Source organism: Thermohalobacter berrensis, from assembly GCF_003609645.1.
GTDB classification, from domain to species: Bacteria; Bacillota; Clostridia; order Tissierellales; family Thermohalobacteraceae; genus Thermohalobacter; species Thermohalobacter berrensis.
In genome coordinates this window covers 346,029-461,371 of record NZ_MCIB01000001.1, presented here as the reverse complement: position 1 = coordinate 461,371, position 115,343 = coordinate 346,029, and the positions used below count along the sequence as shown (strand labels likewise).

The 115,343-nt window shown below is 28.7% G+C and carries 122 protein-coding genes and 1 other annotated feature (2 of these 123 cut by a window edge); of the genes, 115 read left to right on the top strand and 7 right to left on the bottom strand.

What is annotated here, in order from left to right; translation table 11 throughout:
• The 5 genes from BET03_RS02420 to BET03_RS02405 all read left to right on the top strand — a co-directional run.
• Window positions 1-786, top strand: partial view of a glutamate--cysteine ligase gene (locus tag BET03_RS02420; protein ID WP_243096836.1) — the 3' portion only. It extends 522 nt beyond the left edge of the window; the window shows 786 of its 1,308 coding nt (coding positions 523-1,308); the start codon falls outside the window, past its left edge; it ends in the stop codon at window positions 784-786.
• Between the two features lie 215 nt (window positions 787-1,001).
• On the top strand, window positions 1,002-2,357 hold the full coding sequence (locus BET03_RS02415) for an APC family permease (RefSeq protein ID WP_120166858.1): 1,356 nt from the start codon (window positions 1,002-1,004) through the stop codon (window positions 2,355-2,357).
• Between the two features lie 110 nt (window positions 2,358-2,467).
• Window positions 2,468-2,644 carry a hypothetical protein gene (locus tag BET03_RS13560; RefSeq protein WP_183108682.1) on the top strand — a complete coding sequence of 59 codons (177 nt, stop codon included), beginning with the start codon at window positions 2,468-2,470 and terminating at the stop codon, window positions 2,642-2,644.
• A gap of 137 nt (window positions 2,645-2,781) precedes the next feature.
• The gene (locus BET03_RS02410) at window positions 2,782-2,973 is read left to right on the top strand and encodes a hypothetical protein (protein ID WP_120166856.1); all 192 of its coding nucleotides are present in this window, start codon (window positions 2,782-2,784) and stop codon (window positions 2,971-2,973) included.
• An 80-nt stretch (window positions 2,974-3,053) separates the two neighbouring features.
• Complete coding sequence (locus BET03_RS02405) at window positions 3,054-3,623, top strand: DUF6512 family protein (protein ID WP_120166854.1); 570 nt, start codon at window positions 3,054-3,056, stop codon at window positions 3,621-3,623.
• On the opposite strand, the gene BET03_RS02400 is transcribed toward BET03_RS02405, so the two are convergent.
• On the bottom strand, window positions 3,605-3,805 hold the full coding sequence (locus BET03_RS02400; protein ID WP_120166852.1) for a DUF6485 family protein: 201 nt from the start codon (window positions 3,803-3,805) through the stop codon (window positions 3,605-3,607). The genes BET03_RS02405 and BET03_RS02400 overlap by 19 nt on opposite strands.
• A 266-nt stretch (window positions 3,806-4,071) precedes the next feature.
• Between BET03_RS02400 and BET03_RS13555 the strand changes: the two genes are divergently transcribed.
• Both BET03_RS13555 and BET03_RS02395 read left to right on the top strand, forming a co-directional pair.
• Window positions 4,072-4,248 (top strand): DUF6199 family natural product biosynthesis protein, encoded by a 177-nt coding sequence (locus BET03_RS13555; RefSeq protein WP_183108681.1) that lies wholly within the window; start codon window positions 4,072-4,074, stop codon window positions 4,246-4,248.
• 66 nt (window positions 4,249-4,314) lie between these two features.
• Window positions 4,315-5,007: an aspartate/glutamate racemase family protein gene (locus tag BET03_RS02395; RefSeq protein ID WP_120166851.1), complete on the top strand. Its 693-nt coding sequence runs from the start codon at window positions 4,315-4,317 to the stop codon at window positions 5,005-5,007.
• Window positions 5,008-5,010: 3 nt separating this feature from the next.
• Here BET03_RS02395 and BET03_RS02390 read toward each other — a convergent pair whose 3' ends face one another.
• Complete coding sequence (locus BET03_RS02390; protein WP_183108680.1) at window positions 5,011-6,300, bottom strand: PQQ-binding-like beta-propeller repeat protein; 1,290 nt, start codon at window positions 6,298-6,300, stop codon at window positions 5,011-5,013.
• Window positions 6,301-6,920: 620 nt separating this feature from the next.
• On the opposite strand from BET03_RS02390, the gene BET03_RS13770 reads away from it, so the two are divergent.
• From BET03_RS13770 to BET03_RS02340, 10 genes are all read left to right on the top strand, one after another.
• Window positions 6,921-7,148: a GNAT family N-acetyltransferase gene (locus BET03_RS13770; RefSeq protein ID WP_243096835.1), complete on the top strand. Its 228-nt coding sequence runs from the start codon at window positions 6,921-6,923 to the stop codon at window positions 7,146-7,148.
• A complete protein-coding gene (locus BET03_RS13765; protein ID WP_341466500.1) occupies window positions 7,130-7,396 on the top strand; it encodes a GNAT family N-acetyltransferase in 267 nt (88 codons plus the stop codon). Before BET03_RS13770 ends, BET03_RS13765 begins: the two co-directional genes overlap by 19 nt.
• Window positions 7,397-7,441: 45 nt before the next feature.
• The gene (locus tag BET03_RS02380) at window positions 7,442-8,053 is read left to right on the top strand and encodes a YdcF family protein (protein WP_207666024.1); all 612 of its coding nucleotides are present in this window, start codon (window positions 7,442-7,444) and stop codon (window positions 8,051-8,053) included.
• Window positions 8,054-8,262: 209 nt separating this feature from the next.
• Window positions 8,263-8,946 carry a hypothetical protein gene (locus BET03_RS02375; protein WP_120166845.1) on the top strand — a complete coding sequence of 228 codons (684 nt, stop codon included), beginning with the start codon at window positions 8,263-8,265 and terminating at the stop codon, window positions 8,944-8,946.
• An 844-nt stretch (window positions 8,947-9,790) separates the two neighbouring features.
• Complete coding sequence (locus BET03_RS02365; protein ID WP_120166841.1) at window positions 9,791-10,060, top strand: hypothetical protein; 270 nt, start codon at window positions 9,791-9,793, stop codon at window positions 10,058-10,060.
• A gap of 233 nt (window positions 10,061-10,293) precedes the next feature.
• On the top strand, window positions 10,294-10,824 hold the full coding sequence (locus BET03_RS02360) for a hypothetical protein (RefSeq protein ID WP_120166839.1): 531 nt from the start codon (window positions 10,294-10,296) through the stop codon (window positions 10,822-10,824).
• A gap of 416 nt (window positions 10,825-11,240) precedes the next feature.
• Window positions 11,241-11,705 (top strand): aminoacyl-tRNA deacylase, encoded by a 465-nt coding sequence (locus BET03_RS02355; protein WP_183108679.1) that lies wholly within the window; start codon window positions 11,241-11,243, stop codon window positions 11,703-11,705.
• Window positions 11,706-12,329: 624 nt separating this feature from the next.
• Entirely contained in the window at window positions 12,330-12,989 is a 660-nt protein-coding gene (yunB, locus tag BET03_RS02350; protein WP_243096834.1) for a sporulation protein YunB, read from the top strand.
• Window positions 12,990-13,013: 24 nt separating this feature from the next.
• Window positions 13,014-14,303 (top strand): GTPase HflX, encoded by a 1,290-nt coding sequence (gene hflX / locus BET03_RS02345; RefSeq protein ID WP_120166837.1) that lies wholly within the window; start codon window positions 13,014-13,016, stop codon window positions 14,301-14,303.
• A 1-nt stretch (window position 14,304) separates the two neighbouring features.
• Window positions 14,305-14,955, top strand: a complete 651-nt coding sequence (locus BET03_RS02340; RefSeq protein ID WP_120166835.1) for a HEAT repeat domain-containing protein — start codon at window positions 14,305-14,307, stop codon at window positions 14,953-14,955.
• On the opposite strand, the gene BET03_RS02335 is transcribed toward BET03_RS02340, so the two are convergent.
• Window positions 14,947-15,411 carry a DUF3189 family protein gene (locus BET03_RS02335; RefSeq protein ID WP_120166833.1) on the bottom strand — a complete coding sequence of 155 codons (465 nt, stop codon included), beginning with the start codon at window positions 15,409-15,411 and terminating at the stop codon, window positions 14,947-14,949. The two genes, BET03_RS02340 and BET03_RS02335, sit on opposite strands and share 9 nt — an antisense overlap.
• A 180-nt stretch (window positions 15,412-15,591) precedes the next feature.
• Between BET03_RS02335 and BET03_RS02330 the strand changes: the two genes are divergently transcribed.
• Complete coding sequence (locus BET03_RS02330) at window positions 15,592-16,026, top strand: NUDIX hydrolase (RefSeq protein WP_120166831.1); 435 nt, start codon at window positions 15,592-15,594, stop codon at window positions 16,024-16,026.
• 39 nt (window positions 16,027-16,065) lie between these two features.
• On the opposite strand, the gene BET03_RS02325 is transcribed toward BET03_RS02330, so the two are convergent.
• The gene (locus BET03_RS02325) at window positions 16,066-16,308 is read right to left on the bottom strand and encodes a hypothetical protein (RefSeq protein WP_120166829.1); all 243 of its coding nucleotides are present in this window, start codon (window positions 16,306-16,308) and stop codon (window positions 16,066-16,068) included.
• 133 nt (window positions 16,309-16,441) lie between these two features.
• On the opposite strand from BET03_RS02325, the gene BET03_RS02320 reads away from it, so the two are divergent.
• Together BET03_RS02320 and BET03_RS02315 are read left to right on the top strand one after the other, a co-directional pair.
• Window positions 16,442-17,089 carry a YigZ family protein gene (locus BET03_RS02320; protein WP_120166827.1) on the top strand — a complete coding sequence of 216 codons (648 nt, stop codon included), beginning with the start codon at window positions 16,442-16,444 and terminating at the stop codon, window positions 17,087-17,089.
• 83 nt (window positions 17,090-17,172) lie between these two features.
• A complete protein-coding gene (locus BET03_RS02315; protein WP_120166825.1) occupies window positions 17,173-17,571 on the top strand; it encodes a CoA-binding protein in 399 nt (132 codons plus the stop codon).
• A gap of 126 nt (window positions 17,572-17,697) precedes the next feature.
• Here the strand turns inward: BET03_RS02315 and BET03_RS02310 are convergent, their stop codons facing one another.
• Together BET03_RS02310 and BET03_RS02305 are read right to left on the bottom strand one after the other, a co-directional pair.
• Window positions 17,698-18,060, bottom strand: a complete 363-nt coding sequence (locus BET03_RS02310; protein WP_120166823.1) for a TSUP family transporter — start codon at window positions 18,058-18,060, stop codon at window positions 17,698-17,700.
• A complete protein-coding gene (locus tag BET03_RS02305; protein WP_279230313.1) occupies window positions 18,057-18,416 on the bottom strand; it encodes a sulfite exporter TauE/SafE family protein in 360 nt (119 codons plus the stop codon). Before BET03_RS02305 ends, BET03_RS02310 begins: the two co-directional genes overlap by 4 nt.
• A gap of 156 nt (window positions 18,417-18,572) precedes the next feature.
• On the opposite strand from BET03_RS02305, the gene cysK reads away from it, so the two are divergent.
• The 82 genes from cysK (at window position 18,573) to sigK (ending at window position 101,270) form a co-directional block, all read left to right on the top strand.
• Window positions 18,573-19,490, top strand: coding sequence for a cysteine synthase A (gene cysK, locus BET03_RS02300; RefSeq protein WP_120166819.1), 918 nt, complete (start codon window positions 18,573-18,575; stop codon window positions 19,488-19,490).
• A 66-nt stretch (window positions 19,491-19,556) separates the two neighbouring features.
• Window positions 19,557-20,282, top strand: a complete 726-nt coding sequence (gene nadE / locus BET03_RS02295) for an NAD(+) synthase (protein WP_120166816.1) — start codon at window positions 19,557-19,559, stop codon at window positions 20,280-20,282.
• A gap of 159 nt (window positions 20,283-20,441) precedes the next feature.
• Complete coding sequence (gene sigI, locus BET03_RS02290) at window positions 20,442-21,155, top strand: RNA polymerase sigma-I factor (RefSeq protein ID WP_120166814.1); 714 nt, start codon at window positions 20,442-20,444, stop codon at window positions 21,153-21,155.
• Between the two features lie 4 nt (window positions 21,156-21,159).
• Window positions 21,160-22,308, top strand: a complete 1,149-nt coding sequence (locus BET03_RS02285; protein ID WP_183108678.1) for an anti-sigma factor domain-containing protein — start codon at window positions 21,160-21,162, stop codon at window positions 22,306-22,308.
• 42 nt (window positions 22,309-22,350) lie between these two features.
• Window positions 22,351-23,967: an S-layer homology domain-containing protein gene (locus tag BET03_RS02280; protein WP_120166810.1), complete on the top strand. Its 1,617-nt coding sequence runs from the start codon at window positions 22,351-22,353 to the stop codon at window positions 23,965-23,967.
• A gap of 184 nt (window positions 23,968-24,151) precedes the next feature.
• Window positions 24,152-24,895 carry a YebC/PmpR family DNA-binding transcriptional regulator gene (locus tag BET03_RS02275; RefSeq protein WP_120166808.1) on the top strand — a complete coding sequence of 248 codons (744 nt, stop codon included), beginning with the start codon at window positions 24,152-24,154 and terminating at the stop codon, window positions 24,893-24,895.
• 301 nt (window positions 24,896-25,196) lie between these two features.
• Window positions 25,197-25,586, top strand: coding sequence for a hypothetical protein (locus tag BET03_RS02270; RefSeq protein WP_120166806.1), 390 nt, complete (start codon window positions 25,197-25,199; stop codon window positions 25,584-25,586).
• A 128-nt stretch (window positions 25,587-25,714) separates the two neighbouring features.
• Window positions 25,715-26,149, top strand: a complete 435-nt coding sequence (locus BET03_RS02265; protein WP_120166804.1) for a GAF domain-containing protein — start codon at window positions 25,715-25,717, stop codon at window positions 26,147-26,149.
• Window positions 26,150-26,171: 22 nt separating this feature from the next.
• Window positions 26,172-27,791, top strand: a complete 1,620-nt coding sequence (locus tag BET03_RS02260; RefSeq protein WP_120166802.1) for a thiamine pyrophosphate-binding protein — start codon at window positions 26,172-26,174, stop codon at window positions 27,789-27,791.
• Window positions 27,792-27,988: 197 nt separating this feature from the next.
• Window positions 27,989-28,231 (top strand): nucleoside triphosphate pyrophosphohydrolase, encoded by a 243-nt coding sequence (locus tag BET03_RS02255; protein WP_120166800.1) that lies wholly within the window; start codon window positions 27,989-27,991, stop codon window positions 28,229-28,231.
• A 357-nt stretch (window positions 28,232-28,588) separates the two neighbouring features.
• Complete coding sequence (locus tag BET03_RS02250) at window positions 28,589-29,323, top strand: hypothetical protein (RefSeq protein ID WP_120166798.1); 735 nt, start codon at window positions 28,589-28,591, stop codon at window positions 29,321-29,323.
• A gap of 75 nt (window positions 29,324-29,398) precedes the next feature.
• Entirely contained in the window at window positions 29,399-30,013 is a 615-nt protein-coding gene (locus BET03_RS02245; protein WP_120166796.1) for a BofC C-terminal domain-containing protein, read from the top strand.
• Window positions 30,014-30,206: 193 nt separating this feature from the next.
• Window positions 30,207-30,701 carry a crossover junction endodeoxyribonuclease RuvC gene (gene ruvC / locus BET03_RS02240; RefSeq protein ID WP_120166794.1) on the top strand — a complete coding sequence of 165 codons (495 nt, stop codon included), beginning with the start codon at window positions 30,207-30,209 and terminating at the stop codon, window positions 30,699-30,701.
• 12 nt (window positions 30,702-30,713) lie between these two features.
• The gene (ruvA, locus tag BET03_RS02235; RefSeq protein ID WP_120166791.1) at window positions 30,714-31,304 is read left to right on the top strand and encodes a Holliday junction branch migration protein RuvA; all 591 of its coding nucleotides are present in this window, start codon (window positions 30,714-30,716) and stop codon (window positions 31,302-31,304) included.
• A gap of 17 nt (window positions 31,305-31,321) precedes the next feature.
• Window positions 31,322-32,332: a Holliday junction branch migration DNA helicase RuvB gene (ruvB, locus tag BET03_RS02230; protein WP_183108677.1), complete on the top strand. Its 1,011-nt coding sequence runs from the start codon at window positions 31,322-31,324 to the stop codon at window positions 32,330-32,332.
• 11 nt (window positions 32,333-32,343) lie between these two features.
• Window positions 32,344-32,559 (top strand): DUF2905 domain-containing protein, encoded by a 216-nt coding sequence (locus tag BET03_RS02225; protein ID WP_120166789.1) that lies wholly within the window; start codon window positions 32,344-32,346, stop codon window positions 32,557-32,559.
• Between the two features lie 27 nt (window positions 32,560-32,586).
• A complete protein-coding gene (locus BET03_RS02220) occupies window positions 32,587-34,203 on the top strand; it encodes a SpoIID/LytB domain-containing protein (RefSeq protein WP_120166787.1) in 1,617 nt (538 codons plus the stop codon).
• 12 nt (window positions 34,204-34,215) lie between these two features.
• Complete coding sequence (queA, locus tag BET03_RS02215) at window positions 34,216-35,244, top strand: tRNA preQ1(34) S-adenosylmethionine ribosyltransferase-isomerase QueA (RefSeq protein WP_120166785.1); 1,029 nt, start codon at window positions 34,216-34,218, stop codon at window positions 35,242-35,244.
• Window positions 35,245-35,264: 20 nt separating this feature from the next.
• The gene (gene tgt, locus BET03_RS02210; protein ID WP_183108676.1) at window positions 35,265-36,383 is read left to right on the top strand and encodes a tRNA guanosine(34) transglycosylase Tgt; all 1,119 of its coding nucleotides are present in this window, start codon (window positions 35,265-35,267) and stop codon (window positions 36,381-36,383) included.
• A gap of 60 nt (window positions 36,384-36,443) precedes the next feature.
• On the top strand, window positions 36,444-36,722 hold the full coding sequence (gene yajC / locus BET03_RS02205) for a preprotein translocase subunit YajC (RefSeq protein WP_120166781.1): 279 nt from the start codon (window positions 36,444-36,446) through the stop codon (window positions 36,720-36,722).
• A 128-nt stretch (window positions 36,723-36,850) separates the two neighbouring features.
• A complete protein-coding gene (locus BET03_RS02200; RefSeq protein ID WP_120166779.1) occupies window positions 36,851-37,237 on the top strand; it encodes a TIGR04086 family membrane protein in 387 nt (128 codons plus the stop codon).
• Between the two features lie 62 nt (window positions 37,238-37,299).
• The gene (scfA, locus tag BET03_RS02195; protein ID WP_120166777.1) at window positions 37,300-37,443 is read left to right on the top strand and encodes a six-cysteine ranthipeptide SCIFF; all 144 of its coding nucleotides are present in this window, start codon (window positions 37,300-37,302) and stop codon (window positions 37,441-37,443) included.
• A 137-nt stretch (window positions 37,444-37,580) separates the two neighbouring features.
• A complete protein-coding gene (scfB, locus tag BET03_RS02190; RefSeq protein WP_279230312.1) occupies window positions 37,581-38,930 on the top strand; it encodes a thioether cross-link-forming SCIFF peptide maturase in 1,350 nt (449 codons plus the stop codon).
• A 10-nt stretch (window positions 38,931-38,940) separates the two neighbouring features.
• Window positions 38,941-39,453: a gamma carbonic anhydrase family protein gene (locus BET03_RS02185; RefSeq protein ID WP_120166772.1), complete on the top strand. Its 513-nt coding sequence runs from the start codon at window positions 38,941-38,943 to the stop codon at window positions 39,451-39,453.
• A gap of 12 nt (window positions 39,454-39,465) precedes the next feature.
• Window positions 39,466-40,731 carry a protein translocase subunit SecD gene (gene secD / locus BET03_RS02180; protein WP_120166770.1) on the top strand — a complete coding sequence of 422 codons (1,266 nt, stop codon included), beginning with the start codon at window positions 39,466-39,468 and terminating at the stop codon, window positions 40,729-40,731.
• Between the two features lie 13 nt (window positions 40,732-40,744).
• The gene (gene secF / locus BET03_RS02175) at window positions 40,745-41,623 is read left to right on the top strand and encodes a protein translocase subunit SecF (RefSeq protein WP_120166768.1); all 879 of its coding nucleotides are present in this window, start codon (window positions 40,745-40,747) and stop codon (window positions 41,621-41,623) included.
• Window positions 41,624-41,746: 123 nt separating this feature from the next.
• A complete protein-coding gene (locus tag BET03_RS02170) occupies window positions 41,747-43,417 on the top strand; it encodes an ABC1 kinase family protein (protein WP_120166766.1) in 1,671 nt (556 codons plus the stop codon).
• A gap of 15 nt (window positions 43,418-43,432) precedes the next feature.
• Window positions 43,433-43,828, top strand: a complete 396-nt coding sequence (locus BET03_RS02165) for a LapA family protein (RefSeq protein ID WP_120166764.1) — start codon at window positions 43,433-43,435, stop codon at window positions 43,826-43,828.
• 72 nt (window positions 43,829-43,900) lie between these two features.
• Window positions 43,901-46,414: a single-stranded-DNA-specific exonuclease RecJ gene (recJ, locus tag BET03_RS02160; protein WP_120166762.1), complete on the top strand. Its 2,514-nt coding sequence runs from the start codon at window positions 43,901-43,903 to the stop codon at window positions 46,412-46,414.
• Between the two features lie 13 nt (window positions 46,415-46,427).
• A complete protein-coding gene (locus tag BET03_RS02155; RefSeq protein ID WP_120166760.1) occupies window positions 46,428-46,940 on the top strand; it encodes an adenine phosphoribosyltransferase in 513 nt (170 codons plus the stop codon).
• Between the two features lie 361 nt (window positions 46,941-47,301).
• Window positions 47,302-49,458, top strand: coding sequence for a RelA/SpoT family protein (locus tag BET03_RS02150; protein ID WP_120166758.1), 2,157 nt, complete (start codon window positions 47,302-47,304; stop codon window positions 49,456-49,458).
• 15 nt (window positions 49,459-49,473) lie between these two features.
• Entirely contained in the window at window positions 49,474-49,923 is a 450-nt protein-coding gene (gene dtd / locus BET03_RS02145) for a D-aminoacyl-tRNA deacylase (RefSeq protein WP_120166756.1), read from the top strand.
• A gap of 10 nt (window positions 49,924-49,933) precedes the next feature.
• Complete coding sequence (locus tag BET03_RS02140) at window positions 49,934-50,554, top strand: MBL fold metallo-hydrolase (RefSeq protein ID WP_120166754.1); 621 nt, start codon at window positions 49,934-49,936, stop codon at window positions 50,552-50,554.
• Between the two features lie 65 nt (window positions 50,555-50,619).
• Window positions 50,620-50,802: a hypothetical protein gene (locus BET03_RS02135; RefSeq protein ID WP_120166752.1), complete on the top strand. Its 183-nt coding sequence runs from the start codon at window positions 50,620-50,622 to the stop codon at window positions 50,800-50,802.
• 11 nt (window positions 50,803-50,813) lie between these two features.
• Entirely contained in the window at window positions 50,814-52,289 is a 1,476-nt protein-coding gene (hemZ, locus tag BET03_RS02130) for a coproporphyrinogen dehydrogenase HemZ (RefSeq protein ID WP_120166750.1), read from the top strand.
• 146 nt (window positions 52,290-52,435) lie between these two features.
• Window positions 52,436-53,692 (top strand): histidine--tRNA ligase, encoded by a 1,257-nt coding sequence (gene hisS, locus BET03_RS02125; RefSeq protein WP_120166748.1) that lies wholly within the window; start codon window positions 52,436-52,438, stop codon window positions 53,690-53,692.
• Window positions 53,693-53,706: 14 nt separating this feature from the next.
• Window positions 53,707-55,482, top strand: a complete 1,776-nt coding sequence (aspS, locus tag BET03_RS02120) for an aspartate--tRNA ligase (protein WP_120166746.1) — start codon at window positions 53,707-53,709, stop codon at window positions 55,480-55,482.
• A gap of 147 nt (window positions 55,483-55,629) precedes the next feature.
• Window positions 55,630-56,385 (top strand): tRNA threonylcarbamoyladenosine dehydratase, encoded by a 756-nt coding sequence (locus BET03_RS02115; protein ID WP_120166744.1) that lies wholly within the window; start codon window positions 55,630-55,632, stop codon window positions 56,383-56,385.
• Window positions 56,386-56,403: 18 nt separating this feature from the next.
• A complete protein-coding gene (locus BET03_RS02110) occupies window positions 56,404-56,832 on the top strand; it encodes a SoxR reducing system RseC family protein (RefSeq protein WP_120166742.1) in 429 nt (142 codons plus the stop codon).
• A gap of 31 nt (window positions 56,833-56,863) precedes the next feature.
• On the top strand, window positions 56,864-59,113 hold the full coding sequence (locus BET03_RS02105; RefSeq protein ID WP_120166740.1) for a spermine/spermidine synthase domain-containing protein: 2,250 nt from the start codon (window positions 56,864-56,866) through the stop codon (window positions 59,111-59,113).
• Between the two features lie 37 nt (window positions 59,114-59,150).
• Entirely contained in the window at window positions 59,151-59,945 is a 795-nt protein-coding gene (locus tag BET03_RS02100) for a sugar phosphate isomerase/epimerase family protein (protein WP_120166738.1), read from the top strand.
• A gap of 21 nt (window positions 59,946-59,966) precedes the next feature.
• A complete protein-coding gene (locus tag BET03_RS02095; protein ID WP_120166736.1) occupies window positions 59,967-60,236 on the top strand; it encodes a metal-sensitive transcriptional regulator in 270 nt (89 codons plus the stop codon).
• Window positions 60,237-60,457: 221 nt separating this feature from the next.
• The gene (locus BET03_RS02090) at window positions 60,458-61,690 is read left to right on the top strand and encodes a serine hydroxymethyltransferase (RefSeq protein WP_120166734.1); all 1,233 of its coding nucleotides are present in this window, start codon (window positions 60,458-60,460) and stop codon (window positions 61,688-61,690) included.
• A 118-nt stretch (window positions 61,691-61,808) separates the two neighbouring features.
• The gene (locus BET03_RS02085) at window positions 61,809-63,218 is read left to right on the top strand and encodes a sigma-54 interaction domain-containing protein (RefSeq protein WP_120166732.1); all 1,410 of its coding nucleotides are present in this window, start codon (window positions 61,809-61,811) and stop codon (window positions 63,216-63,218) included.
• 214 nt (window positions 63,219-63,432) lie between these two features.
• Window positions 63,433-64,476 carry a 2,4-diaminopentanoate dehydrogenase gene (gene ord / locus BET03_RS02080; protein ID WP_120166730.1) on the top strand — a complete coding sequence of 348 codons (1,044 nt, stop codon included), beginning with the start codon at window positions 63,433-63,435 and terminating at the stop codon, window positions 64,474-64,476.
• 14 nt (window positions 64,477-64,490) lie between these two features.
• Window positions 64,491-64,805, top strand: a complete 315-nt coding sequence (gene ortA / locus BET03_RS02075; RefSeq protein ID WP_120166728.1) for a 2-amino-4-oxopentanoate thiolase subunit OrtA — start codon at window positions 64,491-64,493, stop codon at window positions 64,803-64,805.
• A complete protein-coding gene (ortB, locus tag BET03_RS02070; protein WP_120166726.1) occupies window positions 64,798-66,216 on the top strand; it encodes a 2-amino-4-oxopentanoate thiolase subunit OrtB in 1,419 nt (472 codons plus the stop codon). The genes ortA and ortB overlap by 8 nt, the downstream gene beginning before the upstream one ends.
• Before the next feature lie 13 nt (window positions 66,217-66,229).
• Window positions 66,230-66,595 carry an ornithine aminomutase subunit alpha gene (locus BET03_RS02065; RefSeq protein WP_120166724.1) on the top strand — a complete coding sequence of 122 codons (366 nt, stop codon included), beginning with the start codon at window positions 66,230-66,232 and terminating at the stop codon, window positions 66,593-66,595.
• Window positions 66,595-68,811, top strand: a complete 2,217-nt coding sequence (gene oraE / locus BET03_RS02060) for a D-ornithine 4,5-aminomutase subunit OraE (protein WP_120166722.1) — start codon at window positions 66,595-66,597, stop codon at window positions 68,809-68,811. Before BET03_RS02065 ends, oraE begins: the two co-directional genes overlap by 1 nt.
• Entirely contained in the window at window positions 68,801-70,177 is a 1,377-nt protein-coding gene (locus tag BET03_RS02055) for a GlmL-related ornithine degradation protein (RefSeq protein ID WP_120166720.1), read from the top strand. The genes oraE and BET03_RS02055 overlap by 11 nt, the downstream gene beginning before the upstream one ends.
• A gap of 53 nt (window positions 70,178-70,230) precedes the next feature.
• Window positions 70,231-71,292 (top strand): ornithine racemase Orr, encoded by a 1,062-nt coding sequence (orr, locus tag BET03_RS02050; protein WP_279230311.1) that lies wholly within the window; start codon window positions 70,231-70,233, stop codon window positions 71,290-71,292.
• Window positions 71,293-71,382: 90 nt separating this feature from the next.
• Window positions 71,383-71,712 carry a DUF4870 domain-containing protein gene (locus BET03_RS02045; RefSeq protein ID WP_120166716.1) on the top strand — a complete coding sequence of 110 codons (330 nt, stop codon included), beginning with the start codon at window positions 71,383-71,385 and terminating at the stop codon, window positions 71,710-71,712.
• 129 nt (window positions 71,713-71,841) lie between these two features.
• Window positions 71,842-72,873 carry a low-specificity L-threonine aldolase gene (ltaE, locus tag BET03_RS02040; protein ID WP_120166714.1) on the top strand — a complete coding sequence of 344 codons (1,032 nt, stop codon included), beginning with the start codon at window positions 71,842-71,844 and terminating at the stop codon, window positions 72,871-72,873.
• A 22-nt stretch (window positions 72,874-72,895) separates the two neighbouring features.
• Complete coding sequence (locus tag BET03_RS02035; RefSeq protein ID WP_120166712.1) at window positions 72,896-74,233, top strand: replication-associated recombination protein A; 1,338 nt, start codon at window positions 72,896-72,898, stop codon at window positions 74,231-74,233.
• Window positions 74,234-74,307: 74 nt separating this feature from the next.
• Window positions 74,308-75,597, top strand: a complete 1,290-nt coding sequence (locus BET03_RS02030; protein WP_120166710.1) for a putative DNA modification/repair radical SAM protein — start codon at window positions 74,308-74,310, stop codon at window positions 75,595-75,597.
• Between the two features lie 16 nt (window positions 75,598-75,613).
• Window positions 75,614-76,390, top strand: a complete 777-nt coding sequence (locus tag BET03_RS02025; RefSeq protein ID WP_120166708.1) for a TIGR03915 family putative DNA repair protein — start codon at window positions 75,614-75,616, stop codon at window positions 76,388-76,390.
• Window positions 76,378-78,342: a molybdopterin-dependent oxidoreductase gene (locus BET03_RS02020; RefSeq protein ID WP_120166706.1), complete on the top strand. Its 1,965-nt coding sequence runs from the start codon at window positions 76,378-76,380 to the stop codon at window positions 78,340-78,342. Before BET03_RS02025 ends, BET03_RS02020 begins: the two co-directional genes overlap by 13 nt.
• Window positions 78,343-78,553: 211 nt before the next feature.
• On the top strand, window positions 78,554-79,003 hold the full coding sequence (locus tag BET03_RS02015) for an RrF2 family transcriptional regulator (RefSeq protein ID WP_120166704.1): 450 nt from the start codon (window positions 78,554-78,556) through the stop codon (window positions 79,001-79,003).
• A gap of 46 nt (window positions 79,004-79,049) precedes the next feature.
• Window positions 79,050-80,225 carry a cysteine desulfurase NifS gene (gene nifS, locus BET03_RS02010; RefSeq protein WP_120166702.1) on the top strand — a complete coding sequence of 392 codons (1,176 nt, stop codon included), beginning with the start codon at window positions 79,050-79,052 and terminating at the stop codon, window positions 80,223-80,225.
• A gap of 4 nt (window positions 80,226-80,229) precedes the next feature.
• Window positions 80,230-80,652 carry a Fe-S cluster assembly scaffold protein NifU gene (nifU, locus tag BET03_RS02005; RefSeq protein WP_120166700.1) on the top strand — a complete coding sequence of 141 codons (423 nt, stop codon included), beginning with the start codon at window positions 80,230-80,232 and terminating at the stop codon, window positions 80,650-80,652.
• A gap of 310 nt (window positions 80,653-80,962) precedes the next feature.
• The gene (locus tag BET03_RS02000) at window positions 80,963-81,493 is read left to right on the top strand and encodes a PRC-barrel domain-containing protein (RefSeq protein WP_120166698.1); all 531 of its coding nucleotides are present in this window, start codon (window positions 80,963-80,965) and stop codon (window positions 81,491-81,493) included.
• A 53-nt stretch (window positions 81,494-81,546) separates the two neighbouring features.
• Complete coding sequence (locus BET03_RS01995) at window positions 81,547-81,705, top strand: YtxH domain-containing protein (RefSeq protein ID WP_120166696.1); 159 nt, start codon at window positions 81,547-81,549, stop codon at window positions 81,703-81,705.
• 49 nt (window positions 81,706-81,754) lie between these two features.
• Window positions 81,755-82,933 carry an AI-2E family transporter gene (locus BET03_RS01990; RefSeq protein ID WP_120167022.1) on the top strand — a complete coding sequence of 393 codons (1,179 nt, stop codon included), beginning with the start codon at window positions 81,755-81,757 and terminating at the stop codon, window positions 82,931-82,933.
• A gap of 64 nt (window positions 82,934-82,997) precedes the next feature.
• Window positions 82,998-83,204 (top strand) — a binding site (T-box leader).
• A gap of 80 nt (window positions 83,205-83,284) precedes the next feature.
• The gene (alaS, locus tag BET03_RS01985; RefSeq protein ID WP_120166693.1) at window positions 83,285-85,924 is read left to right on the top strand and encodes an alanine--tRNA ligase; all 2,640 of its coding nucleotides are present in this window, start codon (window positions 83,285-83,287) and stop codon (window positions 85,922-85,924) included.
• A gap of 112 nt (window positions 85,925-86,036) precedes the next feature.
• Complete coding sequence (locus tag BET03_RS01980) at window positions 86,037-86,285, top strand: IreB family regulatory phosphoprotein (RefSeq protein WP_279230310.1); 249 nt, start codon at window positions 86,037-86,039, stop codon at window positions 86,283-86,285.
• A gap of 10 nt (window positions 86,286-86,295) precedes the next feature.
• A complete protein-coding gene (locus BET03_RS01975) occupies window positions 86,296-88,473 on the top strand; it encodes a hypothetical protein (protein WP_120166689.1) in 2,178 nt (725 codons plus the stop codon).
• Window positions 88,470-89,420, top strand: a complete 951-nt coding sequence (locus BET03_RS01970) for an aldo/keto reductase (protein WP_120166687.1) — start codon at window positions 88,470-88,472, stop codon at window positions 89,418-89,420. The genes BET03_RS01975 and BET03_RS01970 overlap by 4 nt, the downstream gene beginning before the upstream one ends.
• A gap of 12 nt (window positions 89,421-89,432) precedes the next feature.
• On the top strand, window positions 89,433-89,846 hold the full coding sequence (ruvX, locus tag BET03_RS01965) for a Holliday junction resolvase RuvX (RefSeq protein WP_120166685.1): 414 nt from the start codon (window positions 89,433-89,435) through the stop codon (window positions 89,844-89,846).
• 13 nt (window positions 89,847-89,859) lie between these two features.
• Entirely contained in the window at window positions 89,860-90,114 is a 255-nt protein-coding gene (locus BET03_RS01960; protein WP_120166683.1) for a DUF1292 domain-containing protein, read from the top strand.
• Window positions 90,115-90,134: 20 nt separating this feature from the next.
• Window positions 90,135-90,836, top strand: a complete 702-nt coding sequence (gene sfsA, locus BET03_RS01955; protein ID WP_120166681.1) for a DNA/RNA nuclease SfsA — start codon at window positions 90,135-90,137, stop codon at window positions 90,834-90,836.
• Window positions 90,837-90,936: 100 nt separating this feature from the next.
• A complete protein-coding gene (locus BET03_RS01950; protein WP_120166678.1) occupies window positions 90,937-91,377 on the top strand; it encodes a Fur family transcriptional regulator in 441 nt (146 codons plus the stop codon).
• Window positions 91,378-91,523: 146 nt separating this feature from the next.
• On the top strand, window positions 91,524-93,188 hold the full coding sequence (locus BET03_RS01945) for a ribonuclease J (RefSeq protein WP_120166676.1): 1,665 nt from the start codon (window positions 91,524-91,526) through the stop codon (window positions 93,186-93,188).
• Window positions 93,189-93,244: 56 nt separating this feature from the next.
• Window positions 93,245-93,556, top strand: a complete 312-nt coding sequence (locus BET03_RS01940; RefSeq protein WP_120166674.1) for a LysO family transporter — start codon at window positions 93,245-93,247, stop codon at window positions 93,554-93,556.
• A gap of 7 nt (window positions 93,557-93,563) precedes the next feature.
• Entirely contained in the window at window positions 93,564-94,136 is a 573-nt protein-coding gene (locus BET03_RS01935) for a LysO family transporter (RefSeq protein WP_279230309.1), read from the top strand.
• 57 nt (window positions 94,137-94,193) lie between these two features.
• Window positions 94,194-94,541 carry a YlbF/YmcA family competence regulator gene (locus tag BET03_RS01930; RefSeq protein WP_120166670.1) on the top strand — a complete coding sequence of 116 codons (348 nt, stop codon included), beginning with the start codon at window positions 94,194-94,196 and terminating at the stop codon, window positions 94,539-94,541.
• 24 nt (window positions 94,542-94,565) lie between these two features.
• Window positions 94,566-95,036 carry a QueT transporter family protein gene (locus tag BET03_RS01925; protein WP_120166668.1) on the top strand — a complete coding sequence of 157 codons (471 nt, stop codon included), beginning with the start codon at window positions 94,566-94,568 and terminating at the stop codon, window positions 95,034-95,036.
• A 105-nt stretch (window positions 95,037-95,141) separates the two neighbouring features.
• Window positions 95,142-96,161: an endolytic transglycosylase MltG gene (gene mltG / locus BET03_RS01920; RefSeq protein ID WP_120166666.1), complete on the top strand. Its 1,020-nt coding sequence runs from the start codon at window positions 95,142-95,144 to the stop codon at window positions 96,159-96,161.
• 82 nt (window positions 96,162-96,243) lie between these two features.
• Complete coding sequence (locus BET03_RS01915; protein WP_120166664.1) at window positions 96,244-96,900, top strand: O-methyltransferase; 657 nt, start codon at window positions 96,244-96,246, stop codon at window positions 96,898-96,900.
• Entirely contained in the window at window positions 96,897-98,126 is a 1,230-nt protein-coding gene (locus BET03_RS01910; protein ID WP_120166662.1) for a peptidase U32 family protein, read from the top strand. The genes BET03_RS01915 and BET03_RS01910 overlap by 4 nt, the downstream gene beginning before the upstream one ends.
• Before the next feature lie 5 nt (window positions 98,127-98,131).
• Window positions 98,132-98,764 (top strand): uridine kinase, encoded by a 633-nt coding sequence (gene udk, locus BET03_RS01905; protein ID WP_120166660.1) that lies wholly within the window; start codon window positions 98,132-98,134, stop codon window positions 98,762-98,764.
• A 62-nt stretch (window positions 98,765-98,826) separates the two neighbouring features.
• Window positions 98,827-100,482: a peptidoglycan D,D-transpeptidase FtsI family protein gene (locus BET03_RS01900; RefSeq protein ID WP_120166659.1), complete on the top strand. Its 1,656-nt coding sequence runs from the start codon at window positions 98,827-98,829 to the stop codon at window positions 100,480-100,482.
• 80 nt (window positions 100,483-100,562) lie between these two features.
• Entirely contained in the window at window positions 100,563-101,270 is a 708-nt protein-coding gene (gene sigK / locus BET03_RS01895) for an RNA polymerase sporulation sigma factor SigK (protein WP_120166658.1), read from the top strand.
• Between the two features lie 132 nt (window positions 101,271-101,402).
• On the opposite strand, the gene BET03_RS01890 is transcribed toward sigK, so the two are convergent.
• A complete protein-coding gene (locus BET03_RS01890; RefSeq protein WP_120166657.1) occupies window positions 101,403-101,669 on the bottom strand; it encodes a hypothetical protein in 267 nt (88 codons plus the stop codon).
• 203 nt (window positions 101,670-101,872) lie between these two features.
• On the opposite strand from BET03_RS01890, the gene BET03_RS01885 reads away from it, so the two are divergent.
• The 13 genes from BET03_RS01885 to BET03_RS01825 all read left to right on the top strand — a co-directional run.
• Complete coding sequence (locus BET03_RS01885; RefSeq protein WP_183108675.1) at window positions 101,873-102,577, top strand: ABC transporter ATP-binding protein; 705 nt, start codon at window positions 101,873-101,875, stop codon at window positions 102,575-102,577.
• A gap of 19 nt (window positions 102,578-102,596) precedes the next feature.
• Window positions 102,597-104,276 (top strand): efflux RND transporter periplasmic adaptor subunit, encoded by a 1,680-nt coding sequence (locus tag BET03_RS01880; protein ID WP_120166655.1) that lies wholly within the window; start codon window positions 102,597-102,599, stop codon window positions 104,274-104,276.
• Window positions 104,277-104,295: 19 nt separating this feature from the next.
• Complete coding sequence (locus tag BET03_RS01875; RefSeq protein WP_120167020.1) at window positions 104,296-105,621, top strand: ABC transporter permease; 1,326 nt, start codon at window positions 104,296-104,298, stop codon at window positions 105,619-105,621.
• Window positions 105,622-105,736: 115 nt separating this feature from the next.
• On the top strand, window positions 105,737-106,231 hold the full coding sequence (locus tag BET03_RS01870; RefSeq protein WP_120166654.1) for a YqeG family HAD IIIA-type phosphatase: 495 nt from the start codon (window positions 105,737-105,739) through the stop codon (window positions 106,229-106,231).
• Window positions 106,232-106,235: 4 nt separating this feature from the next.
• On the top strand, window positions 106,236-107,111 hold the full coding sequence (aroE, locus tag BET03_RS01865) for a shikimate dehydrogenase (protein ID WP_120166653.1): 876 nt from the start codon (window positions 106,236-106,238) through the stop codon (window positions 107,109-107,111).
• A 101-nt stretch (window positions 107,112-107,212) separates the two neighbouring features.
• Window positions 107,213-108,877 (top strand): type II secretion system ATPase GspE, encoded by a 1,665-nt coding sequence (gspE, locus tag BET03_RS01860; protein ID WP_243096833.1) that lies wholly within the window; start codon window positions 107,213-107,215, stop codon window positions 108,875-108,877.
• Window positions 108,878-109,942 carry a type IV pilus twitching motility protein PilT gene (locus BET03_RS01855; RefSeq protein ID WP_279230308.1) on the top strand — a complete coding sequence of 355 codons (1,065 nt, stop codon included), beginning with the start codon at window positions 108,878-108,880 and terminating at the stop codon, window positions 109,940-109,942. It abuts the gene before it with no gap.
• A gap of 29 nt (window positions 109,943-109,971) precedes the next feature.
• Window positions 109,972-111,183, top strand: coding sequence for a type II secretion system F family protein (locus BET03_RS01850; protein ID WP_120166650.1), 1,212 nt, complete (start codon window positions 109,972-109,974; stop codon window positions 111,181-111,183).
• A 169-nt stretch (window positions 111,184-111,352) separates the two neighbouring features.
• Window positions 111,353-111,736 carry a type II secretion system protein gene (locus BET03_RS01845; protein ID WP_120166648.1) on the top strand — a complete coding sequence of 128 codons (384 nt, stop codon included), beginning with the start codon at window positions 111,353-111,355 and terminating at the stop codon, window positions 111,734-111,736.
• A gap of 30 nt (window positions 111,737-111,766) precedes the next feature.
• On the top strand, window positions 111,767-112,510 hold the full coding sequence (locus BET03_RS01840) for a prepilin peptidase (protein WP_120166646.1): 744 nt from the start codon (window positions 111,767-111,769) through the stop codon (window positions 112,508-112,510).
• Window positions 112,511-112,558: 48 nt separating this feature from the next.
• Window positions 112,559-113,608, top strand: coding sequence for a type IV pilus assembly protein PilM (pilM, locus tag BET03_RS01835; RefSeq protein WP_183108674.1), 1,050 nt, complete (start codon window positions 112,559-112,561; stop codon window positions 113,606-113,608).
• Window positions 113,609-113,621: 13 nt separating this feature from the next.
• Window positions 113,622-114,188: a PilN domain-containing protein gene (locus tag BET03_RS01830; RefSeq protein ID WP_120166642.1), complete on the top strand. Its 567-nt coding sequence runs from the start codon at window positions 113,622-113,624 to the stop codon at window positions 114,186-114,188.
• Window positions 114,175-115,343, top strand: partial view of a hypothetical protein gene (locus BET03_RS01825; RefSeq protein WP_120166640.1) — the 5' portion only. It continues 25 nt past the right edge of the window; 1,169 of the gene's 1,194 nt are visible here — the first part of the coding sequence; it begins with the start codon at window positions 114,175-114,177; its stop codon lies beyond the right edge, outside the window. The genes BET03_RS01830 and BET03_RS01825 overlap by 14 nt, the downstream gene beginning before the upstream one ends.

Below are 115,343 nucleotides of genomic sequence, written 5' to 3'. Positions count from 1 at the left end.
ACTATTGACTATAAATCAGAGAAGGATTATATAAAAAAATTTAGGATTGCCAATTCTTTGTCACCGGTTATCTCTGCAATTTTTGATAACACACCTTTTTTTGAGGGTGAAGTATCTAAAAAGTATAATATTAGAACTTTAATATGGAACAATTGTGATGATGATAGGTGTGGAATAGTTGAAGGAGCTTTAGATAATGACTTTGGATATAAAAAATATGCACAATATATATTGAATCGACCACCTATAATAATTAAAAAAGATAATGATTTTTTATATACTAAAGGTAAAAGATTTAAGTATATATTTAATATTAGTAATAATAAAGAAAATGAGCTATCTCATGTACTTACAATGTTTTTCCCTGATGTTAGAACCAAAAAGTTTATTGAGATACGAATGGCAGATTCTATTCCATATCCATTGAATTTTTCTATTATAGCATTTTGGAAAGGCCTTTTATATAATGAAGATAATTTAAATATCTTAGATGAGTACTTAAATGATATAGATATTAGTGCAGTTTTAAAAGCTAAAAAAGACATCATTAATTATGGTATAAATACTTTATTTAAAGGTATACCTATTTATGAATTAGGTAAAAAAATACTTCAAATATCTAAGAAAGGACTTTGTAAAGAAGAAAGAGATTATTTAAATCCATTAGAGGAAATACTAATTAACAAAATAACGCCAACTTTAAAAACAAAACAAATGATAGCAAGGGGAAAATATGATGCATTAGACTGGTGTAATTTAAATAATGTAATCAAATGTAAAATATAAAATTTTATTGAAAGTATCCATACACTGGATACTTTTTTTTATTTATATGATTTCTTTGAATAAATCATTGACTATCATGTTTAACAAGATTAAAATGGAATAGTGATTGTCAAATTATGTTGAATTATTTACAAAATAATAGTGCATGTTCTATTCAAACTTACAATTAAACTGTAATATTTTTTGAAATATATAAGAAAGGGAGTGTAATAACAATGGAAGCAAAAAGTCAAGTTTTAAACTCTAGTATTAAAACAAATAATTCAGATAACTTGAAAAAAGAAATAGGATTAATCGATGCAATATCTGTTGTAATTGGAATTGTAATAGGTTCAGGAATATTTTTTAAAGCTTCAATGGTTTTTAAAAGTGCTGGTACACCAATGTTAGGTTTATTGGCATGGGTTATAGGTGGATTAATTACAATGGCTTCTGCTCTAACAATTGCAGAAATTGCAACTGCAATACCTAAAACTGGAGGAGTTTTTGCATATTTAAAAGAATTATATGGTGAAAAGTGGGCATTTTTATTTGGATGGGTTCAGACGTTTATATATATACCTGGCGCAGGAGCAGCTTTAGCTATTATTTTAGCCACACAAGCAACATATTTTATACCAATGACAGAAATACAGCAAAAACTTTTAGCAATTACAGTATTACTAACTATAATAGTTGGAAATATCTTATCAACTAAATTAGGAAGTAGGATACAATTTATTTCAACAATAGGTAAGCTTGTACCAATTTTTATAATAATAATATTTGGAATTTTAAATGGAACTAATAATAATCTTTTGACTTCCTCAACTGGTACTGTAACAGTTACTGGTTTTGGAACAGCAATTTTAGGAACACTCTGGGCATATGATGGATGGATTAGTGTTGGCAATATAGCTGGAGAATTGAAGAATCCGAAAAAAGATATACCTAAAGCAATAATTTTTGGTATACTAACTATTATTATAGTTTATGTTTTGATTAATTTAGCAATTATTAAAGTAATACCAGTAGAAAATGTTGTTAAGTCTGTAGCACCTGCATCAGATGCTGCCAATAAAATTTTTGGTTCAGCAGGTGGTAACTTAATCTCAGCAGGTATATTAATATCAATATTTGGTGCACTAAATGGATATTTACTAACTGGTGTACGAATACCTTTTGCTATGGCTAAAAATGGACTTCTTCCATTTTCTAAGCATATAGGTAAAATTGATGAAAGATTTAATACACCTCTCAATTCTTTTGTATTTGAGGGTATCTTAATTTGTATATATATTTTTACTGGGTCATTTGAAGCTTTAACTAATTTAGTAATTTTTGTTTTATGGATTTTCTTTACTATGACAGTAGCTGGAATTTTTATTTTGAGAAAAAAATATGACGAAAGCAAAAGACCATATAAGGTTCCTTTATATCCAATAATACCTTTAATTGGTATTTGTGGTGGGCTGTATATTATATTTAGTACATTAATAACAAGTACAGGAAATGCTCTTATTGGTCTAGCTCTAACATTTGCAGGTTTGCCTTTTTATAATTATATAAAGAAAAAAAGAAAAGTTTTATAGTATAAAAATGCCTAAAATTAATCAGAAAGTCATAAATTTAGAATAATACCATTTTTAAAGAGTATAAATAGTGTTATCACTTCCCAAAATATAAAAGAGGGAGTGATAATATGAATAAAAATAAAAAAGATAAAAAACTTATGGATAATAAGGATTTAAAAATAGATGATGTCTTAAATCAATATGATGATAAAAAAGAGGATATGCTTCAAAAAGATGTATTTAAAGATGTATTAGATGCTAATCTTATAGGCATACAAGATAAAAAAGATGATAAAATTAAATAATTAATTAAAACAAAAAGTCAAGGTTATCCTTGACTTTTTTATTTAAGGTTTATTAAGATATAAAAAATTAATGGACTGGAAGGTATTGTAATTGATAAAATAGAATATATAAATTAATTATTAAAAAGGATGATAATATGAAAAATATTCTTAGTTGGGCTGTTGTTCTTTCATTTATATTACTTTTTTTAGCTGGGATATCTCATGTATTTGTGATAATAGGATTAACTTTAGGTATTATTAGTGTAGTAGGGCTAATTATTATCTTAATAATAGAACGAATAAAGGATAGAGAAAAGGAGGATGAAGAAGATATAGATAAATATTAGATATAGTAAAAAAAAAGTATAAATACAAAATATAAGACATACACTCCATATATATAGATATATTAAAAGGAGTGAAATGTATGGGTAAAATTAAAAATAACAAATATGTATTCTATTGGGAAGTTGGAGGCATATTTTTTTTAATAATATTTGGTTCTATTTTACATTTTATCTATGAATGGTTTAGTTATCCAATAATTGGGATATTTAGTCCAGTAAATGAAAGTGTATGGGAACATCTTAAATTAGGTTACTGGTCACTTTTTCTATTTTCAATATTAGAATATAGATATATCAAAGATAAAGTTAATAATTTTATTGTAGCAAAGGCTTTAGGAATATTTACTTTACAATTATTTATTATTGTTTTTTATTATTCTTATACTAGCATATTAGGAAAAAATATTTTAGTATTAGATATACTGTCATATATAATAGGTTCTATATCATGTCAAATTATAAGCTATAAAATACTCATGTATCGTAAATTAGGTTATATTGCTACAATCATTAGTATCTGTTTTATTATTACACATGCGTTTGCTTTGGCTATCTTTACCTTTTATCCTCCTAAACTTCCAATTTTTAAAGATAATCGAACTGGGCAATATGGAATAGGGAAGTTAATCGATTACTTATTGTTTTTGTAATCTGCAATAAAGTTCTCTATTGACCTATCATAAGTTTTTTCCCCAGCTTCTGTGAAAAAACAACCAGGTATTTCATTTTTACCCCTATGGTAGCTTATACATTCACAACATTTTCCACGTCTTAGACATGCAGTGTAAGTACATGTACAATTATCAATATTACATTTTAAATCAGCACTCATAATACCATCTTTTCACTAAAATTTGTAATTTACATATAATATTATATTATTTCAATTATTAATAATCAATGGAATAAAAACATTAGGTTTTAATATAAAGATAGTATGCTGTTTTTTACCATATAAATAACTTAAAATATAATTAAAAAATCAAAAGGGCGAGAGACTAGTGTATTTTAAAAAATTGTTGATTCAAAATGCTATTTATCACCTATTAATGTAGAGGACTATAAAAATATATAGATATTTTCTAAGGAGGCTTTAATATGAATGGTTTTATATCTTTTATACTTATTGTTTTAGGAATAACTAATATAATTGCTCCTAAGATAGGCTGGTATTTAAGTCATGGTATGCATTATAAAGATGCAGAGCCAAGTGATGCTTCACTTATTTTAGGCAGGCTAGGGGGGGATTGTTATATTTTTAATAGGATTTTTTAACTTATTTTTTGGATAAAAACTATTTAAAATAGTTAAAGAAGAAAATAGAATGTAGGAGTGAAATTAATGAAGACAATTGGTTTAGTTGGTGGAATGAGTTGGGAATCTACATTAAGCTATTACCAAATTATTAATAAAGAAGTAAACAAAAGATTAGGGGGTTATCGCTCTGCTAAATGTCTTATATATAGTGTAGATTTTGCTGAGATTGAATATAACCAAAGAGTAGGTAATTGGAATGTTGTTAAAAATATAATTATAAATTCTATACGTAGCCTTGAAAAAGCTGGAGCAGATTTTATTGTTATATGCACAAATACTATACATAAATATGCTGATGTAATTCAATCAAAAGTAAACATTCCAATTTTACATATAGCACATGCTACTGGAAAAGCTATTAAAGGTAAAAAAATAAATACAGTTGGCTTATTAGGAACAAAATATACTATGGAAAGTAATTTTTATAAAGATTACTTAGAAAAATTAAATATAAAAGTAATTATCCCAAAAAATAGCGAAAGAGAAACAATAAATAAAATTATTTTTGAGGAATTATGTTTAGGTAAAATCAAAGAAAATTCTAAAAAAACAATAAAAGATATAATAAATAATTTAACACTAAGGGGTGCTGAAGGAGTTATATTAGGATGTACTGAGTTGCCACTTATAATTAAAGGTGAAGAAATTAAAATATCCCTATTTGACACAACCTATTTACACGCTACTGAGGCTGTTGAATACGCTCTTAAAAAGTAAACTCTATGTTATTTTTACACAATATATTTTATCGCCCCTTGTAGCTATAACAGCGTAGTTAGTATAAACTGCCGGTGAACTTTCTATATTAAATTTAAGGTCTATTTTATCTACAATCTTTCCTGTTTTTCCTTTTATTAAGTACATATACCCCTTTGAATCACATTGAATTATATATGCCTTACCATTTTTAGAATATATATCAACAGGTGAGGACCAACTATAGTTTTTCATTTCCCATCTCCATATTTCTTTACCAGTTTTTTTATCTAATGCTACCATAAGACTAGAATTAAAGTTTTTATACCTAGCAAGAGTAAATATAACAATATTTTTTATCTCTTTCTTTCCTATAACATTAGTAGCAAACATTCCACCATTTATAGGATGTTTTCCCTTGACAGATAAGCAACGATATTCTTTTTTCCATACAATTTTCCCATTTAAACCATTTAATTTCCTTATAATAGACATTCCATTTTTACCTTGTTTGTCCACTTCAGTTCCTGAATATAGATATGGTATTCCATTGTCTATTTCAAGGGTAATTGTAGCATCTATATCATCAGATTTTTCTAATGCCCAAATAGGACTTAAAGTTGTTAGATCAATAGCTTGAATACTTCCCCCATTATCAGCAAAATATGCAACATTTCTGTAAGCTGCAACCGAGTTTTCAATTCCCTGAAAATTATTGTTTTTTATTTTATATCTATATTTAATTAATTTTGGATTAATTTTTATAGTACCTTTATTAATATCAAAATTAGTATTTAGCTTAACAAAATAGAAAAGCCCATTTTCCCCACCTAAAATAAAAGTATCAGTATTACGATTTATTAAAGCAGAACCATCGAATGCTCCCCATTTTCTAAAAGCAATACTATCTATACCATTAATAAAATAGAGTAATTTTCCATTAATAAGGTTAAATATTCTATAACCAATCTTACCAGTTTCGGGTATACCTTGACCAACATATAATAGGGGATAACCCCTAGGATCAATAGATACACTGCCCTTTATGGGATTTTTAATACTAATTGGTTTTCTTGATAACTCCCCAGATTCTAAATCAAAAAAATATATTTTGCCATCCAATGAACCATAAATTACTTCAACAAAATCTTTCTTATTTTTAAACTTTTCTTTTATATTCATAATTTTTTTTACTTTATCAGGCCATTTAACTATAACAGGTTGTCCAGTCCAACCTGCTCCCCCTCCCCAGGATAGAGAAGAGGTTGTAAACTCCCAACTTTTGATTAATTTTTTTTCCTTTATATCAACCACCCCAAAGCTGGGGGCGTTTCTTAGATTATTTCCCCTAAAAGTAATAACACCTTTTAATTTAGTATATCTTTTAGGGAATACCTGCTTATTATCTTTATTAAAAATAACTTTTGTGTTATCATTGTTAAATAAAGTATAACTGATATTTTTAGTGTAAAACCCTTTTAAGACTAAAGGGTTATTTTTACTCTTACTATTAATTTGATTATTATGGGAATTTTTGTATTTTTGCCTTTTTAAGTCTGCTAAGAGTTTTTCGTTTAAACATTCTGACTTAACAGGAGGAATATAATTACTGCTAAAATTTACTATACAACTTGTATTACAAATAATAAGAACGATGGCTGATAAAAGTAGCATATAAATTAAGTTTCTCCTATATTTCATAAAATCACCTTTTTTAGTAAAATTGGCAAATTGTTTTTTATTTAATTTTTAAAACAGTTGTATTTGCATAGAAAAATTTACCAATAATAAACTATGAAGTAAAAAAAATAAATATGACAATTGAACTTAAGATATTCATAAAGGAGAAATATAACGTAATATAATTAATTCACTATATGGCTTGCTAGTGAATATAAAATAAATATCAGTATTAAGTGGGAGGGAAAATTGAGATGAATATCCTAATAAGGGAAGCCAATATAAAGGATTATGATGACTCATGTGAAATCTATAATGAACTTGATGAATATCATCGAGATAATCATCCTGAACTTTTTAATAAAATTAAGGGGAAACCAAGAACTAAAGAATATATTTCAAAACTAATCAACAATAAAAACAATGGACTATTTGTAGCAGAGGTTGATTCAAAAATAGTGGGATTTCAGAATGTTATATAAAGGAGTCGTCTCCATTTTCAATAATTAGAAAAAGAAAATGGGTACAATTAGATAACATTGCTGTAAAAAGTGATTATCAAAATAAAAGAATTGGATCTATGTTATTAGAAAAGGTAATTGAATGGTCTAGAAATAAAGACATTAAAAGAATAGAGTTAAATGTATACACCTTTAACGATAAAGCTATACAATTTTACAATAGTAAGAATTTCAAAGATTTAAAGAAAACTATGTATTTAGATTTATAATTAATATGTTTAATTTTAAATCTAAAAAGTAGGAGGCTTATGTTTTTGAAAAAAATAAATTATACGAAACTTTTATATAAATTACCTTTATATTTTTTTATAATGTGGTTTGTTTCATTTATGCTAATTGAAGGACTAATCATAACATCAATTAAATCGGATGAGAACTTTAAAGTAAAATATCTATTAATTCTAGGTGCAGGATTAAGGGGAGAAGAACCATCTTTGACACTTATGACTCGTTTAAATAGAGGGTTAGAATACTTAGAGAGAAATCCTAAAACGAAAGTAATAGTTTCAGGTGGACAGGGTCCTGATGAGCTAATAACAGAAGCTGAAGCAATGAAACGGTTTCTAATAAAAAATGGAATAGAAGAAAATAGGATTATAAAAGAAGAAAAATCTACTAGTACTTATGAAAATATTATTTTTACTAAAAAAATATTAGATAAAGAAGAAGGCAAGAAAAAACATGATATTATGATAGTTACAAGTGATTATCATTTATTCAGAGCCAAATATCTTGCTTATTTAAATGGTTTTAATCCTTATGTACTCTCAGCTAAAACACCTAGATTTTTAATTGTAACTTATTTTATCAGAGAATATTTTGCAATAATAAAATCTTTAATTTTTGATACTGGATTGATTTTTTAATAATATAAAACCTATTAATTAAATATAGCCAAGTCTTATCCATTTTCCTTTACTAAAGAGGGAACTTTTGTATTTTTACTATATATATTTGTAATATAATTTGTGAATTTAATCAATCATTAATATTTTTATTCATATAAACCTAATTAAATTATTATAGTATTGTATAAGAAAAATAAATGCATTGGTAAGAATGGGGGAAAATTAAATTGTTTAAACATATTAAATTTATAGCTATTTTATTAATTTTAACTTTAGCTATGTCATTATCAGCTTGCTTAGAAGATATAGTAGATAGCAATACAAGCTTAACTAATATAAAAATAGAAGAATATTTACCTAAAAATAATTTGCTGAAAGCGTTTAACGGAGGATTTGAGAATTCAGGTACAATACATATAATTAATAAAATTGACTCAGATAAATATCAAACAAATATAATTAATTATGGAAATACTGTCGTTAGAGTATATAAAGTAACTAATCAATATATTAAATTAGTTTATAATGAAAGCGGTTCTGGAGTTTTTGATAAAAATTATTCAGACGAAACAGCAAACAAAAATATTATAGTACTAAAAACTCCTATTGCAATAGGTACAAGTTGGAAAAGCAAAGATGGTACAAAATATGAAATTACGGGAGTGAATAAAAAGGTTACTACGCCGTCTGGAGATTATATAACATTAGAAATTACAACAATAAGAGATAATTACCAAATAAAAAATTATTATGTTAAGGAAATTGGATTAGTAAAGAGGGTAAGAAATTATGAATACGGAGATTTAACGCTAGTAGAAAGTCTTGTTAAAGTAGAAAAGCTTCATTCTAAAATTGAGCTTAATAATGAACAGATAAATAAATTGATAGATAAATACTTAGGTGATATTTAACATGACAAAGGGACGTTTCGTCTGTCATATTAAGGAAATAAAAAATATTGTTAATAAAAACCTACATTAATTTTGTAGGTTTTTTTCTTTTTGATATAAAGAAAATTACTTAGCATTTAGAATATAAAAGAGGAGGTGGGTTACATGTATAGAAATGTAAATAAATACAAGCTTTATTAATTGAATTTCTTATTGCAATATTAAAGGTAATAGATGTATGTGACTATTTTATTTTTAAGAATTAGGTTAGCATTGATAGATTTGTCTTGGAAGATTACAACTTTGAATGAAAACATTCTAAAAAGAATATTATTTATTGTATTTGGAATAGTTACTTTATATTTTTTAAGGCAAAAAGTATTTGCAAATTTCTAATAAAGCAATTTTTTATAGATAAATGGATATTTGCTACAAGGGGGATTGGTGTGTTTTATCTTTATCTGACATTAATTTTTTGTTTACTAATTATATCAATATCTTTACTAAAGAAGGAAAAAGAAAAAGGACTATGGATTAAGATTGTACTAATTTTCTTTAGTTTTTATTTTTCTTTAAATATAGGATTTATTAAAATACCCCTATTAATTATAATAGTATGTTTTGTAGTCATTACTAAATCACGTGTAAATAAGGAAATTAAGTTGCAAGCTCTTGTGTTTTCTTTATTAATGTTCATAATTGTTCAATACATAATGATACCTTTACCAATCAATGAAAGATTTGAATTAAAAAACAAATAAGAGAAGTTGATAAGTTTAAGGAAATAAAATCGATTCATTACTATTCACAAGAATCATCGATTCAAGATAAGATGAGAAGATTTGGAACTGACAGTTGTCAAATCATGTTTAGTACATGGGTATATGATTATAAGAAGATACCTATAAAAAATTATGAATGGATTTGGAGACATAGTTATACAGAATTAGATATATACTGGAGTGTTCATAATGGGCCCAATCAATCTCAAGTATATATAAGATTTAATCAAACAGGGGAGGAATATTTAGGTTTTTTTAAAAAAGATAATAAAGGAGAATATTATTTAGAAGTAGTAATTGAGGGCAAATTAAAAAAAGGGCAAAGACCTAAATCCTTATTTGATAAATTTTAAGACGGTATACAATATCATATACTTTGATGAGTATAATTTTTATATATTGTTTATTACAAAAAGTAATCTTAACAGCATAATGGAGTTGAATATTACTTATTGGTACTAAATTACGTGCAAATACTGCATTATAAAAAATAGAGATTAAGGGGTTATTTTATAAGGTTAAATTCATAAAATATATGAAGTTATATAATTATAATAAATTGTGATATAAAGATCAGGAGGTTAATATGAAACGAAAAGTGATTGTTATATTAGGAATCATTCTAACAGTTATGTCAATATTTTATTTGTATAGACCTACTTATGGGAGTGATAAGGTTTCTATTAATAAAATCATATCAAACAGTGATATTATAACCCAACCAATTTCTATCATTGATGTGATTGATTTTGAAGAATATAGATTTGCTGGATTTGTAGAAGGTGGGTATAATTTAGGAATTGCAGTTTTTAAAAAAGATAATAATGGGAATTATAAGTGTCAATCAATTGAAAAAAAATCATCTAATATTTCTATTTCTAAGTTTTTTATGCCATTTTTTAATAGAGGTACACAGAGTGGTATACGGGGTGTAGATATTATAGTAAGTAATAATCCAGATTTTGCAAAAGTAAAACATGTAATAAATGATAAATATATTTATGAAAAAGAAGCTAATGGTGTAGGAATGGTGTTACTAGAAATTGATATTCCAGAATCAGAAATGCAAGGAAGCATTTATTATTATGATATACAAGGAAAACGTCTAAAGCAATAATGATAATAGATATCATTTTGATCATTTACAACAAAGTTATGTTAAACCTTATTATTGTTAAATAATTACAGTTAGAAAAGATGTCACTAGATTTTATAGCAACATGTTTGAACATATTAAAAATTCTAATATCTTTTTATTAATATCTTTTGGTTTAATATGGTATAAACCCAAAAACAAAGTAGAGAAGAGCAGACATGAATATTTTTATGGTTAAGTATTTCTATTATTAACATCATTTATATCGTTTAGAATAGGAACAATATTAATATGGATTAGTACGATAATTAAAAAGTATAACAATAAGATAGGTGTTTATAGTAAAAAAGAACAATATGAAATCAGAAGGAATTTATTAACAATTTATAGAAATAAATAATACTATGAAAATGCTTTTTATAAAAGGAGGAAAAACGATGACAAATTTTGAAGAAAAATTGATCAATTACATTACCGATAACTGTATAGAGGCACAACATTTGACATTTCAGGAATCCTGCCATTCCGTAGAAGAGGCAGCTAGAGCAGTTAAAGCTAGTCCTGAAGACCTTGTGAAAAATATTTGCTTTATAGATGAACAAAATAATCTAATTGTAGCTATTGTTAAAGGTGAAGACAAAGTAGATACTTCTAAAATTAGAAAACTTTTAAATATTAAAAAGGTTAGGCCTGCAAAACCTGACGAAATTCTTCAAAAGACAGGGTATATCTGTGGTGGTGTACCTTCTTTCGGATATGAGGCTATATACTTAGTTGATTCAAAAGTTATGGATAAAGACATCGTTTATTCAGGTGGAGGATCCCAGAATGCATTGGTAAGAATATCACCTCAAGAACTTTTGAAGGCTAATGATGGTCAAGTTGTAGATATAAATAAATAGAATAAAAAACTTTTTTTAAACTTAACTAGTTATACTAATAAAAGTTACAAATAGAGAAACTCAAGTTTATTATGCTAAACAATTTGAGGTTTTCACACAATATTATTTTTTGTTATTATATGTATTATTAACAACATTAACTTTATATGTATTTCATAGAGTTGTCTATTTTAACACTGATGAAGAAAAGGTTATTTTCCATACTAGTATAATTGATTAACGAAAATTAAAGATAATCATAAATAGTTTTAGTCCGAATAAACAATTATCGGAGTTTTCTTTGGGTTAACCTACATATATTACATATCAGATTATATATAAGCGTAGGAAAACATAATTTGACACACTAAGTTTTTGATTAAGGGTAATCACCTTAAAATTCAAAAACTTAGTAAATACCCAGTTCGTTATGTAAATTCATAGTCTCTATTCAATTATGAATAGGGCTTTTTACATAAAGAAAGAAGGAAAAGTTGTCAAATTGATGAATTGTCAGTAACTATGACAAAGGTATATTTTATTTGTCAGAAACTATAAAACCCTATCCCTTTGCTTTACAGAATTGAAAACATTTTTATTAAACATTCCCCTTTATACTGCATAAACTGTAAAAGGGGGCTTATTTTGAAATACAGAAATAAAAAAAGGAAAAAAAGGTTTTTTATTATAGTGATATTATGTACAATTGTTATATATGGGTTCATTATAGTAGATAGAAATCTTAAACCAACCATACTTGCAATTTCAGAGGTTAAAGCAAGAATGATTGCAACCCAAGCTATAAATGATGCTGTGAAGGTAAAAATAAATGAAGATATAAAATACAAAGATCTAATATTTGTTAAATATGATAATGAAGGTAAAGTTACAATGATGCAAGCTAATACTGTTATGATGAATAGTATTGCTTCAGAAGTTGCCTTAGGGGTACAAGAGAATATGAGGCAAATTGCAACTAGTAGCATAAAAGTTCCGTTGGGAAATGCATTTAATAGTCAACTTTTAGCTCAGGTAGGTCCCAAAATAAGCATAAAAATAGTTCCTAAAGGTACTGTAACAGTTGATTTTACAACCGAATTTGAAGAATCAGGTATTAATCAGACTAGGCACAAGGTATATCTAACAATCATTACTGATGTTAGAATAATAGTCCCTTTAGCATCAGATACAATAAGAATAGCTACTAATGTTCCAGTAGCAGAAACAGTAATTGTTGGAGATGTTCCAGAAAGCTATATTAATGTTCCAGAAGAGGACTTTCTAAACGTAGTACCAACAGATTAGTATAATAAGATATGAGGTGGTTTAATGAATTTATCTAAAGATAAAGAAAATGTATTAATTGTGGGTGTAGATTTACAAAGTAATAATAGCAATATAGACAGTTCTATGAATGAGTTGAGTGAATTAGTTAAAGCAGCGGGAGGAATTGTAGTTTCTCAAATAATACAGAAAAGAAAAAAGATTGATCCAGCATATTTTATTGGAAAAGGAAAAGCAGAGGAAATTGCAAACTATTGTAAGGGACTAGATATAGATACTGTAATTTTCAATGATGAATTATCAGGTGCACAATTAAGAAATTTAGAAGAATTGATTAAAAGAAAAATAATTGATAGAACAACTCTTATACTAGATATTTTTGCAAATAGAGCAACTACTAAAGAGGGGAAACTACAGGTAGAGTTAGCTCAATTAAAATACAGATTACCAAGATTGATTGGTCTTGGAGAAGTCCTATCAAGAACAGGGGCTGGTATAGGTACAAGGGGTCCTGGGGAAAAGAAATTAGAAATTGATAGAAGGCATATATTAAAGAGAATTTCTGAAATAGAAAGGCAATTAAAAAAATTAAAGAGGGTTAGAAAGGTAAAAAGAAAAAAAAGACAAGAATCAAATTTACCAATAGTTGCTCTAGTAGGATATACAAACGCAGGTAAATCTACACTTTTAAATACATTAGCCAGTATAAACTCAGAAAATAATTTATTAAAAGAAGTGTTTACTAAAGATATGCTTTTTGCAACTTTGGAAACAACTTTAAGAAAGGGAAAATTGCCTAATGGTAGAGATTATCTTATTACTGACACTATAGGTTTTGTAAGTAAATTACCAACTCACTTAGTAGAAGCTTTTAAAGGAACTTTAGAGGAAGTAGAATATGCTGATTTGCTTCTTCATGTAGTTGATATAACAAATAGGGATTTAGAAATTCAGATAGAAACAACACTTAATGTATTAAAAGACTTAGATGTATTAGATAAGCCTATTATTACTGTTTTTAATAAAATTGATAAGTCTTCTTTAAAGGAAATTTTACCATATCAAATTGATGGACCTAAAGTATATATATCTGCAAAAACTGGCCAAAATCTAGATGAATTATTAAATAAAATTCAAGATTGTTTACCTCAGAAATTTTATAATGTTCTGCTTTCCATTCCTTATAATGAGGGGAATTTAATATCATATATTTTTGATAATGCTGAAGTTTTAGAAAAAGAATATACTAGCTCAGGAGTTAATATAAAAGCAAAATTAAATGAAATAGAATTTAACAAATATAGAAAATTTGTAAAAGAACACAAGGGTGAATAAAATGGAACAGAAAAAGATAAGTTGGGAGAATATAGATAAGCTAGAGGACCATTTTATAACCTATTTATTATATAAAGAAGGAAAAAGTCCAAAAACTATTGCCAAAATTAGAAGGATGAATAAAAAAGAGGTAGAACAGCATATAATTAGAAGTAAAATAGAAATTAATAAAAAAAGAGAGCAAAAGGAAGATTTATTAATAAAAATAATTAGTATGGATAAAGAAAGTAGACTAGAGTATCTAAATAAATTAAACAAAGAAGAAAGAGAAAAAATTTCTCAAGATATATATAAACGTTATATCAAATTTAAAAATCCTGATGATAGAATGATTCTTATATGGTTAATAGGAGAGCTTAAAAATAAAAGGTTATTGCCTTTTCTTAGAATGGAATTAAAGAGTAAAAATGTTAATTATAGAAGACTTGCCTGTTCAGCTTTAGGAAAAATAAAAGATAAAGATACAAAAAAATGGTTAGAAAGGGTCTTAACCGATGAAAATCCACAAGTAAGACAATATGCTGCTAAGGCCCTATCTCATATAGGGGATTTAGAAACAGTAAATAAACTTAAAAAGCTAACTATTAATCCAAAGGAAAAAGAATATGTAAAAAGGGCCGCAATGATTGCCATTACAGAAATTTTAAGTTAATTGTTTAATTATATCTTTTGTATTTTGTACTATGTTTACTAAATCATTGTATGCTAGTAGAGTGCCTCTAGCTACTATTGGTCTCCCTAGTGATACTAGCTTCAATCTTCGTGAGCTAAAACCACCAATTTTCATTAAAAGGTTTACTGCACTCATAGTATTAATAGCAAGTAATTCATTTTTAGATCCACCTGCTAATTCCCATGAATCTTTAATAGCAGGTATGACTATGTTTGGTGCAAACTGTCTACTTAACGTAAAAATTTTATTGTTATCTTTATCTATACCTCTAAAAATAATTTTACCTCTATCTTGTTTATTTAATCTATCAAAATAGGGAACTGATAATATTTCTTCTAATGAAGGTTTTTTATCTATTGGTAAAATTCCAAGATGTATTGCAGAGGCAATTACAGAAGAATGAGAACCTCCAACACAATGATATATTATATTCATCCAATCACCTCAGTAATTTTAGTATACAAATTTAATTTTCCCACAAAAAGTTAATATTATTTATAATTAGAGAGCTTTATGTATAAACTAAAAGATAATAGCTGACAAAATAGTCTGAATAGTGTTGCAATTCTAAAAAATTTATAATATAATAGTAAAAAATGGGAGGAGGCATTTAAAATGCTGTTTAGAAATTGTGCTGGTGGTGTTGTTTTTCATAATGAAAAGGTTTTTCTGTTAAAAAATGAAAAGGGAGAATGGGTTTTACCTAAAGGAAAAATTCGTAACGGTTTCCTCGCTACTGAGACTGCTGTGAAAAGAGTTAAAGAAGAAGCAGGTCTTGATGCAAAAATTATTTCAACTGCTGGGGAAACAAGTTACGAATTTTATTCTTTAACGAGACAAAAACCGGTTTGCAATGAAATAGTATGGTTTATAATGGAAACGGATAATGAAGATTATAGAATAAATGAAGAAGAGGATTTTATTGACGGGGGATTTTTTACAATAGAAGAGGCACTTGAAAAGATAACATATAGTCAAGATAAATCATTAGTAAATCTTTCATATAAAAAATATCTAAAACTTAAAAATAAAAATATAGCTTTAGCTTAGTATAAAGTTAAGGCTGTTGGAATACTTCAACAGCCTTTCTTAGTGTTTATTTTTACAATTGCACTTATCACAGGAACAATTTATATTAAATGATTTTTTTACCTTTTCTATATCATTTTTTATTTGCTTTATTAATTTATTCTGTTTATCTAAAGCTTTTCTTAAAGTATGTTTATCTGCACTATTAACACTATTATACTTATCTAAAAGCAAATCTTTTGTATGATAAGCCTCTGTTAGTTCTTCTTGTAATTTATTAAGAATTTTTTTTGATCTTTTCATATCTTCACCCCATTTTGTTTACATTATTATATTATATACAGCATAGATATTCAATACGTAGAGCACTTAAATCTCTTTAAATTTATGGAATAGATGTTATAATATTATTAGTCTGTAAAAGGGAGAGGGTAAGATGAAAGATAGATACAAAACTGTACATAACTTTGGTTGTGATGAGATAATAATAAATAAATCAAGGTTTATAGGATATTGTAAGCCTATATCCACTGAACAAGAAGCTATTGATTTTATAGAAGAGATAAACACAAAACATAGAGATGCAACACATAATGTTTATGCTTATGTATTTGGCGAAAATAGTAACATACAAAGATATAGTGATGACGGAGAACCTAGTGGAACAGCAGGAATTCCTGTTTTGGAAGTAATAAAAAAGGAAGATTTAAGAAATGTAGTTGTGGTGGTTACTAGATATTTTGGTGGAATTAAATTAGGTGCAGGTGGACTTGTTAGGGCCTATACAAAAGGTGCTAAAATAGGTTTAGAGGCAGCGAAAATAGTAGAAAAGGTATTATATAAAAGAATAAAGGCTAGAATAGACTATACACTATATGGAAAGATAGAAAATGTGTTGATGAAAAATGGATATATTATAGATAATGTTATCTATGATACTGCTGTAAATCTTATTATATTAACTGAAACAGAAAGAAAAAAAGCATTAGAAAATCTATTGGTAGAGGCAACAAATGCAAAGGTGGAAATTGAGGAGATAGGTGAGGAATATTTTTCTGTGTTAGATGGGAAGATCGTTAAATAAGGGATTAAATTGAAGATAAATAAAGTATTGTGTTAAAATATACTATAGGGGGGTATAAACAATAAAAACAGGAGGTATAGTTTATGGATAATATTGAAAAAAATAAAAAGGAAATGCTAGATAAGAAAGTATGGGCAGTAGTTGGTGCCACTCCAAATAAGGATAAATACGGTTATAAAATATGGAATGTTCTTAAGGAACATGGATATATAGCTTATCCTGTTAATCCTAAATATGAAGAAATAGAAGGAGAAAAATGCTATCCTTCAGTAGAAGAATTACCAGAAAAAGTAGATGTGATAGATTTTGTAGTACCACCTAAAGTTACTAAAAAAATAATAGAACAAGCAGATAAAGTTGGTATTGAATATCTTTGGTTTCAACCAGGAACTTTTGATGAAGAAATTATTGAAAAAGCAGAAAAATTAAATAAAAAAATAGTATATTATGACTGTGTATTAGCTGAATTGACAGAAAAATAAAGAGGCCTCTCAAGTGGTCTCTTTATTTTTTATAACACATAAGAAATTATAAACAAATAAAAATTGTGGATAAAATATAATTTCTGTTATTTGTTTAAAAAAAGTCAACCTTGAGATTCTTCTACTTTAAGTAGAAGAATTTTTTATTTTACTAAAAATTTGATATAAACCCATAAATAATAAAAATAGCCCAAACATTTTTCTTAATGCTTTTGAAGAAAGGTTAACAGCAAGCAATGAACCCAAAATAGAACCTATAAGTCCAGATATTATTATAGGAATAGCTAATTTAATACATATGTTCTTATTTATAAAATGTGTTATTAATGATATTATAGCTATTGGGATAAAAACTATTAAGTTTATACCTTGGGCTTGATGCTGACTTAAAGATGTAAAAAAAATTAATGCAGGAATTAATATAGTCCCTCCACCAATTCCCATTCCACTAATAATACCTGATAAGAAACCAACTAAAAAAAGAATCATTTTATCATCATCCTTATTGCTGCTATAATCATAAATATTCCAAATGCTTTACGTAGTATTTTGCTAGGGACTTTATTTAAAAGTCGAGCCCCTATATAAGCTCCTATACTTCCGCCTAAACCAACAACAATTGCAATATTAAGTCTTAACATATCATGTGTAAAATAAATAAATGTACTTACAATAGTAAGAGGAAAGATTATTGATATTGCAGTAGCATGGGCCTTATGATCTTCTATACCTATTAAAAAAACTAAAGCAGGAACTATTATCGTTCCTCCACCTGAACCGAATAATCCATTTACCATACCTGTAATTAGTCCAATAATTATAAACTTTGAATATTTTTTTATCAAATACATATAATCACCTAAAAATTAATTTAAAAATAATCTATTTATAAAATTACTTTTTCCTCAATAAATACTAACTATTCACTTGACATAAAAAGAATGTAATTATAGAATATACTTATAAACCTATAGGAATACTAGGAATTAAGGAGGTAAATTATGAAAGTTGTAAATAATATTTCAGAATTAGTTGGTGAAACACCTATTATTAAATTAAATAATTTAATTGAAGAAGATAGTGCTGAAGTTTTTGTAAAGCTAGAATCTTTTAATCCAGGAAGCAGTGTGAAAGATAGAATTGCTCTTAACATGATAGAAAAAGCAGAAAAGGAAGGGAAATTAAAAGAAGGTTCAGTAATAATAGAACCAACAAGTGGAAACACTGGTATAGGACTTGCAATGATTGGAGCAGCTAAAGGATATAAAGTTATTTTAGTAATGCCAGACACTATGAGTATAGAAAGAAGAAATTTATTAAAAGCTTATGGAGCAGAACTTGTTTTAACACCTGGTGAAAAGGGAATGAAAGGTGCAATTGACAAAGCATATGAGCTTTTAGAGAAAAATGATAACTATTTTATGCCACAGCAGTTTGACAATCCAAATAATCCAGAAATGCATAGAAAAACTACTGCAAGAGAAATATTAAAACAGATGGATGGGGACTTTGATGCCTTTGTGGCTGGAGTAGGTACAGGTGGAACTTTAACTGGTGTTGCACAAGTTATAAAAAATGAACTAGAAGAAGTTAAAATAGTTGCAGTTGAACCTTATAATTCTGCTGTATTATCAGGAGAAGATCCAGGACCACATAAAATTCAAGGTATAGGTGCAGGTTTTATACCTAATGTATTGGATAGATCATTAATTGATTCTATAGAAAAAGTTAAAGCAAAGGATGCCATAAACACTGCTAAAAGATTGGCAAAAGAGGAAGGTATATTAGTGGGAATTTCATCTGGAGCGGCTATTTATGCTGCCCTTAAAAAAGCGAAAGAATTAGGAAAAGGTAAAAAAGTAGTCGTAATAGCCCCAGATAATGGAGAAAGGTATTTAAGTACAGGCATGTTTGGATAAACATATTTACTCAAAAACCTCCTATATGGTATAATAATATGCAAAATAAATATGGAGGTAGTTTAAATGGAAAATGTGCAAGAGATATGTAATAGTCTTGTTAAATGGTTAAGAGAAAAAGCAGAAGATGCAGGTTGTAATGGTTTAGTTTTTGGACTAAGTGGAGGTATTGATTCTGCAGTAGTTGCTGCTTTATCTAAAAAAGCATTTCCAAATAATTCATTAGGTGTTATAATGCCATGTCATAGTATTAAAAAGGATGAAGAACACGCAAGATTAGTTGCTAAAGCCTTAGATTTAAAAACAGTAAAAGTAAACCTAAGTGATGTTTTTGATAAGTTATTAATTGCAGTAGATGATGATGGAAGCAATGATCTTGCTACTGCTAATATTAAACCAAGACTTAGAATGACTACTCTTTACTATTTCGCCCAAAAACATAAATATCTAGTTGCCGGAACAGGCAATAAAAGTGAACTTACTGTAGGATACTTTACTAAACATGGAGACAGTGGTGTTGATCTGTTACCAATAGCTAGTTTTGTTAAACAAGAAGTTAGGGAATTAGCTAAGTATTTAGGTATACCTGAAATTATAATAAATAAACCGCCATCTGCTGGGTTATGGGAAAATCAAACTGATGAAGAAGAAATGGGAATTAGCTATAAGGAATTAGATAATTATATTAAAACAGGCAAGGCAGATAAAAAGGTTAAAGAAAAAGTTGATAGAATGTATAAATTAAGTGGACACAAAAGAAGAATGCCTTTAATTTTTGAATATGATAAATAGAAATGTATTATCTCCTAAGTTAAAAACTTAGGAGATTTTTTAATACCTCAAAAAATAAGTTTAAGTTTACGAAAATATATTATAGAAAGTACTGTGTTTTGATAATATTACATAATATACAATGTAAATAGTTTAGGCTGCGGAAAGTGGGGTGAAGATATGTTTTTTAAAAGAAAAGAGAACCTGGAAGAAAGAGTAGAAAGGGCTAAAAAAGACAGTGATGAATTAAATAAACTTATTAAAGAGTATAGGCCTTTCATTATCAGTACAGTTCAAAAAAAGGTTGGAAGGTATGTTAAAAGTAGCCAAGATGATGAAATTAGTATAGGAATGATAGCCTTTAAAGAAGCTATAGATTCATTTGATAGTAATAAAGGTAAGTTTTTAAGTTTTGCCAAGCAAGTTATAAATTTAAGATTAATTGACTATTACAGGAAAGAGAAAAATAAAGAAAGAGAAGTATATTTAGATACATCGGAAGAAGATAATGATAATAAAATATATGAGATTGGAACTAATAAGGCAATCGAAATACATAGACTAAAAGAAGAAAATGAAATTAGAAAATTTGAAATAATAGAGTATGGTAAAGAACTAAAAAAGTGGGGAATAGATTTTAATGATTTAGTTAAAGTGTCTCCCAAAAGTAAAAGACTTAGAGAACTTTATAAAGAAATATCTAAAATAATAGTTGGAAATAAAGAATTATTAGATGATTTAATAAGGACTAAAAGATTACCTATAAAGAAAATACAAAAATTTAAAAAAGTACATCGAAAAAAGATAGAACGAGGTCGAATATATATAATAGCTTTGGTGTTAATTTTCATTGGTGAATACGAATATATTAAAAGTTATATTGATGGGAGGTGATGATATGAAAGGAATTGTAATGGATTTAAAGGAAGATAAAGTAATAGTTATGACTAAAGATGGAGAGTTTTTAAAATTGGAAAAACCAAGAACTAAAGTAAATATTGGAGAGGAAATAGATGTTAATAAAAATAGTTTTAACTATAGAAGATTTGTTGCTATAGCTGCGATGTTCTTATTTTTAATTATAGGAAGTTATGCTGTTTATGGCTATTATAATCCATATGGATATGTTAATGTTGATATAAACCCTAGTGTAGAAATAGCTTATAATCTTTATGGAAATGTAATATCAGTTAAATCTTTAAATCAAGATGGACAGGTTGTTGTAGATGAAATTCATGACTATAAAAATAAATCAGTAAGTGAAGTAGTTAATAAAGTAGTTGATATAGCAGCTAAAAAAGAATATTTAAGTAAAGAAGATGAAAATGCCATACTTATATCAATAACTGAAAAAGGCAAAAAGATTGAAAATGATAGATTATATAGTTCTCTTGATAAGCATATTAAAGAGTCAAAAATAAAAGCAGAAGTTGTAGTTTTAGAAATTGATAAAGAGACTCACAGGTTAGCAAAGGAAAATAAAATTTCTCCTGGAAAGTTAGTCTTATTAAACAAAGCAGCTTCTAATAATAAGAATATTCAGCTTAAAGACCTATCAAAAAAGTCTGTAAAAGAGTTAATGAAAATAGTAAATAAAAAAGAAAAGGATAAAGGAAATAAAAATAAAAAAGATAAAAGTAAACCTAATAAGAAAACTAAGAAAAATAATAAAAATGGAGAAAACAATATAAAAGATGAGAAAAAGAATAAACCAAACAATAAGAACAAAACAAATAATGAAATTAAAAATAAACCTTTAAATAAAGACAAGAAAGCTATTAACAAAGAAACTAAAGAAGATATAAAAGAAAAAACAAATAAAAAAATTAATAAAGAAAAACAAAAGGATAAAGATAGGAAACCAACAGATAAAAATGATGTTAGAGAAAATAAAAACAGAGGAAATGGAAAAATTGAAAAACCAAATAAAGAAAAAGTAAATGATAAAATGGATAAAGATAATTTAGGGAATAAATTTAAAAACTCTGACAAAGAAAATACAAAAAAGAAAAATAATTCAAAAAATACCTCAAAACAGAAAAGATAACTCCGAAAGTATATAACAAAAACTAATAGGAGGGGTATAAAAGTGAGAAGGATTATAGCAAGTGTCTTAGTGTTTACTGTACTTGTTTCGTTAAGTTTTTCAACTGCATATGCAGATCCTGAATGGAAAGGTTGGATGCCTCCTGGATTAGCTAAAAAAGGTGGTCTACCTCCAGGAATAGCTAAAAAAATATTTAAGGATATTGAAAAGTATCCTTGGGCTGTAAAAGATATTATAAGAATGAAATTAAAGGGTTTAATTAGGGGATATGGTGAAGGTGTTTTTGCACCTCACAAACCAGTAAACAAGCTTGAAACTATTATTATGGCACTTAGAGTTATGGGATGGGAAGATGAAAGTAAAAGAATAGATGAACTTCCTGAAAAATATAAAGGTGATAAAATCCAGGATTGGGCAAAAGGTTACATAACTGTTGCTTATGAAAAAGGGATTTTAGATGATGTAGATTTAATGTATTTTAATCCTTATGAGTCTGCTAAAAGACATGAAGTAGCCAAATATGTAATCAGAGCCCTTGGATATGAAGAAGATGCAGAAGATCATATGGATGAAGATTTACCCTTTGTTGATGCTGCATTAGTACCTCAGGGATCAGTTGGTTATGTATACTTAGTAAATGAACTAGAGATTATGGAAGGTGATGACAAAGATAGATTTAATCCTATGGGTACATTAACAAGAGCAGAAATGGCAGTTCTATTTTCAAGATTAGATAGTAAAGTTGATAATGAAATTGATGAAAGTACAATAATTGGTACAGTATATAGAGTAAGAGATGATGAGGTTATATTAGAAATAGATGATAATCTAAAGAAATATGAAGTCGATGATGATGTAATAGTATACAAGGATAATAGAGAAATAGACTATGATGATATCGAAAAAGGATCAAAGGTTAGAATAGAATTAGAAAATAGTGAGGCTATATATATAGAAATTATTGATGAAGATTATGATGAAGACAAAATAATAAGAGAATATACTGGAAAAGTTATAAAACTTTCTGATGATGATTTAGATGGAATTGCTATAGAGATAAAAGAAATGGTAGCAGTATTTAAAATCATAGATGATGTTGAAGTTGAATTTGAAAATGGAGAAGGTAGGGTTCATGATATTGAAGCAGGTGATATAGTAACAATTACAGTAGATAGAGATAATAGAGCTAGAGAGATATTTGTACATGAAGAGTTAGAAAGGAATGAAATTAAAGAAGTAGAAGGGATAATAAATGATCTAGACCTTAGAGGTGTATATCATATTACTATAGATGAAGAAAGGTATAAACTATCTAAGAATGCTGATGTTGAAGTTGAAGATAGAGAAAGAGATTTAGAAGATCTAGAGAAAGGTATGGAAGTAGAAGCAAAATTATCTGATGATATAGTAGAAACTATATATGCCGAAAATAGGGAATTTGATGTAGAAGGTAAAATAGAAGATATACTTGAAACTTCAGATGAAGTAAAACTTGTAATAGAAGTAGATGACGAGGAATTTACTTATTATGTAGATGATAATGCTGATATAGAGGTTGAAGATGAAGAGGATGCTGAAATAGAAGATTTAGAAACTGGTCAATACGGCGAATTTGAAATAGTCAATAATACTATTGTAAAGATTGAAATTGAAGACTAAAATCAATTTTTGAATACATTGACCTCACCATAATAAAATCCTTTTTAAAGTAAGGGTATTTCCCCTTACTTTTTTTATTTAAATAGTCAAATAGAATTCATCTAAATACAGGACATGTATAATTGAAGAATTTATTACTTTATGTTAAAATATTTAAGACATTTCAAAAGAAGGAGGACTAGATATGGCTGGGCATTCAAAATGGGCCAATATTAAACATAGAAAAGGAAGACAAGATGCTAAAAGAGCTAAGATATTTACAAAATTGGCTAGAGCTATAACTGTAGCTGCAAGGGAAGGTGGAGCTGACCCAGAATATAATACAGCTTTAAAAAATGCCATTGAAAAGGCAAAGGCACAAAATATGCCTAATGATAACATAGAAAGAGCAATAAAAAAAGGCTCTGGTGAATTAGAGGGAGTAAATTACGAAGAGATAACATATGAAGGGTATGGTCCAGGAGGAATAGCTGTATTAGTTGAAGGCCTAACTGATAATAAAAATCGTACAGCAGCAGATGTAAGACACTATTTCAGTAAATTTGGTGGTAACTTAGGAGCAAATGGTTGTGTTAGCTGGATGTTTGATAGGAAAGGTATTCTTTTAATTGATAAAAAAGATGAAATTGATGAAGAAGAACTAATGATGGAGGCAATTGAAGCTGGAGCTGAGGATTTTAATACTGAGGATGAATATTATGAAATAATAACAACACCAGAGGACTTTTCAGAAGTAAGAGATAACTTAAAAGAAGCAGGATATACATTCTCAACAGCCGAACTGACATATATACCTCAGAATACCCAAGAATTGTCAGATGAAGGTGATATTAAAAACATGTCAAAACTTATAGATGCCCTTGAGGATAACGATGATGTACAAAACGTATATCACAACTGGGATATGCCAGAGGATTTGGATGCTTAAAAAATAATATTAAAATGAGAGTTATAACACCTTATTGTGTTAAAGTATTACATAACACAATAAGGTGTTTTATTTTTTATTTATAAAATGAATGATATTAAAAAAATTTAAAAAATATTTTTTGAGAAATATGAGAAAATGTTTGCCTTGGTAAAATTATTTACATTGAGATGGTGAAAAGACACGATCTAATAACCAAATAAAGTAATATGAGTTAAATTATAACTTGTAAAGATAAAAATAAATTATTATACTTTCTTTGTCAGAAATATTTATTTTAACAAAGGAGGAATTATTTAGTATGATAATTAAAGATACACAAGGAAAGTATGAAGTTAAAGTTAATACTAATAGGAATATTGTATATGAAAAACTTATAGGACTTTTCAAGGATGAAGATATGGAACGTTATCATGAGGAATTTAAAAATAAAATTGCTCCAGCATTAAAAGGTCAAAAATGGACTAAATGTACTGATCTTAGAGAATATAAAACTTCAAGTATAACTGAAACAGGTAAAAAACACCTAGAATGGTGTAAGAAAAATGGTATGGTGCCAGGTGCAATTATAGTATCAAGTGCAGTTGTAAAAATGCAAATGAATAGAATAGCAAGAGAAGATAAACTTGCTCCTACAGCATTTACAGATGAAAAGGAAGCAGATGCTTGGTTAAAAGAACAAGGCTTTTAATATAGATATTTTAAATTTTGGTTACCACTTAGCCCTCTAAAGTAGTTAAGTAGGAAAATAGTACTCTACTTTAGAGGGTATTTTAATTGTTAAATCTATATTTAGTATTTTAAAAAGGAGAGATAGATATGTTAGAGATATTTAATAAATTATGTGATGAAATTAGTCAAGTAATTGAAATAGATGAAATTGCTCTTTTAAAAATACAAGATGGTTATATAATCCCAGTTATTAAAAAGAATACAGAATTTTTATCTGCAGATGAATGGTTTGACTTCCATGAAGAATATGAGTCAAAGGTTGAAAATGATAAATTTATAAAAAGGACATTAGAAGAGAAAAAGGTAAGTGTTATTAAAGATACAAGCAATCTAGAGGAAGTTCCTATAGAATGGAAAGTCCTTGGTATAGCAAGTATATATTTCTTTCCCGTAATTAAGGATGATAAAGTAGTTTCGATTGTAGATATAGCATACATTAAAAAGCCTTACAAGATGACTGATGAACAAATTGAGAAATTGAAAGAAATTATAAGCAAATATAGCAATGAACTAGAAATATAGGAAGTAAAGGAGGCACTAAACTATGAGAATAGCAGATGCTATTCTTCTATACTTATATAAAAATGGAGTAAGACATGCATTCGGTATTCCAACTGGACAGCTTTCAGGTTTTAACGATGCTTTAAATGATATAGACATTGATTATATAGTTGTAAAAAATGAAGCTGCAGCCACCTATTCTGCTGGTAGATATGCAGATCTAAAAAGAGATTTAGGTGTTTGTTTAATAGGTGGGTGTGTGGGAGTAAATAATGCTATTAATGGTATAGCAGATGCATATAGAAATAAGTTACCAGTACTTATAGTAAGTAGTTATGTAAAAAGAGAGAGCATGAACAAAAATGCATTACAAGAAATGATAACTACAGATATTACTACGCCAATAACAAAATATAGTAAAACTGTATTTGAACCTGACAATGTCATGGAAGAATTTGAAAAAGCATTAAAAATAGCTTTAACGCCGCCACATGGACCGGTTCATCTTTCTATTCCAACAGATGTCCAATTAACCAAGTTTAAAGGAATAATACCAGATAGGATAGATAGAGATAAATTAAAACCTAAATTTGACGATAAAAGTTTAAAGAAAGCTACAAATACAATAAATAATAAGAATACTGGGGTAATTATGGTTGGCAGAGGTGCTAGAGGCTTAACAGAGGAAATAAAAAAATTAAGTAGTACACTAAAATGGCCAACTATAACAACTCCAAATGCGAAAGGATTAATATCAAGTAAATTTGAATATAACTTAGGTAACTATGGTTGGTGCACCACTGATGGAGCTGCAGAATATATAGACAATACAGATTTTGACTGTTTGTTAGTATTAGGGTCATCTTTAGGACAAATGTCCACAAGAGCATACAAAAAAACACTAGTTGAAAATAAAACTGTTATTCATATAGATTGGGATAAAAATGAATTTAATAAAGTTTTTAAAACTGATATACCTGTATATTATGATTTAGAGGCTGCAATTAAAAAGATAAATAAAAATATTCATCCTAAGAATAATGTATTTTATAAACCTGATATAAACAAGCCCTATACAAAGAATCATACAGGATTATCATTAAGGATTTTTATGGAAAAAATAGTTGATATTGTACCTGAGGATACTTGTTTTGTACAAGATATGGGAGAAAATATGAATTTTAGCTTCAAATACTTGCCATTGAAAGAAAAAATGGATTTTCAAACAAGTATACATTATGCTTCTATGGGAACAGCTATTGCAGGTGTTATGGGTTCATATTTAGCAAACCCAAACAGGCAATATGCTGTGCTAGTAGGTGATGGAAGTTTTTATATGAATGGAATGGAATTGTTAACAGCAAAAGAACACAATATGCCAATTATTTATTTTGTAGTTAATAATTCAATGTTTGGATTAGTAGAACACGCAGGAAAACTTGTATATGGAAGAAGCCATAAAGGTAAAAGTATTTTTAGCAGAGTATCAATTAAAGATATGGCTGAATCCATGGGAATAGAATCAGTAAAAATTTCACATATAAAACAATTAGGAGAAATTAAAGAAAAAATACATAATTTAGATAAACCTTTTGTTGTAGAGTTAATAACAGATGGTAGCGAAATACTTCTAGATAAAGATAGATGGTCTAATAAAGTATAAAAAATTAAAGTAATATTAACTGACAATAAATTAATTTAAAGGATAGAAAATTGTAAATATAAATGATAAACTTTAAAAGATAATATAAAAGTTAAATATAATGCATTGAGCAAATTATTAGAATGCAAGGAATTTATCCCTGTATCATAAAGTATAATAAATTGGTTAGGGAAAAATACCTGAGATTATTGAGGAAAGTGGAAAAAACCTATTATAAAATATTAGATAATGACTTATATTTACAAATTTTAAATATTAAGTTGAAAGAAGAGCTAAATGAATATCTTGAAAGTGGAGAAGTTAAAGAATTAGCTGATTTAATTGAAGTAGTTTATATTATTTTAAAGGCTAAAGGAATTAATCTAAAGGAGTTAAATAAAGTTAGATTATCAAAGCGAAAAGAAAAAAGTGGCTTTGAAAATATTAAATTAGAAAAGTAATCTAATTAAATTTTCTAGTAATATTATACTCATGTGGAGCTAGATAGAATGGGTCAATAAGCTTATTTCTGCTGAAAAGATATTATTTTTATTTTTCTCCTTGATTTTATATTTAATCATGTGGTATACTGTAACAGTATCACGAAAAAAGTAGAAAATTGCTGTCAGCAAAATGCAATTACAGATCGCCCTTTATCTGAGTGATAAGGGCTATTTTTTACACTTTTAATTAGGGACTTTTTAATGAGTACCAAAAGAATCTAAATTCCTATTAATTATTTTAATCATAGAAAATAAAATTATGTATGTTATAACCCTCCAATATTTTGGTAATAATTGCTAAAGGGAGGGATACCCATGACAACATCGCCAGTTAATTTATGGGAAATTTATGAGGGGTTAAAGTACAGATTTCTATTTAATAGTGATATTAATTCTATACATATGTTGCTCTCTTTATATGATTTAGAAGAAAATATAAATAATATATATCCAAGATATATATCAACTAATAAGATTAAAAACAAAATAAAACATATACTTAAAAATAAAAATAATAATGATATAATAGCACAAAATATAAGTTCACTAATTCATGAAGACATTAGTAGATTAGAACTATGTTTCTATTTAGAAGGATATAAGTATGGTTTTTACAACAATAGATGGATAAATGCTCTTGAAGAAAAAGCTGTGAGAATACAAGGATTGGAGAAGTTATATAAGAGTAAATATTTGTTTCATTTTGATTTTAATCATAAAGAAATACATAAATTACATGATAAATTTATGAAAGAAATTGATTCTAAAGAGAAAAAGGATAAGTACATATCGAATTTAGTTTATACCTTTTCAAATAAAATTATAAAAAAGAAGGTAAAGGAATTCGATAAATACATTGACAAGCAGTTAAAAATGGATTTTACTCCATATAACTTCACTATTAAAGAAGAAAACTATTCTCTAAGAGAAAGCGAACTTGATAAAATATATAAGGCAATAGTTAATGTGTTAATTAAGAATTTAAAGAAGATATATAAGGATGCCAGCTGGTATGCTATTAACGATAAAGTATTAAGACGTTATCTTTAATTACTTTATAAGTATGAATAATATGTATAAATATTGGAGATAATATCCCTCTAGATAGTTTTAGGAGGGATAAAAATGAGAGGTATTTCCAGATTTAGCATCTTTACTGCGTGTTTAGTATTATTTATTATAGGATTTTTAGTTACTTATTTTATTGAAAATGATAATATAAGTGAAAAACCCTTTAATCAGATTAGTGAGAGCAACCAGAATAATAATAATAAGCCTAAGGAAAATGAAAATGTAAAGGATATGATAATAAGTGAAGAAAATCCTGTTATAATCAGTCCTAATACATATATTGAATATGATACCTATTATACCGAGTGTGGAGACGTAATTAAAGAAAGAAAAAAAGTTGATGAAAATTTAGTTAATATGACTGAAGCTCAATTTAGAGAATATATATCACAAGAACATCCCTATTGGAAGATATCAACCTTTACTAACAAGAAAATTGTTATAGATATAAAAAAAGAGCAGCTGTGTCCTAAACATTATATAATTGGAGTAAAGGATAATAAGATTGCCATATACAGAGTAGATGAAAATGGGAAAAGAGTTATATATCAAATAATTGACAAAGATGTTACACTTTTAAAAAAGGTTGACCAAGAAAAATTGAAAAAAGGAATTATAGTAAATAGTAAAGAAGAAATTGGGAATATATTAGAAAATTTTATAAGTTAACAAAAATTATTAGTAAGGTAGATAAAGAATATAATTATTAGAATAATGATTGAAAAACACTAAATGTCGAGGGAGATTAATAGCCCTCGGCATTTTTATTATAATAAAATAAAGTGTATTTTAGAAAACAATTATTTCCTAGAGGAATTTAACTTAAAATATCGAATATATGTTTGTATAAGGAGTTGATTTTATGAGGATAATAGGAGTAGACCCAGGTATTGCAATAACGGGATATGGTATTATAGAATATAGAGGCAATAAGTTTAATGTTATTGATTATGGTGCTATCACAACTGAATCTAAACTACCTTTTCCTAAGCGATTAAAAATTGTGTATGATAATTTATATAATATTCTTTTAGAGTATAAGCCAGAGGCATTTGCAATTGAAGAGCTATTTTTTAACAAAAATGTAAAAACAGCTATAAAGATTGGACAGGCTAGAGGAGTGGAAATACTTGCAGCTGCAAATTATGGGATAGATATATATGAATATACTCCTCTACAAGTAAAGCAAGGGGTTGTAGGTTATGGAAGGGCTCAAAAAAGACAGGTACAGGAGATGGTAAAAATGATGCTTAATCTTAAAGAAATACCAAAACCTGATGATGTAGCAGATGCTTTAGCTGTAGCTATTTGTCATGCACATTCTGGAAAATTTAAAGATATGTTTAAAATGGAATAACGGAGGGATAAAATGTATCAATATATTAAAGGAACAATAGATGAGATAGGGGAAGACTATATTGTAATTGCTAATAATGATATTGGTTATAAAATATACACTTCAACAAATACTATTGCCGGTATAGGTAATGAATATAATAATAGGAAAATATATACCCACTTATATGTAAGGGAAGATGAAATGACATTATATGGATTTTTAAGTAAAGATGAATTAAACATGTTTAAATTACTCTTAACTGTTTCTAAAATTGGGCCTAAAGTAGCATTAGGATTGTTATCAACTTTGAGTTCTGCTAATATAAAAATAGCTATAATAAATGAAGATACTAAGGCCTTATCAAAGGCACCAGGAATTGGAAAGAAAACTGCAGAAAGACTAATACTTGAGTTAAAAGATAAGATAAGTGATAATATAGTTGAGGATGTTCAATTTGGACAACCGACTATAAAAAATGATTTTAATGAAGCCGTAAATGCACTTTTAGCCCTTGGTTATACTAAAAACGAAGTAAATACAGTATTGTCAAAAAATAAATTAGACGGATACACAACTGAAGATATAATAAAAATTGCATTAAAAGAATTATCAAAAAGATAGGAAGGGAATTGATAGATATGGAAGAAACTGAAAGCAGAATAATATCAAGCCAAATAAAAGATGAAGATAGAGAAATAGATACAACTTTAAGACCTAAGTCTATTAATGATTATATAGGTCAAGATAAAATTAAAGACAAATTGAAGATCTTTATAGAAGCTGCCAAAAATAGAAATGAAGCCTTAGACCATGTTCTTCTATATGGTCCACCAGGACTGGGTAAAACTACATTAGCATCAATAATCGCAAATGAAATGGGAGTAAATCTTAGAATAACTTCTGGACCAGCAATAGATAGACCTGGAGATTTAGCAGCAATTCTTACAAATTTAGATGAAAATGATGTACTTTTTATAGATGAGATACACAGATTAAATAGAAGTGTAGAAGAAATATTGTACCCGGCCATGGAGGATTTTGCTTTAGATATTGTTATAGGTAAAGGACCTAATGCAAAATCAATTAGATTAGACCTTTCAAAATTTACCCTTATAGGTGCTACAACAAGGGCTGGACAATTGACATCACCTTTAAGGGATAGATTTGGTGTTATATGTAAATTAGATTTTTATTCAGTTGATGACCTTAAAAAGATAGTAAAGAGGTCTGCCAAAATATTAGGGGTAGAAATAGATGAAGATGGTGCTTTAGAAGTAGCAAAGCGTTCTAGAGGAACACCACGTATTGCAAATAGATTATTAAAAAGGGTTAGAGATTATGCTCAAGTAGTAGAAAATGGAATAATAAATAAAAAGGTTGCGCAAAATGCTTTAAAATTACTAGAAGTAGATGAATTAGGGCTTGATAAGATTGATGAAAAGTTATTATTAACAATTATAAATAAATTTAATGGAGGACCAGTAGGATTAGATACACTTGCTGCATCTACCGGGGAAGAAAGAAATACTATAGAAGATGTATATGAACCATACTTATTACAGATAGGTTTTATTAACAGGACTCCAAGGGGACGTGTTGTAACGAAAAAATGTTATGATCATTTTCGAATACAACCTAAAAATGAATAGAGGTGGTAGGTATGGATTCAATTGGTAGGTTTATAATTTCTATTGGTTTTATTTTAATATTTGTTGGAGGACTAATTTTATTACTTCAGAAGATAGGGCTTAATAGACTACCAGGGGATATAGTAATTCAAAAAGGTAATTTTACTTTCTTTTTTCCAGTAGTAACTTCAATAGTAGTAAGTATAATTTTAACAATAATTTTAAATATTATCTCTAGGTTTAGGTAAATTGACAAGTATGTTAGGGGTGAAATCTTGAAAAGGAAAATTGGCATTCTTTTTATTTTATTATGCGTATTTGTTACTATGATTACTTTAGATGCTTATGGTATAGAGAATGATGAAAAGTATATAAGGGTTGGTTTGAAAAGGCCTGTATATTCTAATTATTATGTAACCTTAAAAGCTAGTAATAATTTCTTTTTAGGATTTTGGAACAATAGTTTCGAAGAGTTTATTGAATTAGATAAGGAAAATATTTTAGTAAGATTAGATGACTTTTATATTAAAGAGAACGGTATATATAAAAGAGTATTAAAAGGTCAAGAACCACAAATAGGTCCATATCATATAAAGGTAGAAAAGGAATTTAGAACTTATGAAGAAGTTTTAGAAGAAATCGATATTTTAAAGGATAAAGGAATAAAGGCTTATCCATTATATGATAGTGGATTTAAATTAGGCATTGGGCAATATACAAGTACAGACGAAACTAAAAGAGAATTATCAAGTTTAAAGGAAAAATTAGATTATAAATTAGAAGTTGTAGAAAATGATTTTAACAAGGTAGTAATTGAGGATGAAAAAGGGGATATTATACTTATATATAATGCTAATGACAATATATATATAAAATCAAAAGATTTAATAGCTGTTGAAGATAACAGATATAGGGACTATATAACCTTTGATAGAAACAATGATGAATTGATAACTATTAATTATGTTACCCTAAAACATTATCTTTATGGTGTAGTGCCTAGGGAAATGTCGCCAAATTGGCCCTTAGAGGCTTTAAAGGCTCAAGCTGTAGCTGCAAGAAACTATGCTTTAACTAGTATGTATAGACATGCAGATGAAGGATATGACTTATGCGATACGATACATTGCCAAGTTTATGGAGGTTATGACTGGGAAAGGTCAAGGAGTAATAGAGCAGTTGATGAGACATCTGGCAAGATATTAAAATATAAAGGAAATTTAGTTGTCACTTATTTCCACTCATCTAGTGGAGGATATACTGAAAATAGTGAAAATGTGTGGAGCACAAGAGTACCATATTTAAGAGGTGTAAAGGATGAATTTTCTCTAGGGTCTCCAAATGATAATTGGAAAATAGTAATGGATAAAGAGAAGATAAATGAAAAACTTAAGAGTTCAGGAATTGATGTGGGTAATTTAATTAAACTTAGACCAATTGAGTATTCAGAAAATGGTAGGGTAATTGAATTAGAAGTAATAGGGACTGAAAGATCAGTTATACTTGAAAAAAATAAGATAAGACAAGTATTTGGCTATAATAATTTAAAGAGCACCCTTTTCCAAGTAGAAACTGATGCTGATATTTATGTTTTAAATGGGTATAGTAGTAAACCTGTAAAAACAACTCTAGAAAGTGTAAATGTAATTTCAGGTAATGGTTATCAATTAGCTAATAGAAGTAGGATAAATAGATTTAAAAGTAATTTTAACATAACAAATGGAAGCGAGAAAAATGTAGTTCCTTCTAGTCCAAATAAATATATTTTTAATGGAAAAGGCTGGGGACATGGCTTAGGCATGAGTCAATGGGGAGCTAAAAAAATGGCCGAATTAGGTTATACTTATGAAGAAATATTAAAGCATTATTATATGGGAACAAAACTAGAGTAAAGGATGATGGAAATGAAAAAACAGGATTTTTATTTTGAACTTCCAGAAGAATTAATTGCACAACATCCACTAAAAAATAGAGAAGAATCTAGACTTATGATATTAGATAAAGAAAATGGAGAAATAGAACATAGAAAATTTAAAGATATTATTAACTATTTAAATCCAGGAGACTGTTTAGTCTTAAATGATACAAGGGTAATTCCAGCAAGATTATTTGGAAAAAGAAAGGATACAGGTGGAAAAATAGAGTTTTTATTATTAACAAGATTAGAAGATGACAAGTGGGAAATTCTAGTTAAGCCAGGTAAAAGAGCAAAAATAGGTACAGAATTTGTGTTCGGAGATGGATTACTTGAAGCCAAAATACTAGGTATTAATAGGGAAAGTGGAACTAGAATAGCAGAGTTTAAATATGATGGAATTTTTGAAGAGATTTTAGATAGACTAGGGAAAATGCCACTTCCGCCATATATAAAAAAAGAATTAGATGATAAGGAAAGATATCAAACAGTTTACTCTAAAAATGAAGGATCTGCTGCTGCACCAACAGCAGGATTGCATTTTACACACGAATTATTAGAAAAAATTGAGAAAAAAGGTATTGAAATAGTTTATATAACACTACACGTTGGTTTGGGAACTTTTAGACCTGTAAAAGTAGAAAATATTAAAGAACATAAAATGCATTCAGAGTATTATGAGGTAAGCAAAAAGGCAGCTGAAACAATAAATAGAATAAAAGAATCTGGTGGAAGAATAATTTCAGTAGGAACAACAACAACAAGAACCTTAGAATCAGTGGCAGATGATAATGGAAAAGTTAAAGCACAAAAAGGTTGGACAGATATATTTATTTATCCTGGATACAAATTTAAAGTGGTGGATAATTTAATAACAAATTTCCATTTACCAGAATCAACTCTTATTATGCTTGTAAGTGCGTTAACTGGAAGGAAAAATATATTAAATGCCTATAATGTAGCAGTTAAAGAGAATTACAGATTTTTTAGTTTTGGAGATGCTATGTTTATAAAATAAATTAAGTAAGGAGGCATATAATGGCTGTAAAATATGAACTAATAAAAAAATCTAATGAATGTAATGCAAGATTAGGGCGACTTCATACCCCACATGGGATAGTGGAAACCCCAATATTTATGCCTGTTGGAACTAAAGCTACTGTTAAAACTATGACACCTGAAGAACTTAAAGAAATTGGTGCACAGATTATATTAAGTAATACATATCATCTTTACTTAAGACCAGGTCATGATTTGGTTGAAGAAGCAGGTGGTTTACATAAATTTATGAATTGGGATAAGCCAATATTAACTGACAGTGGTGGTTTCCAAGTTTTTAGTTTAGGTGATTTAAGAAAAATAACAGAAGAAGGTGTTGAATTTAGGTCACACTTAGATGGTTCAAAGCATTTTATAAGCCCTGAAAAATCAATTGAAATTCAAAATTCCTTAGGTGCTGATATTATAATGGCATTTGATGAATGTCCTCCATATCCAAGTGATAGAGATTATGTTAAAAAATCTCTAGAAAGAACTACAAGATGGGCAAAGAGATGTAAGGATGCCCATAAAAATCCTGAAACTCAAGCTTTATTTGGTATAGTTCAAGGTGGTATGTATAAGGACTTAAGAGAACAAAGTGCTAAAGAAATTATTGATTTAGATTTTCCTGGATATGCAATTGGTGGTTTAAGTGTAGGAGAACCAAAAGAAATCATGTATGAAGTATTAGATTATACAGCTCCACTACTACCAGAAGATAAACCTAGATACCTTATGGGTGTTGGTAGTCCAAATTATTTATTTGAGGGAGTTATAAGAGGAATAGATATGTTCGATTGCGTGCTTCCTACTAGAATTGCAAGGAACGGTACTGTTTTAACTAGTCATGGAAGGTTAGTAGTTAGAAATGCTGAATATGCTAGAGACTTTTCACCATTAGATCCTGAATGTGACTGTTATGCATGTAAAAACTATACTAGAGCATATATAAGACATCTATTTAAGGCAAATGAAATTTTAGCAGCAAGGTTAGCAACTATTCATAATCTATATTTCTTATTAAAACTTATGGAAAATATTAGAAAAGCTATAAAGGAAGATAGACTATTAGAATACAGAGAAGAATTTTATAAAAAATATGGTTATATAAAATAATAAAAAGGATATAGAAATATTTTGTTGAATAATAATAAAGTAAGGAAGGAGGGACAAAATTTGCAAGGATTTTCTGGACTATTACTACCTATTCTATTTTTAGTAATATTTTATTTTCTTCTAATAAGACCTCAAAAGAAAAAACAAAAGCAAATTGAAGAAATGAGGCAAAATTTAAAGGTGGGAGATGAAGTTACAACTATAGGGGGTATATATGGTAAAATTACTAAACTAAAAGATGATATAGTAACTATAGAAGTTGGCTCAGATAAGAATAAATTTGAAATTGCTAGATGGGCAATAGGTAGTGTAAGAAATAACACTGAAACAGAAGAATAGTACATAAAAAGGCTTCTTAAAGGAAGCCTTTTTTATTTTTTGTTGAGATAATCCAATTATATTCAATAAAGTAATAAACTTTTTTTAAAAGACATAAATATGGAGTAAGGGTATATGGAGGTGAATTTATGAATTATAATGAATCTAGAAAAGGAAGTTATGGACTGATTTTAGTTAAGGGCATAGGCTTTAGTTATGTGGTTACTTTAATCTGTATTTTAATTTTTGCTATTGTTATGACATACACTAGTATTTCTGAAAAAATAATTCCTCTAGTAAATTCTATTGTAATGGTCTTTAGTATAGTATTAGGTGCAATATATACCTCATTAAAAGTAGAACAAAAAGGTTGGCTAAATGGTGGAATTGTTGGACTTGTTTATGTAATAATAATTGTATTATTAAGTAGTATTTTTATTACTACCTTTACATTTGATGTTAACGCTATATTAAAAATATTAATTGGACTTATTACAGGAGCAATTGGAGGTATGATAGGTATTAATCTAAAATAAGGCTTTTATGTAATAATTATTTGTGATATAATCTAAAGGAAAAAAGTTTAAGGAGGTATAGTATGAAACACATAAAAACAATAAGTGGACGTAGTTTAAATAAAACAGTATGTAATAGTGGTTGTGGAGAATGCCAAACTTCCTGTCAATCTGCATGTAAAACTTCATGTACAGTTGGTAATCAAAAATGTGAAAACGATAAGTAACTACATAAAAGTAGTGGGTTTCCACTACTTTTTTATAGTTTAATTAAGTCAAATCCTTGAATAACTAATATTTTAGGATTATTTTTTTGCTTAATTAAAATAGATAATAAATATAATAAAAGCAGGAGGAAATAACAATGGGAATTCATAAATTCCATTTAAATGGTAAAAATATAGTATTAGATGTAAATAGTGGTTCTGTTCATGTAGTAGATGAATTAGTGTTTGATATATTAGATTTTTATAAAGAATCTACATTAGAAGATATTATTTTAAAGTTAGAGAATAGATATGATAAATCAGATATTAAAGAAGCATATAAGGAAATCAAAAAATTAGAAGATGAAGAACTTTTGTATAGTAAAGACCATTACGAAAAACATTTTAATTATAAAGACCAAAATATAGTTAAAGCATTATGTTTACATGTTGCTCATGATTGTAATCTTAATTGTAAATACTGTTTTGCTTCTCAAGGTAATTATAGTGGTAAGAGAGAATTAATGCCTTTAGATGTTGGGAAAAAAGCATTAGAGTTTTTAGTGAAAAATTCAAGAAATAGAAAAAATTTAGATGTAGATTTCTTCGGTGGAGAACCACTTTTAAATTTTGAAGTAGTAAAAGAATTAGTTATATATGGAAGGAAATTACAAGATGAATATGATAAAAATATTAGCTTTACAATTACAACTAATGGTTTATTATTAGATGATGAAAAAATCGATTTTATAAACGAACATATGGAAAATGTAGTTTTAAGCTTAGATGGAAGAAAAGAAGTTCATGATAAAATGAGACCAACTATCAATAATAAGGGTAGCTATGATTTAATTGTACAAAAGTTTAAAAAGCTCATAGAAAAAAGAGGTAATAAAGATTATTTCATAAGGGGAACCTTTACTAGGGATAATTTAGATTTTTCTAAGGATGTTCTTCATTATAAAGAACTAGGTTTTGATGTTACCTCTTTAGAACCTGTAGTATGTGACCCAAATGAAGACTATTCATTATTAGAAGAGCATATTGAAAAGATATTAGAAGAATATGAAAAACTATCTAAAGAGTATATTAAAATTAATAAATCTGGAGAAAGATTTATATTTTATCATTTTGTTATAGACCTTGATCAAGGACCTTGTGTCATAAGAAGGGTTACAGGTTGTGGAGCTGGGTCTAACTATCTTGCAGTTACTCCAAGTGGAGACTTGTATCCTTGTCATCAATTTGTTGACCAACCACAATTTAAAATAGGAGATGTTTTTAACGGAATAATTAGAGAGGATTTAAGAGATAAGTTTAGAAGTGTAAATATATATACTAAGGAAGAGTGTAAAGATTGCTGGGCTAAGTTCTATTGTAGTGGAGGTTGTATGGCTAATGCATATTACATTAATAAAGATATTACTAAGCCATATAAGCTAGGTTGTGCAATGGAGAAAAAACGTATAGAATGTGCCCTTTCTATTGCTGCAAATCTTAAAGATTAGGAGTGATATAGTGATTCTTGAATATAATGGAATAAAGCCCCAAATGCATGAAAGTTGCTTTATAGCTAAAAGCGCTGAGATTATAGGTAAAGTGACTATTGGGGAAAAATCAAGTGTATGGTATAAATCAGTTTTAAGGGGAGACGAAAACGAAATAATTATTGGTAAATATACTAATATACAGGATGGGTGTACAGTTCATATAGCTAAAGAATATAAAACCATAATTGGAGATTATGTTACAGTAGGCCATAATGCAATTATTCATGCATGTAATATAGGAAATAATGTGTTAGTAGGAATGGGTTCCATAATACTTGATGGTGCCGAAATAGAAGATAATGTGCTAATTGGAGCAGGAAGCATTGTAACACCTGGTAAAAAAATACCTTCTGGTTCACTAGTCTTAGGTTCTCCAGCAAAAGTAGTAAGAAAATTGACAGAAGAAGAAATACAATCTATAAAAAAATCTGCAGTAGACTATGTTGAATATGCCAATAGACATAAGGAACTAAAGAAATAAAGGGGGATTAAAATGAGGGCAAAAAGTGCTATATTTTTTATAATAATTGTAGCTTTGGTTGGTTTAATATCATATTCATCAATATATGGATTAGATTTAGGAAAATATGAAATTGTACCAGTACAGGAAGAAATGAAGTTAGGTTTAGACCTAAAAGGTGGAGTATTTGTATTACTAGAAGCTCAGACTGATGCAACTGGAGATGAATTAGCTAGAAAAATGGAACAAGCTAAAGCCGTTATAAGACAGAGGGTTGACGGGTTAGGTGTTGCTGAGCCTAATATAGTAATAGAAGGTAATAAAAGAATAAGAGTAGAACTTCCAGGTGTAAAAAATGCACAAGAAGCAATAGATATAATTGGTAAAACTGCACAATTACAGTTTATCGACTATGAAGGTAATGTTGTAGTTACAGGAAAAAATGTAAAAAAATCAGAGGTAACATATAGTCCTGATGGCACTGGTAGAGAAGTACCGGTTGTTGCATTAGAGTTTGATAAAGAGGGAACAGAAAAATTTGCACAAGCCACAAGTAAATTAGCTCAAAAAACAAATGATATAGAAAAAATTATTTATATTGTACTTGATGAAGAGATTATCTCAAATCCAGCAGTAACTGAACCTATTACAAATGGTCAAGCTATTATTACAGGTGGTTTTACAGTTGAAGAGGCAAGTAAACTTGCTACATTAATAAGAGCAGGAGCCCTTCCTGTTGAAATGAAAGAAGTCCAAACATCAGTAATAGGTCCTACATTAGGACTAGCATCTTTAGATAAAAGTGTAAATGCTGCTAAAATTGGACTTTTATTAATATTTATATTTATGATTATTTATTATAGAATACCAGGTTTAATAGCAGACATAGCCCTTATTATATATATTTTATTAGTCTTAGGCACTATGACATATTTAGATGCTACTTTAACATTACCAGGTATTGCTGGTTTAATACTTTCGATAGGTATGGCTGTGGATGCTAATGTTGTAATTTTTGAAAGAATTAAAGAAGAAATAAGAAATGGAAAAACTTTAAGATCTGCAGTAGACTCAGGATTTAAAAGGGCATTAAGAACCGTTATAGATGCTAATGTAACTACATTTATAGCAGGACTTGTACTTTTTCAATTTGGTACAGGACCAATTAAGGGATTTGCTGTAACACTTCTTATAGGATTAGCAGCTTCTATGCTTACAGCTGTGTTTATAACAAAGTTTTTACTAAAACTAGTTGTAAAAATGAATATTACTAGAAACACAAAATTATATGGAGCTTAGTGGGGGGATTAATATGAATATAATAGGCAAAAGAAATATTTTTTTCATATTATCTATAGCTATTATATTAACAGGAATTGTAGTAGCTATAATAAGTGGTCTTAATTATGGGATTGACTTTACCGGTGGAACCCTAATGCAGATTAATTTAGGGAAAAAAGTTTCAGTTAATGAAATAAGAGAAATTACAGACCAATTTGATAAAAATGCTAGTATATTACATGCAGGTGATAATAAAGAGAAAATAATAGTTAAAACAACCTTAGATTTAAATAATAAGAATAGATTAGAAATTTTTAACAAATTTAAAAATAAGTATAATCTGAAAGATGAAGATTTTATTCAATCAGAAAAATTTGGCCCTGCAATTGGTAAAGAAATAAGGAGAAAAGCTATAATAGCAGTGTTAATAGCGACAGTCGGAATGCTTTTATATATAACCTTTAGATTTGAGTTAATGTTTGGGATTTCTGCAATAGTTGCTTTGATACATGATGTTTTGATAGCTTTAGCAGTTTATGCACTTTTAAAAGTTCCAGTAAATAGTTCTTTTGTAGCAGCAATTTTAACAATTGTAGGTTACTCTATAAACGATACTATAGTAGTTTTTGATAGAATAAGAGAAAATTTAAAAGTTATCAAAAGAAAAAATTATGATGAATTAGTAAATAAGAGTATACAACAAACAATTTCAAGGTCTATAAATACTTCATTTACTACATTGTTAGCTATTGTAACTCTATATATTCTAGGTGTTGAAGCAATTAAAGATTTTGCATTACCCCTAATTGTTGGGATTTTAGCAGGAACGTATTCTTCAATTTTTATAGCAAGTCCTGTTTGGTATTTATTAAAAACTAGAGGAAAAAACATTAGACCAAATAAAGCCTAATTGTTGTAAAATAAGCCGCCCTTTGTTTATGGGCGGTTTTTAATTAATAAATTAGCGTTTAGATTGAAAAAATATAGTAAGTTGAAATATACATATTTTAATCCTCTACTAAGGGGTGATTTTTTGAAAATAAATAGAATTGAGAGAAGCTATAAAAATTTAAAAAGATATAGAGAAATAGCTAAGGTACTAACAAAATATGGTTTTAGTTTTTTAACTGAAAAAGTGGATAAAAGTTTTCCATTTAATAGATATTTTTTTAAAGCTTCTAAAGAACTATATAAAAATTATTCTAGAGCTGAAAGAATACGTCTAGCATTTGAAGAATTAGGCCCTACTTTTATAAAACTTGGTCAAATTTTAAGCACTAGATATGATATATTACCAAAGGATATAGTAGAAGAACTAAGTCAGCTTCAAGATAGAGTTAAGGAATTTGACTATGAAATAGCTAAAGAAATAATAGAAAATGAATTAGAAACAGAAATTGAAAATATCTTTGAACACTTTAATAAAATTCCTATAGCTTCAGCATCAATTGGTCAAGTATACAAAGCCAACCTTAAAAATGGTGACAAAGTAGTTGTTAAGATTCAAAGGCCTAATATACAAAAAATAATTAATACTGATATAGATATTTTATATTTTATAGCCCATATGCTAGATGAACATTTTAGTAAGAGAAGTCCTGTGAAGGCAGTAGAGATAGTTAAAGAATTTTCATATTTTATAAAGAAGGAACTAGATTATACATATGAAGCTCAAAATTGTGACAGCTTTAGAGAAAATTTTAAAAATGATAACAGAGTCTATATTCCTAAAATATATTGGGAATATACAACAAAAAGAGTATTAGTAATGGAAGAAATTAAAGGGGTTAAGGTTAGTAATATCAAAGAAATAGAAAAATTAGGATGGGATAAAGAGAAAATAGCTAGATTAGGTGCAAAAATTTTTATGGAACAAGTTTTTATTCATGGTTTATTTCACGGTGATCCACATCCAGGGAATGTTTTAGTAATAAATGAGAATAAAGTTGGTTTTATTGATTTTGGAATAGTTGGGTATATAGATAAAAAAACCCTTGATTTAATTATAAGTCTATTGAGAGCAGGGATAAATAGAGATATAGAAAGAATAATCTATAAGTTAAGTAGAATGGAAGTTATTACAGATAAAACCGACAAAATGGGATTAGAAAAAGACTTATACTATCTTGTTAACTATTATTACAATGTTCCTTTGAAAAAATTAAGTTTAGGAAATGCATTTAATGAATTATTACAAATCGCATATAAGCATAAATTAAAAATGCCATCACAACTTGCATTACTCTTAAAAACAATAATTATTGTAGAAGGTACGGGGAAAAAGCTAAATCCTAAGTTTAATTTAACAAATATATCAAATGAAGTTTTAAAAAACATGCAATTAAACAGATTGAAACCTAAAAATTTGCTAAAAGGTATTACTAATATATCAACTAGCTACTATGATGACATAAAATTTATACCTAAGCAAATAATCAGTATATTATCTAAATTAGAAAAAGATAAAATTAAATTATATGTACAACTTAAAGGTCTTAAAGATTTGGAAGATGAAATTAATAATATGACCAATAGAATATCTTTAAGTTTATTAGTATCATCAATTATTATTGGCTCATCACTTGTAATACAAGCAAATATTGGACCAAAGTTATTAGGAATGTCTGCTTTTGGCTTAATAGGTTATGCAACTTCTGGGGTTTTAGGGCTTTTTTTAATTATTTCTATACTATTAAAAAAATAATAAGGGGTGTTAAATATGCAAGTTGGATTTATTCTGTCTTTAGTTTTTGCTATTTTAATAGCAATTTTTGCATTACAAAATTCTAGTCAAGTTATGATTGATTTTATATTTAAAAAAATACAAATTTCTCAAGCTATCGTTATACTTGTTTCTGCATCATTAGGAGCTGTAATAGCTACCGCTTTAAATTTAGTACGACAATTTAAGTTAAATCTTAAAATTAAGGATTTAAAAAGAAAAATAACTAGTTTAGAGGAAGCAAAAACAAAAATAGAAAAAAAGCTAACTAAATACTTAGAACAACAAGAGGAATTAACAAATGGAGATAACATGGCTAACAACAGTGGAAAAAATGATGACACAAGAGATGAAAACAAAAAAGTAAAATCACCAAATATCCATAGTAATTAAGCATATTATTGAAGATTTAAGTCTATTTAGCTATAATGAATTATGTAATTTTAATACTAAAGGAGTACAGTTATGATACGATTCGATAAAGTAGTAAAGATAGTTGACACAGAATATAAAAAAGCTAAAGAGATTAGTCAAAAGTTAAATATTTCAGAATTAATAGCAAAGATATTATTAAATAGAGGACTAGAAAGTTCAGAAGAATGCCAAATGTTTTTGGAAGCAGATATAGATAGATTAAATGATCCTTTTCTACTTAAGGATATGGACAAGGCAGTTAATAGGATAAAGAAGGCGATTGATAATAGAGAAAATATTTGGATTTATGGTGACTATGATGTAGATGGCATTACAAGTACTTCAATATTAAAGTTATTTTTTAAAAAGCTTGGTATCGAAGTTAACTATTATATACCAGATAGATTAAAAGAAGGATACGGTTTAAATAAAGATGCAATAGATTACATTGCATTGAATAAAGGCCAATTAATCATAACTGTAGATTGTGGAATTAGTTCTATTAAAGAGATAAATTACTGTAAAGAAATAGGAGTTGATATAATAGTAACTGACCATCATCAATGCCCTAAAGACATCCCAAAAGCTTTAGCAGTGATTAATCCAAATAGAGAAGATTGTATGTATCCCTTTAAGAAGCTTGCTGGAGTTGGAGTAGCCTTTAAACTTATACAGGCACTATCTAAAGAATTAAATATAGAACTTGATTATAATGAAATTTTGCCTATTGTAGCAACAGGTACTGTTGCAGATGTGGTTTCACTACTAGGGGAAAACAGGATTATTGTAAAAAATGGTTTAAAACTTATGCAAAAAACTACTAACAAAGGAATTAAGGCTTTAATAGATGTTACAGGATTAGCTAACAAAAAAATAAGTAGTGGTCATATTGGCTTTGTTTTAGGCCCTAGAATAAATGCAGCGGGAAGGGTTGGTTTTGCTAGTAGTGGAGTTGAACTACTTACTACAGATGATGAATATAAAGCAAAGGAACTTGCCAAAAAACTTAACGATGAAAATAATAAAAGACAACAAATTGAAGCTAAAATTCTTGATGAAGCAGAGGAGATTATTAAAAGTGATAAAAACTATCATAAAGAGAAGGTTTTAGTTATTGCATCTGAAAACTGGCATTCTGGTGTTATTGGAATTGTTAGTTCTAGAATAACAGAAAAATATTACAAACCATCAATACTAATTTCAATTGAAGATGGAGAAGGTAAAGGATCTGCAAGGAGTATATCTAGTTTTAATATATATGATGCATTAAGTAGATGTAAAGAATTATTTAATACTTTTGGAGGTCATAAACAAGCGGCAGGATTATCTATAAGTAAAGATAAAATCAATATTTTTAGAAATAAAATTAATGAGATTGCTGAAAATTTAATGACTGAAGAGGATTTAATTCCAGAAATTGAAGTTGACTGTGAGGTTTCTTTAGATAATATAACAATAAAAATAATTAAAGATTTAGAAAAGCTAGAACCTTTTGGTATTGATAATCCAAGCCCACAATTTTTGTGTAAAGATTTAATAGTAAAAAGTATTAAACAAGTAGGGTCACAGAATAAACATTTGAAAATGGTTGTAGAAAGGGATGGCAAAAGTATAGATTGTATTGGATTTAATATGGGACACTATATCAAAAAGATAAAAGTAAAAGACAAAATTGATGTTATAACTGCTATAGAAATTAATGACTTTTCTGGTGTTGAAAAAATACAGTTCAATATCAAGGAAATTATAGAGAAAAATAATACTATAACTAAGCAAAGTTATTATGATTCACTTAAAAAGACCTTATTTAATAATGATATTGAGATTATTAATAAATTTAACTTAAGTGATATTTATTTTCTAAATAAAGAAGATAGATTATGTTACTTATTTAATTTATTAAAAAATGAAAATGATAACTTAATTTTCATAAACAATTATTTAAATTTAAAAATCTTTTTAAATGAATTAAGATTGCAAGGAAGGGATTTGTTAAAAAGAGTCTCTATATCTTACAATAGTGATAAAGAACTTAAGGCTAATAGTATAGTTATAAATCCAATTATTAATGATATAAATATTAAGAGGTATAAAAAAATAGTATTTTTTGATTTTTCTTTTCATAATAAGGTATTTTTTGATATAATAGAGAAGTTCCGAGATAAAAATATTTTAATATTGGCTAGTAGAAAGGATATTGATTTAAATCGAAAAGTATTAGAAGGAATTTTACCTTCAGTTACTGAATTACGAATTATATACAAGTCTTTTCTATCTAAAAAAAATAAAGTACTAAAGATTGATTTAGATAGTTATCTAGATTATTTACAAAACATTCCAAAAATTTCAATAAATAAGACTAAATTAGAACTATGTCTTGAAGTGCTTAGAGATTGCAATTTAATAAATTACAAGATTATAGATAATGTATGTTATATTAAAATCCATAAAAAACCGAAAGAAAAATTTAATATTATGGACACTAAAAAATTTAAACATTTATATAAACTAAAAGAAAATACACAAATTATGTCACAAATCCTTAATAATAATTTATATTGCTAAGGGAGGAAATAAAATGGATCTAAGAACTAAAATAAGAAATATTAAAGATTTTCCAAAAGAAGGAATTAATTTCAAGGACATAACTACTGTGCTTAAGGATAAAGATGCTTTTAAGGAATGTATTGACCAAATAGCAGATCAGCTTAAGGATAAAGAAATTGACATTATAGTAGGCCCAGAGGCTAGAGGATTTTTGATAGGGGCTCCACTAGCATATAAATTAGGTGCTGGTTTTGTACCTGTTAGAAAACCTGGAAAATTACCAGCTGAAACTATAAGTGCTGAATATGAATTAGAATATGGAACAGATAAATTAGAAATACATAAAGATGCCATTAAGCCTGGACAGAAAGTCGTAGTTGTAGATGATTTATTAGCAACTGGAGGTACAGTAAAGTCAACGGTTAGTTTAATTGAAGAGTTAGGAGGAGAGGTTGTAGCAATTAGTTTCTTTATTGAACTAGAATTTTTAAAGGGTAGGGAAGCTTTAGAAGGTTATGAAGTTAATTCAATAGTAAAATTTTAATTAGACCAAGGAAATAGAGGGACTAATTAGTCCCTCTATAATTAACATTAAGCCCACTAATGTGGGAGTTTTTATTAGAGGGTGCTTAAGATTTTTAAGTAATAGCCAAAGGGGATTAGGTTCTCATAGCGGAAGCGAACTTTGTTCGCTTTTTTTAATAACACATAGGAAATTATAAACAAATAAAAACTGTGGAAAAAATATAATTTTCGGCATGTGTTTCAAAAAAGTCAACCTTGAGAATCCTTTATTTTTAATAGAAGACTTTTTTATATTAATGTTTTTATAATAAAGCTATTGTGATATACTATACCTATATATTTTGCTATAAAATACTTTTATATATAAGAGGGTGGGCAATTTGTTATCTAATTTAATTTCTAAAATAGAACAATATAACCCCCTTGGAGATCTAGATCTGGTTATTAGGGCATATAATTTTGCAGAATCTGCACATGCTGGTCAGGTTCGTAATTCCGGTGAAAGATTTTTCGTACATCCATTTAATGTAGCAATGATTTTAGCTGACTTAAACATGGATGTTGCTACTATTGCGGCCGGCTTATTACATGATGTTATTGAAGATACAGATGCAACATATGAAAAATTAAGAGAGAATTTTAATGAAGAAATTGCCAACTTGGTTGAGGGTGTTACTAAATTAAAAAAATTAAAATATAGAACAAAACAAGAAAGACAGGCTGAAAATTTAAGAAAAATGGTCATTGCAATGTCTAAAGATATAAGGGTGATTATTATAAAATTAGCCGACAGACTTCACAATATGAGGACTTTAAATTATATGACAGAGGCTAAAAAGAAGGAAAAAGCTTTAGAAACTTTAGAAATTTATGCTCCAATAGCCCATAGATTAGGTATTTCTAAAATTAAGTGGGAATTAGAAGACTTATCTCTAAGATATATAGATCCTGAAGGGTATTATGACTTAGTTGAAAAAGTTTCTAAAAAGAGAAGAGAGAGAGAAGCATATATAAATAATGTTATAAAAATATTAAAAGAGAAGTTAAAAGAAACAAAAATAGACTGTGAAATAAACGGGAGACCTAAACATTTTTACAGTATTTATAGAAAAATGCATTACCAAAATAAGACCTTTAATCAAATTTATGATTTAACTGCTATTAGAATTATAGTTGAAACTGTAAAAGACTGTTATGCAGTTTTAGGGATTGTCCACACTATATGGAAGCCTATTCCAGGTCGATTTAAAGACTATATTGCTATGCCTAAACCTAACATGTATCAATCTCTTCATACTACAGTTATCGGACCGCAAGGGGAGCCTTTAGAAATCCAAATAAGAACTTGGGAAATGCATAGGACTGCTGAATATGGTATCGCTGCTCACTGGAAATATAAAGAGGGAAATAATAAAACTGATGAATTAGACAAAAAGCTTTCCTGGTTAAGACAAGTTTTAGAGTGGCAAAAAGAGATGAAGGATCCTAAAGAATTTATGGAATCACTTAAGATTGATTTGTTTACAAATGAAGTTTTTGTTTTTACCCCTAAAGGAGATGTGATTAATTTACCAGCTGGTTCAACTCCTATTGATTTTGCCTATAGGGTTCACACAGCGGTTGGAAATAATTGTGTAGGTGCTAAGGTAGATGGCAGAATAGTTCCTTTAGATTACAAACTTAAAAATGGTAATATTGTTGAGATTATTACTTCGGCAAATAGTAATGGTCCTAGCAGAGATTGGCTTAAAATTGTAAAAAGTAGCCAAGCAAAAAGCAAGATAAAACAATGGTTTAAGAGGGAAGAAAAAGCACAAAATATAAATAAAGGAAAAGACATGCTTGAAAAAGAGGTTAAAAGACAAGGATATAAGCTAACTGAAATTTTAAAAGATGATTGGCTAAAGAAAGTGGCCCAAAAACTAAGTCTAAACAGTGTAGATGATTTGTATGCAGCTCTTGGGTATGGAAGTATTACATTAGCACAAATTACTCATAAATTAGTAGAATTATATAATGATTACTACAGTAAAAAGGAAGATAAAAAAGAGGAATTATTAAAACAAGTAAAAAATAAAAAAACTTATAGGCCGAAACAAGGAGTAAAAATAAAAGGGATAGATAATGTTAAAGTAAGATTTTCAAAGTGTTGCAATCCTGTACCTGGGGATGAAATAATTGGTTATATTACAAGAGGTAGAGGAGTATCAATTCATCGCAAGGATTGCCCTAACATTAATAACTTAGAAAATCAGGAGAGATTTGTTGAAGTAGAGTGGGATGAGGCTAAAAAAGTTTCCTATTCAGCTGAAATTCAAATTAAAGCTAGTGATAAACCAGGTTTATTAAGTGAAATAACACAGCTTTTATCGGAGGGAAATCTAACTGTTACTTCACTTCATGCAAGGACAAATAAGGAGAAACTTGCCTTAATTAATATTACTCTTGAAATTAAAGGGGTTGAACAGCTAAATAAATTTATGAAAAAGGTTAAAAAACATAAAGATGTAATAGATGTTTATAGAGTATTAACTTAAAGGAGTGGTAGATTAATGAGGGCTGTGGTACAAAGAGTAAAAAATGCAAAAGTTGCTGTGAAAGACAAAACTACAGGAGAGATAGGAAAGGGATTACTAGTTTTATTAGGTATAGGAAAAAATGATAGTGAAGAAGATATTAAATATTTAACAGAAAAAATTGTTAAATTAAGAATATTTGAAGATGAAAATGAAAAATTAAACCTATCTCTTCTAGATATTAAAGGGGAATTATTAGTTGTTTCTCAATTTACATTATATGGTGACGTAAGAAAAGGTAGAAGACCCAATTTTACAGATGCTGCACCTCCTAAAAAAGCTGTAGAGCTATATAAAGACTTTGTAGATAAATGTAAAAGTTATGGTATAAAAGTGGAAACAGGTGAATTTGGAGAATATATGAATGTTGAATTAAATAATGATGGACCTGTTACTATATTACTTGATAGTAAAAAAGTTTTTTAGGAGGGATAAAATGATTCTTCAAAGGGTACCTGCCGGAATTTATGGTGCTAATTGCTATATTCTTGGTGATGAAGTAACAAAAGAAGCTATTATTGTTGATCCAGGTGGAGATGTAGATGATATAATCTTAAAAATAAAAGAATTAGACTTAAATGTAAAATATATAGTTTTAACCCATGGACATGGAGATCATATAGGAGGTTTAATTGAATTAAAAGATAAGATGGATGCTACAATATTGATTCATGAGAATGATGAAGAACTGCTAATAGATGCAGAAAAAAATCTATCCTCTCATATGAGTATGGATAATATTGAAATTAAACCTGATAAAGTTTTAAAAGAAGGGGATAAATTAAAATTTGGAAAATATGAAGCTATTATCATACATACACCTGGACACACAAAGGGAAGTATCTGTATAAAAGTGGATAATAATATATTAACAGGTGATACATTATTTGCAGGTTCTATCGGTAGAACTGATCTGTATGGTGGTTCCTTTGATAAAATTATAAAATCGATAAAAGAAAAAATATTAATATATGATGATGACGTTAAATTATTTCCAGGCCATGGACCAGTGACAACAATTGGGATAGAAAAAAACACAAATACTTTTATACAATAAAATAGAATACCTCTCAAAGGTAGGAGGCAAAATAATATTATATAAAAACTTTGAGGGGTGTTATTATGAGAAAAAGTATTTATGAATATATTTATGAAAGAAATCAAAATATGCTAAGGGATATAGATTTACACGACTTTATTGAGCTTTCAAATAAAGGATTAAGTAATGATGAACTTGCAAGAGAATTAGGAATTCCAAAAACTTATATTAATAAAGTATTAGATGATATAGGGAAAGGAAAGTAGGGAGAGGATTTATGATAAAAGTATATCTAGAAGGTCATGAGTACAGGTATGATGTGTATCAGCTCCTAAAATTATTTTATTTTGATGAAGAAATTCTTTTTATTAAAGAAAAGGCTTTGGATAATAACCAAGGCCTTTTAATTGAGAGTTATTTAAAAAACGAAAATGATAACTATATTGTTAATACTAATATATATATAAATGGTATATATATAAGTTCTTCTAATATAGATAATATTAATAAAATCGATATAAAGGAAGATAATCTGAAAAAAAAGAAAAAGATAGCTATTAAAAAAAGTATTTTTGATGCTATATCGAAAATATGTAAAAAAGACGTTCCATGGGGAATTCTAACTGGTGTAAGACCTACAAAAATTGTCCATGAATTAATGGATAAAGGTATTGTTGAAGAGACTATTTTAGAGGTCCTAATGAAACAATATAAAATATCTAGGGATAAGGCTAACTTAATTATAAATATAGCTAATAATCAAAGACAATTTATTTATCCAATTGATGAGAAAAATTTTAGTCTATATATTAGTATCCCATTTTGTCCTTCAAGATGTATTTATTGTTCTTTTCCTGCTTATTCATTAAGGAAAAAAAGTGATTTAGTTAATAAATATATTGAGAAGTTGTTGTTTGAGCTTGAAAAAGTAGCTGAGTTTACTAAAGACATGAAATTACAAACAGTTTATATCGGTGGAGGCACTCCGACTTCAATTCCTAGTAGAGATTTACAGAGAATTATAGAAAAGGTAAATAATATATATGATCAAAAAAAAATAAAGGAGTTTACAGTTGAAGCAGGAAGACCTGATACTATAAACAAGGAAATGCTATTAATGTTAAAAGAAAACGGAATTGATAGAATAAGTATAAATCCCCAAACAATGAATGATACGACTTTAAAGGGTATAGGAAGAAGACACACAACTGAAGATATTAGACAAACCTATGAATTGGCTAGAAAAATTGGATTTAAAAAAATAAATATGGATATAATTATAGGACTACCTGAGGAAGGCGAGAAAGAGATTAATAAAACAATGAATCAAATATTACAACTGAGTCCTGATAATTTAACAGTTCATACTTTAGCATTAAAAAAGGCTTCGAAATTGAGGAATGAAAGAAATAATTTTACTTTACAAGATGCTAAAACCATTAGAAACATGCTAAACATTACAATGGATTATGCCAAGGAAATGGACATGTATCCTTATTATATGTATAGACAAAAGCAAATTTTAGGTAATTTTGAAAATATCGGTTACACAAAAAAAGATAAAGAATGCATATATAACATGTTAATAATGGAGGAAAAACAAACAATAATAGCATTAGGAGCAGGTGGAGTTACAAAAATGGTATATCCAGCAGAAAATAGAATTGAAAGAGTACCTAATGTAAAAGATCCTAATGAATATATTAATAGAGTTGAAGAGATGATAGAAAGAAAGAGGAAATATTTAAGATAATTGACACCCTTAACCATTTCAATTATAATATATAGACAATATAAGTAGAGGGAAAGCCCCTTTTATTAAAATAATATTATGGGCTTTTATTTTAAAGTATAGTTTTTGTGGTTATAATCCGTATAAATGTGAAAAGGAGGATGAATATGCTAACTAGGGTGCCAAGGGGTACGAAAGATGTTTTACCATCTGAATCATATAAATGGCAGTATGTGGAAAATATGTTTAGAGAAGTATGCAAAAACTTCGGATATAGAGAGATTAGAACGCCAGTATTTGAACATACTGAACTATTTGAAAGAGGAGTTGGCGAAACTACAGATGTTGTTCAGAAAGAAATGTATACTTTTGAAGATAGAGGTGGAAGGAGTATAACTTTAAAACCAGAAGGCACTGCTCCTACAGCTAGATCATTTATTGAAAATAAACTTTATGCACAGCCCCAACCAACTAAATTGTTTTATATTATACCTGTACTTAGGTATGAAAGACCTCAAAAAGGAAGATTAAGAGAACATCATCAATTTGGTGTTGAAGTTTTTGGTAGTAAAAATCCTGCTATTGATGTTGAAGTAATTAGTATAGTTTTAACTTTGTATAAAAGACTTGGAGTTGAAGATATTGAATTACATATTAATAGTGTTGGTTGTCCAGAGTGTAGAAAAGAATATAATAAAATTTTGAAAGAATATTTAACTAAGAAAGTAGATTATTTATGTGATACATGTAAGACTAGATTTGATAAAAATCCTATGAGAATAATCGACTGTAAAAATAAAAAATGTCAAGAACAGCTACAAGACGTACCTTTAATGATAGACCACTTATGTGATGATTGTAATAATCATTTTGATAAAGTAAAACAGTACTTAGAAGCACTTAAAATTGACTTTGTTGTAGATCCTAAAATAGTAAGAGGACTTGATTATTATACTAAAACTGCATTTGAGTTTATATCGACTGAAATTGGAGCCCAATCTACTGTATGTGGTGGAGGAAGATATGACGGTTTAGTCGAAGAAATAGGAGGGCCGTCAACCCCAGGGGTTGGATTCGGCATGGGTATAGAAAGACTTTTACTTACTCTAGAGAACAAAGGTATTGAAATTCCAAAAGAAAAAGGATTAGATGTATTTTTTGTAACTATAGGTGAAAAAGCAGAGAAGGAAGCATTTAGATTACTTTATGATTTAAGACAAAATGGAATTTCAGCTGACAAGGACTTCTTAGATAGAAGCGTTAGAGCTCAATTTAAATTTTCTAATAAGATAAATGCTAAATATACAGTAGTAATAGGTGATGACGAGTTAGATAAGGGAGTTGTCACCTTGAGAAATATGGAGACTGGAAAAGAAGAAGAAATTAAGATAAATGATTTAGTTAATATTTTGAAGATGAAGTAAAGGAGGTAATATTAATGGGTGAAACGATGGGGAAACTAAGACGTACTCACATGTGTGGCAATTTAAGAACAGATAATATTGGTGAAGAAGTAATATTAATGGGGTGGGTACAGAAAAGAAGAGATTTAGGCGGTTTAATATTTGTAGATTTAAGAGATACAACGGGTATTGTACAAATTGTTTTTGATAAAGATGTGTCTAAAGAGGCCTTTGACAAAGCTGATACTATTAGAAGTGAATATGTTCTAGCTGTTAGAGGTAAAGTAGAAAAAAGGCAATCAGTTAACAAAAATATCCCTACAGGTGAGATTGAAGTTTTCGTTGAAGAATTAAAAATTTTAGATGAAGCAGAAACTCCTCCTATTTATATTAAAGACGATGATGATGTATCAGAAGCAATGAGACTCAAATATAGATATTTAGATTTAAGAAAGCCTTTAATGCAAAGAAATCTTAAAATTAGACATAAAACCGCTAAGGTTGTAAGGGAATTTTTAGATGAAAATAATTTTGTTGAAATAGAAACTCCTATGTTAACTAAACCTACACCAGAAGGTGCTAGAGATTATTTAGTGCCAAGTAGAGTTAATCCGGGAAAATTTTATGCATTACCACAGTCACCACAAATTATGAAACAACTTCTCATGGTTTCTGGTATGGACAGATACTACCAAATAGTTAAATGTTTTAGAGACGAGGACTTAAGAGCCAATAGACAACCTGAATTTACACAAATTGATTTGGAGATGTCCTTTGTTGATGTTGATGATGTAATAGAGTTAAACGAAAAACTTATATATAAAATATTCAAAGAAATAAAAGGAATTGAAATTGACTTACCTATAAAGAGAATGAGTTATAATGAGGCTATGGAAAGATATGGTACAGACAAGCCGGACTTAAGATTTGGTTTTGAATTAAAAAATATAACAGATATTGTTAAAAACTCCCAATTCAAAGTTTTTAGCGGTACTATTAAAAATGGTGGAGAAGTTAGAGGGATAAATATTAAAGGATATGCTGATAATTTTAGTAGAAAAGATATATCTAAATTGGAAAATTATGCAAGGACTTATGGAGCTAAAGGATTGGCATGGATAAAGATAAATAATGATGGTATTAGTTCACCAATAGCTAAGTTTTTAGGTGAAGAAGAATTAAATAAAATTATTGAAAGAATGGATGGAGAAGCAGGAGACTTACTTTTATTTGTTGCAGATAAACAAAGCGTAGTTTTTGATTCACTAGGACATTTAAGAATAGAAGTAGCAAAACAGCTAGATATAATTGATGAGGATGACTATAAGCTTGTATGGGTTGTAGATTTTCCACTATTTGAATATGATGAAGAAGAGGATAGATATGTAGCTAAACATCATCCTTTTACTCATCCAGTTGATGAAGATATAGAACTTTTAGAAACAGAACCAGAAAAAGTAAGAGCAAAGGCCTATGATATAGTTATTAATGGCGATGAAATTGGTGGAGGAAGTATAAGGATAAACAACTCTGAACTTCAGAAGAGAATGTTTAAAGCGTTAGGATTTTCTATGGAAGAAGCTAGAAATAAGTTCGGATTCCTATTAGATGCTTTTAAATACGGAACACCACCACATGGTGGTATAGCATATGGATTTGACAGACTTATTATGCTTCTAACAGGTAGTGATAACATAAGAGATGTTATAGCTTTTCCTAAGACCCAAAATGCAACTTCATTATTAACTGATGCACCATCAGAAGTTAGCATTGAACAGTTAGAAGAACTTCATATTAAATTAGATGATTAGTTAATTAGCCAGGAACCTTTATCCTGGCTATATTTTTAGTTTAAATTATAACTAAATTGCTAAACTCTATAAACTATGCTAATATTATAATGAATCTAATAAAATGTACTAAACCTATAAAAAAACTATTAATAAGAGGTGTAGCAGATGTTACATGAATTTTCAAGAACTGAAATGCTTATAGGAACAGAAGGACTTAATAAGCTTAAGGAAAGTACTGTAGCTGTATTTGGAATAGGTGGTGTAGGAAGCTTTGTTGTAGAGGGGCTAGTAAGGTCTGGTATAGGAAATCTTGTGTTAGTAGATGATGATGATGTATGTTTAACTAACCTGAATAGGCAGATTCATGCCACTAGGAAAACAGTAGGAAAACCAAAGGTTGAAGTTATGAAAAAAAGAGTTTTAGAAATTAATCCTAAAGTTAAAGTAAAAACATATAAAGAATTATATAATAGTGAAACTGCTGATAGGCTATTATCTAATGATTACGATTATGTTGTAGATGCTATAGATATGGTATCTTCAAAAATAGATTTAATAGTTAGATGTAATAAAAGGGGATTACCTATAATAAGTTGTATGGGAGCAGGAAATAAATTAAATCCTACTATGTTAGAAGTTGCAGATTTGTATGATACATCTATCTGTCCTTTAGCAAGGGTAATGAGAAGAGAGTTAAAAAAACAAGGAATAAAAAAACTTAAAGTAGTATATTCCAAAGAAAAACCTATCACGCCAAGACAAACTGAAGGAAACTGTAAAACAGATTGTATATGCCCAAATAAAGAGAGGACATGTGTTGTTAGAAGACAAATTCCTGGAAGTGTTTCCTTTGTTCCTTCAGTAGCAGGGTTAATTATTGCTTCTGAAGTAGTTAAGGACTTAATAGGTTTTAATAAGTGATAAATATGAGGTGATATTATGAATCAAATTGGTTATATTGTATCTACTAAAGGTAATATTGCTGAGGTGGATATTAGAAGAAGTTCAGCTTGTGGAGATAAATGTGGTAGTTGTAGTGGGGGTTGTAATGCACCTAAAATAAGAGTAAAAATGAAAAATACCCTTGGAGCAGAAAAAGGCGATCTAGTTGAGATAAAAACGAAAACTAACGTAGTTTTAAAATCTGCTTTTATAGTTTATGTAGTACCACTTATAATAATGATTTTAAGTATTTTTGCTGGTATCAATGGTTTCAAAAGTTTAGGGTTTAGTAATTATGAATCACTAGGCTTTTTAACTGGATTATTTTCATTAGGATTATCTTATATAATACTAAAGAATATAGATAAAAAAATTAAAGAAAAAAACAGCTTGAATTTTGAAATGGTTAAAATAATAAATAAATAGTAAATCTACTAACAAAAGGGGAGTGGCTATTTTGAATGCTTTGAGTAAAGATAAGAATTTAAATAAATATTCATTGATACTAAGCCTTTTTTTTGTTTCCTCTTCACTCTTTATTTATGAAGTTTTAACAACAAGGCTTTTTTCTACAGTTCTAGTTTATCATTTTGTGTTTCTAGTTACGTCTTTATCAATTTTAGGACTAGGGATAGGTGCTATTATAGTATTTTTATATCATGATAAATTTAATTCCAAACTATTAACATTAATGCCTGTTGTTTTAGCAATTAGTTATATTGTATGTACACTCATAATTTATAAACTGCCATATATTAAGCTATTTTTAATTTATTCAGTCTTAGCAAGTCTGCCTTTTGTTCTAGGTGGAATTATTTTATCCTTAATTTTTAAAGAGTTTAAGCAAATAGGTCATTTATTATACTTTGGAGACCTTTTGGGTTCTTCTTTTGGAAGTATAGGGATTATTTTATTAATGGACAACCTAGGGTTTATAGGAACGTTATTTGTAGTTTCTATAATGGCCTTATTAGGTGGTTTATTTTTAAGTATAAAAAAAAGAAGGCAAACTATTCTTACATTAAGTCTATTAACGATACTATTGATTTTATCTGTTTATAAACCTATAAGGGTAAACATAGAAAAGAACTTTACAGCTTATTTTACTAGTCCTCACACTGCTATTTCCTACTTTAAACAAAATAAAGAACTAGATGTAAAGATTGAATATACAAAATGGGATTCAATTTCTAGAACTGACGTTATAGATGTAGAGGATCCAAATAGAAAGGTAATTATAACAGATGGTGGAGCTAGTGCCCCAATGGTTAAATTTAATGGCGATTTAAGAGAAGTGTCATATTTAAAGGAAAGTATAGAGTATATTCCATTTAAACTAGGAAAAAATGACAATACTTTAATAATTGGCTCTGGAGGAGGACAAGATGTACTTTTAGCCCTACTAGGTAACGCTAAAAAAATAGATGCAGTAGAAATTAATCCATCTACAATTGATGCAGTTAAAAAATACAAAAAATTTAACGGAGGAATTTATAATTTAAATAATGTAAAACTATATATTGAAGATGGTAGAAAATTTATTGAAAAAACAGAAAAAAAATATAATCATATTTATTTAGGAAAAGTATTTTCAAATGTTGTTGATTATTCTGCTGCAATGTTATCTGAAAACTATATATATACTGAGGAAGCATATAAAGAGTATTTTGATCAATTGAAAGATGATGGAATATTAACATTTGTATTTAATGATATTAGAGAGTTAATTAAATCAGTCAATACAGCTGTAAAAGTATTAATGGAAAATGGAATTAAAAAAAGTGATATTACAAAACATTTTATTTTAATTGAAAATAAGGTTGGCTTTCCAAATCCTGTAGCTATTTATAAAAAATCACCTTTTACAAGAAATGAAGTTAAAATTATTTCAGAGGCTATAAAGCCTTTAAATATAAAGATTGTTAGTATGCCTTATATAAGTGAAAATCCATTATATAACTATTACCAGGAAAAAAATATAAGTTATGGTGAGTTTATAGAAAGTTTTGATTTTAATGCAAGACCTGCTAAGGATAATAGACCATTCTTTTATGATTATACAAAAGGTTTGCCTAACATACTTTTATATATGCTGTTAGGGATATTAATAGTTGCAGGTTTTATATTTGTTTATATAAACAAATATAAACAATTAAGAAAAGTATATACATATTTTTCTCTATTAGGTTTAGCTTTTATGTTAATAGAAATTCCACTTATCCAAAAGACTATTTTATTCATTGGAAGTACAACAAGAGCCTTTAGTTTTATATTATTTTCCTTATTATTCAGTAGTGGTATAGGAAGTTTCCTAAGTGAATCAAAAATTATTGCTAATTTTAAAAAGAAAAGGGATTATATTTTTCTAATGATTCCAATTGTCACAGTATGTGTTATAGCTTCTATGTCTATAATTTTTAGAACTCAAAAAGATGTGGATATCATTATGAAATTTTTTATGGTAATGATACTTATGTTTCCATTAGGTTTATTTTTGGGAATGCCATTTCCAAAAGGAATAAAAAGTATTGCTACTATTAATATAGATAGAGGAGTTCCTTTGGCATGGGGAATAAATGGCTTAATGTCAGTTGCAGGGTCTGTACTTTCTCTAGCAATATCGATGAAACTAGGATTTAACTATTCTCTAATACTCGGAGGATTACTATATTTCATAATTTTTATTAGAAATCCACTAAAAGTTTAATTTAATAATAACTATTAATAATATAGGGTGAAGTTTAGTGAATAGAAAAGCAGATAAGTATAAATTAGGTATTTTCTCTTGGTTTGGTTATATTCTTCCTTTACCTAAAAGACTAAGGTTAATAAAAGAAGCTGGATTTGATGTAACTACACTTTGGTGGGAAGATGAGATTGGGTATAAAAAAGAAGATATGCCTAAAATAGTAAAAGAATGTGGACTATTAATTGAAAATATCCATGTACCTTACAACTACTGTGAAGATTTATGGAGTAGAGAAAATTTAATTCGCCAAAAAGCTATAAAAACGCATATAGAATGGATTGAAGAATGTGCAAAATATAATATACCAATTATAGTTATGCATGTTTCTGATAAAAATGCTTTGAAAACTCCAAATAAATATGGATTATTTTCTTTATATGAGCTTACAAAAAAAGCAGAAGAACTAAATGTAACTTTGGCTATAGAAAATACAAAGTATTATAGCTTTATAGATTATCTTCTAGAATATATTAAATCTGATTATTTAGGATTTTGCTATGATTCTTCTCATGATTGGTTGTACGGAAAAGAAAAATGTGGGATATTGAATAGATGGAAGTATAGATTAATTTGTACCCATTTGTCAGATAATAATGGTGTATATGATTGTCATTGGTTACCAGGAGAAGGTATTATCAATTGGCAAAAAGTAATGAGAAATGTTTTGATACCATCATATAGAGGGAATTTAACATTAGAGGTTATAGCTCAAAGAGAAAAATATTGTAAGCCAGAAAAATTTTTAAAAGAAGCATATAATAGACTCCAGAAACTAATTGAATCTATATAATATTATGTTAGGAGGATGTATATGGAAAAGATAGTAGGAACCAGTGGAATAATAAAGAGGTTAAGAAGGATAGAAGGACAAATTAAGGGTATTCAAAGAATGGTAGAAGAAGAAAAATGCTGTAAAGATATATTAATACAAATAGCTGCAGCAAGGGCTGCATTGAATAAAGTAGGTGGATTATTATTAGAAAATCATGTAAAAGATTGCTTCTTAAAAGAAATAAATGATAATAATAAAGAAGAATTAATAAACGAATTAATAGATATAATGATGAAGTATACAAAATAATTAGAATAGTATGTTATAAATTGGAAAGATAATTTATTATTTAATATATTTTGGCTAAACTCCTGTATAGAACACCAAATTACTTGTAATATATTAACTATATTTTATATAATAAACATATAGCTTGATTAAAAAATTAGTATAAATGTATTTTGAATTGGGAACTATTCAGTATGTGGTATTATTTACTATTACTTTTTTATGAGAAAGGGGTAATAAAGATGGATTTTAGTAACTTGAGAAAAGCTGACCCAGAAATTATGAAGGCTATTGAAGATGAAATTAATAGGCAAGAGACCAAAATTGAATTAATTGCATCAGAAAACTTTGTAACAAAAAGTGTTATGGAGGCTATGGGAAGTCAGCTAACAAATAAGTATGCAGAGGGATATCCGGGAAAACGTTATTATGGGGGATGTGAATTTGTTGACATAGCTGAGGATCTAGCTAGAGATAGATTAAAAAAGCTTTTTGGGGCAGAACATGCAAATGTTCAACCACATTCTGGAGCAAATGCAAACTTAGCTGTGTACTTTGCAATTTTACAACCTGGTGATAAAGTTTTAGGAATGAACTTATCACATGGTGGACATTTAACTCATGGTAGTCCTGTTAACATATCAGGTACATATTTTAACTTTATATCCTATGGTGTGAATAAAGAAACAGAAAAGATTGATTATGATGAAGTTAGAGAAATAGCTAAAAAAGAAAAGCCAAAGCTTATAGTAGCTGGTGCAAGTGCATATCCTAGAACAATTGATTTTAAAAAGTTTAGAGAAATTGCTGATGAGGTTGGAGCCTATTTAATGGTTGATATGGCTCATATAGCTGGTTTAGTAGCGACTGGATTACACCCTAATCCAGTAGAATATGCTCATTTTGTTACTACAACAACACATAAAACTTTAAGAGGTCCAAGGGGTGGAGCGATTTTATGTAAAAAAGAATTTGCAAAACAAATAGATAAAGCTATCTTTCCAGGTATACAAGGTGGACCATTAATGCATGTTATAGCAGCAAAAGCAGTTAGCTTCAAAGAGGCACTACAAGAAGACTTTAAACAATATCAAAATCAAATTATTAAAAATGCAAAAGTTTTAGCAGAGAGCTTAAAAGAAAAAGGATTCAGGTTAGTTTCAGGTGGAACTGATAACCATCTTATTCTAATTGATTTAAGAAATAAAGGATTAACAGGGAAAAAAGCAGAAGCACTATTAGACGATGTAGGAGTAACTACAAATAAAAACACTATCCCATTTGATCCTGAAAGCCCATTTGTAACAAGTGGATTAAGAATTGGAACTCCAGCTGTAACAACTAGAGGAATGAAAGAAGAACAAATGAAAGAAATAGCAGATATCATTTCCCTTACATTAGATGAAAATAATGATAGAGAGGAAATTAAAGAAAGGGTAAAAACCCTATGTGAAGAATTTCCACTATATAAATAATTATAAAAACCCTTAGTATGAACTAAGGGTTTTTATTTATATAATTTAATGCTACAAGTATTGAGATTTAGATATAATTAAAATATAATTTTATTAAAAAAATTATAAAGGTGATTCTATGAAAAAAGAGATATTAGATAATTTAATACTGCAAAAAATTTTGCAGTATATAGATGAAGGCATTCATGTTATTGATAAAAATGGTAAAACAATTATATACAATGATAATATGGCTCAATTAGAGGGGTTAGAAAAAGCCCAAGTAATTAATAAAAAATTACTAGATATTTTTCCTAGCCTTGATGAAGAGACAAGTACTTTATTTACAGTTATGAAGACAGGTAGACCAATTTTAAATAGAAATCAGACCTATTTAAATTATAAAGGTGAAAAAATAACTACTGTTAACACAACAATACCCATATTTTACAGTGGGGAAAGAATTGGGGCATTGGAAATAGCAAAAGATGTAACTAAAATTAAAAAGTTGTCTGAACAGTTGGTTGATTTACAGCTAGAGCTTACTGAAAAAGGTGATAATAATAAAAATAGACAAACTATACCTAAATATACTTTTGATAATATTATTGGAAATAGTAGAGAAATAAAAAATGCTATTAATCTGGCAAGGCAAGCCACTAAAACTTCCTCTACAGTTTTAATTTATGGTGAAACTGGTACAGGCAAAGAATTATTTGCTCAAAGTATTCATTATTGTGGAATAAGGAAAAATAAACCTTTTATAGCTCAAAATTGTGCGGCTTTACCTGAATCATTACTGGAAAGTATTTTGTTTGGTACAATTAAAGGAAGTTTTACAGGTGCTACAGACAAACCTGGTTTATTTGAGCAGGCAAACGGTGGTACATTACTGTTAGATGAAATAAATTCAATGGGACTTACATTACAAACTAAACTTTTAAGAGTATTGCAAGAAGGTTATATAAGAAGGATTGGGGGACTTAAGGATATACCTATTGATGTAAGAGTTATTGCTACAACAAATGAAGATCCTTTACAAGCTGTAAAAAAAGGAAATTTGAGAAGGGATTTATATTATAGATTAAATGTAATTTCTATAAAAGTTCCATCTTTGAGAGAAAGAAAAGAAGATATAGGATTACTTTGTGATTATTTCATTAGCAAATATAATAAAAGACTTGGTAAAAATGTCTGGATGTTATCACAAGATGTTCAAGATAATTTTAAGAGATACTCTTGGCCAGGTAATGTAAGGGAATTAGAAAATATGATTGAAGGTGCAATTAATCTTATTCAAGATGATGAACATGTTTTAAAGAAGGAACACTTTCCTACATTTATTAATGGAGAAAATGAAAATCAAATAGATGTTTCGAAAGAAATTAATTTTAATAATTCACTACCAGATGTAATTAGTAATATTGAAAAAAAATTAATTTTAAAGGCACTAAAAGACACGAATTATAATATAACTAAAGCTGCAAAACTCTTGAAAATTAAAAGACAAACCTTACAACATAAGATAAAAAAATATAATCTAAAATGATAACCGCAAAATAGTTTGCACCAATATGCAAATTATTTTGCGGTTATTTTAATTTATGGCCATAAATGTATAATTTGATGAAAATCAAAAAACTTTAAATTATGCGAAAATTAGCAAAAAACATATAATTTTGTTTTTGATCCAATGTTGGCAGGATAATTGCATAAAATATAGATGAAAAATAAAAATATTAAAAATATGGAGGTGTATCTAAATGGAAAAAGTTAAAGTAATAATTTGGGGTTTTGGAGCTATGGGTAGTGGAATGGCAAAGATGCTATTAAAGAAAAAAGGAGTAGAGATAGTTGGCGTATGTGATAGAAATAAAAATAGAGTAGATAAAAGTATGTATGAAGTTTTAGGAATAGAAAAAGAAGATAGACCAGAGGTAATTATCAAAAAGAATATTGAAGATGTTGTAAAAGAAGGATGTGCAGATGTAGTATTATTAGCTACTGATTCATTTACTAAAAATGCTTTTGATAAGATTAAATTCTGTTTAGAAAATAAAATTAACGTTATTTCAACAGCAGAGGAAATGGCATATCCTCAAGCACAGTCTCCAGAATTGGCTGAAAAGATGGATAAAATAGCTAAGGAAAACGGTGTATCAGTTTTAGGAACAGGGATTAATCCAGGCTTCGTACTTGACTATCTAATATTAGCTTTAACTGGTACATGTGAAAGTGTAGAAAGTATTAAGGCAGCGAGAATCAATGACCTATCACCTTTTGGTAGAGCAGTTATGGAAGAACAAGGTGTTGGAATTACTGAAGAAGAGTTTGAAGAAAGAGTAGAAAAAGATGATTTAGCAGGCCATGTTGGTTTCCCAGAATCTATAAAAATGATTGCAGATGGAATTGGTTGGGAAATTGATAAAATTGAACAAACTAAAGACCCAATAGTATCTCAAACATATAGAAAGACTCAATATGCGGAGGTTGAACCAGGTAATTTAGCAGGAATAAGACAAAGAGGTTATGGATATGTTGATGGAAAAGTTCTAATAGAAATGGATCATCCGCAACAAATACTTCCAGAAAAAGAAGGAGTAGAAACGGGAGATTATATAACAATTAAAGGAATACCTAACATAAATCTACAAATTAAACCTGAAATACCTGGAGGTATTGGTACTATAGCAATGTGTGTTAATATGATACCTCATGTGATAAATGCTAAGCCAGGATTAAAGACAATGCTAGATTTACCTGTACCAAGAGCAATAATGGGAGATATGAGAGATCTAATTGAATAAAGGAGTGATTTACGATGAAGATTGCCAAAAAAGGTGACTGGGTTAGAATACATAATGTTGTTTTAAATCCAGAAGAAAGAGCTCCTAAGGTACCTGATGACACAAAAAAAGTTCCATTAGAGATGTGGGTTAAAGGTTTTCTATTAAATGATGAAGCTAAAATAGGAGATGAAGTAGAAATTGAAACTTATATAGGTAGAAAGGTAAAGGGTAAATTAATAGAAATAAACCCCTATTATGACCATGACTTTGGAAAATGCGTTCCTGAACTATTATATATAGGGAAACAATTACGCAGTTTCCTTGAAGGTGGTGAAGTTAATGAGTAAAGATATGAGCTATAGAGCAGTAATGGAGAGAAAAAATGAAATAATGAAAAAGGCAGTAGGTATAGATTATGAAAAATTTGAAACAGACTCTATAGCTTTTAATTATGAAAAGATGATGAGGGAAACAGGGTATACATTAAGTGAAATGCAAAAGATTCAGGCTGAAGTAGGTGTAGGTAATACTCCAATATATGAACTTAAAAACTTAACAAAATTGGCAAGAAAGTTAGCTCCTAAAGGAAAAGGTGCGAGAATATTTATTAAGGATGAAGCTGCTAATCCTTCTGGAAGCTATAAAGCAAGAAGAGCATCTGCAAGTGTTTATCATGCCAAAAAGAAAGGTTATAAAGGTGTTATAGCAGCAACAAGTGGTAATTATGGAGCTGCAGTTGCAAGTCAAGCAGCAATGAGAGGTTTAAAATGCATTATTGTACAGGAATGTTATGATTCAAGGGGGATAGGTCAACCTGAAATTATTGAAAAAGCAAGAAAATGCGAGGCATATGGGGCTGAAGTAGTACAACTTACAGTTGGACCAGAATTGTTTTATACTTTTCTAAAACTATTAGAAGAAACTGGATATTTTAATGCATCATTATATACTCCTTATGGAATAGCTGGAGTAGAAACATTAGGATATGAAATTGCAATGCAATTTAGGGAAAAAGAAGGTAGAGACCCTGATGTTGTTGTTGCCACAAATGCTGGTGGAGGTAACCTTACAGGTACTGCGAGGGGACTTATAAAGGCTGGTGCAACAGAGGTAAAAATAGTTGGAGCAAGTGTAAATCTAAAAGGGCTTCATATGGCAAGTGATACTCAATTTAATAGAAAGTCATTTACTACAGGTCATACTGGATTTGGTATACCATTTGCAACCTGGCCAGACAGGTCTGATGTACCACGCTCTGCAGCAAGGTCATTAAGATATATGGACAGATATGTAACGGTTAACCAAGGGGAAGTATTCTATATTACTGAGGCATTAGCACAATTAGAAGGCCTTGAAAGAGGACCTGCAGGGAATACTTCATTAGCTGCAGCTTTTGCATTGGCTCAAGAATTAGATGAGGACAAAATGATTTTAGTACAGGAGACAGAATATACAGGTGCAGGTAAGCATATACAACCTCAATTGTCATTTGCAAAAGAAAATGGAATTGAGGTAATTGTTGGAAATCCAGATGAAGAAGTACCAGGTAAAAATATCATTCTTCCAAAAGAACCTAACTTAATAAAAGTAAGGGATATAGATTTAAATAAAATAAAAAAATCATATATTAAAAACTGTATAAAACATACCAAAGTAGACAAAGTATCAGAAACTGATCTTAAGTTCCTAGCAGAAGATACTAACTCTTCAGAGGACTTTGTAATAAAAGTATTAAATGAGCTAGACATAAAATATTAAAGGAGGGTTTACCTTGAAAAGAGCAGATGATTTTGAAAAAAGAAGACAGCACTTAAAAGATTTGACAGAAGAAGAATTGGAACAAAGGTTTTGGGAGTTAGCTGAAAAAATTGTTAATCCTATGATTCAATTAGCATATAAGCATACATCACCATCAATTGAAAGATCTGTACTTTTAAGAATGGGATTTTCAAGCTTAGAGGCTAAAGCAATAGTTGAGGGTGCGGTTGATAGAAATCTTCTTGGAAAAGGGGCAGGACATTTAGTATATAGGCTTGCTAAAGAGAAAAATATGGAAATTAGAGAAGCTGGATTAAAACTTGCTGATGGAGAAATGTGGGATGAAGTTGTAAGAATATTTAGAGGGGGTGAAAAGTAATGAAGTTAAAGCCAAATGAAAAGCTTGATTTAAACTATATACTAAAAGATATAGATAAATATAGACCAAGAAGAAGAGGATGGACTTGGAGAAAAGGAACTGGACAAAAAAGAAAAATAGGTGAATTTGAATACTATGAAACATCAGAGTCATTAAAACAAAGTCAGCCTCTTCCAGCAGCAAGAAGTTTTGGTAATATTGATCCTCAACCAGATTATGTTATAACAACAGAAATAGCTTCTGGAAGATTTGAAGATGATATTAGACGTATGAGAATGGCAGCTTGGCATGGTGCTGACCATATTATGGTTATAAGAACAGCTGGACAAAGTCATTTCGATGGCCTAATAGAAGGTACACCACAGGGTGTAGGTGGAATTCCAGTTACTAGAAAACAGGTTAGAGCTCAAAGAAAAGCATTAGATTTAATTGAAGATGAAGTTGGAAGACCAATTAATTATCACTCCTATGTTAGTGGTGTAGCAGGACCAGAGATTGCTGTAATGTTTGCAGAGGAAGGGGTAAATGGTGCTCATCAGGACCCACAATACAACGTATTATATAGAAATATTAATATGATTAGGTCTTTTGTTGATGCAGCTGTTGCTAAAAAAGTAATGGTTTGGGCTGATATGGCTCAAATTGATGGTGCACATAATGCAAATGCAACTGCTAGGGAAGCATGGAAGGTAATGCCAGAGTTAATGGTTCAACATGCTTTAAATAGTATGTATTCTGTAAAAATTGGTATGAAAAAAGAGAATATTTGTTTATCAACAGTACCTCCTACAGCACCTCCAGCACCATGTATGAGAATAGATTTACCTTATGCTGTAGCTTTAAGGGAATTGTTTAAAGATTATAAGATGAGGGCACAAATGAATACTAAGTATATGGAATCTTCAACTAGAGAAGCAACAGTAACTCACGTATTAAACCTTCTTATATCAAGACTTACAAATGCAGACATACAATCAACAATTACTCCTGATGAGGGTAGAAATGTACCGTGGCATATTTACAATATAGAAGCATGTGATACAGCTAAACAGGCATTAGTAGGTATGGATGGTTTAAGAGAAATGGTGCAGCTTAAAAGAAATGAAGGTGAGTTAGCTGAAAAAGTAAGAGAATTAAAAGAAAGAGCAGTATTATTTATGGAAGAGATCTTAGAAGTTGGGGGATACTTTAAAGCAGTAGAAAAAGGGTTCTTTGTTGATTCTGGATACTATCCAGAAAGAAATGGTGACGGTATTGTTAGAAAAATTGATGGTGGTATTGGTGCTGGAACTGTTGTTGAAAGAGAAGAAGATTATATGGCACCTGTAACTGCACACTTTGGATACAATAATATTGCACAATACGATGAAAAAGCAGTTGATAATCCATCATCATTAATAAGTGGAAGTACATTTGAAAACCCTGACAAAATAATCTTTATAGATGAATTAGATGAAAATGATAATGTTCATAAAAGATTAGAAGAAACAAAAGAACTAAGGGAAACTACCAAAATAAAACCTGAAATGGAATGGATGGGAGATGGAGTAATACTTATTACATTATTCTTACCTGTAGAAGAGAGAGTAGCTGAATTTGCTGCCCTTGAATTTGGCAAGAAAATGGGTCTTGAAGATGTGGAAGTAATTCATAAGGAAGTTATGCAAGAGGCTGAAGGTACAAGAATAGAACTAAAAGGTAAGGTCCCATTTACAATAGATACTGCTGAGTTAGATATTCCACCAAAACCTGAGGTTATGTCAGACGATGAGATAAGAAAAGAAATTGAAATGGAACCTATGAAAATAGTAGCTGGAACTGTTGGAGAAGATGAACATTCAGTTGGTCTAAGGGAAATAATAGATATTAAACATGGTGGCATAGAAAAATATGGTATAGAATGTCATTACTTAGGAACTTCAGTCCCTGTAGAAAAGTTAGTTGATGCGGCGATAGAGTTAAACGCTGATGCAATCCTAGCTTCAACAATAATTAGCCATGATGATATCCACTATAAAAACATGAAAAGAATCCATGAACTATGTATAGAAAAGGGTATAAGAGATAGAATTATGTTAGTTTCAGGCGGTACACAAGTTTCAAATGATTTAGCAGTAGAAAATGGAATGGATGCAGGATTTGGTAGAGGAACTAAAGGAGTTCATGTAGCAACTTTCCTAGTTAAGAGAAGGAAGGAAATGAGAAATGAAAATTAACCTTTTGGTTGCGGAAATAGGAAGTACTACAACTGTAGTAAATGCATTTAATGGAATAAGTAGTGGGAAGCCTGCCTTTATCGGTCAAGGGCAGGCACCAACTACTGTTCTTGATGGAGATGTAAATATAGGATTAAAAGGTGCTATCGACAATCTAAAGGAAAATTTAGGTGCGAAAAATATTGAATACGATGAATTAATAGCTACAAGTAGTGCAGCAGGCGGACTCAGAATGACAGTTCATGGTTTAGTCTATGATATGACAGTAAGGGCTGCTAAAGAAGCTGCATTAGGGGCAGGAGCTAATATACATCAGATTACTGCAGGAAGATTAAGACGTACTGACATAAAAAAATTAAAGGAAATTAAACCGAATATTATTTTAATAGCAGGCGGAGTAGATTATGGTGAAAGGGATACAGCACTTTATAATGCAGAAAAAATTGCTGAATTAGACTTAGAAATTCCAGTTATTTATGCTGGTAATATAGAAAATCATGAAGAGATTAAACTTTTATTCGAAGAAACAAAATCAAAACTTTACATAGTTGAAAATGTATATCCCAAAATAGACCAATTAAATATTGAACCAACAAGAAAAGTAATACAAGAAGTATTTGAAGAACATATAACCCATGCGCCAGGTATGACTAAAGTAAGGGAAATGGTAACAGGACCTATTATTCCTACTCCTGGAGCAGTTATGCTTGCATCAAAACTACTTTATAATGAAATAGGGGACTTAGTAACATTAGATGTAGGTGGAGCCACAACAGATGTTCATTCAGTGACTGAGGGAAGTGAAGAAGTAAATAGAATGCTTGTAAGCCCAGAGCCCTTTGCTAAACGAACTGTAGAAGGAGACCTAGGTGTTTATGTAAATATGAAAAATATAGTAAATAGAATAGGAATTGAAAAATTAAGTGAAAGATTAAATATTTCAATAGATGAAGTGAAAAAATTAATAGAAAATCACAAACCAATACCTCAAACAAATAAGGAAAAAAGGTTTGTTGAAGAACTTACCCTAGAAGCAATAGTTACTGCTGTAAAAAGGCATTCTGGAAAGTTTAGGCATTTATATGGCCCTAATGGTAAGAAAACAATTGCTGAAGGTAAAGATTTGACAAATGTAAAATATATTATTGGAACAGGTGGAGCTTTAACTAGGTTGCCTAGAAGAGTAGAACTTATGAAGGAAATTCCTTTGAGCAATAAAGGTAATGAGTTATTGCCAAATAAAGAAGCAGAAATATTAATAGACAATAATTATATTATGGCAACCTTAGGTGTCATGTCAAAAAAATATCCTGAAGCAGCTTTGAAATTATTAAAAGAAAGTCTTAAGATAGTAGCGGAGGGTTAATTCTCCGCTACTATCTTAAGAAAACTTATTTTATAGAAATAGGAGGATTTATCATGTATCCTAGGGTAGAAATAAACTTAGAAAAAATAAAACATAATACTAAGGTTTTAGTCGATAAATGTAAAGATATTGGGATTGAAGTTACAGGTGTAACAAAGAGTTTTTGCGGAATAAAAGAAGTTGCAGAGGCAATGGTGGAAGGTGGAATTTCAATAGTTGCCGATTCTAGGATTGAAAACCTAAAAAAATTAAAGGATATTAAATTACCTAAATTACTATTAAGATTACCTATGTTAAGCCAAACAGAACAAGTAGTTCAATATGCAGATATATCATTAAACTCTGAAATGGAAACTATTAAGAAACTTTCAGAAAAAGCACTAGAAAAAGGGAAAGTACATAAAGTAATTTTAATGATAGATTTAGGTGATTTAAGGGAAGGTATTTTTAAAAAAGAAAAGATTTTAAAGTATGTTAATCAAATTAAAAACTTAAAAGGGGTAAAACTTGTAGGCATTGGAACTAACTTGACTTGCTATGGTGGAGTAATACCAAGTAAAGAAAATTTAAGCAAATTAGTTGATATAAAAAAGGAAATAGAAGAAAAGTTAGACATTAAACTAGAAATTATTTCGGGAGGTAATTCTAGTAGTATTCATCTTATTGACAAAGGTGAAATGCCTAAAGAGATAAATAACTTAAGATTAGGTGAATCAATTATCTTAGGAAGAGAAACTGCCTATGGTAATAAAATTGAAAATACATATGATGATGGTTTTAGACTAGTAGTTGAAATAATAGAATTAAAAGAAAAACCATCAGTTCCAATAGGAGAAATTGGAATGGATGCCTTTGGTAATAAACCAACTTTTGAGGATAAGGGCATAAGAAAAAGAGCAATTTGTGCTATAGGTAAACAGGATATAGATATTGAAGATATAATTCCGGAAGACAAATGTATATCAATATTGGGAGCAAGTAGTGATCATTTAATATTAGATGTTACTGAATGTGACAAAAATTTTAAGGTAGGGGATAAAATCTCATTTAAGTTAACCTATGGAGGAGTAGTTAAATCATTAACTTCAGAATATGTATCTAAGATTTTTATATAAAAAATGTCCCGTATGGGACGTTTTTTTAACTTTATAAACTTAAATGACTATAATATAATTATAATAAGAGTTTATTTGGAGGGAAATAGAATGTATACAACTGAACAAAAGTTATTATCTGCAATAGCACATTTAGGCACATTTGTGGGAATACCTATTTTAGCACCTATAATAATTCTGATTGTAAGTAAAGATTTATTTGTTAAGCAACAGGCTAAAGAGGCATTGTGCTTTCAAATAACATTATTTTTAGGATCAGCTATCGGTGCATTATTGACGTTTATTTTAATAGGAATTCCCATATTATTGGTAGTCGTAATAGCAGGGTTAATTTTGCCAATAGTAGCAGTAGTTAAAATAGTGGAGGGAGAATGTTATTCATATCCTTTTACTGGTAGATTTGTATCTAAATATTTTTAAATTAACCCTTTCATTCAGAAAGGGATTTCTTTTATTGCCTAGGAAATGGGCAAAATTCGCTTAATTACAACAATGAAAAATTTTTTTTTGACATTGTAATACTTTGTTTTCATATAAGGGGGACTATAAATGAAAATTGTAGATTTTAGAAGTGACACTATAACAAAACCTACTGAAGAGATGAGAAAGGCTATGTATGAAGCAGAAGTTGGTGATGACGTATATGGAGAGGATCCAACCATAAACAAGTTAGAAGAATTGGCTGCTGAAAAAATAGGAAAAGAAGCCGCACTATTTGTGCCTTCCGGAACTATGGGAAATCAATTGGCATTACTTACTCATACTGAAAGGGGACAGGAAATTATTCTTGAAGAGAATTCACATATATTTATGTTTGAAGTAGGAGGATTGGCTTTTCTTTCAGGACTTCAATCTAAAATAGTTAAAGGAGAAGACGGAATTTTAAATTCAAAAGTTATAAAGGAAGCTATAAGAAGTAAAAATATTCATTTTCCACAAACAGGATTAATTTGTTTAGAAAATACACATAACATGGCAGGAGGAGTAGTAACACCATTAAATAGAATGGAAGAAATATTTAAGCTTGCACAACAACATAGAATACCAGTTCACTTAGATGGTGCAAGAATTTTTAATGCTTCCACATATTTGGATTGTGATGTTAAAGATATAGCTAAATATTGTGATAGTGTCATGTTTTGTTTATCAAAGGGATTATGTGCTCCTGTTGGTTCTATTTTAGCTGGAGATAAAAAGTTTATAGAAAAAGCTAAAAAATTTAGGAAATTACTGGGGGGAGGTATGAGGCAAGCAGGTATTTTAGCAGCTGCTGGCATAATAGCACTAGAAAAAATGACTCATAGACTAGTAAAAGATCATGAGAACTTAAGAAAATTGGCCTTTGGTCTAGATGATATTAAAGGTATTAATATAGATAAGGATAAAATTCAAACTAATATACTTATGGTGAACCTAAAAGATACAGGCTATAATTCAGATAGTTTTGTTTATGAAATGAAAAAAGAAGGAGTTTTAGCTACAAAAATTGACGAACATACAATTAGGTTTGTAACCCATTACCATATAGATGAAAAGGATATAGAGTATACTTTAAACGTTATAAAAAGAATTCTAAACTAATAAATGAAAAGGTGGTGGGATATTGGACTTATTTAGTTTAACTGCAGAAGAAAATATTAAAAAGAAAGCTCCATTAGCAGAAAGGATGAGACCAAATACTTTAGAAGATTTTGTGGGACAAGAACATATTATTGGAAAGGGAAAATTACTCTATAGAGCAATTGTAGCTGATAGATTAGGTTCTATTATTTTCTATGGTCCACCTGGAACTGGAAAGACAACATTGGCTAAAATAATTGCTAATAAAACTGAAAACTATTTTGAAAAATTAAACGCTGTGACATCAGGTGTAAAGGATATTAGAGAAGTAATAAAAAAAGCTAAAGAAAGATTAGGAATGTATAATAAAAGAACAATTTTATTTATTGATGAGATTCACAGGTTTAATAAATCTCAACAGGATGCCCTTTTACCCTATGTAGAAAATGGAACAATTATACTTATTGGGGCAACAACCGAAAATCCATATTTTGAAGTTAACAAGGCCTTAATTTCTAGGTCAATGATATTTAGACTTAAGTCTTTAAGTAAAGATGATGTTAAAAAAATTATTATTAGAGCCCTACAAGACCGGGAAAAAGGATTAGGCATGTTTGAAGTAAATATTGATGATGAAACTATTGAGTTTTTTGCTAATATTTCAAATGGAGATGCAAGAATAGCTTTGAATGGATTAGAATTAGCCGTATTGACTACAGAACCAGATGAAAAGGGAAAAATTAATATTACTCTAGATATTGCTCAAGAAAGTGTTCAGAAGAGGGCTATAAAATATGAAAAAAACGGTAGTGAACATTATGATACTGTGTCTGCATTTATTAAAAGTATGAGGGGTTCAGATCCTGATGCTACATTATATTGGATGGCAAAAATGATTTATGCCGGAGAAGATCCAAAGTTTATTGCAAGGAGAATAATTATTTGTGCCTCTGAAGATGTTGGCAATGCAGATCCAAATGCATTAAATATAGCTGTGTCTGCCTACCATGCACTTGATTTTATAGGAATGCCTGAAGGTAGAATACCTTTAGCACAAGCTGCTGTTTATGTAGCATGTGCACCTAAAAGTAATGCAAGTTATAAGGGAATTAATAAAGCGTTAGAATATGTTGAAAAATTTAAAACAGGAAAAGTACCGCCCCATTTAATGGATTTTACAAAGAAGAAGCTAAAAAAGGAATTAGGTAAAGAGAATACAGATAACTCTACTTACTTATATCCACATAATTATCCTAATTCTTATGTAAAGCAACAATACTTACCAGATAATATGGTAAATGCTAAATTTTATAATCCAACTAATAATGGTTATGAAAAAAGATTAAAACTAAGGCTTAAAAAGTTAAAACATAACGATTAAGGGAACATATGTTTGCGAAATTCTGGTTATTGTGGTAAAATAATTATCACACTTATAATTTTGGGGTGGTTCAAATGGAACTTTTAGATAAATTAAAAATTTTGGCAGATGCAGCAAAATATGATGTTTCCTGTTCATCAAGTGGTAGTAAAAGAAAAAATAATAAGGGAATTGGCAATACATATCATAGTGGGATATGTCACAGTTGGTCAGCAGATGGTAGATGTATATCACTTCTAAAAATTCTATTTACAAACTTTTGTATATATGATTGTGCATATTGCATAAATAGGGTAACAAATGATATCCTAAGGGCTACCTTTACTCCAGATGAAATAGTTGATCTTACCATAAATTTTTATCAAAGAAATTATATAGAAGGTCTATTTCTAAGTTCAGCTATTCTTAAGAGTCCTAACTATACAATGGAATTATTATTAGAAACAGTAAAAAAGCTTAGAGATGAGAAAAAATTTAATGGATACATACATTTAAAAGTTATACCCGGGGCAGACCCTATACTTATAGAGTCGGCAGGAAAATATGTTGATAGGTTAAGCGTAAATGTTGAATTACCTTCTAACAGGGATCTTAAACTATTAGCCCCGCAAAAGAAGAGAGAATCTATTATCAAACCAATGGGAGCAATCAGTAATAAAATTAAAGAAAAAAGAGAAGAAGTAAGAAAGTACAAAAATGCATCAAAATTTGTTCCAGCAGGTCAGACTACTCAAATGATTGTAGGTGCTACTGAAGATACTGATCTTAATATTCTTAGACTTACTGAAATCCTCTACAAACAATTTAGGTTAAAAAGAGTTTATTACTCTGCATATGTACCTGTATCAAAGCACCCTAATTTACCAAGCATTTCAACTCCACCTTTATTGAGAGAGCACAGATTATATCAAGCTGACTGGCTTTTACGTTTTTACGGATTTAAAGCAAACGAGCTTCTTTATAGTTCTAAACCCTATTTTAACGTACACCTTGACCCTAAATCTGATTGGGCTTTAAAAAATATTCATCTCTTTCCCGTTGAAATTAATAAAGCTAGTTATGAAATGCTATTAAGAGTACCTGGGTTAGGAATTAGGTCAGCTAAAAGAATTGTTACTGCTAGAAAGATGAATTCTTTAAATTATGAAGACCTTAAGAGAATAGGTGTTGTATTAAAAAGAGCTAAATATTTTATAACATGTAAAGGTAAGTATTATGGGCCAAAGAATGTAAATATAGACAAAATAAGAGGAATGTTAATAGGTAATAACTACAATTTAAAATATAAGACTTCTGAAGGTCAACAGATTTCAATGTTTAACTTATATCCTAGTGTTTTAAAAAACATGATAGTTATTCTATAATAACGGGGGAGCTATAATGATTTACTATATATACGATGGCAGCTTTGATGGACTATTAACAGCAATTTATGAGTCATATTATAGAAGAGAAAATCCTGTAAAAATTTTTGCTGAAAATGACTTTCAGCAAAACTTGTTTATTCCTAAAGTACATATAAAAACTCATAAGAAAAAAGCAGAAAGAGTGTATAATTCAATTAGAGAAAAAGTATCTCGAAATGCTTTAAGAAACATATTTTATGCATATTTATCAGAATTACCTAATGTTGGAACATGGATATATGATTATATTAAGTTGGGTTTTAAGGTTAAAGAAGATATAGATAAATATTTATCAGATAAAAGAGTCTCAAAGATACATAAAATAGCCCAAAGGGTTAGGCATGAAAGACATTTAATTCTTGGATTAATAAGATTTAAAAAGCTTGAAAATAATATATATTATTCTCAAATAGAACCCAAGTATAATATTATAGGTCTTGTATCACCACATTTTGCTAAACGGTTTTCTGATCAATACTGGATAATTCACGATGTAAAAAGGAAAATTGGTTCCATATATAATAAAAAAGAATGGATAATTAAAGATATTAGCTCCATTAAAGAAGCAATAAAGTATGATAAAAATGAGTTACTATATCAAAAGCTTTGGGTAGAATATTTTATTAATATTGCTATTAAAGATAGGATTAATCCTAAATTACAAATGAAAAACATGCCTAAAAGATATTGGGGTTATCTTACTGAGAAAGCCTATAATAGTAAGGAAGGAGTTAGAACATGCAAGTTGTAAATCATGGATGTACTTTAGACTGTTGGGACTTGTGCAAATTTAAAGTCTATATAGATAATGGGAAAGTTGTAAAAATTGAAGGAGATAAGGGGCATCCTTATACTAAGGGAATTATATGTGTTAAGGGAAAAAAGCATTTAGAAAGGCTATATCATAAAAATAGAAAATATAGTCCTATGTTTAAGAAAAATGGGAAGTGGATTGAGATAACATTTAATGAGGCCCTAGAATTAATTAGTAAGAAGTTAAGGAATTATAAAGAGAAATTTGGCTCTAGCTCTATACTTCACTATTTTGAGTCTGGATCAGGTGGTGTGTTAAAAAGTATTGAAAATATTTTTTTTAACTTTTTAGGGGGAATAACTTTACCTAAGGGTAGCCTATGCTGGGGAGCAGGTATACAAGCCCAGAAATACGATTTCGGAGATATAAAGGGACATACGTTAGATGATATATTAAACTCTAAAAATATAATAATTTGGGGTAGAAATCCAGCAAACACATCTATCCATTTAATGTACATGTTAAAGAAAGCTAAAAAGAAAGGAAAAAGAATCATAGTTATTGATCCGATATATACTGATACTGCTAAAATTGCTGATACATATATCAGAATAAATCCTTCAACTGATGGTGCTTTAGCTATGGCAATTACAAAAATTATAATTGAAGAAAAGCTTTATAATGAAAGTTTTGTAAGAAACTATATTAAAGGTTTTAAAGAGTATAATAATTACCTAAAAACTCTTGATTTAGACTATCTATCAGATGAGACAGGTGTAGGTATAGAAATAATAAGAAAATTAGCATATTTGTATACCCAAAAGGGTCCTTCAACTACTTATATTGGTTATGGATTACAAAGATATAAAAATGGTGGCAATACCGTGAGAGCAATTGATGCCTTAGCATCTATTTCTGGTAATATAGGAATAGAAGGTGGAGGAGTTAATTATGCAAATAGGGTCTATCCAGATATTTTAAATCTTGATCCCTATAATAGCTTAAAATATGCTCATAATACAAGATATTTTAATGTATCAAATTTTTATAATTTTATAATAAAAGAAGATAATCCTCCCATTAAAGCAATGTTTATAACAAAAGCCAATCCTTTAACACAAATGCCTAATTTAAATAAAGTAAAATTAGCATTTGAAAAAATAGATTTTAAAGTATGTATAGACCTTTTTATGACTGATACGGCGAATGAATGTGATCTATTTATTCCTTGTACTAATACATTAGAAAGTGAAGATATAGTTTTTTCTTCAATGAATAATCCTTACATTATATACAATGAGAAAGCAGTTGAACCCAAAAATAAACTAATGGATGAATATTATTTTTTTCAAGAATTATCTAAGAAAATGGATATTAAAGAATATCCTCTTGTTTCTAAGAAAGAATATCTTAACAAAGTAATTGAGCCTTTAAAAGAAATAAATATAGATTTAGAAAAAATAAAAGAGGGTAAAATAACAATTCAAACTGAAAAAGTAGCCTGGAAAAATTTAGAATTTAAAACACCTTCCAAAAAAATAGAAATATATTCTGAGAAAGCAAAAGGAGATGGACTAAGTCCACTCCCCGTTTACAATAAGCAAACTAATAATAAAATAAGATTAATTACTAGCCATCCTAGGGATTCATTATTCTCTCAACATTTTATGGATGTTAAAGGAATTACAAAGGCATATTTAAATAGTAATTTAGCTAAGAGCTACGATTTAAAAGACAACGAAAAAGTAACCTTAAAGTCAAAAAATGGAGAAATTAAGGTCCAAGTAATTATAAAAGATAATATTCCTGATAATATAATTCATATGTATATAGGCTGGTGGCATAAACATGGAGCTCCAAATTTTTTAACTAATAACATTTCATCAGATATGGGAGGACAAATCGCTTTTAATGATACATTTGTTGAAATTATAAAAAATAATAACTAAAAATTATATTTATATGTATAAACTAAGAGAAAAATTTTAAAAATATATTTATGTAAAACATTTGTGTCCGCTTAAGCGGACAATTTTTATTAGATTTATTAATATTTATTAATAAACTTTATGTTAATGAATGTTGACAAGTTTACTAGGGTATATTATACTTAAAATAGAATCCCAAGTAAATTACTAGGAATTATAAAGAGGTGGTCTAATGAAATTATCTACGAAGGGAAGATATGGACTAAGAGCTATGTTTGAGTTAGCCAAGTATTATGGGAAAGGACCAATACCTTTAAGAAATATTGCTAATAAACAGAGTGTATCTGATAACTATCTTGAACAGTTAATTGCTGTTTTAAAAAAAGAGGGATTAGTGAATAGTGTTAGAGGGGCACAAGGTGGATATATGTTAGCAAAGCAGCCAAAAGAAATAACCGTTGGTGAAATTTTAAGAGCTTTAGAAGGAAATATAGCTCCGACAGATTGTGCAGTAGAAGATGAAGAATTTACTTGTGAAAGGGAAAAGCACTGTGTAACTAAGGTTGTATGGGTTAAAATAAGAGATAGTGTTAATGAAGTTATTGATTCTATAACTTTACAAGATATGATTGATGAAGAAAAAAAACTAAGTAATAATGATGGGTATATGTATTATATATAAGTATTGCAAATTTTTCTAATGAGTTATATAATGGGAGGGGATATCAATGGCAACAAAGGTTTACATGGATTACGCTGCAACAACACCGGTTAAAAAAGAAGTCCTAGACTCTATGATACCATATTATACAGAAAAATATGGTAATCCTTCTAGTGTGTATAGTTTAGGAAGAGAATCTAGAAAAACAATAGATGAGTCTAGGGAAAAAATAGCAAATATATTAGGTGCAAATCCTAAAGAAATTTATTTCACTAGTGGAGGTTCAGAAGCAGATAACTGGGCTATTAAGGCTGTAGCCATGGCTAATAAGGATAAAGGTAATCATATTATTACAAGTAAAATAGAACACCATGCTGTACTTCATACTTGTGAGTACTTAGAGAAACATGGTTTTGAAGTAACATACTTAGATGTAGACGAATATGGAATGGTTGATTTAGAACAGCTTAAAAAATCTATAACAGATAAAACAATCCTTATTTCTATAATGTTTGCAAATAATGAAATAGGTACAATACAGCCTATAAAAGAAATTGGACAAATAGCAAGAGAAAAAGGAGTATATTTCCATACAGATGCTGTTCAAGCAGTGGGAAATGTTAAAATTGATGTTAATGAGTTAAATATTGATATGATGTCAATGTCAGCACATAAGATTTATGGCCCTAAGGGAATAGGTGCGTTATATATTAAAAAAGGTGTAAAAATTGACCCACATATACATGGTGGGGCACAAGAACGAAAAAGAAGAGCTGGTACTGAAAATGTAGCAGGTATTGTTGGATTTGCTAAAGCAATGGAGTTAGCATATGAAAATCTTGAAGAACATATTAGTAAATTAACAAAACTAAGAGATAAATTAATAAATGATGTAAAAAATAAAATTGATTATGTAAGATTAAATGGACATCCAGAAAAAAGACTACCAGGAAATGCTAGCTTTTGTATTGAATTTATTGAAGGTGAAGCATTACTACTAAATTTAGATATGGCTGGTATTGCAGCATCTAGTGGTTCAGCATGTACTTCAGGTTCATTGGACCCATCCCATGTTTTGATGGCTATAGGACTTCCACATGAAATAGCACATGGATCTTTAAGACTTACTTTGGGTGATTTTACTACAGAAAAAGATGTAGACTATGTTGTAGAAAAATTAGTTGAAATAGTCGATAGATTAAGACAAATGTCACCGTTATATGAAAAAGTAAAGGGGGTATAAAAAAATGTATTCAGAAAAAGTAATGGATCACTTTACTAATCCAAGAAATGTTGGAGAAATAAAAAATGCTGACGGAATTGGAGAAGTTGGAAATCCTAAGTGTGGAGATATAATGAAAATGTATTTAAAAATAGAGGATGGGGTTATTACAGATGTTAAATTTAAAACATTTGGTTGTGGTGCAGCAATTGCTACTTCAAGTATGGCTACTGAATTAGTGAAAGGTAAAACTATTGAAGAAGCTTTAAAAGTTACCAATAAAAGAGTTGCTGAAGAACTAGGTGGTTTACCTTCTGCTAAGCTTCATTGTTCATTGCTAGCAGAACAAGCAATTAAAGCAGCTTTACTTGATTATGCTAAAAAGAATAATATAGAAATAGAGGAATTAAAAGATTTCGATCCGAATGAAGATCCACATCATCATTAAAAAAGCTACTGAACGCAGTAGCTTTTTTAATATTTATACTATTTAAATAAAAATTTTCTCAATAGTAGACTAAACTGAATTTCCTATAAGTTAGATGATTAGTAAAAAATTTTTATATTGGAAAATTAACCACATTATGATTTAAAAATTATTTTTTGGGAATAAAATTAAAGAAGAAAGTTAGTAAAAAATTCAAATATATAATAGCTATTAAAATTGGAAATACTATTTATTAAATATATAAAATCTTTCTTAAAACAAAAGATAGATTTTGTAAAAACATAAATAAAATAAAAAGAGGGATATTCAAGTGATAAAGGGAAGTCATATTGATAATCTTCCTATATTTGATAAAATTAATGGCAATAAAATTGCTTTAGCAAAGGGCAAAATTTTTTCAAAGGAAAGTAATGAGTTACTAGCCATATTAGTTTCAGAAAAAAGCTATTTTAAAGATGCAAAAATTATAAGATTTGAAAATATAAATAAAATAGGGAGAGATTTCATATATGTTGAAAACAGTAATGTTATAGAAAATGCTAAAGATTATCCAGAAATAATGGAAGCTATAGATGAGAATGATAATGTAATTGGAGAAGAGGTTTTAACAGAAGACGGTGAAAGCCTAGGAATTGTACTTGATGTTGTTATTGATGAATTAAGTGGTGAAGTTAAGGGATTTATACTAACTGATGGGTTAATTGAAGATATAGTTAATGGTAGAAATATTATTCCTTATGCTGATAATATAAAGCTTGGTGAAAATTCAATTGTTATAGAAGGTAAAATTACAGATAATATTGTGAAAAACAAGGAAGATTACAATAATCTTCTAGGATAGAAGGAGTAAATATACCCAAAACTAAGTATAAAACCCTAAAAGGAGTGAAAAACTTGAATGGTAAGTTTGTACAGGGAATTGTAACAGGAAGTTTAATTGGTGCAACAGCTAGTATGTATGCTATGAGTAAAATGAGCCCTAGACAAAGAAGAAAAATGATGAAAAAAGGTAGAAAGCTATTAATAAATATGATGAGCAATATGGGTGTTTAAAAAAAGGGCAGCATTGCTGCCTTTTGGTACTTATGGGGGTGCATATAAAATGGAATATTTGTTGACTTTAAGTTATTATTTAAGATCTTTTTTTCTTACTGCAATTTTAGGTATATTAATATATTTTGTAATAAATATTGGTAACAGTTATATTGAACCTGAAAAGAGATTTAAAATAACAAAAAAACAGATTATTTATTTTGTTATAAGTTTAATTCTTATTATTATATTCTATAAAATGTATAAAAAATCAGCTGGACTACTTCAATTATTATATCCTTTCATTTTTGCCATAATATTTGCTTATTTATTAAATCCCCTTGTTAATAGATTAGAAAATAAGGGAATTTCTAGGGTTTTTGGAATTCTGATTGTATATGTACTTTTAATAGGTATCGTTTTAGTAATATCATTTTCCATTTTTCCTAAAATAGCAAATGAATTCAAAAAACTTGTTGAAGTTTTACCTACATATTTTAATCAATTATATGACTTTTTTAATAATATGTACATAAGATATTCAGAAAATATTGAGAATCTACCGCCTGAATTTCAAGCAGTAAAAAATATAGTTAGGGAAAATCTAAACACTATTCAGAATACTGTATTAAATTCTATTAGAAATCTTACTAATACAATAATTAATATGTTTTCAAGGATACTAAGCTTTATTATAATTCCTATTCTAACATTCTACTTTTTAAAGGATAAAGATGTATTTAAGAAAAAACTTTTTCTAATATTACCAAAACCTTATAGAACTGATGTTGTAAAAGTTACAAGAGAAATTGATTCTGTATTAGGTAAGTTTATTAGAGGACAGCTTATAGTAGCGGCTTTTGTTGGAATTTCAACTACAATTGGTTTACTTATACTTAAAGTTGATTTTGCATTAATAATTGGATTGATAGCTGGTATAGCAAATGTAATACCTTATTTTGGTCCAATAATAGGTGCAATTCCTGCTATAATATTTGCCTTTTTAGACAAACCTAGCAAAGTCCTTTGGGTTATAATACTTTTTACAGTTATACAACAAATAGAAAGCGGAATAATTTCACCAAAAGTAGTTGGCAAAAGTGTTGGTCTTCATCCTGTTATTGTAATATTATCTTTATTAATAGGAGGAAGTTTTTTTGGAGTCTTAGGAATGCTTTTAGCAGTACCAGTAGCAGTTATTATTAAAATTAGCTCGGCATTTATTGTTGAAAAATTGGTTAAATTATAAAATAAAAATAAAGATTGACAAAAAAATTAATTTTAATTATAATCCTAACTAAAGGTGAATAATTAAAAAGACAATGACGGGGAATAGTAAGTAACCTAACTCTTACAGAGAGAATACCCTAGGCTGGAAGGTATTCAGAGATTAGTTACTGAAGCAGCCCCTAAGTTGAGACCTTGAACTTTTAGTAGAGGTCTACGGTTGGAACCGTTATATCAATTAAGAGGCTGGTAACAGTAAATAGGGTGGTACCGCGGGTAATCTCGTCCCTAAGTTAGGGGACGAGTTTTTTATTAAAGACGATAAATTACTGGTTACATATACGAAAAAATAAAAATGAAAGGAGTAAAAAATATGAAAAAGCTAGGATTACATGAAATTAGAAAAGAATTTCTAAGTTTTTTTCAAGAAAAAGAACATTTAGTATTACCAAGTTTTTCATTAGTACCAAAAAATGATAAAAGTTTGTTATTAATAAATGCAGGTATGGCTCCATTAAAACCATATTTTACAGGTATAGAAGAGCCACCAAAACGAAGAGTAGTTACCTGTCAGAAGTGTGTTAGGACTGGAGACATTGAAAATGTTGGTAAAACTGCAAGACACGCAACTTTTTTTGAAATGCTTGGAAACTTTTCATTTGGAGATTATTTTAAAAAAGAATCAATTAAATGGGCATGGGAATTTATGACAGAACGTTTAGAAATACCTGTAGAAAAATTATGGATATCTATATATAAAGATGACGATGAAGCCTATGAAATATGGAATAAAGAGATAGGAGTTAGTGAAGATAAAATAGTTAGGCTAGGAAAAGATGATAACTTTTGGGAACTAGAAATCGGCCCATGTGGTCCATGTTCTGAAATTTATGTAGATAGAGGAGCAGAATACGGTTGTGAAAATGAAGATTGTAAGCCAGGTTGTGATTGTGATAGATATGTAGAAGTATGGAATCTAGTTTTTTCACAATATGATAAAGATGAAAAGGGAAATTATAATCCACTACCAAACCCAAATATCGATACTGGAATGGGACTAGAGAGAATTACTGTAGTATTACAAGATGCTGATAATATTTTTGAAATTGAACCAATAAAAAGTATAGTAAAGAGAGTTGAAAAAATCTGTCAAGTTAAATATGGTACTGATAATAAAACAGACGTTTCAATTAGAATTATAACTGACCACATAAGGGCTATAACATTTATGGTTTCTGATGGAATTATTCCAAGTAATGAAGGAAGAGGTTATGTACTTAGAAGATTAATAAGAAGAGCAGCTAGACATGGGAAATTAATAGGTATTAAAGAAAACTTTTTATATGACTTAGTAGATGAAGTAATTAAAGGTTGGAAAGAAATTTATCCTGAACTCTCAGAAAAGCGTGAACAAATAAGAAAAATTGTTAAAATTGAAGAAGAAAAGTTTGAGGAAACTATTGATCAGGGAATAAATATATTAAAAGAACATATTGAAAAATTAAAAAAAGAAAAAACGAATATTTTAGATGGTAATACTGCATTTAAACTTTATGATACATATGGTTTTCCATTAGAGCTAACAAAAGAAATACTTGAAGAAGAAGGAATTAAAGTTGATGAAGAAGGTTTTAATACAGAAATGGAGAAACAAAGAGAGAGAGCGAGAAAGGCTAGGGAAAAAGAAGATAAAAATGCATGGAAATTAGATTTTACGGCGGAATTAGGTAATCTTAAAACAAATTTCATTGGATATGATAAATTAGTGTCTAATTCAAAGGTTTTAGCACTAATTAATAATGAAGAAACTGTAGATGAATTAGTGGAAGGGAATAATGGTATCATTATCTTAGATAAAACACCTTTCTATCCAGAAGGTGGTGGACAAATAGGGGATATTGGAACAATAGAAAACGATGAATTTAAAGCAATAGTTAATGATACTAAAAAGGAGAATGAAAATTTAATTTTACATTATGTAAAAGTTCTTGAAGGGAAAATTTCGGTAAATGATTTAGTTAAAGCTAATGTAAACGTTGAGAAAAGAAAGAATACAGCTAGAAATCACTCAGCAACTCACTTACTTCATAAAACACTTAAAGATGTATTAGGTTCACATGTTAATCAGGCAGGTTCGTTAGTTGAGCCTAATAGGCTTAGATTTGACTTTACTCACTTTGAGGGTATAAGTAAAGATGAATTAAATAAAATAGAAGATATAGTAAATAAAAAAATACTTGAAGGATTAAACGTTGAGGCTATAGAAACATCATTAGATGAGGCTAAAAAAATGGGTGCTACAGCACTGTTCGATGAAAAGTATGCAGAAGATGTAAGGGTAATAAAAATGGGAGATTACAGTATGGAATTATGTGGAGGAACCCATGTAAAGAACACAAGTGAGATAGGCTTGTTTAAAATTATTAGTGAATCTGGTATTTCTTCAGGGGTAAGGAGAATAGAAGCAATTACTGGAAAAATGTTGTACGAGTATTTATTAGATATAAATGAAAAGCTAGAAAAGTTAACTAGGATATTGAAAACTAATGAAAAAGATATAGTAGATCGAGTAGAAATTTTAAACAAAGAGAATAAAGTTCTTCAAAAAGAGGTTGATAGATTAAAATCTAAGTTAGCTTCATCTAAAATAGATGATATAATAAAAGAAGCAAAGGAAATTTTAGGAATCAAAGTTATATCTAAAAAAATAGAAGGAATGGATGCAAATAGTTTAAGGGATTTAGGAGATAAGATTAAAAATAAAATGGATTCAGTACTTGTAGTATTAGGAACAGTTAATAATGGTAAAGTATTGTTCATTTCAATGGCATCAAAGGATTTAGTTTCAAAGGGTATTCATGCTGGAAATATAATAAGAGAAGTTGCTAAAATAACAAAAGGAGGCGGTGGAGGAAGACCTGATATGGCTCAAGCAGGTGGTAAAGATCCATCAATGTTAGATAAGGCATTAAATAGTGTTGAGAATATTGTAAAATGTCAAATAAAGGCATAAATTCTTAGGTAATATTAACAGTAGAAAACTCTAGTTTTCTACTGTTAATATTATAATAATATGATGAATATTTATTATAATATATTGAAATTATAAATAAGGAGGAATAATTATGAATAATGAGACTATGAAGTTTACAGTTAATAAGGAAAATATGAATGAAGCAAAAGAAATAATTTTTAATGTATATAAAGCTCTGAAAGAAAAAGGTTATAATCCTATAAATCAAATGGTTGGCTATATTTTATCAGGAGATCCAACTTATATAACTAGCCATAATAATGCTAGAACATTAATTAGAAAACTTGAAAGAGATGAATTATTAGAAGAGCTTTTAAAAAGCTATTTAGGTGAAAAATAGGAGGATATAATTGACTAAAATAACACCTAAGAAGATCTATATTGTAACTTTAATTTTAATTATTAATTTAATAATTTTAAACACTAGATCTTATGCTGAAGAGCAAGTAGAGAAAAATGTATATGTAGTTATTATTAATAGATTAACTTTAAATGATCTTAGTTATATAAAGACATTAGATAAGCTTTGTAAAGATGGAAGCATTGGACTTATGAACACTAGAGGTTCTAATGGTTATTATGGTGCAGATGGGTATATAACTCTGAATACATCCTCTAGGGCCTGGGCAAGCAACAATACATCCTTATTTGTAAATCTTGATAAAAGCAATAATAAAATAGTTTATAAAAGAAGAACTGGTAGAAACAGCAATAATTTCCAAATTGGCAATCTTAACATTAATAAATTATTAGAAGCTAATAAAGATGAAAAATATAGTCCTTATATTGGCGCATTAGGAGATACTTTACATAAATATAGGCATAAGACAGCAGTATTTGGCAATTCAGATACTGCTGATACTTTTGTTAGGACAAATTGTCTTATTGCAATGGATAGTAAAGGTTTAATAGACTTTGGAAATGTAGATACCATATTGATTGAAGATAACACATATCCTTTTGGAATTAAAACAGATTTCAGTAAAATAATAAAAGAAATCAAAGAAATTAGAAAAAAAGCTTCCCTTATAGTTATTGAAACTGGGGATTTAAATAGACTTGAATTTTATGAAAACAATTTAAGTTATGATATGTATCTCTATCATAGAACAAGAATTTTAAAAGATATAGATAACTTTTTAAAAGATTTAATAAAGATAATAAAAAAAGAGAATTCCTTAATGATATTTATAAGCCCTAATAGTCCTAATACAAAATTAAAAGAAGGCAATAAATTAACTCCAATTATTTTCTTTGGACAAGGAATAAAAAAGGGGTTATTATACTCAGATACAACAAGGAGAAAGGGTATTGTTGCTAATATTGATATTGCACCCACAATTTCAAATTATTTAGGCATTAATTCTAGTTTATATTCAGGTAATCCTATAAAAATAATAAAAGATGATAATAATAAAGCTTACATAGATTTTTTGAATAGGATAACGAAATTTGTTTCGAAAATAAGGCCGCAGACTTTGAATATATATTCAATTTTTACAATCATAATATTAATAATATCAGCTACAATAATGTTTTATTATAAATATTTTAAATCTAGAATTAAAAAAATATCTTTACTATTACTTATTGTTATAACTATACCAATAGTATTGCATATAGTCTCAATTTTTAGACATTACACAATTAATAAATTTATTATATATACAATGGTATTATTTTTAGTTATATTTTCTGCTATTTTATTAATTAAAGATAAATATAGACTAGTATTTGTTTTAGGGGTTACATACTTTACCATTCTTTTAGATATTTTACTAAATTCAAAATTAACTAAATATTCAGTGTTTGGTTATGATCCAATTATTGGTGCAAGATATTTTGGAATTGGTAATGAACTGGTAGGTGTTTTACTACCTACAGGAATAATATTTTTAGGTTTAATAATAGATAAAATAAAAAGGAAATACTTTATTCTGCTAATAAGTATTTTAACAATACTTGTTGTAGCACATCCCAATTTAGGTGCTAATTTTGGAGGGACTATTACAATAGCTTTTGCTAACTTTTGTTTTTTAATAAAAATACAAGAAAAAAGCTTAAATTATAGAAATCTCTTCTTAACAATAAGTTTGATATTTTTTATAATACTTTTAATGGGTGGTATTGACCTTACAATTAATCCTAATCCAACACATCTAGGTAAAGCTTTAAGCTTATTAATTAATAAAGGGCCTTTTGCTTTAACAAATATTGTATCAAGAAAATTAAATATGAATATTAAACTTATTGGAACTTCAATTTGGACAAAAGTTATATTTACGAATATTATAATACTTAGTATAATGTTAATATATTTAAATAATATTTTAAAAGAGATGATAAACAATAATAAATTTTTTAGTTATAGTATTATAAGTGGAATTATTGGTAGTTTAGCAGGATTTCTTATGAATGATTCGGGTATTTTATTAGCTGCGATTGCAAGCTTATATATATCTACTTCTGTTATGTATGTTACAATAGGATATGTAGTAAAAAGATGCACTAAGGAAGTGGGAAAATGAAATATACATATTTAGGGAATACTAACATAAAGGTTTCTAAACTTTGCTTTGGATCATTAACAATTGGACCATTACAACGTAATTTTTCTTTAGATAAAGGTGCAGAAATTATTAGATATGGAATTAATAATGGTATAAATTTTATAGATACTGCAGAATTGTATGAAACATATTCATATATATCTAAGGCTTTAAAAGGAATTAATAGAGAAAAGGTAGTTATAGCTACAAAATCATACTCATATTCAAAAAAAACTGCACAAGAGAGTTTAAATAAAGCCTTAAAGGAATTGAATACAGACTATATAGACATTTTTTTATTGCATGAACAGGAAAGCGAGCTTACTATAAAAGGTCACTATGAAGCTATAGAGTATTTTATTAATGCTAAGAAAAAAGGATTAATAAGGAGTATTGGAATTTCAACCCATAGAGTTGAAGGAGTTTTAGCTGCCAATAAGTTTTCTGAAATTGAAGTAATTCATCCTATTATAAATATTAAAGGTATAGGTATTCAAGATGGGACAAGAGATGACATGCTTAAAGCAATTAAAAAAGCCTATGATATGGGAAAAGGAATATATGGAATGAAGCCATTAGGTGGTGGTCATTTAATTAATAATGTTGAAAAAGCATTTAATTACGTCAATAATATTAAATATATTCACTCTATAGCGGTTGGTATGCAATCATTTGATGAAGTTGATGGGAATATCAAATTAGTGGAAACAGGCAAGATACCTGAAACTATTAAAGAAAAATTAAGACAAAGAAAGCGTAGACTACTTATTCATGATTGGTGCGTAGGTTGTGGTAAATGTGCTGAAGTATGTAAACATGGAGGATTAAGTATTATTAATAATAAGGCTACACCGAATTATGAAAAGTGTATTTTTTGTGGGTATTGTGCTAATTATTGTCCAGAATTTTGTATTAAGGTAATATGATAGGAGGTTATTATGGAAAGAATAATGGGATTAGACGTGGGAGATAAGACTATAGGTGTTGCAGTCAGTGACCCACTTGGAATTACAGCTCAAGGAATTACTACAATTAATAGAAAAAATTTAGAAGAAGATATATATAAAATTAAAGAATTAGTAGAAAAATATAATGTAGAAACAATAGTAGTTGGACTACCTAAAAATATGAATAATACGATTGGCCTACAAGGAGAAAAAGTCTTAAAATTTGCAGATTTAATTAGAGAAAAGATAGACTGTAATATTGTTTTACAAGATGAGAGATTAACTACAGTATCAGCTGAAAAATCTCTTATACAAGCTGATATTTCTCGAAAAAAAAGAAAAAAAGTAATTGACAAAGTGGCAGCTACTTATATTTTACAGTTATATTTAGAAAAAAACAGATAGGAAGGTGAAAAAAATGAAAGAAGAAAATGAAAAAATTGTATTATTAGATGAAAATGGAAAGGAGCATGTTTTTAAAAATCCATTTAAATTTAGTATAGAAGATAGAGAATATGTTGCTCTTATATCAGATGAAAATGAAGAAGATGTGTATATATTAAAAATAGATTATGATGAAAATGGAAAAATGGTTTTAGCAAATATTGAAGACAAATCAGAATTTGATGACGCTGTAGCAGTATATGAAGCAATTACTGAAGATATGGTATAATGCATAGTGGAGTTGATTAGATGGATATATCTATTAAAGGGGATATTCAAGAGGCTTTTTTTATAAAAAGATTAAACAGATTTGTAGCTAAAATATTAGTAAATAATAAAATAGAATTTGCACATGTTCCTAATACTGGGAGAATGAAAGAATTACTGATTAAAGATAGGAAGGTTTTAGTTAGAAAAGTAGAAGATAAAAATAGAAAAACAAAATATGATTTACTAATGGTATTTTATAAAGATACCTTAGTAGCTATAGATTCTAGGTTACCTAATAAAATTTTATATAAGGCATTTTATAATAAACAATTGCCATATTTTAAAGATTATGTTGAGGTAAAGAAAGAAATTAATTTTGGAAAAAGCAGATTCGATATTGGCCTTGTAAATAGAAAAAATATAGTATTAATTGAGGCTAAATGTGTAACCCTTGTTGAGAATAATATCGCTAAGTTTCCAGATGCCCCTACGGAGAGGGGTACAAAGCATATAAAGGAAATTATAAAGGCTTCAAGTGAAGGATTCGGTACAGGGATATTTTTTATTATTCAAAGGAATGATGCTAAATTTTTTTCACCCAACTGGGAACTTGACTCTAAATTTTCAGAAGCTCTTAAGGAAGCTAATGATAGAGGAGTTTTGATTAAGGCAATAACATGTAATATAAATAAAGAAAAAATGTCATTAAATGAAGAAATCCCTATAATATTAGAACAATAATATATGGATAAAAATGGAATGAATATCAATTTACTATTTGACTTTTCCATAATATAGTTATAGACTATAATATGAAAAACAAGTAAAGCAGGTGAAAAGAATGAAGACTTCCTTTATAGAAGATGTAAAAGCAAAATTAAAGGAAAAAGGATATAAACTAACTACACAAAGAAGGGTTATTATTGATGTTATTTTAGAAAATCAAGGTAACCATTTAAGTCCTGAAGAAATATATTCTAAAGTTAAGGATAAATATCCAGAAATTGGTTTAGCTACAGTATATAGAACTTTACAATTATTAGAGGAGTTAAATGTTATTTATAAGCTAAATTTTAATGATGGATGTAATAGATATGAAATCAATAGTGGTAATGATTACCACCATCATCATCATTTAATATGCTTAAATTGTGGTAAGGTTATAGAAGTTAAACTTGATCTATTAGAAGATTTAGAAGAAAAGATAGAAAAAGAAGGGGATTTTAAGATAGTAGACCATAATGTTAAATTTTTTGGGTATTGTAATGAGTGTAAAAAATAAATCCCATATATGGGATTTATTTTTTACGTAATCTTTAATTAGCATATACTAACATTAGGAATAAACTAATATAAATATGATATTAGTTTTTATAATAAAAACAATGAAAAAATTTATATATAAACGGATAAGAGGAGAGTGGTAAGGTGCCAAGAAAATTATCAAAACTAAAAATAATCCCTTTAGGAGGATTATATGAAATAGGAAAAAATATAACTGTAATTGAGTATGAGAATGATATAATTATTGTTGATTGCGGTATAATTTTTCCAGAAGATGAAATGTTAGGAATAGATGTTGTAATTCCTGATATATCTTATTTAATGAAAAATAGGGATAAGATAAAGGGAATATTTTTAACACATGGACATGAGGACCATATAGGGGCTCTACCTTATATTTTAAAGAAAATAAGAGCACCAATATATGGTACTAAGTTTACAATAGGTCTTGTTGAAAATAAACTGCAAGAACATAAAATAAATAATGTTAAATTAAATGTAGTAAAACCTGGAAACTGGATAAAACAAGGTTGCTTCAAAATAGAATTTATAAGTACAAACCATAGTATTCCTGACTCAGTTGCACTAGCTATACATACTCCTGTTGGTACGGTTGTCCATACAGGTGATTTTAAAATAGATTATACTCCTATTAATGGAGAAATTATTGATTTACATAAATTTGCTGAATTAGGCAAAAAGGGCGTACTTGTTTTAATGGCTGATAGTACTAATGTAGAAAGACCGGGTTATACTATGTCAGAAAGAACTGTAGGTGAAACGTTTAAGGACATATTTGCAGAAGCAAAACGAAGAATATTAGTAGCAACTTTTGCTTCAAACATTCACAGAATACAGCAGGTAATTGATGCTGCAGTATTATTTGATAGAAAAGTTGCTGTATCTGGTAGAAGTATGGTTAATGCTGTAAATGTAGCATATGAGTTAGGGTACTTAAGAATTCCAGATGGCACTCTAATTGATATAAACGATATTGACCAATATCCAGATAATAAAATTGTCATAATAACAACGGGAAGTCAAGGGGAACCAATGTCAGCATTGGCAAGAATTGCATCATCAGGCCATAAAAAAGTGGAGCTTATGCCAGGGGATTTAGTAGTTATTTCAGCCACACCAATACCTGGCAATGAAAAAACTGTTGCCAAAGTAATAAATCAATTATTTAAGAGGGGAGCAGAAGTAATATATGAAGCATTAGCAGATGTCCATGTATCAGGACATGCAAAGCGTGAAGAATTAAAATTAATCCATTCATTGTTAAAACCTAAATTCTTTATTCCTGTGCATGGAGAATATAGACATTTAAAGCAACATGCACAGTTAGCCCAAGAACTAGGAATGCCCGAAGAGAATGTTTTTATAGCAGAAAATGGTTCTGTTATTGAATTTACAAAAAACAGTGGCAAAATTACCCATACTGTTAATGCTGGTAATATTTTAGTTGACGGTTTAGGTATTGGTGATGTTGGAAATATTGTCTTAAGAGATAGAAAACATCTTTCCGAAGATGGATTGATAGTTGTTGTAGTAACTATAAGTAAAGAAAATGGAGAAATTCTTGCAGGACCTGACATTATTTCTAGAGGTTTTGTCTATGTGAGAGAGTCAGAAGATCTAATGGAAGAAGCTAAAGAGGTTGTTAGAGAAGCACTAATTGAGTGTGAAAAGAATAGAATTACCGATTGGGCAACTTTAAAATCCAGTATAAAGGATACTTTAAGAAGTTATATTTATGGGAAAATAAAAAGGAATCCAATGATATTACCAATAATTATGGAAGTATAAACTTAGAAGTCGTAGTCTAGATGCTGCGACTTCTATTTAGATAAGGGGAGTTTTTCATGGGGTTTAGGTTAGCATTATATTTAATAATTCTATTAATAGGTGTAATTATAGGAAGTAAAAATATTATAAACAAAAAAATTGGTAATAGTTTAGACAAAATTCAAAAAGTCTGTTTATTATTCCTATTATTCATAATGGGAATACGTATAGGTATTGATGATAGAGTGGTTTCAAATTTTTTAAAACTTGGATTTAAAGCTATATTGATTTCTATACTAGGAATAGTTCTTAGTGTATTTTTAGTAAAGTTAGTTAAAGATATTGTATTTAAGAAGAGTAAAGAGGTGAAAAATTGCCGTGAGTCTTAGTATAATAGTGTCTGTGGTTTTAGGTATTACTATGGGACTTTTAATGCCTGAGTATATATTTAATTATACAGATATAATTATTGATTTTGGCCTATGTTTACTATTATTTTTTGTTGGAATAGATATAGGTAGAAATAAAGGTGTTTTTAATGATATTAAGAAAATAGGGTTAAAAGTTTTATTAATTCCTATTATGATAATTATTGGTAGTATAAGTGGAAGTGTAATTGCAGGTTTTTTTGTTGGACTACCTGTTAATGAATCAAGTGCAGTTGGTGCAGGTTTTGGATGGTATTCTCTTTCTGCTATGCTTTTATCTGAATATTCTACTGAATTAAGTGCATTAGCCTTTATTTCAAATGTAGTTAGAGAGATTTTAGCAATTATCTTTATCCCAATTATAGCTAAATATATCGGTGATGTTGAAAGCGTAGCACCTGCAGGAGCTACAGCTATGGATACATCTCTTCCTATAATTTCGAAAGCAACAAATCCTGAAATTTCAATAATTGCATTTATTACTGGTGTAGTTCTTTCGTCATTAGTACCTATTTTAGTACCAATGTTAATAAATTTATAAAATTGAAATAACGGTTTATTAATTATTACATAAAATAAAATAATGGGAGGGATATTTATGAATGTTTATGATGAAGCTCATAGTTTAGCAAGAGCTATCAAAAATTCAAATGAATACAAAGAATATGTGAGAAGACAAAGAGAGGTTTTGAAGAATACTAAATTAAAAGAAATGGTACAAGATTTTAGAAGTAAAGCAATGGAAATACAAATGGCTCAAATGGGCGGCAAAAAAGTTGATGAAGAAAAAATTGAAAAGTTTAAGAAACTTGAGGAAGTAGTAACTTCAAATCCGGTTATTAATGAATTTTTTGCTGCTGAAATGAGATTTGCTCAGATGATGAATGATATATACAAAATATTAGGAGATACACTTGATGTAGATTTAGGAGTAAACGATAAATAATAAATTAAAAACAGGAGGATAAAAATGAATACAAAATACTTAGCAAAAGCAGGATTAATTGCTGCACTTTATGTTATTTTAGTAGCTTTAGAAATTCCATTTGGAACTTTAGCTTTTGGACCAGTACAGGTTAGAGTTGCAGAAGCATTAGCATTACTTCCATTGGTAGAATCAGCTGCAATTCCTGGATTATTTATTGGTTGTTTTGTTGCGAATTTTATATTAACTTTCTTTGCTCCATTTGGATTGATAGATGTAATTGGTGGTAGTTTGGTTACTTTGATTGCAGCATACTTAACAAGTAAAATGCCAAACAAAATATTGGGAACTTTGCCACCTGTAATTTTAAATGGGTTAATTGTTGGAATTTGGGTTTCTTATTTTACAAATTTTCCATATCATCTAACTGCATTGAGCATAGCGGCAGGTGAGTTAATTGCCGTAGGATTATTTGGAAATATTGCACTATATGCATTTAATAGGATTAAAAAATAAGTCCAGCTTGAAGCTGGGCTTAAATATTTTTGTACTAACTTGTAAAAAATTAAGTTAAGTTATATAATGATATAAGCAACATTTTGACAAAAAGGGGGAAAATTTGTGGCAAAGACCCTAAAAAAATTGATATTATTTTCATTCATATTATTAATAACATGTGGTGTATTAGGTTTTTCATATTTTAATAGTCAAATTAAACCTGTTGATCCATATAATATTGTAGAAAAGAAGATAGTAATTCCTAAAGGAAGTACAACTAATGATATAGCAAATTTATTAAATGAAAATAAATTAATAAGCAGTAAATTAATTTTTAAAATTCTTGCCAAAAAAGAGGGTAAGGATGGTAAATTAAAGGCAGGTAAATATAGTTTGAATAGTGGAATGTCAATGACAGAAATACTATATAAAATAGCAAAAGGAGATACAGATAAAGAAACAGTAACCTTTACTATTCCAGAAGGCTATGAACTTAAAGAAATTGCAGATAGATTAGCAAATCTAGGTTTAGTTAATAGAAAAGTATTTTTAGATTTAACTTCTAAAGTTAGTAATTTTTCTAATGAATATGAATTTCTTAAAAAAATACCTCAAAATATATCATTAGAAGGCTATCTTTTTCCTGATACATATGAGGTATTTAAAGATTCTAAGGAAGAAGAAATTATTAAAAAGATGCTAGATAGATTTGATGAAGTATACCAAACATTAATAAAAAAAGAAATTAAAAAATCTACACTTTCATTACATGAAATTATAACTTTAGCTTCTATCATAGAAAGGGAAGGTAAACTTGATAGTGAAAGAAAGCTAATATCAGCAGTATTTTATAATAGACTAAACAAAGGTTGGTACTTACAATCTTGTGCTACTGTACAGTATGTTTTAGGAGAAAGAAAGCAGAACTTGACTTATGATGATTTGAAAATTGACTCTAAATATAATACCTATTTATATAATGGTTTACCTCCAGGGCCTATCGCTTCACCAGGAAGTATGTCAATAGAAGCAGCTTTAAAACCTGCAGAAGTAGACTATCTATTTTTTGTATCAAATGGTGATGGGTCCCATACCTTTACTAAAAGTTTAAAGGAACATATTAATGCAAAAAATAAGAAATAATTATAGTATAATTACTAAATAATACGTGGTATAAGATAACCACGTATTATTTTTGCAACATTGTAAGTAAGGAGAGATTATGATGGGTAACATAAATAGAGATTATATAGAAAGCTATATTAGGGATCTTCTTCCCGAAACACCTCACTTCTTAAAAGATCTTGAAGTTTATGCTGAGGAAAATCATATACCGATAGTTCATCCAGAGGTAGCACAATTATTAAAGGTATTAATAATGATTAAAAAGCCGAAAAATATCCTTGAAGTTGGTACTGCTATTGGATATTCTGCTATTGTTATGGCTGAATCCATGGATAATTATGGAAATATAATAACTATTGAAAGAAGAGATGATATGGTTAAAATAGCAAGTGAAAACATTAAAAATAAAGGCTTTGATAAAAAAATTAAAATATTAAATGGAGATGCTCTAGATATCTTGCCAACATTAAACAAAAAATTTGATTTTATATTTTTAGATGCAGCAAAGGGAAAATACAAAGAGTTTTTGCCCTATTGTATAAACAATTTAGTTGATGGAGGAATACTAGTTTCAGATAATGTCTTATTTAGAGGTATGGTGGCAAATGATGATTTAGTAATAAGGCGTAAGAAGACTATTGTAAAAAGAATGAGGGAGTACCTACGATATATTTCTAACAAACCGAATCTTGAAACTAGCATTATTCCTATTGGCGATGGTGTAGCTTTAACATATAAAAAGGAGGAAAACCAATGAAAAAACCTGAATTATTAGCTCCAGCAGGAAATCTTGAAAAATTAAAAATGGCAATAATTTATGGTGCAGATGCAGTATATATAGGAGGAAAAAAGTTTGGGTTAAGAGCAAGTGCAAAGAATTTTACAATTGACCAGATGAAAGAAGGATTAAAATTTGCTCATGAAAGAGGTAAAAAGGTTTATGTAACACTAAATATAATCCCTCATAATGAAGATTTAAATGATTTACCTGAATATGTTAAAGAACTTGATGAATTAGGGGTAGATGCAGTCATAATATCAGATCCTGGAGTGCTTTCTATTGTTAAAGAAAATGCGCCGAATCTAGAAATACATCTAAGCACCCAAGCTAATACTACTAATTATAAATCAGCTAAATTTTGGTATAATCAAGGTATTAAGCGTATTATTACTGCTAGAGAGTTATCATTAAATGAAATTAAAGAAATTATTGCTAAAACACCTGAAGATTTAGAAGTTGAAGCTTTTGTACATGGTGCTATGTGCATATCTTACTCGGGGAGATGTCTTTTAAGTAATTATATGGCACATAGAGATGCTAATAGAGGGGAATGTGCTCATCCATGTAGATGGAAATATTTTCTTATGGAAGAAAAAAGACCAGGTGAATACTTCCCAGTTGTAGAAGATGAAAGGGGAACCTACATATTTAACTCTAAGGATTTGTGTATGTTAAAGCACATACCACAGCTTATTGAAGCTGGAATTTCAAGCTTTAAAATAGAGGGAAGAATGAAAAGTGCTTATTATGTTGCTACAGTAGTAAGAGCATATAGAATGGTTATTGATGAATATCTTGATAATTCAAATAATTATGTTTATAATGATATATGGCTTGAGGAAATTAAGAAGGCTAGTCATAGAGATTTTACTACAGGATTTTATTTTGGAAAACCTAAGGAAACAGAGCAGGTTTATACCAGTAGTTCATACATAAGAACCTATGATTTTACAGGTCTAATTTTAGATTATAATAATGAAACTTCAATTGCGACGGTAGAACAAAGGAACAGAATGTTTGTAGGTGATGATATTGAGATTTTTGGACCAAATAGGGAACATTTTAGTCAAAAGATAGAACAGATGTGGGATGAAAAGGGTAATGAAATTGATGTAGCCCCTCATCCTCAACAAATTATTAAAATTAAAACTGTAAAGCCCGTAAGACCTTGGGACATAATTAGGAAACCGAGAAAGGAATGATGTACATGAATAAACCAATTCTAATAGGAATAACGGGTGGCACCGGTTCTGGGAAAAGTACTGTAGCTAAAGAGATCTTCAAGTCACTTCCAGAAAAGAATATTGTGATAATAGAACAAGATTCTTACTATAAAGAACAAAGTCATTTGTCATTCGAAGAAAGGACAAAAACTAATTATGATCATCCTTTAGCTTTTGATAATGATTTATTAATTGAGCATTTAAAAGATTTAATAGATGGTAAAAAAATTGAAAAACCTATATATGACTTTGAAATACATAATAGAAAAAAAGAAACAATAACTGTAGAACCTAAGGATATAATTATTGTAGAAGGAATTTTAATTTTAGATGATGAAAGGGTAAGAGATTTATTAGATATAAAAATATATGTTGATACTGACCCTGATATTAGAATTATAAGAAGGATTATTAGAGATATAAGGGAAAGAGGTAGAACTCTAGAATCAGTAATTGAACAGTACTTAACAACTGTAAGACCTGCTCACCTTCAATTTGTTGAACCAAGTAAAAAGTATGCTGATATAATAATTCCAGAGGGAGGCTATAACAAAGTAGCTATAGATTTGATGGTAACAAAAGTAAAATCTATAATTGCACAAAAACAAAGTATGTAATTATACCTCCAATAGATGTTGGGAATAATGGTAATGAGAACATCTATTGGAGGTATTTTATAATGAAAAATAAAAAAATTGAAAAAAGATTATTGAATTTAGCATTTTTATCATTTTTTATTTTTATTTTATTAGTAATTAGAATATTTTGGATACAAATAATTAAACATCAAGAGTATACAAATGCAGCAATGAACCAAAGGATTATGAAAGTAAATTTTTATCCATCAAGAGGATTAATATATGATAAAAACCTAATTCCTCTGACCAACTTTGAAAGAGTACCTACATTATATATATTTAAAAATCTAGCTACTATGGATAAAAAGTTTTACAATTATATAAATGAGCTTTCAGGATATAGTCATAAAGAAATAGAAGAGATTATTAAATCCTCTAAAGGTATTATTGAAATTCCAGTAAGAAATAATAATGGTGAAGTTGATAAAAGACCAAAAGGAGTTTTTTTGACAGATAAAGTAATAAGATATTCACATAAAAATATATTATCTCATGTAATCGGATATATCCAGAAAAGTAATAATACTGGAAAGTACGGAATCGAAGGTGCTTATGATGATATTTTAAAAATAGATAATAGCAAGGCTTTATCTGTTACTATAGATGGAAGTAAACGAATTATTCCTGGGATTGGTTATACATATGCTGAAAGTGCAAAAAAAGTTAATGCTAATAGTATTAAGCTAACAATAGATTATCATATACAAAAAGCTGTAGAAGATATAATAGATAAAGAAAATAAAAGGGGAGCAGTGATAGTAGCTAATGTTAAAAATGGAGATATTGTAGCTATGGTAAGTAGACCAAATATGGATCAAAGAAACATACAGAAGTACTTAGATAGTAATAGAATGGAATTATATAATAGGGCAATTCAAATATCTTATCCACCTGGCTCACTGTTTAAAATAGTAGTTTTATTAGCAGCATTAGAAAATGATTTAGTTTCGATGGATGAAAAATTTGTCTGTAAAGGTTATGAGCAATTAGGAAGTATTAAAATAGCATGCCATTCTTATGAGGATGGTGGTCATGGAGAATTAGATATAAGAGAAGCCTTTTATGAATCATGTAATTCTGTTTTTATTCAACTTGGTAAGAGAGTTGGTGCAAAAAAAGTAATTGATATGGCTAAGAGGCTTGGCTTTGGTAATATAATAGATATTGGATTAAAGGAAGAAGTAAAGGGAAGATTACCTAAAGGAAATGAGATGTTAGGACCTGCAATTGGTAATATATCAATAGGTCAAGGTAAGATAGAGGCTACACCACTACAAATTACAAATATGATGTTAACTATTGCTAATAATGGAATAAAGAAAGATTTATCAATAGTTGAAGGGATTGTAACTGAAGAAGGACATATGGTGAAAAGGATTGAAAGGGATAATGAAAGAAGGGTCATTCCTGTCCTTGATTCATTAATTGTTAGGGATTTTATGGAAGATGTAGTAACTAAAGGAACAGCAAAGAATATTTCTTTAGAAGGTATTGGTGGTGCTGCAGGGAAAACAGGTTCAGCCCAAGCTTTATTAAATAAAAAAGAGACAATACATGGGTGGTTTTCTGGCTATTTTCCTAAAAAAAATCCAAGATATGTAATTACCGTTTTTATTGAAGAAGGATTATCAGGTGGCAAATCAGCTGCACCAATATTTGAAAAAATAGCAAGAGAAATATATAAATTAGGTAGGTAAAAATATTGTAATGTACTTGCACACCTTCATTATGTAGCGCATATACTTTAATATGACCTATAATGGAGGTGTGCCTTTTAATGTGGACTGCTCTGCTAGCAGTAGCTGAGGTTTTTTTAAAGCCTATATTGTTTAATTTAGGCTATGTTACAAATAATAACTCTTTTCCTCAGCCATTAACCCCTGAGGAGGAGGAAGAATATCTAAGATTATATGAGAATGGAGATGAAGAGGCAAAAAATGTTCTTATTGAGAGAAATCTTAGGTTAGTAGCTCATATTGTAAAAAAATATCATAATACAGGAAGAGATATGGATGACTTAATTTCTATAGGGACAATAGGTCTTATTAAAGCTATATCAACTTTTGATAGAAGTAAAGGTACACGTTTAGCTACCTATGCAGCTAAATGTATAGATAATGAAATTTTAATGTGTATTAGGGCCAATAAGAAGACTAAATCAGAAGTATCTCTTCAAGACCCTATTGGGATAGATAAGGAAGGTAATGAAATTACTCTTATAGATATATTAGGTACTGACGCTGATGAAGTAGTTGATGAGGTGGATCTAAAAATACAAGTTAAAAAACTGTATAATAAGATGAGTAAAGTTTTAAAGGATAGGGAAAAAAAAATTATCGAATTAAGATATGGATTAGTTAATGGAGGATGTAAAACACAAAGAGAAATAGCTAAAATGTTGGGAATATCGAGGTCATATGTATCAAGAATAGAAAAAAGAGCTATAAAAAAACTTAGCAAGGCCTTTAATGTATGTAATGAATGATTGTCCTACTTATAGTAGGGCATTTTTTTATTTAGTATTATGTACAAGAAAATAAAAATTTAAGATAAAAAAGTTAAGAATTATATAAAAATTAAAAATGGCACTGTTTGTAACAGTGTCATATTTTTGTACTTAGGTTTCACCAAAAACGGTGCCACCACCTTCAAAGGTAATTAGAAAGGTTATTGTAGTAGTCGGAGCAACAAATATACTTAATTCTGCAGCTGCAGCATCACGCCTTGTACCGGGAGAGAAAGTAATATCAAATGGTATACCAGTTTTAATTAATAAAGATATAGCTGCATTTAATTGTCTAATTCTAATAATGTCATTATTAATTATTTTTTGGAAAACTTCAGTTGATAAAATTCTGTTTAATTCTTTATTAATATTTGCCATAGCTATCCCCTCTCTGATTCTATTATATTCTGGTATCTTTTTTACTGTGCAACTTGTAACATATTAGGTAAAAACTTTAATTAAATTATATTTAAATGGAACTTTTTCTACTAAAAAAAGTCTAATCAATATAACTCTTATACTATTGACAAAATAATCCAAAAACAGTATCATCTAGTAAGTGATAACTTTAAAAAGGGGGAATGAGTTTGCCACTATTAAAATTAGTAGATATTACCCGTAGCTATAAAACAGGACAAATAGAAGTAAATGCATTAAATGGAATAAGTTTAGAAGTAAATGATGGAGAGTTTATATCAATTATGGGTCCTTCAGGTTCAGGTAAGTCAACTTTATTAAATATAATAGGTTGCTTAGATAAACCAACATCAGGATCTTATGAAATAGCAGGGAAAAAAGTAGAAAAATTAAGGGATTGGCAACTTTCGGATTTACGTAATGATTTTATAGGCTTTGTATTTCAAAATTTCCATCTTTTAAGTCATTTAAATGCTTTAGAAAATGTTGAATTACCATTAATATATAAAGGTATTTTAGGACAAAAGCGAAAAAAGATGGCTCAAGATGCTTTAGAAGCCGTAGGACTTGCAGAAAGGTTCTATCATTTACCATCACAACTATCAGGCGGAGAGCAACAGAGAGTTGCTATTGCAAGGGCTATTGTTACGAATCCTTCTGTAATTTTGGCAGATGAACCTACAGGTGCTTTAGATTCCCATACAAGTGAAAATATTATGAATATATTTAGAAGGTTAAATGAAGAAATGGGAATTACTATAGTTCAAGTAACACATGAAAAAAATATAAGTGAATATGGTGATAAAATATATCATCTTTTAGATGGTAGAATAAATGAAATTGAAAAAGTAGATAGAGTGATAAATTGAAAAATGGAGGTGTATATAGATGTTACAAAGATTTATTATGATTATTGTCATAGTAGCTATTGTTTTAGGAGGCGGTTTTTATGCTTATAGACAACTATTGCCTCCCGAAATAGAAGAAACTCAAGGACCTGTATATTCAACAGAAAAGGTAATTAGAGGAGATATTTCTGTTGGAGTAGAGGCTGTAGGTCGTTTATATCCCACGAATAATGGTATGATAAGGGTTCCAAGATCAGATGACCCTAGTACAATGTCTATTGAATACATATTGCATGAATATTTAGTTGAAGAGGGAGATGAGGTAAAAAAGGGTCAAGTTATAGCTAGACTTCAGTCAACTCAACTGGAAAACAAAATTAAGGATTTAGAAGAACAGTTGGAAAACGAAAAAGAAATACTTTCAGATATGACAGGAGTACCAGTTGAAAATTTAGATAACATTAAACCATCACAAGGTATCACTTTAAATGCCCCAATTTCAGGAAGAATTACTAACTTTAGCTTAATAGAAGGGGAAAAACTAGGACAGGGAGATATTGTAGCTAAGGTTGTTAATGACTCCAAATTTAAAATAAGAATAAAATTAACACCTGTTGAGTTCAAAAAAATTAAAAAAGGACAGGAGGTAACCTTAAGATTTCCATACTTTGATGGTTTTTACGACGGTATAATAACAGAAGCTAACCCTAACAAAATACCAGACAAAGACAAGGATGGGTTTGGAACTAATTTTATACATTGGGTTACAATAGAGGGAAAAAATCCAGGCTTAGTCCAGCCAGGTATGGAGGTTTGGGTTGGATTATCTAATGATAATGAAAATGAAATTGTTAACTATTTTGTAAATAAAGGTAAAGTAGAAGGGTTTGTTGACGAGGAATCAATTATAAACCAAATTGAAGCTATAGTAACAAAAGTTCATGTTAATGAAATGGATATGGTTAAAAAAGGAGCACCTATTATTACAATGGCAGGAACAGATATTCAAGATATGATTCAAGAAAAATTAGATAGTATAAGGGAAAAAAGGTTAGAATTAAGAAATCTTAAATCAAAATTAGAAATGCTAGAGATAAAATCACCTATGGATGGTGTAGTTGCAAGACTTCATCCACAACCTGGAGAGACTTTAAGAGCAGGAGGATGGATGGGTGAAGTGTATAATACGGCAAGAATGAGAATGTGGGTTCAGGTTGATGATATAGATATTATAAAAGTAAAACAAGGGGCTCCAGTAAAGATTACAGTTGATGCAATACCAAATAAAGTATATAAAGGAGAGGTAACAAGTGTTTCAACTAGGGGGGAAGACGTTAATGGCATAACAAGATTTACAGTAAATATTGAATTTGAAGGTGGACCACAATTAAGACCAGGTATGCAGGCAAATGCCTACATTGATGCAGGTAGTGCGGAGAATGTATTATTAGTTCCCCTTGAGGCTGTTTTTGAAGAAGACAATATGTCTAAAGTTGAAATATATAATCCAGATGATGGTACAACAAAAGTTGTTTCTGTAAAACTTGGGTTAATGAATGATAGAGTAGCGGAGGTTAAAAACGGTCTAAACGAAGGAGACCTAGTTGTAACTGGAAGTACTGACGATTTATTACCAAGTTTACATATTAATGAAGATAATAGTTTGCTGCCAGGATTAAACAATAATGGAGGAAAAAATGGAACTATTCAAGGTGAATAAAGAAAAAGGGGGTGGAATTATGGTAAGTAGAAAGCCTCTATATTCCTTCCTAATTAGATGGTGGTTTAGTGCAAAGATGGCTTTTTACGGGATTATATCTAATCCATTAAGATCAACTTTAACCATATTAGGAGTAGCAATAGGGGTTGCTTCTGTAGTTAGTTTGATGGGAATTGGAGAAGGTGCAAGAAGGGCAGTTGTGGAACAATTTAAAAGTTACGGAACAAATGTTATTGATATTAAGGCAAATGACCCTACAGTTGAATTTGAACCTAATGAAGCAGAAGAGCTAGTAGGAAGGGTTGAAGGATTGGTAATGGCTACACCTGTTGTAGAAACTAAAGCAATGATTAAATGGAGAAGAACTAGAGGAAACGTAAATATAGTAGGAGTTAATAATGAATATCCTAAAATAAAGGATCATAAATTATTATCTGGACACTTTTTTACTCAATTTCATATAAAACAGCGCTCACCTGTAGCTGTTTTAGGATATAATTTAGGTGTAAGTTTATTAAATGGTAGGAATCCAGTAGGATATAGTATTTCTTTAAATGGTGAAACCTATAGAATTCTTGGAGTTTTAGAACCGAAGGGTGAGGGTAAAGCTCATAATATAGATAATAAAATTTTAATTCCATATACATCAGCACTAAAAATTGCTAATAAAAGAACAATAGAAGAAATTTGGGGAAAGGCTGCATCTAAGGAAGATACAAATTTAGCAGTAGTCCAATTAGGAAGAATTTATAAAAGAAAATTAGGATTAGGACGAAAATTACCCGTACCTAAAGAACCTGAAAATCCTGATGAAAGAACTAATAGTAGCTCACCTAGCCAAACCAATAATGAAAAAGAAGAACCTAAAAAACCTAATGAAGATATTATGACTAGTCAGGAAGATTTAATAACTATAACTAATTTGAATCAATTAGTAAAAGAGGTTGATAATGCTAACAGGGTAATGACATTATTATTAGGAGGAATCGCTGCTGTTTCACTTTTAGTAGGTGGTTTAGGTATTATGAACATAATGTTAGTAGCAGTTACTGAAAGGACTGAAGAAATAGGGGTACGTAGGGCCTTAGGGGCCAAACAAAGTGACCTTTTAATCCAATTTTTACTTGAAGCATTATATGTAAGTGTAATAGGAATTATTGCGGGAATTGCTACAGGTATATGGGGATTAAATTTATTTGAAAACTATGGATTTCAAACGGCTATAAGTATTCAAGCAATTAAAGTTGCAATAGTAGTTGCTTTAACTTCAGGGTTGCTATTTGGAGTATATCCTGCAGTTTCTGCTTCATCTGTTTCACCTGTTGAGGCACTTAAAAGACAATAAAAGAAAGAGTAGAGGCAATGAATATATCATTGTCTCTTTTAATATTTATAGGATGTTTAAATATTAAAAAATGTGATAATATTAATAAAGGTAAAATTAGTAAAGAGGTGTTATAATGACTAAAATTTTATATCCTAATCAGATTGTTGATTCAGTTTTTGATATAGATTTATTAGAATTAAAAGAAAGAGGTTTTAAATGTATAATAGTCGATATTGACAACACCCTTATTGCATGGGATAAAAAACATGCTACAAAAAAAGTTATCAACTGGTTTGAAAAGGTGCAAATGCTGGGGTTTAAAGTATGCATAGCATCAAATGCAACTAAAAGCAGAGTAGTGAAGTTTAATGATAAAGTAAAGGTTTTAGCAATATACAGAGCAGCTAAGCCAAGAAAAAAACCTTTTAAAAAAGCTATTAAATTGATGAAAACAACTCCAGAAAAGACAGTAGTCATTGGTGACCAAATTTTTACAGACATATTAGGAGGAAATAGATTAGGGGCTTATACAGTTTTAGTTTCACCTATAAGTGATAAGGAGTTAATCTTCACTAAATTTATAAGGAAATTGGAGAAATTGGTATTAAAAAAGGCGAAATTGAGGTGATATAATGGATATAAACTCAGATACAAAGCTCTACTGTTTAATAGGTCATCCTATTTCAAAAAGTCTTTCACCATATATACATAACTTTAGTTTTAATAAAAATAATATAAATGCTAAGTACTTAGCATTTGAGGTAGATAAGTACAAACTAAAGGATTGTATTTCAGGAATAAAAGCATTAGATATAAAGGGATTTAATGTAACAATTCCCCATAAAGTAGATATTATTAACTATCTAGATGATATTAGTGAAGAGGCTAAACTAATTGGTGCTGTAAATACTGTTAAGAATGTTAATGGAAAATTGATAGGTTATAATACTGATGGATTAGGATTTATAAAATCACTATATGATAAAAAGATAGATTTAGAAGGAAAGAATGTATTAATTTTAGGTTCAGGCGGAGCAAGTAGAGCAATTTCAATGATGTTAGCAAAGGAAGGGGTAAGAAAAATACATATATTAAATAGAACTATAGATAAGGCTAAAAAATTAATAAATGATATTAAAAAGAATTTTCCCAAAATAGAATATAGCTATAGTAACCTAGCTGAATTTAATATTAATAATCAACAAGATATAGATATTATTATTAACTGTACCTCAGTAGGAATGTATCCAGATGAGAATGAAATTCCTCTAGATATTAAATTTATTAATCAAAATACCATTGTTTATGATATAATCTATAAACCATTAAAAACAAAATTTCTAAAAAAAGCTGAAGAAAAGGGTTGCTTAATTATAAATGGATTAAAGATGCTTATATATCAAGCTTTAATAAGTGAAGAAATATGGTTAAATAAGAAGTTAGATTTAGAAAATATAGTAATGGCACTTGAAAAGCAGGATTTTTTACTGAAAAATAGAAATTATTAATATAAATATTTATAAATTTAACAATTAGGATTTTATAGTTGTTATATATTATTGGGTATATATTAAATATAACAGTAGGTGAGATTATGGTTTTTAATAAAATGAAACTAGGTGATTTACTAGTATCAGTAGGAAAGATAACAGAAAGCCAATTAATGGACGCTCTAGAAGAACAAAAGGTTTCAGGAGAGAAACTAGGAGAGATTTTAGTTAAGAAAGGTTATGTTTCTGAATTAGATATAATACAAGTCTTAGAATTTCAGCTAGGTATTCCGCATATAGATTTAGACAAGTATTTAATTGATCCTAACATACCTAAATTAATAAATGAAAACTTAGCTAGAAGATATATATTAATACCTATAAAGAAAGAAAGGGGAAAGCTAATTGTTGCAATGGCTGACCCCCTTAATATATTTGCTATAGATGATGTTAAAATGACTACAGGACTTGAAGTAAAACCTGCAATATCTACAAAACAAAAAATATTAAATGCTATAGAACATTATTATGGTAAAGAAAGTGCAGAAAAGGCTATTGAAGACTTTAAAAATGAATATAATGTTAGCAATATAGAAGAAATCGATGAAGAAATGTTAAATGAGATAAATAATGCACCTGTTGTTAGGTTAGTAAACTCTATTATAAAACAAGCTATTAAAGAAAGGGCAAGTGATATACACATAGAACCCTTTGAAGATAAAGTCAGGATTAGATTTAGAATTGATGGTGATTTACAGGAAGTAATGACACCATCAAAAAACACTCATTCAGCAATAGTTACAAGAATAAAAATTATGGCCAACCTAAATATTGCAGAAAAGAGGGTTCCACAGGATGGAAGAGTGGAAATTAATATTGATGGACATGAGGTAGACTTACGCATTTCGGTATTACCTACTGTTTATGGAGAAAAGGTTGTAATTAGGCTATTAGATAGAAATAAGTTTTTAATGAGTAAATCTGAATTAGGTTTTATCGAAAAGAATCTTGAGTACTTTGAAAGAATTATAAAAAATCCTAATGGTATTATTTTAGTTACAGGGCCTACTGGCAGTGGAAAGACTACAACACTTTATACAATGTTAAGGGAATTGAATACTATAAATAAAAACATTATTACAGTAGAAGACCCTGTAGAATACAAATTAAAAGGTATTAATCAGGTACAGGTTAATAATAAAACTGGTTTAACCTTTGCTAATGGATTAAGGTCAATTCTTAGACAAGATCCGGATATTATAATGATTGGAGAAATAAGGGATAAGGAAACTGCTCAAATAGCAATAAGGGCTGCAATTACTGGACACCTTGTGTTAAGTACAATGCATACTAATGGTGCACCATCTACTATTGCTAGATTGATAGATATGGGAATTGAACCTTATTTAATTTCATCTTCAATTGTGGGAGTAATAGCACAAAGACTTGTTAAAAAGATTTGTGAAAAATGTAAGACTGAATATAAACCAAATGAGAATGAACGTAAAATATTAGGCATTGACAATAATACCTTCCTATATAAAGGGACAGGCTGTAATTACTGTTATAATACTGGATATAAAGGTAGGACTGCAATACATGAGATTTTACCTGTTAATAAATATATAAGAGAAATGATAGACAACAATGTAAATATAACAAGAATAAGAAATAAAGCTATTGAAAACGGGATGATTACATTAAAAGAAAACTGTAAGGAATTAGTGCTAAATGGTACAACTACTTTTGAAGAATTAATAAGGGTAACTTATACTATTGAGTAGGTGATAAAATTGGATTTAACAGAGTTATTAAGTAAGACTATAGAAATGGGTGCTTCCGATCTGCACATAACAGTTGGATATCCTCCAGTTATGAGGATTAATGGAGAGTTAACAAAATATGGTAATGAAAATTTAACCCCTAAAGATAATATTAAACTAGTTAAACAAATGTTAGATGAAGAACAATATCAAAGGCTAGAAGAATTAGGTGAATTAGATCTATCATATTCACAAAGTGGTTTAGGAAGATTTAGAGTAAATGTATATAAACAAAGAGGTACCTATGGCATGGCAATAAGGGCAGTGTCTTTGAAGATACCAACTATAGAAGAGTTAGGATTACCATATATAGTTAATAAGCTTTTTATGAAAAAGAGGGGGTTAATTCTTGTAACTGGACCTACAGGAAGTGGAAAATCTACCACATTAGCTTCAATGATAAATTCCATAAATAACAATAGAAGTTGCCACATATTAACCCTAGAAGACCCTATTGAATATTTGCATAAACATAATAAAAGTATAGTTAATCAAAGGGAAATAGGACAAGATTCTAAATCCTTTGCAAATGGATTAAGGGCTGCTTTAAGACAAGATCCAGATGTTATTTTAGTTGGAGAGATGAGGGATTTAGAGACAATATCTACGGCAATTACAGCTGCTGAAACAGGACACCTTGTCTTATCTACCCTTCATACTATAGGAGCAGATAAGACTGTTGATAGAATAATTGATGTTTTTCCACCACATCAACAACAGCAAATAAGGATTCAGCTGTCAAATGTTATTGAAGGGGTTATTTCTCAACAGCTTTTACCTAAGGCTGATGGTAGAGGGAGAGTAGTTGCAGTAGAAGTTATGGTTGCAACTCCTGCAATAAGGAATATTATAAGAGAAGGGAAGACTCATCAGATTAAAACTTCCTTACAAACTGGTACAAAATTTGGAATGCAGACAATGGATAATTCATTAATAGACTTATATAGAAAAGGAATTATAACAAAAGATACATTATTAAATTACTCAGTTGATACTGAAATGGTAAAAAGATATATTGGAATATAAGTGATTAGTTTAATTAAAGGGGTGAATACATGCCCGTATATAAATATAAGGCTGTAAAAGAAACAGGAGACAAGAAAGAAGGTAAGTATACAGCAAACTCAAAGAATGAAGTTATCTCAATGCTTAGAGATAATAAATACTATCCAATAAAAATAGAAGAATTGCAAGAAGATAGAAATATAAAGTTAACTAATCTATTTAATAGAGTTAAAACAAAAGATTTAGCAATATTTTGTAGACAATTTCATACAATGTTAGATGCTGGAGTTACTATTATTAACTGTTTAGATATTTTAAAACAACAGACAGAAAATAAAAAACTAAAAGTAGAATTAGGGAAAATTTATGATGAGGTGCAAAAGGGCTCAACCCTTTCTGAAGCTTTAAGAAAGCATGATGAATTTTTTGACGAATTACTTATAAACATGGTGGAAGCAGGTGAAGCCAGTGGTACCTTAGATGTAATAATGAACAGAATGGCAGTCCATTATGAAAAAGAAAATAAAATTTCTAATAAAGTCAAAAATGCAATGGTTTATCCTTTAATATTAAGTATTGTTTCAATTTTTGTTGTTATATTCTTATTAATAGTAGTTATGCCCAGTTTTATAAGTATGTTTCAAGGGGCAGGTGTAGCTTTACCATTACCAACAAGGATTCTATTGGCAATAAGTAATGGTATAAAAGAAAATTGGTATTTAATGGTTATATCTATAGCTTTTCTTCTATATATACTTAATAGATACAAGGGAACAGAAAATGGCAGTAAATTTTTCGATAGAGTAAAGCTTAAAATTCCAATAATAAAAAAGACTACAATAAAGATTGTTACTTCAAGATTTACAAGGACCCTTTCAACATTATTGGGAAGTGGTGTATCATTACTACAATCTTTAGATATAGTTTCTAGAGTTGTAGGAAACAAAGTTGTAGCTGAAGATATATTACAGGCTAAGGAAGATATAAGAAAGGGAATAAATTTAGCTGAACCTATAAGAAAGTCAGGTATATTTCCACCTATGGTAGTATCTATGGTAAAGATAGGTGAGGAATCTGGTTCACTTGAAGAAATGTTAGAAAAAACTGCTGATTTCTATGATGATGAAGTGGAAGCAGCAATGGAAAAAATGACAACAGCATTAGAGCCAATAATGATTATAGTTATGGCAATAGTAATTGGTTCAATAGTTATAGCAATGATACTACCAATGTTTGAGATGATAAATACATTGCAGTTTTAAAAAATTTAAAATTGAAAATGTAAAATTAAAAATTAAAAGATAAGAGAAAATAGTAGTTAGTTGTTAGTAATTAGTAGTGAGAAACTTCGAGTAATTCGAAGTTGAGTAATATAATTTAAAATTCAAAATTTAGAATTTAAGATTAAGTTATTGAAGGGGGGTGAAGGGGATGATTAAGGCGATAGCAAAAGGATTAAAAAATAATAGGGGTTTTACTTTAGTTGAGCTTATTGTAGTATTAGCAGTATTAGGTATAATCGGAGCAATAGCAGTACCTAGATTTACAGGGATACAAGAAGATGCAAGAGTTAAAGCTGATAAGGCATCAGTTGATATAATTAATAAGGCCTTAGAACTATATAAAATACAGGAGAATGATGAAGATTTATCAAAGCTTTTAAATGATGTAGAAAACTCAACTGCAGCAGATGTAATTAATAAATTAATAGAAGAAGGTTATTTAGAAGATGATGTTAGTGATGAAACACAAAGCAAAGGAGACTTCGAATTTAACAAACAAGAACTAAAGATTGAATATAAAGAAGGACAATAAACTATTAATTTTAATCTGGAGTGAATTTAATTGTTCTATATTATAACATTTACATCCTTGCTCATAGGTTCATTCCTAAATGTATGCATATACCGCATACCTAGAGGAAAATCAATTTCATATCCACCATCACACTGTCCAAAGTGTGATACAAGGTTAAAACCTTTAGATCTAATACCAGTTATAAGTTATATTTTTTACAGGGGAAAATGTAGATACTGTGGGGAAAAAATTTCCCTACAGTATCCATTAATTGAAATCCTTACTGCAATCATATATATATTATTATTTTTAAAATATGGCTTAACTATTACTTTTATAAAATATGCAACTTTATCGAGCCTTTTATTAGTAATCAGTGTAATTGATTATCAACATAAAATTATTCCAGATAAGTTGAATATTTTTGGATTAATTACGGGTTTTATATTTATTTCATTATACAATTTTAAAATAGGACTTATAAATGGGACTATAGGCTTATTAATAGGTGGAGGATTATTTTTACTCATAGCAGTATTAACTAAAGGAGCTATGGGTGGAGGAGATATTAAACTTATGGCAGTAATTGGACTATGGATGGGGTGGAAATATATTATTCTTATATCACTTTTATCCTTTGTATTTGGTGCAATAATATCTCTATTACTATTATTATTTAAAATTAAGGATAGAAAGGATTATATCCCCTTTGGACCTTTTATTGCTTTAGCTACTTTTGTTACAATTTTATATGGAAGTGAAATTATCCAATATTATATGATTCGATATTAAGTTAGATTTACAACATCTAATGTTTCTAATCCTTGAGAGGTGAAAATTTTGTTTAATAATAAAGTTATATCAATAGATATAGGAAGCAAAAATATAAAGATAGCAGAGGGAAAACATGTAAAGAATGATGTTCATATTAGTAATGCAGTTATTCTGCAAACCCCTAAGGAATCGTTTTACGATGGGAAGATATTGGACAAGCATAAAATAAAAGAGGTTATTCTAGATACTATAAAAAGAAAAAAAATGAAGGCTAAAAAAGTTGTATTTACAATACAGAGTACATCTGTTGTAACTAGGGAAATGTATTTACCTGATGTAAAAAAGGAAGAGTTAGATAGTATAGTTAGATTCGAAGTAGAGCAGTATCTTCCTATATTACTTAATGATTATGTTATTCAATATAAAACTTTAGATAAAAAGAGTGATAATGAAAAGATTAAATTACAAGTTATTGCCCTTCCAAAAGATATTGTTAAAATGTACCTGGAATTAGCTAAAGAATTAAAGTTAAAACCTTTGGCGTTGGATATTAATTCAAATGCTATATCTAAACTATTTAGTAAAGGAATTAAAATAAATGATGAAAAGTACAGTTTTGATAAAACTGTTGCATTAATAGATCTTGGTTATGACAAATTAGATGTTAATATCATTAAGGGAGGATGTAGCCATTTTAGTAGGATTATCCCAAAGGGAGGAAAGGATATAGATATTACTATTGCTAATTCCTTTAATTTAGAATTAAATGAAGCAGAGGAAAAGAAGGTTAATGAAGTAAATCTTGATGAAACAAATAATAACTTATCTTCTGGAATGCTAAATGAAGTTACAAAAAGGATTATTGAGGAATGGACTTCGGAAGTTAGTAGAGTATTTCAGTACTATATGAGTAGAAATAGGGAGTTTAGAGTTGATAAGATTTATTTATATGGAGGTAGCTCACAGATACAAAACATAAACAATATTATATCAAATCAGTTAAACATGCCTGTTTCTATTATAAAGAATATGAGCAATATTAAAATAGGAAAAACAATAGATGATATAGAAATAGAAAGATTTTTAAACGCTGTAGGAGCTATTATTAGAAGATAGGAAGGTGAATTATTTGAATGATATTAACTTTTTCCTACCATATATTGAATCAAGTAGAAGAAGCAGAAATAGGTTAATTTATTATGTTACTGTTACTTTTTTACTTATTACTATATTAATTGGAATTTATCTTACTAATTTTTTTAGGATAGCTAAACTAAAAAAAGAAATTAATAGAATTGAAGAATATATAAATTCAGAAAAAGTAAAAGAAAAGATTGCAGAAGTTAATGAAAGAAAGAGAAAAATTGAATTAATGAAAAAATATACTGATATTCTTATTGAAGTTAATGGATCTATTGATAAAAAGGATGTTATAACTAGTAGTCTTTTCTTTGACATATCTAGTCTACTCCCCAAAGATATGTTTTTTCAAGCTATTAACTTGTCTTCTGAAGAAATTATTATTCAAGGATATTCTCAAAAAAGGATTTCCATTGCAGAATATGAGCACAATTTAAAAGGATTAAATTATCTAAAATATGTTCATGTTCTAAATATAAGTGAACAAGATGAAGGTATTTATACCTTTACTATTAAATGCTTATTCGGGGATGTGAATAAAATTGAAACTAACTAAAAGAGAGAAGAAAATGCTAATTATATTATTAATTGTTGCAATATCAGCTTTATACTATAACTTTTTGCTTAGTCCCCAATTAAATAAGATAAATGCTTTAGAGAAAAGCTTAGAAGAATATAAACAAAAAGTATCATTATTAGATAATAAAATTATGGAAAACAAAAACATAAACAGAGAATATAAGGTTTTAAATGCTAGAATAAGTAGTATGTATATAAGATTTTTACCTGAAATAATACAAGAAAAAATAATAGTTATATTAGATAATATGCTTGTATCTTCAGATTTAGAAAGTGAAAATATATCATTTAGTGAACCTGAAATAAAATCATTAGAAGAAAAAGATGAAAAAGAGGAAGAATACCAAATAGAAAATTTAGTAAAAGAGTTTTTAGGATATAAAAATAACAACAAAAATGAAGAAAATAGTATTGAGAATGGCAATATACCTAGAGTCAAAGTAATGAACGTAGAGATTGACTTTAGGGGAACATATGAGGAATTAATTAATTTCATAAGATTAGTTGAAAATTATGAAAAAGAAATATTGATAAATAGATTAAATGTTGTTAATCAGGATTCAGATAATCTAATAGGGTTCATGGAACTTCAATTTTATTCTATTCCCAAAATACACAATCAAGATAAAGAGTTTATTACATGGAATATAGTAAATGATTACGGTAAAAACAATCCTTTTATGAATAATAATAGCTTATCAAACAAACTATTTAATGAATATAAGGAAGACAAAATAGAATATGATTTCTTAATGAGTGTTAAGCCTACAAGCTCAGATTTACCAACTATTATTTTAGGTAAAAATGATGACCCATCTAAAAAAACATATGTGTATGGGGATAATCCAAATATTGAAACTATAGATATCTACTTTACACAGAAAAATGATAAATATTATTTTAAATATAAAACAAAATATTATTCTTATCCTATGGATTTTAACAAATCAGAGGAGTTTACTCCAAAGAATAATAATATAAGTTTAAAAATATATAGTACACACAGAAATTCTTCTGAAGATGTTTCAGGTGCTATTATAAATTTGTACAATAATACTGATAAAAATGTATTTGTTAAAATAGTTAATGATGATATAAAAAGACCTAGGGTTTTTATAAATAAAAAAAGTGG

Coding starts and splice junctions, on each gene's coding strand:
- BET03_RS02355 (WP_183108679.1), top strand. CDS start 11,241: ATGACAAATTTTGAAGAAAAATTGATCAATTACATTACCGATAACTGT.
- nifU (WP_120166700.1), top strand. CDS start 80,230: ATGTATTCAGAAAAAGTAATGGATCACTTTACTAATCCAAGAAATGTT.
- ortB (WP_120166726.1), top strand. CDS start 64,798: ATGAGTAAAGATATGAGCTATAGAGCAGTAATGGAGAGAAAAAATGAA.
- BET03_RS02315 (WP_120166825.1), top strand. CDS start 17,173: ATGGATAATATTGAAAAAAATAAAAAGGAAATGCTAGATAAGAAAGTA.
- BET03_RS02335 (WP_120166833.1), bottom strand. CDS start 15,411: ATGAATATAATATATCATTGTGTTGGAGGTTCTCATTCTTCTGTAATT.
- hisS (WP_120166748.1), top strand. CDS start 52,436: ATGCTAACTAGGGTGCCAAGGGGTACGAAAGATGTTTTACCATCTGAA.
- dtd (WP_120166756.1), top strand. CDS start 49,474: ATGAGGGCTGTGGTACAAAGAGTAAAAAATGCAAAAGTTGCTGTGAAA.
- ltaE (WP_120166714.1), top strand. CDS start 71,842: ATGAAAATTGTAGATTTTAGAAGTGACACTATAACAAAACCTACTGAA.
- oraE (WP_120166722.1), top strand. CDS start 66,595: ATGAAGTTAAAGCCAAATGAAAAGCTTGATTTAAACTATATACTAAAA.
- BET03_RS02330 (WP_120166831.1), top strand. CDS start 15,592: ATGCTGTTTAGAAATTGTGCTGGTGGTGTTGTTTTTCATAATGAAAAG.
- scfA (WP_120166777.1), top strand. CDS start 37,300: ATGAAACACATAAAAACAATAAGTGGACGTAGTTTAAATAAAACAGTA.
- BET03_RS01930 (WP_120166670.1), top strand. CDS start 94,194: ATGAATGTTTATGATGAAGCTCATAGTTTAGCAAGAGCTATCAAAAAT.
- BET03_RS02115 (WP_120166744.1), top strand. CDS start 55,630: ATGTTACATGAATTTTCAAGAACTGAAATGCTTATAGGAACAGAAGGA.
- BET03_RS02110 (WP_120166742.1), top strand. CDS start 56,404: ATGAATCAAATTGGTTATATTGTATCTACTAAAGGTAATATTGCTGAG.
- sigK (WP_120166658.1), top strand. CDS start 100,563: ATGTGGACTGCTCTGCTAGCAGTAGCTGAGGTTTTTTTAAAGCCTATA.
- BET03_RS01910 (WP_120166662.1), top strand. CDS start 96,897: ATGAAAAAACCTGAATTATTAGCTCCAGCAGGAAATCTTGAAAAATTA.
- BET03_RS02395 (WP_120166851.1), top strand. CDS start 4,315: ATGAAGACAATTGGTTTAGTTGGTGGAATGAGTTGGGAATCTACATTA.
- nifS (WP_120166702.1), top strand. CDS start 79,050: ATGGCAACAAAGGTTTACATGGATTACGCTGCAACAACACCGGTTAAA.
- BET03_RS02410 (WP_120166856.1), top strand. CDS start 2,782: ATGAAAAATATTCTTAGTTGGGCTGTTGTTCTTTCATTTATATTACTT.
- BET03_RS02155 (WP_120166760.1), top strand. CDS start 46,428: ATGGATCTAAGAACTAAAATAAGAAATATTAAAGATTTTCCAAAAGAA.
- BET03_RS02320 (WP_120166827.1), top strand. CDS start 16,442: ATGAAAGATAGATACAAAACTGTACATAACTTTGGTTGTGATGAGATA.
- tgt (WP_183108676.1), top strand. CDS start 35,265: ATGGCTGTAAAATATGAACTAATAAAAAAATCTAATGAATGTAATGCA.
- ruvX (WP_120166685.1), top strand. CDS start 89,433: ATGGAAAGAATAATGGGATTAGACGTGGGAGATAAGACTATAGGTGTT.
- orr (WP_279230311.1), top strand. CDS start 70,231: ATGTATCCTAGGGTAGAAATAAACTTAGAAAAAATAAAACATAATACT.
- BET03_RS02250 (WP_120166798.1), top strand. CDS start 28,589: ATGACAACATCGCCAGTTAATTTATGGGAAATTTATGAGGGGTTAAAG.
- BET03_RS02025 (WP_120166708.1), top strand. CDS start 75,614: ATGATTTACTATATATACGATGGCAGCTTTGATGGACTATTAACAGCA.
- sigI (WP_120166814.1), top strand. CDS start 20,442: ATGTTTTTTAAAAGAAAAGAGAACCTGGAAGAAAGAGTAGAAAGGGCT.
- BET03_RS02095 (WP_120166736.1), top strand. CDS start 59,967: ATGGAAAAGATAGTAGGAACCAGTGGAATAATAAAGAGGTTAAGAAGG.
- BET03_RS02200 (WP_120166779.1), top strand. CDS start 36,851: ATGAATTATAATGAATCTAGAAAAGGAAGTTATGGACTGATTTTAGTT.
- BET03_RS01940 (WP_120166674.1), top strand. CDS start 93,245: ATGGGGTTTAGGTTAGCATTATATTTAATAATTCTATTAATAGGTGTA.
- nadE (WP_120166816.1), top strand. CDS start 19,557: ATGGAAAATGTGCAAGAGATATGTAATAGTCTTGTTAAATGGTTAAGA.
- cysK (WP_120166819.1), top strand. CDS start 18,573: ATGAAAGTTGTAAATAATATTTCAGAATTAGTTGGTGAAACACCTATT.
- BET03_RS01900 (WP_120166659.1), top strand. CDS start 98,827: ATGAAAAATAAAAAAATTGAAAAAAGATTATTGAATTTAGCATTTTTA.
- BET03_RS01870 (WP_120166654.1), top strand. CDS start 105,737: ATGACTAAAATTTTATATCCTAATCAGATTGTTGATTCAGTTTTTGAT.
- BET03_RS01925 (WP_120166668.1), top strand. CDS start 94,566: ATGAATACAAAATACTTAGCAAAAGCAGGATTAATTGCTGCACTTTAT.
- gspE (WP_243096833.1), top strand. CDS start 107,213: ATGAAACTAGGTGATTTACTAGTATCAGTAGGAAAGATAACAGAAAGC.
- BET03_RS02415 (WP_120166858.1), top strand. CDS start 1,002: ATGGAAGCAAAAAGTCAAGTTTTAAACTCTAGTATTAAAACAAATAAT.
- BET03_RS02365 (WP_120166841.1), top strand. CDS start 9,791: ATGTTTAGTACATGGGTATATGATTATAAGAAGATACCTATAAAAAAT.
- BET03_RS02325 (WP_120166829.1), bottom strand. CDS start 16,308: ATGAAAAGATCAAAAAAAATTCTTAATAAATTACAAGAAGAACTAACA.
- recJ (WP_120166762.1), top strand. CDS start 43,901: ATGATACGATTCGATAAAGTAGTAAAGATAGTTGACACAGAATATAAA.
- alaS (WP_120166693.1), top strand. CDS start 83,285: ATGAAAAAGCTAGGATTACATGAAATTAGAAAAGAATTTCTAAGTTTT.
- BET03_RS02270 (WP_120166806.1), top strand. CDS start 25,197: ATGATAATTAAAGATACACAAGGAAAGTATGAAGTTAAAGTTAATACT.
- secD (WP_120166770.1), top strand. CDS start 39,466: ATGAGGGCAAAAAGTGCTATATTTTTTATAATAATTGTAGCTTTGGTT.
- BET03_RS02140 (WP_120166754.1), top strand. CDS start 49,934: ATGATTCTTCAAAGGGTACCTGCCGGAATTTATGGTGCTAATTGCTAT.
- BET03_RS02245 (WP_120166796.1), top strand. CDS start 29,399: ATGAGAGGTATTTCCAGATTTAGCATCTTTACTGCGTGTTTAGTATTA.
- BET03_RS02085 (WP_120166732.1), top strand. CDS start 61,809: ATGAAAAAAGAGATATTAGATAATTTAATACTGCAAAAAATTTTGCAG.
- BET03_RS01950 (WP_120166678.1), top strand. CDS start 90,937: ATGAAGACTTCCTTTATAGAAGATGTAAAAGCAAAATTAAAGGAAAAA.
- BET03_RS01850 (WP_120166650.1), top strand. CDS start 109,972: ATGCCCGTATATAAATATAAGGCTGTAAAAGAAACAGGAGACAAGAAA.
- BET03_RS01880 (WP_120166655.1), top strand. CDS start 102,597: ATGTTACAAAGATTTATTATGATTATTGTCATAGTAGCTATTGTTTTA.
- secF (WP_120166768.1), top strand. CDS start 40,745: ATGAATATAATAGGCAAAAGAAATATTTTTTTCATATTATCTATAGCT.
- BET03_RS01875 (WP_120167020.1), top strand. CDS start 104,296: ATGGTAAGTAGAAAGCCTCTATATTCCTTCCTAATTAGATGGTGGTTT.
- ruvB (WP_183108677.1), top strand. CDS start 31,322: ATGGAAGAAACTGAAAGCAGAATAATATCAAGCCAAATAAAAGATGAA.
- BET03_RS02045 (WP_120166716.1), top strand. CDS start 71,383: ATGTATACAACTGAACAAAAGTTATTATCTGCAATAGCACATTTAGGC.
- BET03_RS13560 (WP_183108682.1), top strand. CDS start 2,468: ATGAATAAAAATAAAAAAGATAAAAAACTTATGGATAATAAGGATTTA.
- BET03_RS02090 (WP_120166734.1), top strand. CDS start 60,458: ATGGATTTTAGTAACTTGAGAAAAGCTGACCCAGAAATTATGAAGGCT.
- ruvC (WP_120166794.1), top strand. CDS start 30,207: ATGAGGATAATAGGAGTAGACCCAGGTATTGCAATAACGGGATATGGT.
- BET03_RS01890 (WP_120166657.1), bottom strand. CDS start 101,669: ATGGCAAATATTAATAAAGAATTAAACAGAATTTTATCAACTGAAGTT.
- BET03_RS02360 (WP_120166839.1), top strand. CDS start 10,294: ATGAAACGAAAAGTGATTGTTATATTAGGAATCATTCTAACAGTTATG.
- BET03_RS02015 (WP_120166704.1), top strand. CDS start 78,554: ATGAAATTATCTACGAAGGGAAGATATGGACTAAGAGCTATGTTTGAG.
- BET03_RS02405 (WP_120166854.1), top strand. CDS start 3,054: ATGGGTAAAATTAAAAATAACAAATATGTATTCTATTGGGAAGTTGGA.
- BET03_RS02030 (WP_120166710.1), top strand. CDS start 74,308: ATGGAACTTTTAGATAAATTAAAAATTTTGGCAGATGCAGCAAAATAT.
- BET03_RS01990 (WP_120167022.1), top strand. CDS start 81,755: ATGGAATATTTGTTGACTTTAAGTTATTATTTAAGATCTTTTTTTCTT.
- BET03_RS02285 (WP_183108678.1), top strand. CDS start 21,160: ATGAAAGGAATTGTAATGGATTTAAAGGAAGATAAAGTAATAGTTATG.
- BET03_RS02265 (WP_120166804.1), top strand. CDS start 25,715: ATGTTAGAGATATTTAATAAATTATGTGATGAAATTAGTCAAGTAATT.
- sfsA (WP_120166681.1), top strand. CDS start 90,135: ATGGATATATCTATTAAAGGGGATATTCAAGAGGCTTTTTTTATAAAA.
- BET03_RS01980 (WP_279230310.1), top strand. CDS start 86,037: ATGAATAATGAGACTATGAAGTTTACAGTTAATAAGGAAAATATGAAT.
- BET03_RS13770 (WP_243096835.1), top strand. CDS start 6,921: ATGAATATCCTAATAAGGGAAGCCAATATAAAGGATTATGATGACTCA.
- BET03_RS02340 (WP_120166835.1), top strand. CDS start 14,305: ATGGAACAGAAAAAGATAAGTTGGGAGAATATAGATAAGCTAGAGGAC.
- ord (WP_120166730.1), top strand. CDS start 63,433: ATGGAAAAAGTTAAAGTAATAATTTGGGGTTTTGGAGCTATGGGTAGT.
- BET03_RS02225 (WP_120166789.1), top strand. CDS start 32,344: ATGGATTCAATTGGTAGGTTTATAATTTCTATTGGTTTTATTTTAATA.
- ortA (WP_120166728.1), top strand. CDS start 64,491: ATGAAGATTGCCAAAAAAGGTGACTGGGTTAGAATACATAATGTTGTT.
- aroE (WP_120166653.1), top strand. CDS start 106,236: ATGGATATAAACTCAGATACAAAGCTCTACTGTTTAATAGGTCATCCT.
- scfB (WP_279230312.1), top strand. CDS start 37,581: ATGGGAATTCATAAATTCCATTTAAATGGTAAAAATATAGTATTAGAT.
- BET03_RS02165 (WP_120166764.1), top strand. CDS start 43,433: ATGCAAGTTGGATTTATTCTGTCTTTAGTTTTTGCTATTTTAATAGCA.
- BET03_RS02400 (WP_120166852.1), bottom strand. CDS start 3,805: ATGAGTGCTGATTTAAAATGTAATATTGATAATTGTACATGTACTTAC.
- BET03_RS01960 (WP_120166683.1), top strand. CDS start 89,860: ATGAAAGAAGAAAATGAAAAAATTGTATTATTAGATGAAAATGGAAAG.
- BET03_RS02310 (WP_120166823.1), bottom strand. CDS start 18,060: ATGATTCTTTTTTTAGTTGGTTTCTTATCAGGTATTATTAGTGGAATG.
- BET03_RS01970 (WP_120166687.1), top strand. CDS start 88,470: ATGAAATATACATATTTAGGGAATACTAACATAAAGGTTTCTAAACTT.
- BET03_RS02020 (WP_120166706.1), top strand. CDS start 76,378: ATGCAAGTTGTAAATCATGGATGTACTTTAGACTGTTGGGACTTGTGC.
- BET03_RS02275 (WP_120166808.1), top strand. CDS start 24,152: ATGGCTGGGCATTCAAAATGGGCCAATATTAAACATAGAAAAGGAAGA.
- queA (WP_120166785.1), top strand. CDS start 34,216: ATGAAAAAACAGGATTTTTATTTTGAACTTCCAGAAGAATTAATTGCA.
- aspS (WP_120166746.1), top strand. CDS start 53,707: ATGGGTGAAACGATGGGGAAACTAAGACGTACTCACATGTGTGGCAAT.
- ruvA (WP_120166791.1), top strand. CDS start 30,714: ATGTATCAATATATTAAAGGAACAATAGATGAGATAGGGGAAGACTAT.
- BET03_RS01915 (WP_120166664.1), top strand. CDS start 96,244: ATGGGTAACATAAATAGAGATTATATAGAAAGCTATATTAGGGATCTT.
- hemZ (WP_120166750.1), top strand. CDS start 50,814: ATGATAAAAGTATATCTAGAAGGTCATGAGTACAGGTATGATGTGTAT.
- hflX (WP_120166837.1), top strand. CDS start 13,014: ATGAATTTATCTAAAGATAAAGAAAATGTATTAATTGTGGGTGTAGAT.
- BET03_RS02260 (WP_120166802.1), top strand. CDS start 26,172: ATGAGAATAGCAGATGCTATTCTTCTATACTTATATAAAAATGGAGTA.
- BET03_RS13555 (WP_183108681.1), top strand. CDS start 4,072: ATGAATGGTTTTATATCTTTTATACTTATTGTTTTAGGAATAACTAAT.
- udk (WP_120166660.1), top strand. CDS start 98,132: ATGAATAAACCAATTCTAATAGGAATAACGGGTGGCACCGGTTCTGGG.
- BET03_RS01845 (WP_120166648.1), top strand. CDS start 111,353: ATGATTAAGGCGATAGCAAAAGGATTAAAAAATAATAGGGGTTTTACT.
- BET03_RS02055 (WP_120166720.1), top strand. CDS start 68,801: ATGAAAATTAACCTTTTGGTTGCGGAAATAGGAAGTACTACAACTGTA.
- BET03_RS01885 (WP_183108675.1), top strand. CDS start 101,873: ATGAGTTTGCCACTATTAAAATTAGTAGATATTACCCGTAGCTATAAA.
- BET03_RS02135 (WP_120166752.1), top strand. CDS start 50,620: ATGAGAAAAAGTATTTATGAATATATTTATGAAAGAAATCAAAATATG.